Source organism: Spirillospora sp. NPDC052242 (genome assembly GCF_040679555.1).
In the GTDB taxonomy this organism is placed as follows: Bacteria; Actinomycetota; Actinomycetes; order Streptosporangiales; family Streptosporangiaceae; genus Spirillospora.
In genome coordinates this window covers 1-110916 of sequence record NZ_JBFAUZ010000004.1, presented here as the reverse complement: position 1 = coordinate 110916, position 110916 = coordinate 1, and the positions used below count along the sequence as shown (strand labels likewise).

Annotated in this window: 112 protein-coding genes, 1 tRNA gene and 2 pseudogenes (1 of these 115 only partly in view); 63 read left to right on the top strand and 52 right to left on the bottom strand. The window is 72.8% G+C overall.

Annotated features, from left to right (window positions below):
- From AB0L25_RS04915 to AB0L25_RS04895, 5 genes are all read left to right on the top strand, one after another.
- Positions 1–1484, top strand: the 3' portion of a protein-coding gene (locus AB0L25_RS04915; protein ID WP_500168710.1) for a hypothetical protein. The gene continues 448 nt to the left of window position 1, outside the view; the window shows 1484 of its 1932 coding nt (coding positions 449–1932); its start codon lies off the left edge, out of view; its stop codon occupies positions 1482–1484.
- Positions 1485–1658: 174 nt separating this feature from the next.
- Positions 1659–3578, top strand: a complete 1920-nt coding sequence (locus AB0L25_RS04910; protein WP_500168708.1) for a hypothetical protein — start codon at positions 1659–1661, stop codon at positions 3576–3578.
- 92 nt (positions 3579–3670) lie between these two features.
- Positions 3671–3829, top strand: a complete 159-nt coding sequence (locus AB0L25_RS04905; protein ID WP_500168706.1) for a hypothetical protein — start codon at positions 3671–3673, stop codon at positions 3827–3829.
- A gap of 257 nt (positions 3830–4086) precedes the next feature.
- Positions 4087–6111: a hypothetical protein gene (locus AB0L25_RS04900; RefSeq protein ID WP_500168704.1), complete on the top strand. Its 2025-nt coding sequence runs from the start codon at positions 4087–4089 to the stop codon at positions 6109–6111.
- A gap of 36 nt (positions 6112–6147) precedes the next feature.
- Complete coding sequence (locus AB0L25_RS04895; RefSeq protein ID WP_500168702.1) at positions 6148–9198, top strand: ATP-binding protein; 3051 nt, start codon at positions 6148–6150, stop codon at positions 9196–9198.
- A 16-nt stretch (positions 9199–9214) separates the two neighbouring features.
- Here the strand turns inward: AB0L25_RS04895 and AB0L25_RS04890 are convergent, their stop codons facing one another.
- Together AB0L25_RS04890 and AB0L25_RS04885 are read right to left on the bottom strand one after the other, a co-directional pair.
- On the bottom strand, positions 9215–9991 hold the full coding sequence (locus tag AB0L25_RS04890) for a hypothetical protein (protein WP_500168700.1): 777 nt from the start codon (positions 9989–9991) through the stop codon (positions 9215–9217).
- A gap of 246 nt (positions 9992–10237) precedes the next feature.
- Positions 10238–11692, bottom strand: coding sequence for a hypothetical protein (locus tag AB0L25_RS04885; RefSeq protein ID WP_500168698.1), 1455 nt, complete (start codon positions 11690–11692; stop codon positions 10238–10240).
- Positions 11693–12133: 441 nt separating this feature from the next.
- Here AB0L25_RS04885 and AB0L25_RS04880 point away from each other — a divergent pair, with 441 nt between their 5' ends.
- From AB0L25_RS04880 to AB0L25_RS04870, 3 genes are all read left to right on the top strand, one after another.
- Positions 12134–13384 carry a Mur ligase family protein gene (locus AB0L25_RS04880; RefSeq protein WP_500168696.1) on the top strand — a complete coding sequence of 417 codons (1251 nt, stop codon included), beginning with the start codon at positions 12134–12136 and terminating at the stop codon, positions 13382–13384.
- A complete protein-coding gene (locus AB0L25_RS04875; RefSeq protein WP_500168694.1) occupies positions 13374–14093 on the top strand; it encodes a type 1 glutamine amidotransferase in 720 nt (239 codons plus the stop codon). Before AB0L25_RS04880 ends, AB0L25_RS04875 begins: the two co-directional genes overlap by 11 nt.
- 128 nt (positions 14094–14221) lie before the next feature.
- Positions 14222–15577, top strand: a complete 1356-nt coding sequence (locus AB0L25_RS04870) for a purple acid phosphatase family protein (protein WP_500168692.1) — start codon at positions 14222–14224, stop codon at positions 15575–15577.
- A 22-nt stretch (positions 15578–15599) separates the two neighbouring features.
- On the opposite strand, the gene AB0L25_RS04865 is transcribed toward AB0L25_RS04870, so the two are convergent.
- A complete protein-coding gene (locus tag AB0L25_RS04865; RefSeq protein WP_500168690.1) occupies positions 15600–16616 on the bottom strand; it encodes a TerC family protein in 1017 nt (338 codons plus the stop codon).
- Between the two features lie 133 nt (positions 16617–16749).
- On the bottom strand, positions 16750–17112 hold the full coding sequence (locus AB0L25_RS04860) for a DsrE family protein (RefSeq protein ID WP_500168688.1): 363 nt from the start codon (positions 17110–17112) through the stop codon (positions 16750–16752).
- 203 nt (positions 17113–17315) lie between these two features.
- On the opposite strand from AB0L25_RS04860, the gene AB0L25_RS04855 reads away from it, so the two are divergent.
- The 4 genes from AB0L25_RS04855 to AB0L25_RS04840 all read left to right on the top strand — a co-directional run bounded on the left by AB0L25_RS04855 (position 17316) and on the right by AB0L25_RS04840 (position 20292).
- Positions 17316–17801: a heme-binding beta-barrel domain-containing protein gene (locus tag AB0L25_RS04855; RefSeq protein WP_500168686.1), complete on the top strand. Its 486-nt coding sequence runs from the start codon at positions 17316–17318 to the stop codon at positions 17799–17801.
- 349 nt (positions 17802–18150) lie between these two features.
- Positions 18151–18567 carry a Fur family transcriptional regulator gene (locus AB0L25_RS04850; protein WP_500168684.1) on the top strand — a complete coding sequence of 139 codons (417 nt, stop codon included), beginning with the start codon at positions 18151–18153 and terminating at the stop codon, positions 18565–18567.
- A 21-nt stretch (positions 18568–18588) separates the two neighbouring features.
- Positions 18589–19581: a CAF17-like 4Fe-4S cluster assembly/insertion protein YgfZ gene (gene ygfZ, locus AB0L25_RS04845; protein WP_500168682.1), complete on the top strand. Its 993-nt coding sequence runs from the start codon at positions 18589–18591 to the stop codon at positions 19579–19581.
- Between the two features lie 198 nt (positions 19582–19779).
- Complete coding sequence (locus tag AB0L25_RS04840) at positions 19780–20292, top strand: hypothetical protein (protein ID WP_500168680.1); 513 nt, start codon at positions 19780–19782, stop codon at positions 20290–20292.
- Positions 20293–20301: 9 nt separating this feature from the next.
- Here the strand turns inward: AB0L25_RS04840 and dtd are convergent, their stop codons facing one another.
- The gene (dtd, locus tag AB0L25_RS04835; RefSeq protein WP_500168679.1) at positions 20302–20727 is read right to left on the bottom strand and encodes a D-aminoacyl-tRNA deacylase; all 426 of its coding nucleotides are present in this window, start codon (positions 20725–20727) and stop codon (positions 20302–20304) included.
- Positions 20728–20747: 20 nt separating this feature from the next.
- Here dtd and AB0L25_RS04830 point away from each other — a divergent pair, with 20 nt between their 5' ends.
- Both AB0L25_RS04830 and AB0L25_RS04825 read left to right on the top strand, forming a co-directional pair.
- Positions 20748–21575, top strand: coding sequence for a beta-keto acid cleavage family enzyme (locus tag AB0L25_RS04830; protein WP_500168677.1), 828 nt, complete (start codon positions 20748–20750; stop codon positions 21573–21575).
- A 17-nt stretch (positions 21576–21592) separates the two neighbouring features.
- Entirely contained in the window at positions 21593–22594 is a 1002-nt protein-coding gene (locus AB0L25_RS04825) for an asparaginase (RefSeq protein ID WP_500168675.1), read from the top strand.
- Here the strand turns inward: AB0L25_RS04825 and AB0L25_RS04820 are convergent.
- From AB0L25_RS04820 to AB0L25_RS04800, 5 genes are all read right to left on the bottom strand, one after another.
- Positions 22566–22922 carry a hypothetical protein gene (locus tag AB0L25_RS04820; protein WP_500168673.1) on the bottom strand — a complete coding sequence of 119 codons (357 nt, stop codon included), beginning with the start codon at positions 22920–22922 and terminating at the stop codon, positions 22566–22568. The genes AB0L25_RS04825 and AB0L25_RS04820 overlap by 29 nt on opposite strands.
- Positions 22923–23008: 86 nt before the next feature.
- Positions 23009–24247 carry a CynX/NimT family MFS transporter gene (locus AB0L25_RS04815; RefSeq protein WP_500168671.1) on the bottom strand — a complete coding sequence of 413 codons (1239 nt, stop codon included), beginning with the start codon at positions 24245–24247 and terminating at the stop codon, positions 23009–23011.
- Positions 24244–25008, bottom strand: a complete 765-nt coding sequence (locus tag AB0L25_RS04810) for a FadR/GntR family transcriptional regulator (RefSeq protein WP_500168670.1) — start codon at positions 25006–25008, stop codon at positions 24244–24246. Before AB0L25_RS04810 ends, AB0L25_RS04815 begins: the two co-directional genes overlap by 4 nt.
- Before the next feature lie 195 nt (positions 25009–25203).
- On the bottom strand, positions 25204–25662 hold the full coding sequence (locus tag AB0L25_RS04805) for a hypothetical protein (RefSeq protein ID WP_500168668.1): 459 nt from the start codon (positions 25660–25662) through the stop codon (positions 25204–25206).
- A 72-nt stretch (positions 25663–25734) separates the two neighbouring features.
- Complete coding sequence (locus AB0L25_RS04800) at positions 25735–27471, bottom strand: DUF2207 domain-containing protein (RefSeq protein ID WP_500168666.1); 1737 nt, start codon at positions 27469–27471, stop codon at positions 25735–25737.
- Between the two features lie 55 nt (positions 27472–27526).
- Between AB0L25_RS04800 and AB0L25_RS04795 the strand changes: the two genes are divergently transcribed.
- The 6 genes from AB0L25_RS04795 to AB0L25_RS04770 all read left to right on the top strand — a co-directional run bounded on the left by AB0L25_RS04795 (position 27527) and on the right by AB0L25_RS04770 (position 33252).
- The gene (locus tag AB0L25_RS04795; protein ID WP_500168664.1) at positions 27527–28462 is read left to right on the top strand and encodes a neutral zinc metallopeptidase; all 936 of its coding nucleotides are present in this window, start codon (positions 27527–27529) and stop codon (positions 28460–28462) included.
- Between the two features lie 260 nt (positions 28463–28722).
- Positions 28723–29208 (top strand): helix-turn-helix domain-containing protein, encoded by a 486-nt coding sequence (locus AB0L25_RS04790; RefSeq protein ID WP_500168663.1) that lies wholly within the window; start codon positions 28723–28725, stop codon positions 29206–29208.
- On the top strand, positions 29205–29648 hold the full coding sequence (locus AB0L25_RS04785; protein ID WP_500168661.1) for a hypothetical protein: 444 nt from the start codon (positions 29205–29207) through the stop codon (positions 29646–29648). Before AB0L25_RS04790 ends, AB0L25_RS04785 begins: the two co-directional genes overlap by 4 nt.
- Positions 29649–29803: 155 nt before the next feature.
- The gene (locus AB0L25_RS04780; protein WP_500168659.1) at positions 29804–30169 is read left to right on the top strand and encodes a DUF2516 family protein; all 366 of its coding nucleotides are present in this window, start codon (positions 29804–29806) and stop codon (positions 30167–30169) included.
- Positions 30170–30276: 107 nt separating this feature from the next.
- Positions 30277–32445 (top strand): MMPL family transporter, encoded by a 2169-nt coding sequence (locus tag AB0L25_RS04775; protein ID WP_500168657.1) that lies wholly within the window; start codon positions 30277–30279, stop codon positions 32443–32445.
- Positions 32446–32523: 78 nt separating this feature from the next.
- Complete coding sequence (locus AB0L25_RS04770) at positions 32524–33252, top strand: alanyl-tRNA editing protein (RefSeq protein WP_500168655.1); 729 nt, start codon at positions 32524–32526, stop codon at positions 33250–33252.
- A gap of 220 nt (positions 33253–33472) precedes the next feature.
- Here the strand turns inward: AB0L25_RS04770 and AB0L25_RS04765 are convergent, their stop codons facing one another.
- The 3 genes from AB0L25_RS04765 to AB0L25_RS04755 form a co-directional block, all read right to left on the bottom strand.
- Positions 33473–34033 carry a hypothetical protein gene (locus AB0L25_RS04765; RefSeq protein ID WP_500168654.1) on the bottom strand — a complete coding sequence of 187 codons (561 nt, stop codon included), beginning with the start codon at positions 34031–34033 and terminating at the stop codon, positions 33473–33475.
- 158 nt (positions 34034–34191) lie between these two features.
- Positions 34192–34470, bottom strand: a complete 279-nt coding sequence (locus AB0L25_RS04760; protein ID WP_500168652.1) for a hypothetical protein — start codon at positions 34468–34470, stop codon at positions 34192–34194.
- Between the two features lie 743 nt (positions 34471–35213).
- Positions 35214–36413 (bottom strand): glycosyltransferase 87 family protein, encoded by a 1200-nt coding sequence (locus AB0L25_RS04755; protein WP_500168650.1) that lies wholly within the window; start codon positions 36411–36413, stop codon positions 35214–35216.
- A 153-nt stretch (positions 36414–36566) separates the two neighbouring features.
- Between AB0L25_RS04755 and AB0L25_RS04750 the strand changes: the two genes are divergently transcribed.
- The 4 genes from AB0L25_RS04750 (at position 36567) to AB0L25_RS04735 (ending at position 39669) form a co-directional block, all read left to right on the top strand.
- Positions 36567–37652 (top strand): sensor histidine kinase, encoded by a 1086-nt coding sequence (locus AB0L25_RS04750; RefSeq protein ID WP_500168648.1) that lies wholly within the window; start codon positions 36567–36569, stop codon positions 37650–37652.
- Positions 37649–38317: a response regulator gene (locus tag AB0L25_RS04745; RefSeq protein ID WP_500168646.1), complete on the top strand. Its 669-nt coding sequence runs from the start codon at positions 37649–37651 to the stop codon at positions 38315–38317. The genes AB0L25_RS04750 and AB0L25_RS04745 overlap by 4 nt, the downstream gene beginning before the upstream one ends.
- Positions 38318–38380: 63 nt before the next feature.
- Positions 38381–38764: a BlaI/MecI/CopY family transcriptional regulator gene (locus tag AB0L25_RS04740; protein ID WP_500168644.1), complete on the top strand. Its 384-nt coding sequence runs from the start codon at positions 38381–38383 to the stop codon at positions 38762–38764.
- Positions 38761–39669 carry a M56 family metallopeptidase gene (locus tag AB0L25_RS04735; protein WP_500168642.1) on the top strand — a complete coding sequence of 303 codons (909 nt, stop codon included), beginning with the start codon at positions 38761–38763 and terminating at the stop codon, positions 39667–39669. The genes AB0L25_RS04740 and AB0L25_RS04735 overlap by 4 nt, the downstream gene beginning before the upstream one ends.
- A gap of 28 nt (positions 39670–39697) precedes the next feature.
- Here the strand turns inward: AB0L25_RS04735 and AB0L25_RS04730 are convergent, their stop codons facing one another.
- The 3 genes from AB0L25_RS04730 to AB0L25_RS04720 form a co-directional block, all read right to left on the bottom strand.
- Positions 39698–40165, bottom strand: a complete 468-nt coding sequence (locus tag AB0L25_RS04730; protein ID WP_500168640.1) for a TIGR03618 family F420-dependent PPOX class oxidoreductase — start codon at positions 40163–40165, stop codon at positions 39698–39700.
- 51 nt (positions 40166–40216) lie between these two features.
- Complete coding sequence (locus AB0L25_RS04725; protein WP_500168638.1) at positions 40217–41683, bottom strand: MFS transporter; 1467 nt, start codon at positions 41681–41683, stop codon at positions 40217–40219.
- Positions 41684–41755: 72 nt separating this feature from the next.
- On the bottom strand, positions 41756–42244 hold the full coding sequence (locus tag AB0L25_RS04720; protein ID WP_500168636.1) for a MarR family winged helix-turn-helix transcriptional regulator: 489 nt from the start codon (positions 42242–42244) through the stop codon (positions 41756–41758).
- Positions 42245–42474: 230 nt separating this feature from the next.
- On the opposite strand from AB0L25_RS04720, the gene trpS reads away from it, so the two are divergent.
- Positions 42475–43521 (top strand): tryptophan--tRNA ligase, encoded by a 1047-nt coding sequence (gene trpS / locus AB0L25_RS04715; protein ID WP_500168634.1) that lies wholly within the window; start codon positions 42475–42477, stop codon positions 43519–43521.
- Here trpS and AB0L25_RS04710 read toward each other — a convergent pair.
- The 3 genes from AB0L25_RS04710 to AB0L25_RS04700 are packed head-to-tail and all read right to left on the bottom strand — an operon-like array spanning position 43518 to position 45930.
- Complete coding sequence (locus AB0L25_RS04710; protein WP_500168632.1) at positions 43518–44132, bottom strand: TetR/AcrR family transcriptional regulator; 615 nt, start codon at positions 44130–44132, stop codon at positions 43518–43520. The genes trpS and AB0L25_RS04710 overlap by 4 nt on opposite strands.
- Positions 44132–45121, bottom strand: coding sequence for a saccharopine dehydrogenase NADP-binding domain-containing protein (locus AB0L25_RS04705; protein WP_500168630.1), 990 nt, complete (start codon positions 45119–45121; stop codon positions 44132–44134). The genes AB0L25_RS04710 and AB0L25_RS04705 overlap by 1 nt, the downstream gene beginning before the upstream one ends.
- A complete protein-coding gene (locus AB0L25_RS04700; protein WP_500168628.1) occupies positions 45118–45930 on the bottom strand; it encodes a class I SAM-dependent methyltransferase in 813 nt (270 codons plus the stop codon). Before AB0L25_RS04700 ends, AB0L25_RS04705 begins: the two co-directional genes overlap by 4 nt.
- 195 nt (positions 45931–46125) lie before the next feature.
- Here AB0L25_RS04700 and AB0L25_RS04695 point away from each other — a divergent pair, with 195 nt between their 5' ends.
- Both AB0L25_RS04695 and AB0L25_RS04690 read left to right on the top strand, forming a co-directional pair.
- On the top strand, positions 46126–46764 hold the full coding sequence (locus AB0L25_RS04695) for a TetR/AcrR family transcriptional regulator (protein ID WP_500168627.1): 639 nt from the start codon (positions 46126–46128) through the stop codon (positions 46762–46764).
- On the top strand, positions 46754–47857 hold the full coding sequence (locus AB0L25_RS04690) for a winged helix DNA-binding domain-containing protein (RefSeq protein WP_500168625.1): 1104 nt from the start codon (positions 46754–46756) through the stop codon (positions 47855–47857). The genes AB0L25_RS04695 and AB0L25_RS04690 overlap by 11 nt, the downstream gene beginning before the upstream one ends.
- Before the next feature lie 28 nt (positions 47858–47885).
- On the opposite strand, the gene AB0L25_RS04685 is transcribed toward AB0L25_RS04690, so the two are convergent.
- Positions 47886–48374 (bottom strand): MarR family winged helix-turn-helix transcriptional regulator, encoded by a 489-nt coding sequence (locus AB0L25_RS04685; RefSeq protein WP_500168623.1) that lies wholly within the window; start codon positions 48372–48374, stop codon positions 47886–47888.
- A gap of 92 nt (positions 48375–48466) precedes the next feature.
- Here AB0L25_RS04685 and AB0L25_RS04680 point away from each other — a divergent pair.
- Positions 48467–48907, top strand: a pseudogene (locus tag AB0L25_RS04680) (dioxygenase family protein); the annotation flags it as partial.
- 137 nt (positions 48908–49044) lie between these two features.
- On the top strand, positions 49045–49230 hold the full coding sequence (locus AB0L25_RS04675; RefSeq protein WP_500168904.1) for a hypothetical protein: 186 nt from the start codon (positions 49045–49047) through the stop codon (positions 49228–49230).
- Between the two features lie 68 nt (positions 49231–49298).
- Here AB0L25_RS04675 and AB0L25_RS04670 read toward each other — a convergent pair whose 3' ends face one another.
- Positions 49299–50138, bottom strand: a complete 840-nt coding sequence (locus AB0L25_RS04670) for an NAD-dependent epimerase/dehydratase family protein (RefSeq protein WP_500168621.1) — start codon at positions 50136–50138, stop codon at positions 49299–49301.
- A gap of 270 nt (positions 50139–50408) precedes the next feature.
- Between AB0L25_RS04670 and AB0L25_RS04665 the strand changes: the two genes are divergently transcribed.
- The gene (locus AB0L25_RS04665; RefSeq protein ID WP_500168620.1) at positions 50409–50921 is read left to right on the top strand and encodes an O-acetyl-ADP-ribose deacetylase; all 513 of its coding nucleotides are present in this window, start codon (positions 50409–50411) and stop codon (positions 50919–50921) included.
- Here the strand turns inward: AB0L25_RS04665 and AB0L25_RS04660 are convergent.
- From AB0L25_RS04660 to AB0L25_RS04650, 3 genes are all read right to left on the bottom strand, one after another.
- A complete protein-coding gene (locus tag AB0L25_RS04660) occupies positions 50918–51415 on the bottom strand; it encodes a universal stress protein (protein ID WP_500168618.1) in 498 nt (165 codons plus the stop codon). The two genes, AB0L25_RS04665 and AB0L25_RS04660, sit on opposite strands and share 4 nt — an antisense overlap.
- Positions 51416–51502: 87 nt before the next feature.
- Complete coding sequence (locus AB0L25_RS04655) at positions 51503–52294, bottom strand: TIGR03084 family metal-binding protein (RefSeq protein WP_500168616.1); 792 nt, start codon at positions 52292–52294, stop codon at positions 51503–51505.
- 7 nt (positions 52295–52301) lie between these two features.
- Positions 52302–53972: an AMP-binding protein gene (locus AB0L25_RS04650; RefSeq protein WP_500168614.1), complete on the bottom strand. Its 1671-nt coding sequence runs from the start codon at positions 53970–53972 to the stop codon at positions 52302–52304.
- 98 nt (positions 53973–54070) lie between these two features.
- Here AB0L25_RS04650 and AB0L25_RS04645 point away from each other — a divergent pair, with 98 nt between their 5' ends.
- Positions 54071–54898, top strand: coding sequence for a class I SAM-dependent methyltransferase (locus tag AB0L25_RS04645; RefSeq protein WP_500168612.1), 828 nt, complete (start codon positions 54071–54073; stop codon positions 54896–54898).
- A gap of 13 nt (positions 54899–54911) precedes the next feature.
- Here AB0L25_RS04645 and AB0L25_RS04640 read toward each other — a convergent pair whose 3' ends face one another.
- Positions 54912–55673, bottom strand: a complete 762-nt coding sequence (locus AB0L25_RS04640) for an SDR family NAD(P)-dependent oxidoreductase (protein ID WP_500168610.1) — start codon at positions 55671–55673, stop codon at positions 54912–54914.
- Positions 55674–55806: 133 nt separating this feature from the next.
- Between AB0L25_RS04640 and mshA the strand changes: the two genes are divergently transcribed.
- Positions 55807–57114, top strand: a complete 1308-nt coding sequence (gene mshA / locus AB0L25_RS04635) for a D-inositol-3-phosphate glycosyltransferase (protein ID WP_500168608.1) — start codon at positions 55807–55809, stop codon at positions 57112–57114.
- A 13-nt stretch (positions 57115–57127) separates the two neighbouring features.
- Here the strand turns inward: mshA and AB0L25_RS04630 are convergent.
- Positions 57128–57493: pseudogene (locus tag AB0L25_RS04630) on the bottom strand (RNA-guided endonuclease TnpB family protein); the annotation flags it as partial.
- A gap of 195 nt (positions 57494–57688) precedes the next feature.
- On the opposite strand from AB0L25_RS04630, the gene AB0L25_RS04625 reads away from it, so the two are divergent.
- From AB0L25_RS04625 to AB0L25_RS04615, 3 genes are all read left to right on the top strand, one after another.
- A complete protein-coding gene (locus AB0L25_RS04625) occupies positions 57689–58180 on the top strand; it encodes a type III secretion system chaperone family protein (protein WP_500168606.1) in 492 nt (163 codons plus the stop codon).
- 26 nt (positions 58181–58206) lie between these two features.
- A complete protein-coding gene (locus AB0L25_RS04620) occupies positions 58207–59064 on the top strand; it encodes a phosphoglyceromutase (RefSeq protein ID WP_500168604.1) in 858 nt (285 codons plus the stop codon).
- 76 nt (positions 59065–59140) lie between these two features.
- On the top strand, positions 59141–59455 hold the full coding sequence (locus AB0L25_RS04615; protein WP_500168602.1) for a hypothetical protein: 315 nt from the start codon (positions 59141–59143) through the stop codon (positions 59453–59455).
- Here the strand turns inward: AB0L25_RS04615 and AB0L25_RS04610 are convergent.
- The 4 genes from AB0L25_RS04610 to phoU all read right to left on the bottom strand — a co-directional run bounded on the left by AB0L25_RS04610 (position 59445) and on the right by phoU (position 64477).
- Positions 59445–60227, bottom strand: a complete 783-nt coding sequence (locus AB0L25_RS04610; RefSeq protein ID WP_500168600.1) for an FHA domain-containing protein — start codon at positions 60225–60227, stop codon at positions 59445–59447. The two genes, AB0L25_RS04615 and AB0L25_RS04610, sit on opposite strands and share 11 nt — an antisense overlap.
- Before the next feature lie 19 nt (positions 60228–60246).
- On the bottom strand, positions 60247–61608 hold the full coding sequence (locus AB0L25_RS04605; RefSeq protein ID WP_500168598.1) for a serine/threonine-protein kinase: 1362 nt from the start codon (positions 61606–61608) through the stop codon (positions 60247–60249).
- On the bottom strand, positions 61595–63700 hold the full coding sequence (locus AB0L25_RS04600; protein WP_500168596.1) for a serine/threonine-protein kinase: 2106 nt from the start codon (positions 63698–63700) through the stop codon (positions 61595–61597). Before AB0L25_RS04600 ends, AB0L25_RS04605 begins: the two co-directional genes overlap by 14 nt.
- 114 nt (positions 63701–63814) lie before the next feature.
- Positions 63815–64477: a phosphate signaling complex protein PhoU gene (gene phoU, locus AB0L25_RS04595; RefSeq protein WP_500168594.1), complete on the bottom strand. Its 663-nt coding sequence runs from the start codon at positions 64475–64477 to the stop codon at positions 63815–63817.
- Between the two features lie 180 nt (positions 64478–64657).
- Here phoU and AB0L25_RS04590 point away from each other — a divergent pair, with 180 nt between their 5' ends.
- Positions 64658–65839 carry a sensor histidine kinase gene (locus AB0L25_RS04590; protein WP_500168593.1) on the top strand — a complete coding sequence of 394 codons (1182 nt, stop codon included), beginning with the start codon at positions 64658–64660 and terminating at the stop codon, positions 65837–65839.
- A complete protein-coding gene (locus AB0L25_RS04585) occupies positions 65836–66516 on the top strand; it encodes a winged helix-turn-helix domain-containing protein (protein WP_500168591.1) in 681 nt (226 codons plus the stop codon). The genes AB0L25_RS04590 and AB0L25_RS04585 overlap by 4 nt, the downstream gene beginning before the upstream one ends.
- A gap of 316 nt (positions 66517–66832) precedes the next feature.
- Here AB0L25_RS04585 and AB0L25_RS04580 read toward each other — a convergent pair whose 3' ends face one another.
- Entirely contained in the window at positions 66833–67759 is a 927-nt protein-coding gene (locus AB0L25_RS04580) for a hypothetical protein (RefSeq protein WP_500168589.1), read from the bottom strand.
- 165 nt (positions 67760–67924) lie between these two features.
- Complete coding sequence (locus AB0L25_RS04575; protein WP_500168587.1) at positions 67925–68671, bottom strand: hypothetical protein; 747 nt, start codon at positions 68669–68671, stop codon at positions 67925–67927.
- Positions 68672–69060: 389 nt separating this feature from the next.
- Between AB0L25_RS04575 and AB0L25_RS04570 the strand changes: the two genes are divergently transcribed.
- Positions 69061–69543 carry a CarD family transcriptional regulator gene (locus tag AB0L25_RS04570; RefSeq protein WP_026404819.1) on the top strand — a complete coding sequence of 161 codons (483 nt, stop codon included), beginning with the start codon at positions 69061–69063 and terminating at the stop codon, positions 69541–69543.
- A gap of 22 nt (positions 69544–69565) precedes the next feature.
- Positions 69566–70036, top strand: a complete 471-nt coding sequence (ispF, locus tag AB0L25_RS04565) for a 2-C-methyl-D-erythritol 2,4-cyclodiphosphate synthase (protein WP_500168585.1) — start codon at positions 69566–69568, stop codon at positions 70034–70036.
- Here the strand turns inward: ispF and fahA are convergent.
- The 3 genes from fahA to AB0L25_RS04550 form a co-directional block, all read right to left on the bottom strand.
- On the bottom strand, positions 70031–71245 hold the full coding sequence (fahA, locus tag AB0L25_RS04560) for a fumarylacetoacetase (RefSeq protein WP_500168583.1): 1215 nt from the start codon (positions 71243–71245) through the stop codon (positions 70031–70033). The genes ispF and fahA overlap by 6 nt on opposite strands.
- Positions 71242–71994 (bottom strand): hypothetical protein, encoded by a 753-nt coding sequence (locus tag AB0L25_RS04555; protein WP_500168582.1) that lies wholly within the window; start codon positions 71992–71994, stop codon positions 71242–71244. Before AB0L25_RS04555 ends, fahA begins: the two co-directional genes overlap by 4 nt.
- A 184-nt stretch (positions 71995–72178) precedes the next feature.
- Positions 72179–73504: a DUF2637 domain-containing protein gene (locus tag AB0L25_RS04550; RefSeq protein ID WP_500168580.1), complete on the bottom strand. Its 1326-nt coding sequence runs from the start codon at positions 73502–73504 to the stop codon at positions 72179–72181.
- Positions 73505–73673: 169 nt separating this feature from the next.
- On the opposite strand from AB0L25_RS04550, the gene AB0L25_RS04545 reads away from it, so the two are divergent.
- From AB0L25_RS04545 to AB0L25_RS04515, 7 genes are all read left to right on the top strand, one after another.
- Entirely contained in the window at positions 73674–74474 is an 801-nt protein-coding gene (locus tag AB0L25_RS04545; RefSeq protein WP_500168578.1) for a DUF6585 family protein, read from the top strand.
- A 103-nt stretch (positions 74475–74577) separates the two neighbouring features.
- Positions 74578–74943: a YciI family protein gene (locus AB0L25_RS04540; protein ID WP_500168898.1), complete on the top strand. Its 366-nt coding sequence runs from the start codon at positions 74578–74580 to the stop codon at positions 74941–74943.
- On the top strand, positions 74940–76229 hold the full coding sequence (locus AB0L25_RS04535) for an RNA polymerase sigma factor (protein WP_500168576.1): 1290 nt from the start codon (positions 74940–74942) through the stop codon (positions 76227–76229). The genes AB0L25_RS04540 and AB0L25_RS04535 overlap by 4 nt, the downstream gene beginning before the upstream one ends.
- A gap of 56 nt (positions 76230–76285) precedes the next feature.
- Positions 76286–77680, top strand: coding sequence for a cysteine--tRNA ligase (cysS, locus tag AB0L25_RS04530; RefSeq protein WP_500168574.1), 1395 nt, complete (start codon positions 76286–76288; stop codon positions 77678–77680).
- A 64-nt stretch (positions 77681–77744) separates the two neighbouring features.
- The gene (rlmB, locus tag AB0L25_RS04525; protein ID WP_500168572.1) at positions 77745–78656 is read left to right on the top strand and encodes a 23S rRNA (guanosine(2251)-2'-O)-methyltransferase RlmB; all 912 of its coding nucleotides are present in this window, start codon (positions 77745–77747) and stop codon (positions 78654–78656) included.
- Between the two features lie 80 nt (positions 78657–78736).
- Complete coding sequence (locus tag AB0L25_RS04520; RefSeq protein ID WP_500168570.1) at positions 78737–79615, top strand: EamA family transporter; 879 nt, start codon at positions 78737–78739, stop codon at positions 79613–79615.
- 5 nt (positions 79616–79620) lie between these two features.
- Positions 79621–80244 (top strand): NAD(P)-dependent oxidoreductase, encoded by a 624-nt coding sequence (locus AB0L25_RS04515; protein ID WP_500168568.1) that lies wholly within the window; start codon positions 79621–79623, stop codon positions 80242–80244.
- 43 nt (positions 80245–80287) lie between these two features.
- On the opposite strand, the gene AB0L25_RS04510 is transcribed toward AB0L25_RS04515, so the two are convergent.
- The gene (locus tag AB0L25_RS04510; protein WP_500168566.1) at positions 80288–80623 is read right to left on the bottom strand and encodes a YciI family protein; all 336 of its coding nucleotides are present in this window, start codon (positions 80621–80623) and stop codon (positions 80288–80290) included.
- Positions 80624–80747: 124 nt separating this feature from the next.
- On the opposite strand from AB0L25_RS04510, the gene AB0L25_RS04505 reads away from it, so the two are divergent.
- A tRNA-Thr gene (locus tag AB0L25_RS04505) sits at positions 80748–80820 on the top strand.
- Positions 80821–80890: 70 nt separating this feature from the next.
- Here the strand turns inward: AB0L25_RS04505 and AB0L25_RS04500 are convergent.
- The 10 genes from AB0L25_RS04500 to AB0L25_RS04455 form a co-directional block, all read right to left on the bottom strand.
- Complete coding sequence (locus AB0L25_RS04500) at positions 80891–82084, bottom strand: site-specific integrase (RefSeq protein ID WP_500168564.1); 1194 nt, start codon at positions 82082–82084, stop codon at positions 80891–80893.
- The gene (locus tag AB0L25_RS04495; protein WP_500168562.1) at positions 82084–82269 is read right to left on the bottom strand and encodes a helix-turn-helix domain-containing protein; all 186 of its coding nucleotides are present in this window, start codon (positions 82267–82269) and stop codon (positions 82084–82086) included. Before AB0L25_RS04495 ends, AB0L25_RS04500 begins: the two co-directional genes overlap by 1 nt.
- Positions 82251–83666 carry a replication initiator gene (locus tag AB0L25_RS04490; protein ID WP_500168560.1) on the bottom strand — a complete coding sequence of 472 codons (1416 nt, stop codon included), beginning with the start codon at positions 83664–83666 and terminating at the stop codon, positions 82251–82253. Before AB0L25_RS04490 ends, AB0L25_RS04495 begins: the two co-directional genes overlap by 19 nt.
- Before the next feature lie 101 nt (positions 83667–83767).
- Complete coding sequence (locus AB0L25_RS04485; protein ID WP_435374127.1) at positions 83768–83923, bottom strand: hypothetical protein; 156 nt, start codon at positions 83921–83923, stop codon at positions 83768–83770.
- 10 nt (positions 83924–83933) lie between these two features.
- Positions 83934–84086 (bottom strand): hypothetical protein, encoded by a 153-nt coding sequence (locus tag AB0L25_RS04480; protein ID WP_500168558.1) that lies wholly within the window; start codon positions 84084–84086, stop codon positions 83934–83936.
- A complete protein-coding gene (locus AB0L25_RS04475; RefSeq protein ID WP_500168556.1) occupies positions 84086–84499 on the bottom strand; it encodes a hypothetical protein in 414 nt (137 codons plus the stop codon). Before AB0L25_RS04475 ends, AB0L25_RS04480 begins: the two co-directional genes overlap by 1 nt.
- 22 nt (positions 84500–84521) lie before the next feature.
- Positions 84522–85394 carry a DUF2637 domain-containing protein gene (locus AB0L25_RS04470; protein ID WP_500168554.1) on the bottom strand — a complete coding sequence of 291 codons (873 nt, stop codon included), beginning with the start codon at positions 85392–85394 and terminating at the stop codon, positions 84522–84524.
- Positions 85394–85696, bottom strand: coding sequence for a hypothetical protein (locus AB0L25_RS04465; RefSeq protein WP_500168552.1), 303 nt, complete (start codon positions 85694–85696; stop codon positions 85394–85396). The genes AB0L25_RS04470 and AB0L25_RS04465 overlap by 1 nt, the downstream gene beginning before the upstream one ends.
- A gap of 96 nt (positions 85697–85792) precedes the next feature.
- Entirely contained in the window at positions 85793–87136 is a 1344-nt protein-coding gene (locus AB0L25_RS04460) for an FtsK/SpoIIIE domain-containing protein (protein ID WP_500168550.1), read from the bottom strand.
- 14 nt (positions 87137–87150) lie between these two features.
- Entirely contained in the window at positions 87151–87528 is a 378-nt protein-coding gene (locus AB0L25_RS04455) for an SCO3933 family regulatory protein (RefSeq protein WP_500168548.1), read from the bottom strand.
- Between the two features lie 136 nt (positions 87529–87664).
- Here AB0L25_RS04455 and AB0L25_RS04450 point away from each other — a divergent pair, with 136 nt between their 5' ends.
- The 3 genes from AB0L25_RS04450 (at position 87665) to AB0L25_RS04440 (ending at position 89903) form a co-directional block, all read left to right on the top strand.
- The gene (locus AB0L25_RS04450; RefSeq protein ID WP_500168546.1) at positions 87665–88048 is read left to right on the top strand and encodes a winged helix-turn-helix domain-containing protein; all 384 of its coding nucleotides are present in this window, start codon (positions 87665–87667) and stop codon (positions 88046–88048) included.
- Positions 88049–88311: 263 nt separating this feature from the next.
- Positions 88312–89346 (top strand): AAA family ATPase, encoded by a 1035-nt coding sequence (locus AB0L25_RS04445; RefSeq protein WP_500168545.1) that lies wholly within the window; start codon positions 88312–88314, stop codon positions 89344–89346.
- On the top strand, positions 89343–89903 hold the full coding sequence (locus AB0L25_RS04440; RefSeq protein ID WP_500168543.1) for a guanylate kinase: 561 nt from the start codon (positions 89343–89345) through the stop codon (positions 89901–89903). Before AB0L25_RS04445 ends, AB0L25_RS04440 begins: the two co-directional genes overlap by 4 nt.
- A gap of 622 nt (positions 89904–90525) precedes the next feature.
- Here the strand turns inward: AB0L25_RS04440 and AB0L25_RS04435 are convergent.
- Entirely contained in the window at positions 90526–90813 is a 288-nt protein-coding gene (locus tag AB0L25_RS04435; RefSeq protein WP_500168541.1) for a hypothetical protein, read from the bottom strand.
- 94 nt (positions 90814–90907) lie between these two features.
- Here AB0L25_RS04435 and AB0L25_RS04430 point away from each other — a divergent pair, with 94 nt between their 5' ends.
- From AB0L25_RS04430 to AB0L25_RS04400, 7 genes are all read left to right on the top strand, one after another.
- Positions 90908–91843, top strand: a complete 936-nt coding sequence (locus AB0L25_RS04430) for an AAA family ATPase (protein WP_500168539.1) — start codon at positions 90908–90910, stop codon at positions 91841–91843.
- A 205-nt stretch (positions 91844–92048) separates the two neighbouring features.
- The gene (locus AB0L25_RS04425) at positions 92049–94310 is read left to right on the top strand and encodes a protein kinase domain-containing protein (RefSeq protein ID WP_500168537.1); all 2262 of its coding nucleotides are present in this window, start codon (positions 92049–92051) and stop codon (positions 94308–94310) included.
- Positions 94311–94556: 246 nt separating this feature from the next.
- Positions 94557–95690: an HNH endonuclease gene (locus AB0L25_RS04420; protein WP_500168535.1), complete on the top strand. Its 1134-nt coding sequence runs from the start codon at positions 94557–94559 to the stop codon at positions 95688–95690.
- Positions 95691–96644: 954 nt separating this feature from the next.
- A complete protein-coding gene (locus AB0L25_RS04415; protein WP_500168533.1) occupies positions 96645–97283 on the top strand; it encodes a DUF4259 domain-containing protein in 639 nt (212 codons plus the stop codon).
- 439 nt (positions 97284–97722) lie between these two features.
- On the top strand, positions 97723–98091 hold the full coding sequence (locus AB0L25_RS04410) for a hypothetical protein (protein WP_500168531.1): 369 nt from the start codon (positions 97723–97725) through the stop codon (positions 98089–98091).
- 441 nt (positions 98092–98532) lie between these two features.
- Positions 98533–98895 carry a hypothetical protein gene (locus tag AB0L25_RS04405; protein ID WP_500168529.1) on the top strand — a complete coding sequence of 121 codons (363 nt, stop codon included), beginning with the start codon at positions 98533–98535 and terminating at the stop codon, positions 98893–98895.
- 84 nt (positions 98896–98979) lie between these two features.
- The gene (locus AB0L25_RS04400; protein ID WP_500168896.1) at positions 98980–99537 is read left to right on the top strand and encodes a GNAT family N-acetyltransferase; all 558 of its coding nucleotides are present in this window, start codon (positions 98980–98982) and stop codon (positions 99535–99537) included.
- On the opposite strand, the gene AB0L25_RS04395 is transcribed toward AB0L25_RS04400, so the two are convergent.
- The 4 genes from AB0L25_RS04395 to AB0L25_RS04380 form a co-directional block, all read right to left on the bottom strand.
- Positions 99491–99970, bottom strand: coding sequence for an NUDIX hydrolase (locus AB0L25_RS04395; RefSeq protein ID WP_500168528.1), 480 nt, complete (start codon positions 99968–99970; stop codon positions 99491–99493). The two genes, AB0L25_RS04400 and AB0L25_RS04395, sit on opposite strands and share 47 nt — an antisense overlap.
- A gap of 50 nt (positions 99971–100020) precedes the next feature.
- Positions 100021–101604, bottom strand: a complete 1584-nt coding sequence (locus AB0L25_RS04390) for an ABC transporter permease (RefSeq protein WP_500168526.1) — start codon at positions 101602–101604, stop codon at positions 100021–100023.
- Positions 101601–102494 carry an ABC transporter ATP-binding protein gene (locus AB0L25_RS04385; protein ID WP_500168525.1) on the bottom strand — a complete coding sequence of 298 codons (894 nt, stop codon included), beginning with the start codon at positions 102492–102494 and terminating at the stop codon, positions 101601–101603. Before AB0L25_RS04385 ends, AB0L25_RS04390 begins: the two co-directional genes overlap by 4 nt.
- 152 nt (positions 102495–102646) lie before the next feature.
- Positions 102647–103291: a TetR/AcrR family transcriptional regulator gene (locus AB0L25_RS04380; RefSeq protein WP_500168523.1), complete on the bottom strand. Its 645-nt coding sequence runs from the start codon at positions 103289–103291 to the stop codon at positions 102647–102649.
- Positions 103292–103542: 251 nt separating this feature from the next.
- Between AB0L25_RS04380 and AB0L25_RS04375 the strand changes: the two genes are divergently transcribed.
- The 4 genes from AB0L25_RS04375 (at position 103543) to AB0L25_RS04360 (ending at position 108456) form a co-directional block, all read left to right on the top strand.
- A complete protein-coding gene (locus tag AB0L25_RS04375) occupies positions 103543–104079 on the top strand; it encodes a DUF485 domain-containing protein (RefSeq protein WP_500168521.1) in 537 nt (178 codons plus the stop codon).
- Positions 104076–105734, top strand: a complete 1659-nt coding sequence (locus tag AB0L25_RS04370; protein WP_500168519.1) for a monocarboxylic acid transporter — start codon at positions 104076–104078, stop codon at positions 105732–105734. Before AB0L25_RS04375 ends, AB0L25_RS04370 begins: the two co-directional genes overlap by 4 nt.
- Before the next feature lie 189 nt (positions 105735–105923).
- Positions 105924–107990: a S8 family peptidase gene (locus tag AB0L25_RS04365; protein ID WP_500168517.1), complete on the top strand. Its 2067-nt coding sequence runs from the start codon at positions 105924–105926 to the stop codon at positions 107988–107990.
- 157 nt (positions 107991–108147) lie between these two features.
- Positions 108148–108456, top strand: coding sequence for an SHOCT domain-containing protein (locus AB0L25_RS04360; RefSeq protein ID WP_500168516.1), 309 nt, complete (start codon positions 108148–108150; stop codon positions 108454–108456).
- A 3-nt stretch (positions 108457–108459) separates the two neighbouring features.
- Here AB0L25_RS04360 and AB0L25_RS04355 read toward each other — a convergent pair whose 3' ends face one another.
- On the bottom strand, positions 108460–109068 hold the full coding sequence (locus AB0L25_RS04355; protein WP_500168514.1) for a MarR family winged helix-turn-helix transcriptional regulator: 609 nt from the start codon (positions 109066–109068) through the stop codon (positions 108460–108462).
- Positions 109069–109697: 629 nt separating this feature from the next.
- Here AB0L25_RS04355 and AB0L25_RS04350 point away from each other — a divergent pair.
- On the top strand, positions 109698–109943 hold the full coding sequence (locus tag AB0L25_RS04350) for a DUF3263 domain-containing protein (RefSeq protein ID WP_500168894.1): 246 nt from the start codon (positions 109698–109700) through the stop codon (positions 109941–109943).
- Between the two features lie 19 nt (positions 109944–109962).
- A complete protein-coding gene (gene otsB, locus AB0L25_RS04345) occupies positions 109963–110808 on the top strand; it encodes a trehalose-phosphatase (RefSeq protein WP_500168512.1) in 846 nt (281 codons plus the stop codon).
- Positions 110809–110916: the final 108 nt, after the last annotated feature.

Below are 110916 nucleotides of genomic sequence, written 5' to 3'. Positions count from 1 at the left end.
CGATCGACGCCGACACGCCGCTGATGATCGCCGGACGCGTCCTCGTGCAGAAGACCCGGGACGCGGCGCCCGCACCCGCGGCGGGCGTCCCCGTATGGAACTACAAGGCCACGGTCAAGGACACGACCGCGGCGGACGGCTCCTTCTCCTTCACCCACCTGTACGACTACTTCCTCTCGCTCGAGGCGCACGTGGGGCTGGATCTGTACGACCGGTGGTGCGCGTCCGGCGGGATCGCCCCCTCTCCCGAGATCACCAAGCAGTCGGTGGAGGTGTCGGCGGAGATCGTCACGCCGCAGCCCATCAAGGCCGGCGACCAGGTGACCGTGGAGGGCCGGGTGCTGCGGCACGGCGCCGACGGTCTCGTGCCCGTCGCCGGCCATTGGGTCGACGTCCGAGTCGCCTCGTACAGGACGCAGCTGATCAAAAACGCCTACACGGCCGAGGACGGGACGTACCGGCTGACGTTCACGGCCCGGGAGCCCGGCGTCGTGACCGTGTGGAGCGGTACGAGCGACATCGTCTGGGGCGACGTCGCCTTCCCCGGAGAGATCGCGATGGAGGGCGCCCCCGTCCTCTCCGAGGTCGGTATCGCTCCGGCGCCCGTCGACCACGGGCAGCCGATCCGGGCGACGGGGCTGCTCGCGGACGACGGGACTCCGGTCGCCGATGCGAGGATGTGGCTGCTGTTCTCGCCCGACGGCGACAACTGGGAGCTGGTGCAGGAGGGAAAGACGACGTCGGCCGGGCGGTTCGACCTCCAGAGCACGGCGACGACGGACGGGTTCTGGCGCGTCCTGCACGTGGACACCCTCGGTAAGCCGATCGCGACGAGTGCGGCCGAGCACGTCAAGATTCGGTACGCGACGCTCGTGGACGACTACGAGGTGGCGGCCGGGCCCGGTGGGACGGTGGACGTCAAGGGCAGACTGCTCCGCCAGGACGGCTCGCCGCTGGGCGCGAAACTGCCCGTCAACGTCTACTTCATGGCCGAGGGCGGGTCGACCTGGGAGTTCCAGGGGACGGCCGAGAGCGACGCCGCCGACGGGTCGTTCGAGAAGCGGTTCCCGGCCTACGAGGACGGCTACTGGACGGCGGCGTTCTGGGGCGACGAGTCCTTCGGCCGGTCGAACGCGCCCATCGCGCATGTGGACGTCCCGGGGCAGTACACGACGGCGTTCGCCGAGTTCGGCGCGTCCCCGACGCCTGTGGACGCCGGTAAGGCGATCACCGTGAAGGGGCTGCTCACCCGGTCCGTGGGCGGCGGCGCGGCCGAGGGGGCCCCGGAGAAGCCGGTCCACGTCTACTTCCTGCCCGACGGAGCCCAGGAGTGGAAGCAGATGGGGGTCGTCCGGACGAACGCCGACGGGCGGTTCGGCAAGGGGTTCACGGCCGAGCAGGACGGCTACTGGACGGCGTGGTTCTTCGGCGACGAGGGACACTTGAGCGTCAACTCCGGAAGCAAGCACGTGGACGTGCGGTAGGGCGGTACCGGCCGGGTTCCGGAGGGCGCGCAGGAGCCGTACGGGCCCGGCCGGCTGTCCACTGCTGGCCAAACGGACAAATTACGCCGAATGTGATCATTTGAGCGGGCAACCAAGATCGTCGACTGGGCGTCTTCACCGCGACAGCACAAATTTCGTGGAGAGGCACCCCCCTTGCGCCGAACACGACCACTGGCCGTCCTGACGGCCCTGATCGTCGCGGTGACGACGTTCCTGGTCCCCGCCACCGCCCGAGCCGACGTCACGGACGTGAACGTGTCCGTGGCGTTCGACCGCCTGTCCGCCGACCGCGTCGCCGCGGTCACCGTCACGGCCAAGTCCGCGAGCGGCGTCACCGGCGTCGAAATGAGCGTCGAGCAGCCGTCGGACGGCGACGCGTGGACGTCCATCGCGACCCTGCCGCTGACCCGCACCGGCGGGACGGCGAACGACGGGACCTGGCGGGCCGAGTACGCGCTCGACATCGCGACCCGTCCGGGCAGCACCCGGTTCGCGGTCGAGATCACGTCGGCGGACGGCGCCACGCTGGCCGCCGGGCACCAGTACGTCGACAACTGCTACCCGCTGACCGTCACGGGGCTCACCAGCTCGCCCGGGACGGTCGACGCCGACACCCCCATGACGGTCGCGGGCCGCGTCCTCGCGCAGAAGACCCGGGACACGGCGCCCGAGCCCGCCGCGGGCGTGTCCGTGTGGAACAGCACGTCGCCGGTGGTGACGGGCGCGGACGGCTCGTTCTCGTTCACCCACCCGTACGCGAGCCCGCTCTCGCTCCAGGCGAACCCGGGTTGGCAGGCCGGCGACCAGTGGTGCTCGGTGAGCCGGTTCGCCCCGTCCCCCCAGATCACCCGGCAGACGGTGGACCTGTCGGCGGAGATCGTCACCCCGCAGCCCGTCGGGGTCGGCGACGAGGTCACCGTGGAGGGCCGCCTGCGGCGCAACGGCGCCGCGGGCCTCGCCCCGGTCGCCAAGGTGTGGGTCGCCGCGCACGTCACGTCCGCCGAGAAGGAGGAGGTGGCCGCCGCGCTCACGGCCGAGGACGGGACGTTCCGGCTGACGTTCGCCGCGCGGAAGGCCGGTCCCGTGACGGTGCAGAGCGCGCAGACCGACCTCGTCTGGGCGGGTTTCGCCTCCCCGGGAGAGGTGGCCTTCGAGGACGGCCCGCAGTTCTCCGACTTCGCCGTCACGCCGTCGCCCGTCGACTACCAGCAGCCGATCCGGGCGACCGGCAAGCTCACCGACGCGGGCGCCCCGATCGCGGGCGCGACGGTGGCGCTGCAGTTCTCGGCCACGGGGGAGACCTGGCAGGACGTGCAGAGCGGCCAGACGACGGCGACCGGCGAGTTCGACATCGAGAGCACCGCGACGACGCAGGACGGCTACTGGCGCGTCTGGTACCAGAGCGCGGGCGCGACGGTGTCGAGCGAGATCCGCCAGGTCAACGTCCGCTACGGGACGCTCCTGGAGAACTTCGCCGCGACCTCGGGCTCCGGCGCGAAGGTGACCGTCAAGGGCACGCTGCTCCGCGGCGACGGCACCCAGCTCGGCGAGTCGCTCCCGATCCACGTCTACTTCATGCGCGACGGGGCGACGACCTGGGAATTCCAGGGCACGACCGAGACCAGCGGCACGGACGGCTCGTTCGAGGCGGAGTTCACGTCGTACGAGGACGGCTACTGGACGGCCGCGTTCTGGGGCAACGACGACTACAGCAGGTCGAACGCGCCGATCGGCTTCGTGGACGTCCCCGGCCAGTACACGACGTCGTTCACCGAGTTCACCGCCTCGCCGGCGACCGTGCCGGCCGGTGAGACGATCACCGTGCAGGGCCTGCTCGGCCGGTCCGCGGGCGGCGGCGCCGCCGAGCCCGCTCCGGACCTGCCCGTCCACGTCTACTTCCTGCCCGCGGGCGCGCAGGAGTGGCAGGAGATGGTGGTCACCCGCACGGGCGCCGACGGACGGTTCCAGGAGACGTTCACCGCCGAGCAGGACGGCTACTGGACGGCCTGGTTCTTCGGCGACGAGGGCCACCTGAGCATCAACTCCGGCAGCAAACTCGTCGACGTCCAGTGACACACCCCGGCCGGGCCGGGCGGAGACCCACCCCTCCGCCCGGCCCCGGCCGGAGCCCGGTTGTCGTGCAGAAAGCGCAAGGTGATTCGTCCATGGCTTCGCTGGAGCGGGTGACTCAGATCATCGGCGAGTCCGTGCAGGTGCCGTCGTCGATCGACTGGGGCGCACTGGAGGCGCGGCTCGCCTGTCCTGTGTTCCCGTCGGACTTTCCATCGTCCGACCCTGGTGTCGAGCAGATCCCCCTCCCGTGAAACCGGCGTGCCGGTGAAGGCCGGGGTTGGCCGGATGTGGCCACGGGCGTGGGGGTGGGTGTCCGATCTTTCCTGCAGGTGGGTGCGGTGACCGGTTTGGGGTGATGTCACGGAGGATCGCGGGCGGGTTACGGCGAACGGGACACGCGATCTCGCCAGGCTCTTTACCCTGTGCATGTGTAGAAAGGCAGGAAGGACCGACCTCTTCAGCGTTCCCCCCGTACCGCGACTCCAGGGGTCTACTCGACGTGACGGACATGGCGAGCGGGTCCGCGGCGGCGCGGCTCACGCAGGCAGACCGCGTCTACGTGGGCTGGCGCTACGCGCAGGTGCATCCCGATCCGGGCCCGCCTCCCGAGGCCCCCGCCGAGCCGGAGCGGCCGGCGGCGCGGCCGCCGGTCCGGCAGCCGGGCGAGCACATGGCCGCCCGGCCGCTCCGCATCGCCGTGACCGGGACGCTCGTCGGCGTGGGGCTGTTCCTCGTGTGCGGGATCGCCGGGATGCTGCCGTGGTTGTTCGCGGGCGTGGGGCTCGTGGCGTGCGCGGTGGTGCTGGGGATCACGGGCGGGGCGCTGTGGCGGGACGAGCGGGCGGTGCGGGACCGGCTCGCGCGGTGGCGGGACCTGGACGAACGCGAGCGCGAGGCCCGCGAGAAGCGGTCCGCGGCGGCGCGTGAGGCGCACGCGGAGGCGCTGCGGGAGTGGGAGCGGCGCCGCGCGGAGTACGAGGGCCAGCGCGAGTGGTACCCGGTGGCGGTGCCGCCGGGGGTCGACCGGGTCGACGTGGTGGGCGGGACGCTCGCCGGGTGGTCGGCGGCCGTGACGACGATGGGCGCGGCGCGGCTCGCGGTGGGCGCGCGGCTCACGGTGATCGACCTGTCGGAGGGCGCGGTCGCGCACGACCTGCTGCGGCTGGCCGCGGATCGCGGCGACGACCCGCTGGTGTGGGTGCTGCCGAACGACCTGCCGCGGCTGGACGTGACGCGGGGGCTGAGCCCGGAGGCGCTGGCGGACGTCCTGTCGCTGGTGGTCGGCGCCGGGGAGGAGCAGGACGGGACGCGGGACCTGTCGTTCGACAACTCGATCCTGGAGCGGCTCATCGAGGTGCTGGGCGCGGACACGACGATCCCGTGCATCACGGCGGCGCTGCGGGTGCTGGCGCAGGTCGGGGATCCGCGGGACGACCTGCGGAAGGGGCTGCTGACCGAGGAGCAGCTCGAACGGATCGCGACGCTGTTCGGCCGGGACGCGACGGACCGGATCGTCGTCCGGCGGGCGTGGGCGCTGGAGGCGCAGCTGCGGAAGCTGGAGCGGCTCGCGGCGGAGCCGGTGGCGCTGCCGCCGTCGCGGCTGCACGTGGTGTCGATGGACCGGCGCGCGGGCGTCCTGACGAACCGGGTCCTCGGGACGTACGTGACGACCGCGCTGACGCACCGGGTGCGGGAGTCGCCGCCGGGCGGGCGGTGGGACCACACGCTGTTCCTGTGCGGCGCGGAGAAGCTCCGGGGGGACGTGCTCGACCGGCTCATCGACGCGTGCGAGGCGACCGGGACGGGCCTGGTGCTGATGTACCGGTCGATCCCGCGGCACGTGCGGGAGCGGCTGGGACGGCGGGGGCACGCGGCGGTCGGGTTCATGCGGCTGGGCAATCCGGAGGACGCGCGGGTCGCGGCGGAGCACATCGGGGCCGACAAGCCGCTGATCGTCGCGGAGATCACCGAGTCGGCGGGGGAGACGCTGTTCGACGTCGCGGGCGAGACGTACGCGAGCACGGTGGCCTACGCGCGTCCGTCCGGGGACGGGCTGACGGACCCGGTGTGGTCGCCGCTGCCCGCCCCGGCGGCGGACGACTCGGTGCTCGTCGAGGGGATCAGTTCGGCGACGGCGTGGGGCCGGACGGTCGCGGCGGTGCGGGAGGACGCGAAGCAGCGGTTCCGGGAGCTGCTGGTGGGGCCGCCGCAGCTGCAGGAGCTGCCGCCGACCGCGATGGTGTTCACGCACGCGGGCGCGACCGGGCGCCGCATCATGCTGGTCGACGCGAACCCGGGGATCATCACGCTGCCGACCGCGCATTCGATGGAGTTCGAGGAGTACCTGCGCGAGCAGGAGAGCCTGGCGCGCGCCGAGCCGGCCGAGCCGGAGGGGCCGCTGCCGGCGCCCGCCGCGGCGGACGCGCCGTCCGTGTCGCGGCCCCGGCACGCGCTGCCGCGCCGGTCGAACCGGCTCGTCCCGATCCTCCGGCCGAACGGCAAGCACGCCGCCGATCCGCCGGCCGCCCCCTGACCCCCGGATGCCGCCGTGATGCCGCCGCAAGGTCCGATGCCGCCCTACCGCCCGCCGTCCCGCCCGTATCCGCAGGCCCCGCCCGGGACGGGCGGCGCGTTCGCGGCGGACGCGGGCGAGCGCGCCGCGTCCCGCACGGAGCCGTTCGACCTGCCCGGCCCCTGGTACCGGATCGAGGCGATCCCGGCGCCCGAGGGGGCGGCGTCCGCCGAGCGGGACTTCGTGAGCGTGCTGCCCGCGGCGCTGTCGGCGGCGCGGGCGGAGCGGCCGTTCGTCGTCGGGTGGCTGTCGCCGGGCGGCGGCGCGCCGCTGGAGCTGATCACGAACGCGGGCCCGATCGGGACGCCCGGCGGCACGGGCCCGCTGTTCCCGAGCGGCGCGCGCGGCGTCCGGATCGGGGACGGCTGGCTGCGCCGCGCGGAGCGGATGGCGTGGACGCGCTGTCCCGGACGGCTCGCGCCGCAGGCGGCCCCCGCGCCGCCGGCCGCGGACCGTCCGGGCGCGGGGCTGTTCGAGTCGACGCTGGTCACGCTGATGGAGCGGCCGTTCGGCTGGTTCGTGGTGGCCGAGCCGTGCGACGAGCGGCTGATCGACGCGGAGATGCGCGAGCTGCACCACGAGCTGCGGATGCTGCGGCGCGGCGAGGACGAGCACGCGCGGCTCGCCGTCGGCCGGACGGACCGGCGGCTCGCGGAGCTGGACGCGTTCCGGGAGGCGGGGCTCTGGCGGGTGCGGGTCCTCGCGGGCGCCGGCGACCAGGACGAACTGGGGCAGATCGCACCGGTGCTCGTGGGGTCGATGGACCTCGGCCACCACCCGTACCGGCTGCGGTCGGGGCACGGCAGCGGGACGTTCGCCGAGATGCTGCGGCCGGGCGCCGCGCCCGCGCCCGTCCGGGCGGGGGCGGAGCCGGACCAGCGGTTCCCGTTCGTCGCGACCGCCGGGGCGCTCGCCGCGCTCGCCGGGCTGCCGAACCGGGAGGTCCCCGGCCTGCGGGTGCTGGACGCCGGGTACTTCGACGTCACGTCCGAGACGGCCGCCGAGACCGGACCGGACGGCCCGGGGACGATCGAGCTCGGCGCCATCCTCGACGGCCAGGACCGGGAGGTCGGCCGGTTCACGGTCCCGCGCTCGACCGTCAACCGGCACGTGTTCGTCACCGGCGCGACCGGCGCGGGCAAGTCGCAGACCGTGCGGCACCTCCTCGAACAGCTCACCCGCGCGGGCGTCCCGTGGCTCGCGATCGAACCGGCGAAGTCGGAGTACGCGGCGATGGCCGGGCGGATCGCCGACCTCGGCGGGCCCGTCACCGTCGTCAACCCGTCCGACCCCGGGTCGGTGCCGCTATCGGTGAACCCGCTCGCGCCCGAACCCGGCTACCCCGTCCAGGCGCACATCGACATGGTGCGGGCGCTGTTCCAGGCCGCGTTCGACGCCGAGGAGCCGTTCCCGCAGATCATGGCGCAGGCGCTCCAGCGGGTGTACGAGGCGAACGGGTGGGACGTCGTGACGGGCGCGGGCGTCCCCGGCTCGCTGATCGAACCGGCCGTCCCGACCCTGGAGCAGCTGCAGACCGCCGCGCTGCAGGTCATCCAGGACGTCGGGTACGGGCGCGAGCTGATGGCGGACGTCCAGGGGTTCGTGGACGTCCGGCTGCGATCCCTCCGGATCGGCTCGGCCGGGCGGTTCTTCGAGGGCGGGCACCCGGCCGACATCGGCGGGATGCTCCGCGACAACATCGTGCTCGCCATCGAGGACGTCGCGAACGACGAGGACAAGGCGTTCCTCATGGGCACCCTCATCATCCGCATCGTGGAGCACCTGCGGATGCGGGAGCGGCGCCGCGGCCCCGACCGCCGCTCCGCGCTGCGGCACGTCATCGTCATCGAGGAGGCGCACCGGCTGCTGCGCAACCGCGGCCCCGAACGCGGGTCGTCGCACGCCGTCGAGCTGTTCGCCGGGATGCTCGCGGAGATCCGCGCGTACGGCGAGGGCATCATCGTCGCCGAGCAGATCCCGACCAAGCTCGTCCCGGACGTCATCAAGAACACGGCGCTGAAGGTCGTGCACCGGCTGCCCGCGCACGACGACCGGCATCAGGTCGGCGCCGCGATGAACCTCGACGCCGACCAGTCCCGGGAGGTCGTGTCGCTGCGGCCGGGCGTCGCTGCCGTGTTCGCCGACGGGATGGACCGGCCGCTGCGCGTCCGCGTCCCGCTCGGCGAGGGCCGCGAGGCCGAACTCGCCGGACCGCCCCCGCCGGTGGACGGGCGCCGCTCGGCCGCGTGCGGCTGCGAGTGCCGCTCGGGCCGCGCGTGCACCCTCTACGAGCTGCGCGAGGCCGACCTCGTCGCCGGGCACCCCGACTGGGCGTGGCTGCGGCTGTGGGGGGACGTGCTCGTGCTCGCGCACGTCGCCGGGCGCCGCGTCCCGGCCGTCCCGCCCGACCTGCGCCGCGCGTGGGCCCGGCTGGCGCCGCGGCTCCGCGACTGCGCGCTCGCGACCGTCCTCGAACGCGCCGTCACCCGCCGCTCGTGGGCGCTGCGCACCGCGTTCCCGCCCGCCGAGCTGACCGGCGCGGTCGCCGGAACCGCCCGCCGCCTCCTGGACGGCCAGGACGCGCCGGGGCGCGTGCCGGGCCCGAACTGGGTGATCCCGCAGGTGCGGTGGCTGCACGAACTCGAGCGGCTGTTCCCGTACGGGGCGGGCACGCCCGACAAGCACGCGCCCGCCCCGCCCCTCGACTACCAGCTCCCCGGGCTCAAGCAGCAGCCGGACGCGAAACTGGGGCACCGGCTGCGCGCGCTTCGCCGCCACCCGTTGTCGATGGAGCTCGAACGCAACCGCCCCCTGGCGCTCACCGCGCTCTACGGGGACGACGACCACGCGGCCTTCTACCGCGACCTCGGCGACGTCACGATCGGCTTCGAGGAGGACGAGCAGATCGAGCACGTCGCGGGCACGATGGACGTGTCCGAGTGGCTCGAACCGGTGCTGAGCTGGCCCGACCGGTTCGTCCTGCCGTTCGGCGACCCGTCCGCCGCGCTCCCCTTCACCGCCCCCGAGGACGACCGGACGGACGGCTGACCGCCCGGCCCCCGGGTCAGATGTCGTCGCCCGACCGGGCGGGCAGGCCCGCCTCCCGCGCGATCGGCGCCCAGTAGCCGACGAACTCGTTCTTCGCGTCCGTCGCACGCTGGTTCACGTCCGACACCTCGGAGGGCGACGGGCAGCCGGGCGCGATCGCCGCGTACCGCTCGTTCGACTCCACCGACGCCTCGAGCGCGCGCACCAGCGCGTCCTTCAGCTCGGCCCCGCTGTCGAGCGCGCCGACGTCCAGCGCGCGGGCCCGCTCGAGCTGCGAGCGCCGGCTCTCCAGCACCCGCTCGATCCCCGAGACGCTGCAGTCCTCGTCGACGACGACCGAACCGAGGTCGGCCCGGGTGCTCCCCATGTCCGCGAGGACGCCGTCCACCGCCTCGGCCTGCTCACGGAACGCGGCGTCCGACTGCGGCTCCGGCTCCGGCTCCTCCGCCCCGGGCGTGGGCGTGTCACCGGTCGTCCCTTCGCCGGTCGTCCCCTCGCCCGTCGTGCTCGTCCCGGACGACAGCCCGTTCCCGGACGCGGGGTCGGACCCGCTCGGCCAGAACACGATCCCGAACGCGATGAGCGCCAGCGCCACCGCGCCCGCCGCGACCAGCACGAGCGGCCTGCGGCTCCGCTTCGGCGGCGCCGGGGGCTGCCAGATCGCGGGCTCCGCCCACGGCTCCGGCGACAGCGGGATCGACGTCTCGCCCGGCGCGCCCGGCGGCATCGGGGTCGTGTGGTCCTGCGGCGGCGTCGGCCACGGCACCCGCACCGGGTCCGGCGGATCGGGCACCGGAATCGTCGGCGGATCGGCCCCCGGGCCCCGGTCGCGGACCGTCGCGTCCCCGGCGCCCGCGCCCGCCAGCGGCGCGTTGCACCAGAGGCACTGAGGCGAGGTCGCCGACGTGTCGCTTCCACAAGCCGGGCACCGCATAGAAGCCCCTTATCGCAGGAGGTCCCCCGACGGTGACAAGATACTGCGCGGCGCGCCGGATCGTCCTGTCCAGCGCGCCGTTGCCCGTCTTCCGTTACCGGACGGCTACACGCGCCGCCAGTCGCGCTCCGGGAGGCCCGTCTTCTGCGCGACGGGGTTCCACAGCTGGACGAACTGCTGCTTCGCGGTCGTCGCGCGCCGGTTGTCCTCGGCCGTCCCCGGCACCTGCGCCGCGCTGGTCTTCGGCTTCCCGCGGCAGCCCGGCCGGTTCTGCCGCGCCCAGTGCAGGTACTTCTGGTCGACGTCCAGCGACGCCTGCAGGGCCTGCGACAGGGACGTCCGGAGCCGCTCGCCGTTCGGGACCTGGTCGAGCTGCATCTCCCGGGTGCGCTTCAGCTGGTTCTGCCGCCGCTGCGCGACCGTCTCGAACCCCTGGATCGCCTGCGGCAGCGTCTTGCACTTCCCGGCGCGGGTGAGCGCCGCGCCCAGCACCGAACGGGTGTTGGTGCTGGCGTCCAGCACCTCGTTCATGACCGCCGCCTGCTGCTTCGTCGCGGCGGACACCGGGTCCTTCTGCGCGACCGGCGTGCTCGACGGCGTGGTGCCGGGCTGCGCGGTGTTCTCCGCGGACTTCCCGTCGTCGCCCGACGGCCACACCACCAGCGCCACCGCCGCCACCGCGACCGTCACCAGCGCCGACACCACCGCGATGAGCACCTTGTTCGGCGCCGAGCCGCCGCGCTCCGGCGCGCCGTACCCGGCGGGGGCGCCGCCGTACCCCATCGGCGCCCCCGGCCCGTGCGGCGGCGGCCCGCCGGGGCCCATCGGGCCGTGCGGACCGCCCATGGGGGCGGGCGCGCCGGCACCCGGGTCCATCATCGTGCGGTCGAGCGCGCCCGCGCCCGGCGCGGGCTGCGGCGTCCACACCTGCGTCGCGGGCTCCGCCTCCTGCGGCTTGCGCGGCTGCGCGAACCACGAGTCCGGGACGATCGACTCGGTGGGCCGCGGCGCGTCCGCGAGACCGAACGGGTTCGACGGCGGCACCGCGGCCGCCGCCGGGAGCGCGGGCCGCGCGGGCCCGCCGAGCTCCGGGATCTCGACCTCGTCCTCATCGTCGTCGTCGGGGTCGAACGCCCAGGGCGCCGTCGACTCCCCGGTGGCCTCCGCGGGCCCGTCCCCGCCCGGGACCTTCGGGGTGCCGGACGTGTCCACGCGCCGGTCGCCGGTGCTCGGAATGTCCCGGATCGTGGCGTTCGCGCCAGCGAGGTCGATGCCGGTGCCCGGCACCCCCGGAAACCCCGCCCCGGGCGCCCCGGGCGCCAACGGCCCGGACGGCATCGCGCTCGACGGCATCGGCGGCCCGGACGGCATCGGCGGCCCGGACGGCATCGGCGGCGCGGACGGCATCGGGTTCGGCGGTGCGGGCGGCCCGGGGGGCGTCGGGGCGGACTGCGCCCAGGACGGGTTCGGCGGCGGCACCATCATCGTGCTCTCGCCGAGGACGTCCGCGGGGGCGTCGGCGACCGGCGCCGCGAGCGGCGGGGCACCGGGGGCGTACACGTCGACCGGCCCGCCACAGTTCGAACACCTGCCGAGCGTCCCGGGCGTGTTGGAGCCGCACGTCGGACACTGCATCGCTCAGACCTCGCCTTATCGCCGCTTCGCCCACGTCTGCGATCCCGGCCCGCCGGGCCGGGCGGGTGCCGCTTCCCCCGCAAAGCGCAGGGCTCCCGACAAAAGTAGTGGGTGAGGTCCCATCGGGGCGTCTGGTTGGGAATCTGGCTCACCGCACGTCGGGGCTCGCACAGAATCACGACATCTCGCTACGGGTCAAGATTGCCCGAGCCGGTTTACGCCGAAAGTTATGATGCTGCTCACATCACCGCTCCGGGGCCCGTGAGGCGTTCCCCGGCGAAGCGGGACGGGCGCGCCGCGAGCGGTACGTGCAGCGGCTAGGCTCGGAAGACGGTTTCCCCGGCGCATCCAGAGAAAACGGAGCCAATGAGCGATCTTCCGCTGCGTTCGCAGCTGGCCGTCGCGCTCGGCCGCACGGCCGCGAAGATGTCCCGGATGGCGGGCCGCGGGGACGGCTCGGTGATCGGAGGGCGGATCGGCCTCCGGCTCGACCCCGAGCTGCTGACCAGGCTCGCCCGGGACCGCAAGCTCGTCCTCGTCAGCGCGACCAACGGCAAGACGACGACGACCCGGCTGATCACCTCGGCGATGACGCCGCTGGGGGAGGTCGCCACCAACGCGTTCGGCGCGAACATGCCCACCGGGCACGTGTCCGCGCTCGCGTCCGCGCCGACCGCCCGGTACGGCGTGCTGGAGTGCGACGAGAAGTACGTCCCGATGGTCCTGCGGGAGACCGGGGCGAACGTCGTCGCGCTGATGAACCTGAGCCGCGACCAGATGGACCGTGCCGCGGAGATCTGGCTGCTGGCCGGCAAGTGGCGCAAGGCGCTGGAGGCGGCCCCGCAGAGCCACGTCATCGCGAACTGCGACGACCCGCTGGTCACCTGGGGCGCGTCGAGCGCGAAGTCCGTGACGTGGGTCGCGGCGGGCCAGCACTGGCGCGAGGACTCGTGGTGCTGCCCCGAGTGCGGCGGTCCCCTCGACCGGCAGGACACCGACGAGGACAGCGACTGGGCCTGCCGCCAGTGCCACTTCCGCCGTCCGCGTCCCGACTGGACGCTCAAGGGCGACACGATCACGGCGCCGGACGGGCGCGCGTACTCCCTGTCGGGACTGTCGCTGCCGGGCCGGGCGAACCGGTCGAACGCGCTCATCGCGGCCGCGGTCGTCGCGCAGTTCGGCGTCCCGCCCGAGCAGGCGCTGCCGCTGCTGTCGCAGGTCACGTCGGTCGCGGGCCGGTACACGACGGTCGAGCACCAGGGCCGCAGCATCCGGCTGCTGCTGTCGAAGAACCCCGCGGGCTGGCTGGAGGCGTTCGACGTCCTGCAGCCGCCGCCCGGCCCGGTCGCGCTGTCGATCAACGCGCAGGGTCCGGACGGGCGCGACACGTCCTGGCTGTGGGACGTCGACTACCGCATCCTGCGGGGGCGTCCCGTGTGGGTGACGGGCGAGCGGCGCATCGACCTCGCGGCGCGGCTCGAGGCCGCCGACGTGTCGTTCACCGTCATCGACGACATCGACCAGGCGGTCATGGCGGTGCCGCCCGGGCACCTCGACGTGATCGCCAACTACACCGCCTTCCAGAGCATCCGAACGAGGTACGGCCGTGTCGTCTGACCGCATCAAGATCGTCTGGATCTACCCGGACCTGCTCAGCACCTACGGCGACCAGGGCAACACGATCGTCCTGGAGCGCCGCGCGGCGCTGCGCGGGATCCCGACCGAGACCGTCAGCCTGCGCTCGGACGAGCCCGTCCCCGCCGACGGCGACATCTACCTGCTCGGCGGCGGCGAGGACCGGCCGCAGATCCTCGCCGCGCAGCGCCTCGGCAACGACGGGGGTCTCGCCCGCGCCGTCCAGTCGGGCGCGGTGGTGTTCGGCGTCTGCGCCGGGTACCAGATCCTCGGCCGCGAGTTCGGCGGCGACGAGGGGCAGCAGCTGCCCGGCCTCGGCCTGCTCGACATCACGTCGGGACGCGGCGAGCAGCGGGCCGTCGGCGAGATCGTCGGGGACGTCGCGGCGGAGCTGAACGTGCCGCGCATCACCGGCTTCGAGAACCATCAGGGCGTCACCCGCCTCGGCCCGAACGCCCGCCCGTTCGCGCAGGTCGTGCACGGCGTCGGCAACGGCGACGGGTACGAGGGCGCCTACACCGGGCGGGTCCTCGGCACGTACATGCACGGCCCGGCGCTCGTCCGCAACCCGGGCCTGGCCGACCTGCTGCTCACCTGGGCGGTCGGCCGGCAGCTCCAGCCGCTGGACGACTCGTGGGCGGGCCGTCTCCGCGAGGAGCGGCTGAACGCCGTCATGAACGCCGGCGCCTGACCGTCCGCGCCCGGCGCCCGTGCTTGACCGCCCGCCCGGCGAACGCCGGGTCGCGCGGGGGTGAATCCGCGGCGGCGAACGATCATTGGGCCTGGCGCGCCGCGCCGGGCCCTGTGACCGTGGCGGTCATGGTCGATCTCGCGCGCCGTTCCCTCGTCCTCGGGACGGCCGCGGCGGCCGGGGCCGCCGTGCTCGCCCGCAGCACGCGCGCCTCCGCCGCCGCGGTCCGTCCGGTGAACCTCGAACTCGTCACCGTCACCGAGTCCACGGCCGTCCTCACCTGGTACACCGGCGAGGCCGGGACGGACGACGGGCTCGGGCGGATGCGCCCCGCCCCGGCCGACGCCGAGGTGCGGTACGGCACGCACCCGTCGCGGCTCACCCGGACGGCGCACGGACCGTCCGGCACCCCGTACCACCATGTGGAGCTCACCGGGCTGGAGCCGAACCGCACGTACTACTACCGGGCGCGCTCGTCCGGGCGGGACGCCGAACCGACGTGGCTCGCGGCGGGGCGGGCCGCCGGGACGCCGCACGGGGACGTCTTCGCGTTCACCACCCCGGCCCCGCCGCCGGGACGCCACGTGGCGACCATCGCGCTGTGCAACGACCTGCACGTCGGCGAGACCGTCGCGGGCCTCGTCGGCGGCCTGCCGTGGATCAAGGGCATCGAGCAGGAGCCCGGCCGCCCGCCCTACCCGGAGGTCATGGCGCGTGCCCTCGTCGCGGACGCCCGCGCCCGCGGCGCGTCGCTGATCATCGCGAACGGCGACCTGACCGCCGAGGCCGGACGCGCGGACGTCGGCCGGGTGAAGTCCCTCCTGGACGGGTTCGGCGCGTACGGCCGTGACTACCTCGTCACCCGCGGCAACCACGACCGGCCGCACGAGACCGACCACTTCAAGGACGCCTTCTTCCCGGACGGCCGCACGTACTTCGCCCGCGACCTGCCGGGCCTGCGCGTCATCGCCCTCGACACCTACGACAAGCCGGGCGACGGCGGCGACGCGGGCGGCCTGTCGCCCGCGCAGCTCGCCTGGTTCGAGGCGGAACTGCGCGCGGACCCCGACCGGCCCACGCTCGTCGTCGGCCACCATCCGCTCTTCGAGGAGCACTCGCCGCTCGCCGCCACCGGGGGACGATCGCTCGACCCCGTCCAGTCCCTGCGGATCCTCGCCGCGTACAACCGCGCGCCCGGCGTCTTCCTGCACCACGCGGGGCACACGCACCGCAACCACCGGTCGGTGTTCCCGCTCGCGCCGCGGGTCGTCCACCAGGAGGTCGGCGCGGTGAAGGAGTACCCGGGGGGTTTCGCGCTCCTGCGCGTCCACACCGGGGGCCACGCGGTCAACTTCTACAAGACGCGGACGGACGAGGCGCGGGCCTGGTCGGAGCGGTCCCGGCAGGAGCTCGCGGGCCTGTGGCCGCAGCTGTCGCTCGGCGACCGCGTCACCGACCGGAACTCGTCCGCCCCGTTCGCCTGAGTCGTCCGTCGAGTCGTCCGGGTCAGGGGCGCGACTCGGAGGGCTCCTCCTCGCGCTTGCGGGTCTTGCGGAGCGCCCCGGGCTTGGCCTTCTCCTCGGGGTGCCCCTTGACCCGGACCAGGCTGGCGACGGTCGTGACGACGAGGATGGCGAGGATCACGCCGAGGGAGATCGGGGTCGCGATGTGCGGGATGGAGTGCGACACGTCCTCGTGCAGGAACTGCAGGATCAGCTTCACGCCGATGAACGCGAGGATCGCCGACAGGCCGATGGACAGGTAGACGAGGCGTTCCAGCAGGCCCTCGATCAGGAAGTACAGCGCGCGGAGGCCGAGGAGCGCGAACGCGTTCGCGGAGAAGACGATGAACGCGGACTTGGTGACGCCGTACACCGCCGGGATCGAGTCGAGGGCGAACAGCAGGTCGGTGCTGCCGACGGCGACGAACACCAGCAGCAGCGGGGTCATCACGCGCTGCCCGTTCTCGTGCGCGAGCATCCGGCCGCCGTGGAAGTCGGTGGTCATCGGCATGATCTTGCGGGCCCGGCGGACGACGAAGGAGTCCTCGACGTCGGGCTCCTCGTTGCGGTTGCGGATCAGCTGCACGGCCGTCCAGATCAGGATCAGCCCGAAGATCAGGAACGTGAACGAGAACAGGTTGATGAACGCGGCGCCGATCATGATGAGGATCGCGCGCAGCACCAGCGCCGCCGCGATGCCGAACAGCAGCACCTTCTGCTGGTACTCGGCGGGGACGGCGAACTTCGTCATGATGATCACGAAGACGAAGAGGTTGTCGACCGACAGGCTCTTCTCGACGATGTAGCCCGCGAAGTACTCGGTCCCCGCCTGGTGCCCGACGAGCATCCACACGGCCAGGCCGAACAGCAGCGCGACCGCGATGTAGAAGACCGACCAGAAGGTCGCCTCGCGGATGTGGACGGCGTGCGGCTTGCGCACCGCGACGACGAAGTCGAGGACGAACAGCGCGAGGATCAGGGCGATCGTGGCGATCCAGGCCCATGTGGGGATGTCCACCATGTCGACGGTTCTCCTGTGGTCGGGGCGTCGGCAGACTCATAACCGTTTCCGTGCCGATCAACCGGAACGGCCTGAGCAGGGTGCTCTGCATCTCCGTTCACGGCCCCCGTTCACGGCCCCCGTTCACGAGGCGTCAGTACACGATGGCCTGGACGCCGTCCGTGGTGATCTCCTCGACGAACGTGGGCGCCCCGGCGATGCGGACGCCGGGGAGGACGTCGTCCGGGCCGATGCCGCGGCGGGCGGCGCACTGCGTGCAGAGCGTCACGCGCCCCGCGGACAGGACGACGGCCAGCAGGTCGTCGAGCGGGGTGGCGTGCGGCAGCTCGAACTCTGCGGCCCGGTCGGGGAGCGCGAACCACGCGGACTCGCCGGTCAGCCAGAGCGACACCGGGACGCCGCTCGCCGCGGCGGCCGCGGCGACCGTGAACGCCTGGTTGCAGCGCTCCGGGGCGTCCGCCCCCGCCGTCACCTTGATCACCAGAGGACGTGCCATGCGGGCAACTCTATAGAGCGCGGCGTCCCCGGGCGCGGACCGCCGGGGCCGTATAGTCGTCCGACCGGCGGGCGTGGGAGGTGCCGTGGGCGGCGTGGTGAACGCGAGTGTTCTGGTGGGCGTGCTGGGGCTGGTGGCGGTGGTCGCGGTCCTGCTCGTGGTGCGGCTCGGGCGGCTCCGGTAGCGCGCTACGCTCGGTTGCCATGGAGCCTGAGCTGCACCCCGACCTTGAGCCGCTGAAGTTCCTCCTCGGCACCTGGGAGGGCGCCGGCGTCGGAGGCTACCCGACGATCGAGGAGTTCAACTTCGGTCAGGAGATGTCCTTCACCCACAACGGCAAGCCCTTCCTGATCTACACCAGCCGGACGTGGATGATCGAGAAGGACGGGACGCTCGGGCGTCCGCTGGCGACGGAGACGGGCTACTGGCGGCCGCTGCCCGACCACCAGGTCGAGGTGACGCTGGCGCACCCGACGGGCATCGTCGAGATCTACGTCGGCAACGTCGCGTTCAGCCGGGTGGAGCTGCAGACCGACGTCGTCGCGCGCACCGAGTCGGCCAAGGAGGTCACGGCCGGGCACCGGCTGTACGGGCTGATCGGCGAGGACCTGGGCTGGGCGTACGACATGGCGGCCGTCGGGCAGAAGCTGCAGGCGCACGTGTCGGCGCAGCTCAAGAAGGTCGGCTGACCCGGGGGACCGACCCCGGAAAGGGAACGATCCCCGGACCTTCCCGCTCGGGCGGGTGATGGACAGGACGGGTCCATCGGTCCGGGGATCGGGTAACTGCCTGGTATTCGCCGGTCACCGTCGCGACCGGTTGCCGCCGCCGGAGCGGCGGCGCCGAGGCGGAACGGCGACTAGCGGACAGTCACCTCGCGAGTCCCACTGCAAACCATTGCTTGGACCACCTCCTTTCACGCGTGCCTCGAACGTATGCGACGGCTCGGGCGCGGGGCAAACGAATTCTCGACGTCGTCAAGCGGCATACACTCGGGTCATGGCGGAGCGCGGCACGGAGCGCACGATGGAGCGCGGTATGGCTGAGTCGTGGCAGGAGGAGCTGCGGGCGAAGGGGTATCGGGTCACCCCGCAGCGCCAGCTCGTGCTGGAGGCGGTCACCAGCCTGGAGCACGGGACGCCCGAGGAGATCTGCACCGAGGTGCAGCGCACCGCGCGCGGCGTGAACATCTCGACGGTGTACCGGACGCTGGAGCTGCTGGAGGAGCTCGGGCTCGTCAAGCACGCGCACCTCGGGCACGGGCCGCCGAACTACCACCTGGCGGCGGAGGCCGAGCACATCCACCTGGTCTGCCGGGGCTGCCACACCGTCGAGGACGTCGACCCGGCGGTGGCGGAGGGGCTCGCGGCGCTGCTGGAGCGCGACCAGGGGTTCGAGACGGACGTGCACCACCTCACCGTCTACGGGCGGTGCAAGGAGTGCCGGAGCGGCTGACCGCCGCATAGTGTGGGGGCCATGGAGAGCCCGCTGCTGCAGTCGCCCGGAGCCGTCGCCGCCGACACCCCCGACGGGGGCGTCGCCGCGCACTACGGGGAGCCCGCGCAGGAGCAACGCGCGCTCGCGGCGGGCGCCGCGTTCGTCGACCGGAGCAACCGGGGCGTGGTGCGGGTCTCCGGGCCCGACCGGCTGAGCTGGCTGCACAGCCTGCTCAGCCAGCACCTCGAGGCGCTCAAGCCGCACGAGCCGACCGAGGCGCTGCTGCTCAGCCCGAACGGGCACGTCGAGCACCACCTGTTCCTCGTGGACGACGGCGAGGCCGTCTGGGCGCACGTCGAGCCGGGCACGGCGCCGTCCCTCGTGGAGTTCCTCGACCGGATGCGGTTCATGCTGCGCGTCGAGGTCGCCGACGTGTCCGATGCGTACATGGTCGTGACCGGCCCGTCCGGCGCCGCGCCGTCCGCGGACGTCCCGTCGTGGCCCGACGTGGCCGGGACGACGACGCGCATCGTCCCCCGCGCCGGCGGCTTCCCCGCCGACCTGCGGCCCGCGGGAATCTGGGCGTACGAGGCGCTGCGGATCGCCGAGCACCGGCCCCGCTTCGGGCTCGACACCGACCACCGGACGATCCCGCACGAGGCGGGGCTCGTCGAGACGGCCGTCCACCTGGAGAAGGGCTGCTACCGGGGGCAGGAGACGGTCGCGCGCGTGCACAACCTGGGGCGTCCGCCGCGCCGCCTGGTGTTCCTGCACCTGGACGGCAGCGTCGACCGGCTCCCGGCGCACGGCGACCCGGTCGAGATCCCGGGCGGACGGCAGATCGGGTTCGTCGGGTCGGCGGCGCGGCACCACGAGCTGGGGCCGATCGCGCTCGCGACCGTGAAGCGCAACGTCCCGGTGGACGCGGAGCTGCTCGCGGGCGGCGTCGCCGCCGCCCAGGAGATCGTCGTGTCGCCCGACACGGGGGCCAACGCCCAGATCGACCTGCGCCGCCGCCCCGCCGCCCGCTGACACCCGCCCCCGGACGCCGTTCACCGGCGTCGATCACCGGGATTGACCCCGGGCGCCGTTCAAGCGCGCCGCTCGCGACCGCCGATCAAGACTGCCGATCACGGACGGGGCAGGGGCTAACGCGCCGGGGCGGTTCGCCATATCGTCGGACTTGCATGATTCTGACCGGCCGGCCCCGGTGAAAGGCGGTTCCTGCCGATGGTCGCGAACTCCGGCGGCGAGCGTCCCTCCGAGCCGCGGCCGCAGGCCGCCCGGAAGGGCGGTGCCCGGCGGCGCCCGCGCCGGGAGTCCGCGCTGGTCTGGTGGGCGGGGTTCGCCGCGATCCTCGTCGCCGCCCTGTGGCTGGGGTCGTGGCGGGTGGCGCTGCTGGCCCTGCTCGCCTGGTGCCTGTACCAGTTCGCGTTCGTCCCGACGCTGTGCCGGATGCTGACCCCGCAGGGCCACGCGTGCGCCGAGCGCGCCCGGGGACGCCTGTTCGCGTGCGGGCCCGAGCACCAGCGGATCAAGAACGCCGCCCTGCGGCGCCTCGCCGGGCGGCGGCGCCGGCCGGGGAACGGCGGGGAGCGCCACGACGTGCACGACGGCACCGGCGTGGTCGTGGTGTCGGGGGACGTGCGCGGGCGGCTCAACGTCGCCGACCGCGTCCTGCTCCTCCTCGCGGCCGCCGGGACGGTCGTGGCCGTCGCGGCGATCGTCCAGGGCTTCCGCTGACGCGCCGGGTCACATCTCGAGGACCAGCGTGATGGGGCCGTCGTTGACGAGCGCGACCTTCATGTCCGCGCCGAACTCGCCCGTCTCGACCTTCGCGCCGAGCGCGCGCAGCTCGGCGACGACCGCGTCGACCAGCGGTTCGGCGACCGGCCCCGGCGCGGCGGCCGTCCAGCTCGGGCGGCGGCCCTTGCGGGCGTCGCCGTAGAGGGTGAACTGGCTGACGACGAGCAGCGGCGCGCCGACGTCCGAGCACGACTTCTCGTCCTGCAGGACGCGCAGCCCCCACAGCTTCGCGGCCATCTTGCGGGCCTTCGCCTCGTCGTCGTCGTGCGTGACGCCGACCAGGACCATCAGGCCCGGGCCGTCGATCGCGCCGACGATCCGGTCGGCGACGGTCACGCTCGCGCTGCTCACCCGCTGGACTACTGCCCTCATGACGATGCATTCTGCCGCGTATGGGAGCAACGACGCTCATCACGGTGGCGCCCACGGGCGCGGAGTCCGCGAAGGCGGACGTCCCGGCCCTGCCCGTCACCCTGGAGGAACTGGTCCGGACGGCCGAGGAGTGCGAGGCGGCGGGGGCGGCGATCGTCCACGTGCACATCCGCGACGACGACGCGCGGCCGACGCTCGACCCGTCCCGGTTGCGGGACACGGTGCGGGCGCTGCGGGAGAGCACGGGACTGATCGTGCAGCTGTCGACGGGCGGGGCGGTGACCGACCCGTACGAGGACCGGCTGGCCGTCCTGGACGCCGGACCCGACATGTGCTCGCTCACCTGCGGGACGGTCAACTTCGGCGACGACGTGTTCATGAACCCGTGGCCGTTCATGGTGGAGCTTTACCGGCGGACCCAGGAATTGGGGGTCGTGCCCGAGTTCGAGCTGTTCGACCTCGGCCACATCGCCGCGCTGCATCGTCTCCTGGACAAGCACGGACCGCCGTACGGCGGTCACGTCCACTGCGACCTCGTGATGGGCGTGCCCGGCGGGATGCCGGGGGACGCGCGGACGCTCGTCGCCGCCGTCGAGGCGCTCCCGGACGGCGCCACCTGGTCGGCGACCGGCGTGGGGCGGACGTCGCTGCCGGTGATGTTCGCGGCGCTGGCGGCGGGCGGGCACCTGCGCGTCGGGATGGAGGACACGCTCACCCTCGCGAAGGGAACGCCGGTGACGGCGAACGTCCAGCTCGTCGAGCGGGCGGCGGCCGCCGCGACGCTCGCGCAGCGGCCCCCGCTGGCCGCTCCGGACGCCCGCGCGCTGCTGGGGATCAAACCGCGTTGACCGGGCATGATGGGGTCATGATCAATCCGGTGCTGGTCGAGGTGGAACGTTCCGGGTTCGTGGAGTCGCGGCATCGCGGCGCCGCGGTCGGGCTCGCGGTGGACGGGACGCAGGCCGTGCGCGCCGGGTCGGTCGAGGAGCCGATCTTCCCGCGCTCCGCGAACAAGCCGCTGCAGGCCGTCGCGATGCTGCGGTCCGGGCTCGAACTGGAGGGGGAGCTGCTGGCGGTCGCCGCCGGGAGCCACTCGGGGGAGGACTTCCACGTCGAGGGCGTCGAGAAGATCCTTGCGGGCGCGGGCCTCACGGCGGACGACCTGCGCTGCCCCGAGTCGTGGCCGATCGACCCGGCCGCCGCGCGGTCGTGCGCGGAGCCGTCCCGGGTCCGGATGAACTGCTCCGGCAAGCACGCGGCGATGCTCGCGACGTGCGTCGCCGCGGGCTGGCCGACGGCGTCGTACCTGGATCCGGAGCATCCGCTGCAGGCCGCCGTGCGGGAGGTCGTGGAGGAGCTGGCGGGCGAGCCGGTCGCGGCGGTCGGGGTCGACGGGTGCGGGGCGCCGCTGTTCGCGATCTCCACGCTGGGCGTCGCGCGCTCCTACCGGGCGCTCGTGCTGGCCGCGCCGGACGCCCCCGAGGGCCTCGTCGCGGACGCGATGCGGACGCACCCGCAGTGGACGTCGGGGACGGCGCGGGAGGAGCGCCGGCTGATGGACGCCGTCCCGGGACTGCTGGTCAAGTGCGGTGCGGAGGGCGTGGACGCGTTCGCGCTCGCCGACGGCCGGGCCGGCGCCGTCAAGATCGACGACGGGGCGATGCGGGCCCGGACGCCGGTGACCGTCGCCCTGCTGCGCGCCCTCGCGGGGAGCGCGCCGGGCGGCGGCGAGGACTCCGCGGGCGCGCCCGCGGGGGGCCTGCCGGAGGCCACCGACGCGGACGCGCTGGAGGAGCTGGCGACGGAGCGGCTGCGCGGCGGGGACGGCGACGCGGGCGTCATCCGCCCGGCCCCTGGCGCGTTCTAGACGCCGTCGGCCGGTCGTAGTCGCGTTCCTCCGGCGGGACCTTCGGCTCGCGTCCCGGCTGCGGGTTGTCGTGGCGGAACTCCTCGAACTGCACCGACTTCTCCGGCGGGTAGCTGTGCGAGAACATGCCGGGCCGGTAGGTGTAGGTGCCGCCCTGCTCCATGCCGCGGTGATTGTCCTGGTCGTTGCGCCGCTCCGGGTGGATCTTCCTGGACGAGGACGCGATCGTCAGGTACAGCCAGGTCACCAGGCCCAGCACGCCGAAGACCGGGATGAACCACATCAGGATGTGGCCGGGCGTCGCGTAGGCCGCGATGGTCGCGAACATCGTTCCACCTCCCTGCCGGTGTGGTGCCCGGCGGGGAGGTGGAAATGTGGCGTTTGAGGTCAATTTTGGGTGTTTTTGGGGTGCGGCTACTTGAGGGCCGCCGCCGCGGCGGCCGCCGCCTCGTCCTCGGCGGCCGGGGCGCCGATCGTCCGGTTCCGTCCCGCGATCAGGCCCGGGACCAGCAGCGCCGCCGTCGCCACCAGCACGCCGAGCATCGGAACGGTCCAGCCACCGGTGGCGTCGTGCAGCGCGCCCACCCCGAGCGGCCCCAGCGCCGCCAGCACGTACCCGAGGCCCTGCGCCATCCCCGACAGCTGCGCCGCGACGGACGCGTCGTGCGAGCGGAGCCCGATGAACGACAGCGCCGTCGGGAACCCGATGCCCTGGCCGACGCCCAGGACGACCGTCCACACCCAGACCGTCCCGATCGGGGCCCACGTCGCGCCCGCGAAGCCCGCCGCGGTCAGCACGACGATCAGCAGCACGAGCGGCCGCTGGTCGCGCGTCCGCCGCGCCAGCACCGGCACCAGCAGCGACGACACCGCCTGCACGCCCGACGTCACCGCCAGCGCGTACCCGGCGCCCGCCTCGCTCATCCCGCGGTCCTGCCAGATCGTCGCCAGCCATCCCAGCGTCACGTACGCCAGCAGCGACTGCAGGCCCATGAACGCCGTCACACTCCACGACAGCGGCGACCGCCACACCAGCCCCGCGACGCCCCGCGCCGCCGGGACGGCCGGTGCCGCGCGGGCCGCGCGCGCCGCCCCGACCGCGCGCGGCAGCCAGATCAGCCCCGCCACCGCCGTCGGGATCGCCAGCAGCCCCAGCGGCAGCCGCCACGACGCGTCGAACGCGTTCTCCACCGGGACCGCCAGGCCCGCCGCCACCGCCGCGCCGCCCGACATCGCCACCGTGTAGATCGCCGTCACCGTCGTCAGCGACTCCGGATGGTCGCGCTTGATGATCGCCGGCATCGCGATGTTGCCGATGCTGATCGCCATCCCCGCCACCAGCGACCCCGCGAACAGCGGGAACGGGGCGTCCACCAGGCGCAGCACCAGCCCCACGACCAGCAGCGCCATCGACGCCACCAGCAGCGTCTCGCTGCGCGGCGCGCGCCGCAGGAACGGCGCGACCAGCCCGTAGGAGCCGAAGAACGCCAGCGGCAGCGTGGTCAGCGCGCCCGCCGCCGTCCCCGACAGGCCGAACGCGTCCTGGATCTCGGTGAGCACCGGCCCGACCGCCGCGATCGCCGGCCGCAGGTTCAGCGCGACCAGGACGATCAGCACGACCGCCCCGACGCGGGACGCGCGAGCCGCGCTCACCGGTCGTCCGCGGCGTCGGTACGGGCGTCGGTGCCGGTGCCGGTGCCGGTGCCGGTGCCGGTGCCGGTGTTCGTGCGGGCTTCGTCGGCGATGAGGCCGTCGAGGACGGCCAGCGTCGGCTCGACGACCGCGGCGGCCGCGCGCGCCGCGGCGTCGCCGTCCCGCGCCGCGACCGCGTCCAGCACCGCCCGGTGCGCCTCCGGGCTCGCCTCGGGGACCTCGTGGTCGAGCCGCACCGTCCGCATCGCCTCGCCGAGGTGCTGGATGAAGAACCGCATCGCCTCGATCAGCACCGGGTTGCGGCTCGCCTCCGCGACGCCGAGATGGAACCGCGCGTCGGCCGCGCCGAACTCGGCCGCCTCCGTCGCGGCGTCGCGCGCCGCGAGCAGCTCCGCGAGCCGCGCCAGGTCCGCGTCCGTCCGGCGGCGCGCCGCCAGCCGCGCGGCCTGCACGTCGTAGGCGAGCTGCACCTCGAAGACGTCCCGCGCCGTCGCCCGCGACACCCGGCGCAGCAGCGGGCGCGGGTCGGCGCTGCTGCGGACGTACGTGCCGTCGCCGCGCCGCACCTCCAGCACGCCCACGTGCGACAGCGCCCGGATCGCCTCCCGCACCGCCGGACGGCTCACCCCGAGCTGCGCCGCGAGGTCGGTCTCGGCCGGGATCCGGCCGCCGATCGGCCACGCCCCGCCGCTCACCTCCGCCTGCAACTGGTTCAGGACGGCGTCGACGGTCGACCCGCCGGGAACCGGACTCAGCGCCACCAGATCTCCTGACGAACAATCACATACCGGACAGACGTCAGACATCTTACAAAGGTCCCGCGATGGCCGTCCGGAGGGGTCGGAACGGCCACCGCGGGGGCCTCGGCGGCGGGACGAAGGGGACAACGCCCGCCGGACCGGGGAATGTGACGGGGTGTTCGCAGCCCGGCGGGCGTTGTGTCGGTGGGCGCTGTGTCAGCGGGACGAGCGGTTTCGGCCCGTCCGGCCGGTTCGGAGTCGGGGGCGGGTTCGGGCGGACAGGGCGCGGGCCGCGCGGCCGATCACGGCGCGCCCGCCGGACGCCATCGCGACCGGCTCCTTCGCCGTGAACCGGGCCTCCTCGACGCGGGCCCGCTCGGCGGCGAGCTCGGCCTCGCGCTGCCGTTCGAGCTCCGCCCGGTACGCCGCGGCGCGCCGCTCGCCCTCGGTCATCGCCCGGTCGCGCCGGGAGCGCTGCGCCGGGCTGCCCTGGATGACGCCGCCCATCACCGGCCCGCCGCGGTGCGACAAGCCGTCCTCCCGGCCGCGCGAGCGGATCCGCATCCGCGACGCCGCGATCGTGAGGCCGATCCAGAACAGGACCGACAGCAGCACCAGGATCGGCACGATGAACAGGAGGGGGCTGTACGTCGCTCCGGTCGGCGGCGGGAACACGGGGGCGTCACCTCCTGTGTCGGCGGCTCGCCCCGCACATACCCGCCGACGGCGATTCAACCGCGACCCGCGTCACATGCCCCGCGACTGGGAGATGGAGCCCGAGGTGGCGAGGGTGAACGTCCGCATCGACTCCGCGAACTTCGACAGGTCCCACTCGGCCGGGCCCTCGTACCAGTACAGGTTGTCGGCGCCCTCGGCCCGCTCGCCCGCGTCCTCGACCGTCCCGGCCCACCGCTCGACGACGTCGAACACGACCGCGTACGGGAGGAACCGGGAGAACAGCGCGATCCGCTGCCGCGACGCGAGGTCGGCGCCGTCCGGCAGCTCCCCGCGCTCCAGGTACTCCCGGAACCCGATGGTGTGCGCGAGGACGGTCGAACCGCGCGCCGTCTTCGCGGGCATGTACTGGCCGCCGTACGCCAGCGCCGCCCCCGCGATGATCACCGCGAGCCCGGCGAGCGCCCACTCCGTCGTCAGCGCCAGCGCGACGGTCCCGGCGACGCCGAGGACGGTCAGCGCCAGCCCCGCGACCGTCCACCGCGACCGCACCGTGTCGGGGCGCCGCGCGAACCAGCCCTGCCGCACGACGTCGTCGTACATCGCCGCCCGCACCTGCGCGAGCTTCGTCGCGAACGTCCCGCCGAGCTCCGACAGTTTCACGGCGTCGCGCGCCGTCCCGTCCGGGGCGGTGAGCAGGGCGTCCAGCAGGATCCGCTCGTACGGCAGCAGGTCGACCACCGGACGGTCGAGGCGGCGCAGCGTCCAGTCGAGCCGGCCGGTGACCGCCCGGTCCTCCTCCTCGATCAGCAGGTAGCCGCGGACGGCGAGGTCCACGATCGTCGCGGTCACGTCGATCACGTCGGCCTGCTCGTCGATCAGCGTGCCGATCTGCCCCGGCCGGACGCCGTCCGGCGGCTCGAACTCGGCGCCCGCCACCGGCGCGTGGTCGCCCTCGGCGGCCCGCTTCCCGACGACCCGCGCGTCCCGCCCGCGCAGCATGTACAGGATCGCGACGCCGCCGCCGAGCAGCACCAGCAGCCCGGCCAGCGCCGACGCGGTCACCGCGTTGACCGAGAACGCCGTCGCGACCGTCTGCCGCCGCTCGTAGAGCGCGCGCCCGCCGGTCGTCCCGGCCGGGAAGCCCGCGACGACCGTCAGGTACTCGCCGGGGAGCATCTTCTCCTGGCTGTAGATCCCCTGCGTGTGCGCGTGGTTCATGTAGAACTGCGTGCAGCCGACCGTGCTGCCGATCGGGCCCGCGAAGCAGTTCACGTTGCGGATCATCGTGCCGCCGTCGACGGTCGCGCTCGCCGTCTCCACCGGGACGTCGAACCCCCCGGCCACCGGCCACCACAGCTCGTCCGCCGCGCCCATCCGGGTGATCGCGCCCCGCAGCTCGTACTCGAGGACGACCGTGCGGCGGCCCGTCAGGTCCTGCGTCCCGCGCACCTCGACGGTCGTCCGGGTGCCCTCGCTCGTCGCGGTGACCCGCGTCGGGCCGCCGTCCGGACTGGACGCCCGCACGTTCGCCATCCGGTACACGCGGTCGCGGGTCGCGCTCTCGTGCTCACGCGTCACGTACTCGCGGGCGAAGCCGTCCCGGCCCGCGAACTCGTAGACGATCGTCTCCCGCACGCGGGTCACGCCGTTGCCCACGGTCATCACGACCCGGTCGCTGAGCACCCGCTCGCCCGCCGCCCGCTGCGCCGCCGCCGCGGGCGCCGCCGTCGTCAGGGGGAGGAGGGCGGCGGCCGTCAACGCCGCCATGACAGGTCGCACCCGGCGCAGCGCCGCAAGAGCAGACATGGCCGCACATCGTAGCGGTAAAGGGTGTACCAAGAACGTGCGATGATGCTCCCTTATGGCAGGTCGCACCCCCTCACCAGCACCGGCGTACCGTCGGCCTGCCTACCGTCACGTCCCGTCCCGGCGCCCGCCGCGGCGCACCCCGGACGGGACGATCGCGGGCGTCGTCGGCGGCGTCGCGGCGGCCGTGGTCCTGGCGGTCCTCGGGTTCTCGCTCTTCGGCGACCGCGACCCCATCGGCGCCATCACGGGCACGTACCGGGAGGCCGCGGTCGACCGGGAGACCGCCACCGACAACCGGCTGTACGCGACGGGCGAGCTGACCCCCGTGAACTGCGCGCTGCCGCGCCTGGAGCCCGGCGGCGCGTCGATGCGCCGGTTCATGGACGTCCTGAGCGACTGCCTCGACGCCTCGTGGGGCCGCCAGTTCGCGAAGGCCGGCATGACGTTCGACGTCCCCGACCGCGTCTTCTGGCGGGACGCCGGGCGCAGCCCGTGCGGCACGTACCCGAGCCCCGGCTCGTCCGCGTTCTACTGCCCGGCGAACAACACGATGTACGTCGGCGTCGACCACATCGTCGCGACGTCGGGGGACGAGCCGCTCGCGAACTTCGCCGTGTTCGCCCGGGTCGTCGCGCACGAGTACGGCCACCACGTCCAGGACCTCGCCGGGATCCTCCTGTACGGGAACCGGCTGATGGAGGACGCCGACCCGCTCGGCCGCGCCGAGGCCAGCCGGCGCATCGAGCTGCAGGCGCAGTGCTTCGCGGGCGCGTTCCTCGGCGCGGAGCGCGGCACGCTGCCGATGACCCGCGACCAGATCGTCGCCATGATCGAGGACGTCCGGGGGCGGGGCGACGAGGACCTGCCGCCCGCCCAGCGCGACCACGGGTCCGGCCGCACCTACGCGGGCTGGGTCGTCACCGGGTTCGAGGGCGGCGAACTCGCCGTCTGCAACACCTGGACGGTCCCGCCCGCCGAGGTGAGCTGACCGGAACGGGGAGCCGACCGGAACGGGGAGCCGACCGTTCGTCCGGGAGGCGACCGTTCGTCCGGTCCTTTACCCGGTGGCACATGAGCACATGTACTCATGTGCCGGGCGCGTCCGGACCGCAGCCTCGCGGCCAGAACCTCTGAGCCGGATCGTCCCGTTCTGTCTACTATGCCGTCACGGACCGTGTGAGCGGACTCACGCGATGAGTGCTAGCTGGCCTGCTTGCAATTGCAAGCACCATGACGCAGGGTGGAGACATGGCGAGTTCGAAGGTCGGCTCGATCGGGGAGTACATCCGGGAGCAGCGCACGCGGGCGAAGATCTCGCTGCGCCAGCTCGCGGACGTCTCGGGGATCTCCAACCCGTATCTGAGCCAGATCGAGCGCGGCCTGCGCAAGCCGAGCGCCGAGATCCTGCAGCAGATCGCCAAGGGGCTGCGGATCTCCGCCGAGGCGCTGTACGTGCAGGCCGGGATCCTCGAGGACCGGGAGGCCGACACCGATGTGCAGGCCGCCGTCCGGGCCGACCTCCTCCTCACCGAACGGCAGAAACAGGTCCTTCTGGACATCTACGCGTCGTTCCTGAAGGAGAACGAAGCCACCGGAGTGCTCGACGACGTCCGGGACGGCACCGACGACGAGATCGACGACGAAAACGGCGACGAGATCGACGACGGGGCCGGAGCGGACGCCGGCGACGAGCACGAAGTCCACAAGCAGAACGGAAAGGAAGAAGTCGGATGACGCTGGCCGGCAATCTTCGAGACAACAAGGCCGTCTACACCGTGGCCGGCGCCGGCGACTTCGCGGTGGAGAAGCTCCGCGAGATGCCCGAGCAGATGACCCGGGCGCGCGAGGTCGCGGAGAAGTACCAGGGCGAGGTCCGCGAGACCGTGTACCGCTACGGCGGGCAGTTCCGCGAGACCGTGGAGCGCTACCGCGGCGAGGTCCAGGGGCGCGTCGACGCCAAGGACCTGCCGGGCACCGCCGTCGCGTACGCGACCACGTTCGGCAGCCGGGCCGCCGAGTTCATCGACGAGCTCGCCGAGCGCGGCCGCAAGGTCGTCCACCGCGAGGCCGCCGAGGTCGCCGAGATCACCGAGGCGAAGCCGCGCACCGCCCGCACCGCGCCGAAGCGCACGACGGCGCAGCGCAAGAGCACCGCGAAGAAGACCGGCTCCTGACCCGACGGATCGGGGGCGCACGCGCACGGGCCCGGCCGGGAACACCCGGCCGGGCCCTGTCGTCCTCCTGTCAGGGCCGAATAGTGTGGGTGGCGATGAACGCGTGTGCGCGGCGTGAAGCCGCCGTCCGAGACGAGCAGGAGCGCTGATCACCGATGGCGGGCTTCAACGTTCTGGATTACTTCTTCTGGCTGCTGCTGATCATCGCCTTCGCGATGGAGGCGTGGGCGCTGATCGACTCCCTCACCGTGCCGCAGAACGCCTACGCGGCCGCGAGCAAGCAGAGCAAGAAGCTGTGGACGATCATCACGGTCGTCTGCGCGGTGGTCGGCATGGCCTACGCCGTCGCGCCCGCGGCGCTCGGCGCCAGCCCGATCAGCCTGCTCCTCGGCATCCTGCCGGTCGCCGCGTTCCTCGGCGCCGCGATCTACCTCGCCGACGTCCGTCCGGCCGTCGCGCCGTTCAAGAAGCGCAACGGCGGCCGGGGCGGCCAGCGGCAGGGCCCGTACGGCCCCTGGTAGACCGCCGGACCTGAGGTTTTCCGCAGGGGCGGCGCTGCGGCGCACCGCGCAAACCGTGCGGTCCGCCCCATGACGCCGGAGGGGCCGCCGAACCTAGCTTCGCTTGCATGAACGCAAAGCGAAGGCCCCTGCCGGTCCGGATCGCCCGGTGGAGCGCCGCCCGTCCCTGGTCCGCCGTCGGCCTGTGGGCGCTGTTCGTCGTCGCGTGCCTCACCCTCGGCACGGCTGCGGGCACCGCCACCATCTCCGACGCCGAGTCCGGCGTGGGCGACTCCGGCCGCGCCGGGCGCATCGCCGCGTCCGGCGACTTCCCCGAGAAGCCCGAAGAGAACGTCCTCATCACCGCCGTCGACGGGCGGCTCGACCCCCGCGCCGCGCGCGCCGCGGCCGACGACGTCGTCCGCCGCATGAAGGCCCTCCCCGAAGTGGAGTCGGTCGCCGCCCCCGTCCCCTCCCCGGACCGGACGGCCGTGCTCGTCCCGGTCACGATGAAGGGCGACACCGAGCACGCCGACCGCCGCGTCGACCCGCTCCTCGCGCAGAGCGCCGCCGTCCAGGACGCCCACCCCGGCCTGCGCGTCGAGCAGGTCGGCACCGGCTCGACCGCCAAGGGCCTCACCGAGACCCTCGGCGAGGACTTCAAGCGCGCCGAGTACATCAGCCTGCCGCTCACCCTGCTGATCATGCTCGCCGTGTTCGGCGCGCTGATCGCCGCCGCCGTCCCGGTCGTCCTCGCCCTCTCCTCGGTGGCCGCCGCGATCGGGCTCTCCGCCCTGGTCTCCCACGTGCTCCCCGCCACCGGCGTCCTCAGCAACGTCATCCTGCTGATGGGCATGGCCGTCGGCGTCGACTACTCGCTCTTCTACCTCAAGCGCGAACGCGAGGAGCGACGGCGCGGCCGGCCGGACGCGCTGGAGATCGCCGCCGAGACGTCCGGGCACACCGTCGCCGTGTCCGGCGGCACCGTCGTCGTCGCGATGGCCGGCCTCTACCTCGCCGGGGAGGCCACCTTCACCTCGCTCGCCACCGGCTCGATCATCGTCGTCGCCGTCGCCGTCCTCGCCTCCCTCACCGTCCTGCCCGCACTGCTCGCCAAGCTCGGCCCCCGCGTCGACCGTCCCCGCATCCCCGTCCTGTGGCGGCTGACCCTCCGCTCCGGCGAGTCCCGCCTTTGGCCCGTCCTGCTGCGCCCCGCGCTCCGCCGCCCCGCGCTCACCCTCGCGCTCTCGACCGTCGCGCTGCTCCTCCTCGCCGCCCCGGCCCTCGACATGCGGCTCGAACAGCCCGGAACGGACGACCTGCCCCGCGACGTCCCCGTCGTCCGCGCGATGGACCGGCTCACCGCCGCCTTCCCCAGCGAGGGCACCGTCCACCAGGTCGCGGTCCGGGCGCCCGCCGCACGGTCCGCCGACGTCCGCGCCGCCCTCACCGGCCTCGCCGCCCGCACCGCCGCCGACCCCCTCTTCGCGCACGACCGCGCCCCCGAGATCCGCACGTCCCCCGACGGACGCGTGCACCTGATGGACGTCGCCACCCCGCACGCCCGCAACAGCGACGAGGCCGCCCGCTCCCTGGAGACCCTCCGCGCCTGGCTGCCCGCGGCCCTCGACGGCCTCCCCGCCGAGCACGGCGTCGGCGGCAAGCTCGCCGAAGGCGCCGACTTCACCGACCACCTCGAGGAACGGCTGCCCATCGTCGTCGGGTTCGTCCTGCTGCTCACCCTCGTGATGACCGGCCTCATCTTCCGGTCCGCCGTCATCGCCCTCTCCGCCGTCGCGCTGAACCTCCTCTCGGCGGCCGCGGCGTTCGGCGTCCTCGTGCTCGTCTTCCAGAACACGTGGGCCGAAGGGATCCTCGACTTCCACTCGTCCGGCGCCGTCGTCTCCTGGCTGCCGCTCTTCCTGTTCGTCGTCCTGTTCGGCCTGTCGATGGACTACCACGTGTTCGTCGTCTCCCGGATCCGCGAGGCCGCCCGCGACATGCCGACCCGCGCCGCCGTCGGCGCGGGCATCACCCGCTCCGCCGGCGTCGTCACCAGCGCCGCCGTCGTGATGGTCGCCGTCTTCGCGATCTTCGGCACGCTCAGCATCGTCGAGTTCAAGCAGCTCGGCGTCGGCCTCGCCGCCGCGATCCTCATCGACGCCGTCGTCATCCGGATCTTCGTGCTCCCCGCCCTGATGGCCCTGCTCGGCGCCGCGAACTGGTGGCCCGGCCGCGCCCCCGCCCGCCCCGCCGACGCGACCGTCCCCGACCTTCCGCTCCCCGCCCGCCGATGACCGGCGGTGCGGCATGATCGAGAGTCCGGGCCCGGCACGGGCCCGGACCCGCCACGCGTGCACGACGAGGAGGCCGCCATGAACGCGCACGGGCGCACGACCCGGCTGGAACTTGACGACCAGAACCTCCGCGAATGGGAGGCGATCGTCCTCGAATCCGGCCCGGACGGGATCGTCCTCGACCGCTCGGCGTTCTACCCGGGCGGCGGCGGGCAGCCCCCGGACCACGGCGTCCTCCTCTGGCAGGGCGTCCAGACCCGCATCGCCGGCGTCCGCAAGGGCGACGACCTGGTCCTCCTCCCCGCCGACGACGACCCGCTCCCGCCACCCGGAACCGTCGTGCGCGGCGCCGTCGAGGACGACCGCCGCACCGCCCTCATGCGCACCCACTCCGGCCTGCACCTCCTGTGCGGCGTCGTGTTCCGCGACTACGGCTGCCTCGTCACCGGCGGCAACATGGAACCGCTGAGCGCCCGCATGGACTTCGACCTGCGCGAGGTCCCGCCGAACTTCAAGCAGACCGTCGAGGACGCCTGCAACACCGAGGTCGAGGCCGACCGCCGCATCGACGTCCGCACCCTCCCCCGCGCCGAGGCGTTCGCGATCCCCGACATCGTCCGCACCGCCACCAACCTCGTGCCGCCCGAGGTCCAGGACGTCCGCATCGTCGACATCGTCGGCCTCGACACCCAGGCCGACGGCGGCACCCACGTCGCGTCCACCAAGCAGATCGGCCGCATCACCGTCGCCAAGGTCGAGAACAAGGGCCGCGGCTTCCGCCGCCTCCGCATCAAACTCACCGACTGACCCCCGCCCGCCCGTGCGAGGGCTTGGGGTCGGGAGAATCGACGGGTGGGCGTGCGGAGTGTTGCGGAGGCACGGCGGGCGTTGGCGCCGCTCGAGGGTGAGGCGGCGTCGTGGTACGTGCGCGTGCACGTCGGCGGTGACGTCGGGGCGGCGCCGGCCGCGCTGCTTCGCTCGGTGGTCTTCGCTCCGGGGTTCGATCAGGGCCCCTCGGCCGACGGGATCAGCTGTTCCGGCGGCGCCGGACGTAGGCGAAGGTGACGGCGGCGAGCAGTGGCCCCCACAACAGCAGCGGCAGGTAGCACAGGTAGTAGGTCGCGGCTTCCCAGCCGCCTGCCTGAGTGGGGAAGTTCGCGGGCGTCGGCTCGCCTTGGAGGGTGACCCCGGCGAACTCGGCGATCCAGCAGGCGGTCCAGAGGACCGTCAGCACCAGGGCGCCCAGAGCCGCGGGGATGGCCGCCGCCTTTGTCGGGATCGGTCGGCCGCGCAGGAACGGTACCCAGCGCGGGAACACCTCGCCCCAGCGGGCGATCAGGCCGATCGCGGCGAACGCGGCGACTTCGGAGGCGATCGACAGGAAGACGATGTAGGCCCGTTCACCGAGCCCGCTCCCGTCGGCGAACGCGGCCGGAAGTCGCCAGAGACTGGCCGGCAGCACGACGAACGGGACGGCGAGCGCGGCCGTCCGCGCCCAGCGGGGAACCCCGGCCACCGGGGCGTGGGCGGCTGCCCATGCGGTGCGCAGCCGTCCGGTGGTCACCGTCCGATCGATCACAGCGGTCATTGTCGATCCTTTGGTCCGGCGGGCCCGACTGCCCGCTCCGCATCAAAGATCGCAACCGCGCCGGGTCGTGATCATCCCCCGCCGGGGTGAACCCGCCCTCCGCTCGGGGGAAACACCGGTGGGCGCGGTCAAGCCCTCCCTCCCAAGTACCGCGCCGCTCACCCGTTCCGCGCCGTCCGGGGCTCGGCGCCCTGTGGCCGCGACTCGGAGGGCTGACTTTCCTGCTGCTCGGCGTCGCTGCTCGCCCACCGTTCGTGGGCGGACTGGCGGCTGATGCCGACCGCGGCCCCGATGTCGGTCCAGGAGGCGCCCGCTCTGCGTGCCGTCTGGACGGTGCCGGCCAGATGGGCAACGGCATCGGCGGCCTCGCGGGCGGCTTCCTTCACCAGGTTGTCCCGGGTGGGGGCGTGGTGCTCCCGCCACTCCTTGCCCAGCATGTCGTCCAGAAGGTCGGAGACGTAGCCGCGTTCGTCCGGCCGGTCTTCCTCGGCGAGGTCGGTCCGCAGTTCGCCGGTCCACCCGCATGTGCATCGAGCCTGTGCGCCGATCGCGGTCCACCCGTCCCGCGACCCTGCGTTCGGTGCGTGACGGCCATGACGACTTCCCCCCAGGACGCCCCCGCGCGGCTGGGGCTGCGGCTCGCCCTGTGGCTGCTGCCCGACGTGCTCGCGAGCGCGACGCAGGGCCAGGCGTACGCCGGGCCGACCTCACCCGGCGGGCGGGAGCTCCTCGAACACGTGCGCGGCCTGCCGCAGGCGCAGGGCTGGATGGTGGCGGCCGCGCTGGGACGCGCGGCGGCGGTGATCGCCGGAATTCTGCCGGACGTCGCGGACGACCTGGCGGTGTTGGTGGCGAGCGTCGGGGCCGCCCGCGCGGTGGTCAGGATCCGGGTCTGCATCCCGGGAATGATCGCGAAGGCGAGGACCCCGAGGGCGAAGGTCAGGATCGCCGCGAGCACCCGGATCCCGTTGACCGCCCAGAACCGTCGCGGTCAACGCGTCCGGTTTCCAGGTCGCCGCCGCGTTCGCGGGCTGGCTCGGCGGCCGGATCGTCGCGGTGGACGGGGGGCTGAGCGCCCTTCCCCTGATCGCGGCCGTTCTCACCCTCACCGGACTCGCCGTGGCCCCCGCGATCCTCCGGACCGAACCGTCCCGCACCGGCACGTGAAGCGGGCGGGACGTCATCGGGGTTCTCCCGTGACCACCGGTCGGCCCCCGTCGCCGGGTGCACGTCCGAGTGCGTCGTCGAGGGGGACGTGCCGGTCGCCGTGAGGCGGCGTGGGGCGTTCGGCGCGGGTTCGGGCGTAGGCGTAGGCGAGGAAGGTCAGGGCTGCGGCCAGGTAGGCGTTGGCGACGAGGGTGACGGGGCCGTGGAAGCCGTACTCGTCGGGGCCGCCGTCGTGGGGGGTGAACCACATGGGGGCCACGGCGAACACCGCGTAGGCGCAGGCGGGGGCGATGCGGTGGCCGTCGCGGACGAGGACCGCGAGGGCCGGGACGATCCACACCCAGTGGTGCGCCCACGAGATGGGGGAGACGAGCAGGCCCGTGGTGCCGGTGACGGCGATCGCGGCGAGGTGGTCGCCGCGGCGGGCGCGGGCGGCGGCGAGGGCGAGGCCGGCGACGGCGAGCAGGGGCGGGACGAACGTGTACCAGCCGTCCACGTGCTCGGCGCCGCCCAGGATCCGGACGGCCGCGCCGTACGGGGACTGGTTGCTGATGTACGGGGCGCCGACGCGGGACGTGTCGAAGAAGGTGTGGAGCCAGTAGACGCGGGACGCGGCGGGGGCGGCGGCCCACGCGGCGAGGGCGCAGGCGCCGAATGTCGCGGCGGCGATCGCGGCGGATTTCGTTCTGCGGGTGACGAGGAGAAAGAGAATGAAGATTCCCGGCGTCAGTTTCATCGCCGTGGCGATGCCGATTCCGACGCCCGCGCTTTTGTTGTTCGCGACGCGTTTCATGTCGAACATGATGAGCGCCAGCAGGAACAGGTTGACCTGCCCCTGGTAGAGCGAGTGCCACATGGGCGCGAGGGCGAGCCCGGCCGCGACGGTCGCGGCGACGACCGGACGGGACGGGCGGCGGCCGGCGAGTTCGAGCGTCACCGCGCAGGCGTAGGCGAAGGCCGCGACGGACGCGAGTTGCCAGGCCACGCGGGCGACGGGGAGGGGCAGCGCGGAGAGGGGCGCGAACACCAGGGCGGCGAACGGGGTGTTGGTGAACCAGTGGTCGGCGTGCTGGTCCAGGTAGAGGGACGCGCCGTCGGTGAGGGCCTCGCCGCCGAGCATGTAGATGCGGAAGTCGAGGGCGTCGTAGGTCGCGGCGAATATCGCGACGGCGACCAGTTCGATGGCGAGGGCCGTGTACGCCAGCCGTTTCACGTATGTCCTCCGTCCGGTGGGGAGGTCAACGATGGCGAATGGCGCGGTGACGTCGCGTCGGGCCGGGGACGGTAATCGCAGGCGGGGTTATGGCCCGGGGAATTAAGCCCGTGGGCCAATGTGCGGCGGGGGTGCGCTCGTTACGATCGGCGCATGATGAATCGCCGGGTTTTGTCGGCGGCGTCGATGTGGTGTGCGGCCCTGCTGTATCCGGTCGTCGTCTTCGTCACGTTCGCGAGCGCGTCGTCGGGTTACGGCGAGCTGGAGGTGCTGCTGACGGCGGTGCTGACGGTGCTGGTCCTCGGGATGCTGGTGCGGTGGCCGCTGCCGGCCTTCGCGGTGCTGCTGCTCGGCTGGACCGGTGGGATGCTGGCGGACCAGAACGGCGTGGTCCTGCTGCTGCACGTGCTGATCCTCGACGCCGGAGTCGTGTACGTCGCGTCGGTGCGGCCCCGGTGGGTGTCGCTGGCCGTGGCGGCGGTGACGCTGCTCGTCCAGGTCGGGTGCGCGGCGCTGTTCATGTACGTCGACGAGACGCTGCTGCTGTCGGTGCTGCTCGCGCTGGTGGTCGCGTGGACGGCCGGGAACTCGGTGCGGGTGCGGCGGGTGCACGCGGAGGCGCTGCGGGCGCGGGAGACGGAGCGGGCCGTCTCGGAGGAGCGGCTGCGGATCGCGCGGGAGCTGCACGACATGGTGGCGCACAGCGTGGGGATCATCGCGATCCAGGCGGGGGTCGGGGGACGGGTGATCGAGACGCAGCCCGCGGAGGCGCGCAAGGCGCTCGACGTGATCGAGGCGACGAGCCGGGACACGCTCGCGAGCCTGCGCCGGATGCTGACCGGCCTGCGCCGGGAGGGCGCGCTCGGGCCGGCGCCGGGACTGGACGACCTGGAGCGGCTCGCGGCGGCGACGTGCGACGCCGGGGTGCGGGTGGACGTGCGGCGCACGGGCACGCGGCGGGACCTGCCGTCGGACGTCGACCTGTGCGCCTACCGGGTGGTGCAGGAGGCGCTGACGAACGTGGTGCGGCACGCGGGCGTGACGGACTGCAGGGTGACGATCGGGTACCGGGAGGACGGCCTGGAGGTCGAGGTCGAGGACGAGGGGAGCGGCGGGGTGGTGGGTTCCGGGTTCGGGATCGTCGGGATGCGGGAGCGGGTCGCGCTGCTGCGGGGCGAGTTCACGGCGGGGCCGCGGCCGGAGGGCGGGTTCCGGGTGGCGGCGAGGATCCCGGCGTGACGGTCCGGGTGCTGCTCGTGGACGATCAGCCGCTCGTCCGGGCGGGGCTGCGGGTGCTGATGGCGGACACGTCCGACCTGGAGATCGTGGGGGAGGCCGGGACGGGCGCGGAGGCGGTGCGGCTGGCCGGGGAGGTCGCGCCGGACGTGGTGGTCATGGACATCCGGATGCCGGACATGGACGGCATCGAGGCGACGCGGCGCATCTCGGGCGCGCAGGGCGCGCAGGGCGCGCGGGTGGTGATGCTCACGACGTTCGACGACGACGAGTACGTCTACGGGGCGCTGCGGGCGGGCGCGAGCGGGTTCCTGGTGAAGGACATGGCGCTGGAGGAGATCCTCGGCGCGGTCCGGGTGGTGGCGCGGGGCGAGGGGCTGATCGCGCCGAGCGTGACGCGGCGGCTGATCGAGGAGTTCGCGGCGCGCCCCGAACCGGTGCCGGCGCGTCCGGCGCGTCCGCTGGAGGGGGTCACCGGGCGGGAGCGGGAGGTGCTGACGCTGGTGGGGCGCGGGCTGACGAACCACGAGATCGCGGACGAACTGGTGATCAGCGTCGCGACCGTGAAGGCGCACGTGGCGCGGCTGCTGGCGAAGCTGGACGCGCGCGACCGCGTCCAGCTGGTGATCATCGCGTACGAGCGGGGGCTGGTGGGGCCGGGCGGGTGACGTCCCGGACGGACGTCCTACCGGCTGTAGTACTACGCGGGGGCGTCGGATAATCTGGATGCCGTGAAGGGTCTGGGAGAGCTTGAACGCACGGTCATGGAGGTCCTCTGGGCGCGGGAGGACGCCGGTTCCGGTGCCGCCACCGCGCGCGACGTGAGCCGTGCGCTCGCGGACGACCGGGATCTCGCCCACACGACCGTCATGACGGTTCTCGACAGGCTCGCGAAGAAAGGCTTCCTCGAGCGCGAGCGCGACGGCCGCGCGTGGCGGTACCGTCCGGTGGAAAGCCGGGAGGGGTACGTCACCGAGCTGATGCTGGGCGCGCTGGAGGAGACGGGCGACCGGGACAAGGCGCTCGTCCACTTCGTCCGGTCGGTCTCGAGCGACGAGGTCGACGTGCTCCGCCAGGCGCTGGCCGCCCTCACGTCGAAGGAACCACCGGCATGACCGGAACCGCCCTGCTCGCATTGATCTCCCTGGGGACCGTCGGCGGGGCGCACGTGCTGTCCCGTGCACGGTGGACGTGGCGGACCCCGCGCATCGGCATCGCCCTGTGGCAGGCCCTCGGCCTGTGCTGGGGCGTCGCCACGATCGGCGCCCTGCTCGGGCTGGCGCTGCTGCCGTACCGCAGCGGCGTCGCGGGCGGGCTGCCCGGCCTCTACAACGACGGGGCGGCGAAGCTCGACACGGTCCACATGGCCGCGCTGCTCGGGGCGCTGAGCCTCGCCGGGGTGCTCCTGGTGATGCTGGCGTTCGCGGTGGTGCGGGTGGTGCGGGCCCGGCGGCGGCACCGGGCGCTGCTCGCGCTGGTGTCGCGGCGCGACTCGGCCGTCCCCGGCACCCTCGTGCTGGACCACCCGGGCGCCGCCGCGTACTGCGTGCCGGGCGTCCGGTCGTCCAAGGTGGTGGTGAGCGCCGGGACGCTGGAGCTGCTCGACACGGCGGAGCTGGCCGCGGTGCTCGCGCACGAGCGGGCGCACGCGCGCGAGCGGCACGACCTGGTGCTGCTGCCGTTCGCGTCGCTGCGGCAGGTGTTCCCGCAGCTGCGGCTGGTGGGCAGGTGCCTGGACGCGGTGGAGCTGCTGATCGAGATGGCGGCGGACGACCGGGCCCGGTCGGGGCGGTCGCCGCGCGAGCTGGCGACGGCGCTGCTGCGGTTCGCGGCGGCGCGCCCGGCGGCGGCGCCGTCGGGGACGCTCGGGGTGGCGTCCCGCGACGACATCCCGGTGATGGCCCGGGTGAACCGGCTGCTGGAGCCGCGCCCGCTGCCGCGCGCGACGCGGCTGGCCGCGACGGCGGCGGTGCCGCTCGTCGCGGGCCTGCCGCTGCTGCTGATCGTCATGCCGCACTGACCGCGTCCCATTACCGCCGGGCCCCACGTCAGGCCGCGAGGACGGTTCCGTAGAGCCGGTCGACGTGCAGGCGGATCACCATCCGGCGGTCCTTGACCATCTGTTCGAGGAACGCGCGCTCGTCGGCCGGGTCGGCGAAGCCGGGGGTCATCGCGAGGAGCTCCCGGCCGACCGCGTCGCCGGGCGTCTCGCTCGCCTCGGACACCTCGGCGGTCCCCTCGGCGACGGCGAACGACAGGTGATCGTCGCCGGACACGTGCAGGGCCGCGTGCGGGTCGTTCGCGAGCTGCCGCACCTTGGCGCGTCCGGCGACGGTCGAGATCCGGACGGTGCGCGTCGCGGGGTCCCAGGCGTGGACGACGGTCGACAGGTGCGGGTGGCCGCTGCGCTTGGTCGTGGCGAGGACGCCGAACGGCTGCGCCGCGAGCAGGCGGGCGAGTTCGTCCTCGGAGACGGGCTTCGGGCCGGGTCCCTGGCCGGGGCCGTACTGGGTCATGACGTGCTCCTTCGTGGTCGGTGAGGTTCGTGCGGTCGGTGGGCGACGGGTTCAGAGGGTGAGGGACGGGGCGGACGGCTCGGCGTCCGTGCCCGCGGCGTCCGCGGGGGCGTCCGGGGCGGCCTTCTGGGTGCGCAGGACGAGCACGGCGACGGCGAACGCGGCGGCGAGCAGGGCGGCGCCGGCGCCGAAGGCGAGCCGGTAGCCGCCGGTCAGCGCGGTCGCCGCGGTGTCCCCGGCGGCGAGCAGCGCGTCGGTGCGGGCGGCGGCGAGCGTCGACAGCACGGCGACGCCGAGCGCCATCCCGATCTGCTGGGCGGTGTTGAACAGGCCGGACGCGAGGCCCGCGTCCTCGGGGCGGGCGCCGGACATCGCGAGCCCGGTCAGCGCGGGCATGACGAGCCCGCCGCCCGCGATCAGCAGCATGGGCGGGAGCAGGTCGGCGGCGTACGCGGCGTGCACCGGGACGCGGACGAGCAGGGCGAGCGCGGCGGCGAGCATGACGAGGCCGGTGAGCAGGACGGCGCGCTCGCCGAACCGGCGGGCGAGGCGGGCGTAGCCGAACAGCGAGATCGTCCCGATGGCGACGGCGGCGGGCAGCATCGCGAGGCCGGTCTCGAGGGCGCCGTAGCCGAGGACCTTCTGCATGTAGAGGGCGCCCATGACCTGGAACGAGAACATCCCGGAGAACGCGAGGATCTCGACGGCGTAGGCGCCGGAGGCGGTCCGGGAGCGCAGGACGCGCAGCGGCATGAGCGGCGTCCGGGCCTTCGCCTGCCGGACGAAGAAGCCCGCGAGCAGCGCGAGCGCGAGGGCGCCGAGGCCGAGGGTGTGGGCGGAGGCGACGCCGTACTGCTCGATCTTCACGACGGTGTAGATGCCGAGCATCAGCCCGGACGTGACGAGCAGCGCCCCGGCGACGTCCGCGCCGGCGGCGAGCCCGGTGCCGCGGTCGCGGGGGAGGGCGGGCAGCGCGAGCAGGATCGTGACGATGCCGATCGGCAGGTTGATCAGGAAGATCCAGTGCCAGTTCAGGGCGTCGGTGAGGACCCCGCCGAGCACCTGCCCGACGGACGCCCCGGCGGCGCCGGTGAAGCTGAAGATCCCGATGGCGCGGGCGCGTTCGGCGGGCCCGGTGTAGAGGGTGACGAGGATTCCGAGGACGACCGCGGCGGCCATCGCGCTCCCGACGCCCTGCAGGAAGCGGGCGGCGATGAGGACGGCGGGGCCGGTGGCGGCGCCCGCGAGCAGCGACGCGGCGGTGAAGACGACGTTCCCGGCGAGGAACATCGTCTTGCGGCCGACGAGGTCGCCGAGCCGTCCGGCGAGCAGCAGGAGGCCGCCGAACGCGATCAGGTAGGCGTTGACGGTCCAGCTCAGGCCGGTGGCCGAGAAGCCGAGGTCGTGCTGGATGGCGGGCAGCGCCACGGTGACGATCGAGCCGTCGAGGACGGTCATCAGCATCGTGGCGGACAGCACGCCGAGCGCGGTGCCGCGCGCTCGCAGGACAGTGTTCACGGGTCTCTCCCATCGCGGATCGATGGAAGAGACGGTAGCAGATAGTTTTGTTAGAGACGATCTATTGGCGGACTACTTTGTGCGCTCGCGGGCCCGCCGCACCGGCTGCGGGCTCTCCACGGGCCGCGCGAGATGGCCGGTGACCAGCCGCTCCAGCGCGCGGACGAGCACGTCCCGCTCGTCCGGCGGGAGCGTGCCGAGCGCGTCGCCGTGCACCCGGTCGACGATCCGCTGGCTCTCGGCGGCGACCCGCGCGCCCTTCTCGGTGACCGCGATGATCCGCGCGCGCCGGTCCCGCGAGGACGGCCGCCGCTCGGCGAGCCCGGCCTTCTCCAGGGCGTCCACGGTGACGACCATCGTCGTCTTGTCCATGTCGCCGATCTCGGCGAGCTGGATCTGCGTCCGCTCCTCCTCCAGGGCGTGCACGAGGACGCAGTGCATGCGCGGCGTCAGCCCGATCTCGGCGAGCGCCGCCGACATCCGGCTCTTCAGGGCGAGGCCGGTGTGGTCGAGGAGGTAGGACAGGTCGGTCTCGGTGCTGGACGGTGCGAGTGCGGTCATGCCGCCAGCGTACCCAGTTCGTCCCGTAACGGATTATCTAGTGGCATCCGCTTTCCCGGCGGGTATCCTGGCGGGCATGCAGCGAACCGCGTGCCTCGGCTGGTGGCCGTCCTAGGACGGCCGCACGATCACGCGATCACGAACGCACAGGGCCGTCCCGCCGGACGGCCCTTCTCCTTTCCCCGGCGCGGGGCCGCCCGCGGAGGCGGCCGGGAAAGGAGACACCGCCCATGGACCCCGTCGTCGACGCCGCCGAGCGGCGCACCCGCGAACTCGAGGAGCGCATCGCCGCCGACCCCGCGGCGTTCCGCGTCCTCACCGGAGACCGCCCCACCGGACCCCTGCACCTCGGCCACTACTTCGGCACCCTCGCCAACCGGGTGCGCCTGCAGCGCCTCGGCGTCGACGTGTTCGTCCTCATCGCCGACTACCAGGTGCTCACCGACCGGGACGTCGCCGAGCGGCTCCCCGAGCACGCCCTCGGCCTCGCCGCCGACTACCTCGCCGCCGGGATCGACCCCGCCCGCGCGACGATCTTCCGGCACAGCGCCGTCCCCGAGCTGAACCAGCTCATGCTGCCGTTCCTGTCCCTGGTGTCGGTCGCCGAACTGGGCCGCAACCCCACCGTGAAGGACGAGATCGCGGCGTCGATGCAGTCGGCGGTGAGCGGGCTGATGTTCACCTACCCGGTGCACCAGGCCGCCGACATCCTGTTCTGCAAGGCCGACCTCGTGCCCGTCGGCAAGGACCAGCTCCCGCACCAGGAGGTCACCCGGACGGTCGCGCGCCGCTTCAACGAGCGCTACGGCCCCGTCTTCCCCGTCCCGGACGCGCTGCTGTCGGACGCGCCGAACCTGCTCGGCACGGACGGGCAGAAGATGAGCAAGAGCCGCGGCAACGCGATCGCCCTGTCCGCGACCCCGGACGACACCGCGCGGCTGATCAAGCGGGCGGTGACCGACGCCGACCGGCACATCACCTACGAGCCGGACGCCCGTCCCGGGGTGTCGAACCTCGTGCACCTCGCCGCCCTCTGCCAGGGCCGCGACCCGCACGCCGTGGCCGCCGACGTCGGCGACGGCGGCGCCGCGGCGCTGAAGAAGGTCGTCGTCGAGTCGGTGAACGAGTTCCTGCGGCCGATCCGCGCCCGCCGCGCCGCGCTCGCCGCCGACCCGGCGCACCTGCGCCGCGTCCTCGCCGAGGGGAACGCGCGGGCCCGCGACGTCGCCTCCCGGACCCTCGCCGAGGTCCGGGAGGCGATGGCGATGGCGGCCTAGCCCGGGGGGCGCGGGGCGATGCCGTGCAGGACGGACGCGACGACCTCGTCCACCGGCACCGGGGACGGTTCGCGCGCGCCCAGCAGCGCCGACAGGACGGCCTCGTGGCACACCCCGACGATCATCGACGCCGCGGCGGCCGGGGACGCGTCCGCGGCGAGCCGGCCGAGGTCGCGCTCGGCCCGCAGGTAGGCGTGCAGGTGGTCGCGCCACGCCTCGCCCGGTTCGTGCGCCGCCGCGAACCGGGCGAGCACGTCGGGCTGCGCGGTCAGCCCGGCGAGCGCGGGCAGCAGCGCGCGGTGCAGCGCGAGCCCGTGCTCGACGTGCGCGCGCAGGTTCGCGGCGAGCGTCCCGGCGCCCGGCTCGGGCAGCGGCCCCAGCTCCCGCTCGACCCGCAGCACGCGCGCGTGCAGGGCCAGGGCCAGCAGCTCCTCCTTGCCGTCGAAGTGGTTGTAAAGGACGCCGTCGGCCACCCCCGCCGCGCGCGCGATCGCCCGGACGGTCAGGCCCGCCGCGCCCTGCTCGGACATCATGCGGTCGGCGGTGGCGATCAGGTGCTCGCGCAGGCTCCGGTCGCCGTCCCGCAGCGCCGCCGCTTTACGTGGTGACATCAGGCGGCATCGTATTCGTGGAACGCGTACCCGTGGTCCGCCAGTTCGTCCAGGAGGTCCGTCCCGACGGCGGCCTCCAGGTGCCGCACGCCGCGCGGCGCCCCGGCCAGGCGCCGCACGGCCAGCGCCGCCACCAGGCCGGACGCCCGGCTCTGCCGCCGTCCGGACACCGCGGCGACCCGCCCGCCGGACGCGGCGGCCACCGCGAAGCCGTCCCCGCCCACGTGCACCCGGTGCGCGGCGGCCCGCAGCCACCGCGCGTCCCGGAAGCGGGCGGCGCGGGGGAGGAGCGCGGTCACGGCGCGGGAGTCGAGGGCCAGGCCGGTGCGGACCCGGCCGGACGGCGTGGACGGGTCGGGGAACGGGAAGCGGTGCACGCGGCGCGTCCCGAACGGCGGCGGGAACCGCATCGTCCACGACTCGTCCAGCTCGCGGAGGGCGCCGAGCGCGTCGAGCGTCCACGCGACGGCGCCCGGCCCGTGCCGCTCGCCCGAACCGAGCAGGACGCCGATGTCGACGGGCCGTCCGGTCCCGGCGAACCGGTGCGCGAGCAGGTTCGTGACGCCGGGCGCGACCCCCACGCCGACGACCACCGACGCGCCGTTCGCGGCCGCGACCCCGTCGAGCTCCTCAAGGCCGCGCAGGACCTCGCGGGACGCCGACACGTCGACGTAGTGCACGCCGCGTTCGGCGCACGCCCGCGCGACCCCCACGTTCTCCCGTTCGGCGCACATCACGACGGCGTCGGCGTCCAGGATCGCGTCGAGCGCCCCCGCGGCGGCCTCCCGCAGGGCTGTGTCGAACGCCTCCCGCAGGGCCGTGTCGAATGCCTCCCGCAGGTCGATGCGCAGCGGGATCGTCCCGGGGACCGACCGGGCCTTCGCGAGGTCCCGGCCCGCGACGACGATCTCGGGCACGCGGCCGCGCAGGCCCGCGACGACCTCCCGGCCGACCGCCCCGTAGCCGCCGAGGACCGCGACCCGCCTCACCGGCGCGCCGTGATCAGCCGTGCCGTGCTGCGCAGCCGCACCGCGCCGTCCCGCTCGAACGGACGCAGCGCGCCGGCGATCGTCGCGACCACGTCGTCGCTCTCGCCGTAGTTGTAGCGGATCGGCCCCCAGGCGGCGAGGAACGCGGCGGCGTCGGCGGCGTCCCGCCCCCACACCTGCTCGGCCTCGACGCTCCGGTTCGTCACGGCGCGGAACCCGGCGTCGCCGAGGATCGCGGCGGCGCGGTCGGGGTCGGCGAGGGAGAGCGGCCCGTCGTGCCCGATCGCCGGCTGCGGCAGCGCGGGAAGGGCGGCGAGCACCGTGCCGAGGTCGCTCTCCTCGGGCGGCGCCATGACGAGGAACGCGACCCGCCCGCCCTCCGCCGCCAGCGCGCGCCGCACGTTGCCGAACGCGGCGACGGGGTCGGCGAAGAACATGACCCCGAACCGGCTGATCGCGACGTCGAACCCGCCGTCCGGGAGCGGGTAGAGCTGCGCGTCGCCCTGCTCGAACCGGACGTTCCCGACGCCCTCCTGCTCGGCGAGGCTGCGCGCGCGGGCCAGCATCGGCCCCGACAGGTCGACGCCGGTCGCCGCGCCGAGGTGCGCCCGTTCCGCCGCGAGCCGGGTGACCTGCCCGTTCCCGCAGCCGATGTCGAGCACGCGGTCGCGCGGGCCGATCGCGGCGGCGTCCAGCAGGTGCGGGTTGAAGCCGCTGTTCACCGCGTCGTACCGGGCGTGGTGGTCGGCCCAGTGCGTGCCCTCGTACCCGTTCCACGCCTCGGCCTGGTGCTTGTTGACGATCTCCACTGCTGCTCCCTCGTTATGAACACGCGTTCATGAACACACGTTCATCCTGGCCCCGGCGAGGCCCGCCGTCAACCCCGTCCTGCCCCGGACGGCCGGATGAGGGGCCGCCCGAGAATTCATGAATGCGCTAATTCGTGGCCGTTGCTTCCGTAGTGGGGAGTAGAACGGAATCGTTCGTTCCCGTACGATGGCGGCATGGAGAGCACGGCAGCGGCGCCCATGAGCGGGCGCAAAGCGCAGGCGGCGCGCAACGACGAACTGATCCGGGAGGCGGCGCGCGCGGTGTTCACCGCGGACCCGGGCGCGCCGATCTCCGCGGTGGCCGAGCACGCCGGGGTGGGGATCAGCGCCCTGTACCGCCGGTACCGGAGCAAGGAGGCGCTGCTCCAGCACCTCGCCGACGAGGGCATGGACCGGTACCTCGCCGAGGTCGAGCGGGCCCTCGCCGACGACGGCGACCCGTGGGAGGCGTTCGCCGCGTTCATGCGCCGCTGCCTGGACATCGGCGCCGGCTCGCTGACGATGCGGCTCGCCGGGAGCTTCGAGGTCACCGAGGAGATGAGCCGGAAGGGACGGGCCCTGCACGAGGCCACCGAGCGGCTCCTGGAGCGGACGAAGCGGGCCGGTGCGCTGCGGCCCGAGATCGCGGTCGGCGACGTGTCGGTCCTGCTCGAGCACCTGCACACCATCCGGATCGGCGACGACGCCCGGATGAACCGGCTCCAGCACCGCTACCTCGCCCTCATGCTGGACGGCCTGCACCTGACGGGCGCCGAGGAACTGCCCGGTCCCCCTCCCGGCTGGCAGGAGCTGCGGGGACGCTATGACGACTGAGCGGGTGCTCGGGAAGCGGGAGCTGAACCGGGCGCTGCTCGCCCGCCAGATGCTGCTGCGGCGGGAGCCGGTGGGGCCGCTGGAGGCGATCGAGCGGCTCGTCGGGATGCAGGCGCAGGCGCCGAACCCGCCGTACATCGGGCTGTGGAGCCGCCTGGAGGGGTTCGACTTCGGCGCGGCGTCGCGGCTGCTGACCGAGCGGCGGGCGCTGCGGATCGTCGTCATGCGCGGCACCCTGCACCTGGTCAGCGCCCGGGACGCGCGCGTCCTGCGCCCGCTGACCCAGGTCATCTGGGACCGGGTGCTGGACGGGCCGACGGGCCGGGAGCTGGACGGCGTCGACCTGCGGGCGGTCGTGGACGCCGCGCGGGCGCTGCTCGAGGAGGAGCCGCGCTCGGACGCGGAGCTGCGGGGCCTGCTGGCCGGACGGTGGCCGGAGCACGACCCGGCGCTGCTCGTCCGGGGCGTCCGGTGCGTGCTGCCGCTGGTGCAGGTGCCGCCGCGCGGCCTGTGGGGGAAGGCGGGGACGGCCCGGCACACCACGCTCGACGCGTGGCTCGGCGAGGGCCCGGCCGTGGAACCGTCGCTCGACGAGCTGGTCCTGCGGTACCTGGGGGCGTTCGGGCCGGCGAGCGTGCAGGACGTCCAGCACTGGTCGGGCCTCCAGGGGCTCCGCGAGGTCGTGGAGCGGCTCGAGCCGAAGCTCGTCCGGTTCCGGGACGAGCGGGGGCGGGTCCTCTACGACCTGCCGGAGGCCCCGCGGCCGGGGCCGGACGAGCCCGCGCCCGTCCGGTTCGTCCCGGAGTTCGACAACCTGACCCTCGCGCACGCCGACCGGGCCCGGATCGTCTCCGAGGAGGATCGCAAGCGGATCTTCACGGTGAACGGGATCATCCGGGCGACGTTCCTCGTGGACGGGTTCGTGCACGGCATGTGGAAGGCGGAGAAGCGGCGGGGGGAGGCAACGCTGCGGATCGACCCGTTCGCCCCGGTTCCGGGGCCGGAGCGGGCGGCGCTGGAGGAGGAGGGTCTGCGGCTGCTCGCGGCGGTCCATCCGGACGCGAAGGCGCGCGCGGTCGAGTTCGTCGACTGATCCGTGAACCGGGGTCGGGCGCCGTCGGTCAGCCGTCGCCGCGGGCGCAGGGCGCCTCGTGCCGCGGGTCGAGCGAACCGAGCAGCGCGCGCAGCGACTCGCGGAACCGGAGCATCTCGTCGCGGGTCAGCGGGTCGAACAGGTGCCGCCGGACCTCGGCGACGTGGCCGGGCGCGGCCTCGGCGAGCACGTCGAAGCCCGCGTCGGTCAGTTCGGCGATCGTGGTGCGGCGGTCGGTGGGGTGCTTGGTGCGGCGCACCCAGCCGGCCGCCTCGAGCCGGTTGACGGCGTGCGAGAGGCGGCTCGGGGACGAGTGGACGATCTCGGCGAGCTCGGACATCGTGCGCGCGCGCCCGGGGGACTCCGAGAGCATCGCGAGGATCATGTAGTAGGCGTGCGGCATCCCCGAGTCGCGCTGGAGCTGGCGGTCCAGGGCCTCGTTGAGCAGCCGCGACGTCCACAGGAACGCGCGCCAGGTCTCCTGCTCGTCGTCGTCGAGCCACCGGGGGTCTGCCATGCCCCCAGTCTAGGCGAGTTGTTGAATCCTCAAGACTTGAGAGTTCAATCTTTTTCGTTTAGATTTGAACTACCGTCGCACTGGAGGACATCATGACCCGGATGCCCGTTCTGTACCTCAGCCACGGCGCTCCGCCGCTCGCCGACGACCCCGTCTGGACGGACGAACTCGCCCGCTGGTCCGCCGGGCTGCCGAAGCCGCGGGCCGTCCTGATGGTGTCGGCGCACTGGGAGGAGGCGCCCGCGACGCTGAGCGCGACGCGCCCCGTCCCGCTCGTGTACGACTTCTGGGGATTCCCCGAGCGGTACTACCGCGTCCGCTACGACGCGCCCCCGGCCCCCGAACTCGCCGCGAACGTCCGCGCCCTCCTGCCCGGAACGCGCCAGGACGACGGGCGCGGCCTCGACCACGGCGCGTACGTCCCGCTCGTGGAGATGTACCCGGACGCGGACGTCCCGGTGGTGCAGATGTCGCTGCCGACGCTCGACCCCGCGCGGCTGTTCGACGTCGGCCGCACGCTCGCGCCGCTGCGCGACCAGGGCGTCCTGATCGTCGGCAGCGGCTTCACCACGCACAACCTGCGGGAGATCGCCCGGCCGCCGACGCCGCGCCGCCCGCCTGGTCGGCCGAGTTCGACGCCTGGACGGACGCGGCCGTCGCGAGCGGCGACGTGGACGCGCTGCTGGACTTCCGCACCAAGGCCCCGGCGGCGCGCGTGGCGCACCCGCGCACCGAGCACTTCGCGCCGCTGTTCGTGGCGCTCGGCGCGGACGCGGACGGCGCCGGCGCGGCGCGCCGGTCGGTCATCGACGGCTACTGGTTCGGCCTCGCGAAGCGCTCGTTCCAGTTCGGCTGAGACCGCGCCGCCGCGCCGTCGTGCCGTGAATTGTCACGTTCCGTCCGGAATGAACGGGAACGGGGGGATCAGCTGCCGCCCATCTCCGCGAACCCGGTCCGCCAGGACGCCACCCGCGGCTTCCAGCCGAGCTTGCGCGCCTTCGCGTTGGACACCGGACGGCCGGTCGCGGCGGCGTGCCGCGCACCGCGCGGCGTCGGGGCGCCGAGCGCGGCGGCGTAGACCGGCAGCCAGTCGTTGAACGTCGCGGGCTCGTCGTCGACGATGTTGACCGCCCCGGCGGGCCAGTCGAGCGCGGCGAGCGCCGCCGCGGCGGCGTCGTCGGCGTGCACGAACGACGTCCACGCCGGGTTCGGCCGCATGTTCCCGGCCTTCACCCGCGCGGCGATCGCGCCGTCCGGCGCGTACCAGGTGCCGGGCCCGTACAGCGCCCCGTACCGCAGCACGACGCCGTGCGGCATCTCGCCGACGGCCTTCTCCAGCGCGGCGATGCCGGAGTAGGGCGGCAGCTTCGCGTTCAGCTCGTCGCTCTCGACGGCGGGCTCGTCGCCCGGCACGTACAGCCAGGCGATGCTCTGCGCGATCATCGTCCGCACGCCCGCGTCGAGCGCGGCGTCCACCAGGTTGCGGGTGCCCTCGATCCGCAGGTGCGAGTTCGCCTCGAAGTTCTCGGCGGACAGGTCCGTGAGCTGGTGCATCACCACGTCCGGACGCGTCGACGCCACCGCGTCGCGCACCGAGCCGGCGTCCAGCGCGTCCATCACGACCGGCGCGGCGCCCAGGCCGGCGATCGACCCGGTGCGCTCCGAGTGGCGCGTCGTCCCTGCGACCTCGTGGCCCGCCTGGACGAGCAGCGGGATCAGCCGGCGGCCGATGACTCCGGTCGCTCCGGCGAGGAGAATCTTCAAGGGGGTAACCTCCACGGCTTCACGCCATCGCGGGTCGTCTCACGGCAGGATAGGCAGACTCTCTTCCCAGGTCACGCCCACCTCCGGCGGTGGACGCGCCGGCCTCGCCCGAACGCGGGGCCGGATGCGGGGATGGACGGGCGGTTCCGCCCCCGTTGCCCGTCCGCCACCGAGGGTACCGCCGCCGGGCGCTCCGGCGCGTTTCGCGCACCGGGCGGGGGAGAATTCATCTGTTCCGGCGGGATTCTCAGAGCGGAGGGCGCGGCGAGCATGGAGATCACTCTGGTCCTGGGCGACATCACCGAGGAGCGCGTCGACGCGGTGGTGAACGCGGCGAACTCGTCCCTGCTCGGCGGGGGCGGCGTCGACGGGGCGATCCACCGCCGGGGCGGCCCGGAGATCCTGGACGAGTGCCGCAAGCTGCGCGCCTCCCACTACGGCGGCGGGCTCCCCACCGGGCAGGCCGTCGCGACCACCGCGGGGCGGCTGCCCGCCCGCTGGGTGATCCACACGGTCGGGCCCGTGTACTCCGCCACCGAGGACCGCAGCGGCCGGCTCGCCTCCTGCTACCGCGAGTCGCTGCGGGTCGCCGACGAGCTGGGGGCCGCGTCCGTCGCGTTCCCCGCGGTGTCGGCGGGCGTCTACGGCTGGCCGATGGACGACGCCGCGCGCATCGCGGTCGGCACCGTGCGGACCACGCCCACGCAGGTCACCGACGCCCGGTTCGTCCTGTTCACCCCGGACGCGTACACGGCGTTCGCCCGCGCGCTCGCCGCGTCCTAGCCCTTCGCGTCGCCGGAGCCCCGCGCATCCGCGGTCTTCGCGGGCGGCACGATGAGGACGGGCCGGTGCACGTGGTGCAGGACGCGCGTCGAGGTGCTGCCGAGCAGGACCGACCGGGCCCCCGACAGCCCCCGCGACCCGGTGACGACGAGGGACGCGTCCAGCTCCTCGGCGACGTCCACGATCGCCGCCCAGGTCGGGCCGCCGCTGCGCTCGGCGCGCGGCGTCACGTCGGTGAGGCCCGCGGCGGCGGCGAACTCGGCGCCCTTGAGCGCGAGCAGCTCGGCCTGCTTCTCCTCCTCGAACCGGTCGCGGCCGCCGCCGGTCTGCATGACGATCGGCGCGGCGGCGGCGATCGGCGCCCAGGAGATCTGCGCGAGCAGCGGCTCCCAGACCGAGAGGATCACGGTCGGTTCGGGCCGGAGGTGCCGCGCGGCGTACTCGACGGCGGCGCGGGAGTCGTCGGAACCGTCGAAGGCGATGAGAACGGTCATGTCCTCCACGTATCCGCGGGAGACGGTTCCGAACGCCCGCGGCGGCGGAAGTGGTGAGACTCTCAGCCGCGCCGTTCATGCGCGGGCTCAGACGCCCCCGTCCGGCTTCGGGTCCGCGCCGGGCTCGCCCGCGAACGCCTGCGCGATGCCGAGCCAGCGGTCCGCGTCCGGCCCGTCCGCCGTCACGGCGAGGTCGTCGCGGTGCCGCCGCCGGGTCACCAGCAGGCAGAAGTCCAGCGCCGGGCCCGCGACGGACTGCCGCGCCCCCTCCGGTCCCCACGTCCACACCTCGCCGGACGGTCCGGTCAGCTCTACCCGGAACTCCTCGGCGGGCGGGGTCAGGCCGCGGTTGCCGAACGCGAAGTCGCGCGCCCGGACGCCGATGTGCGCGACGTGCCGGAGCCGGTGCGTCGGCTCCCGGCGGACGCCGAGCGCCGCCGCGACGTCCTCGCCGTGCGCCCACGTCTCCATCAGCCGGGCCGTCGCCATGGACGCCGCGCTCATCGGCGGCCCGAACCACGGCAGCTTCGTGCCCGGCGGGACCGCGGCGAGCGCCGCGCGCATCCGGCGGCGGCCGTCCCGCCAGCGGGCGAGCAGCGCCGCCGGGTCCTCGGCGGCGCCCGCGGCGGCGCCCTCCTCGACGAACGCGGGCCCGTCGGCCGCCGCCCGCTCCAGCAGCGCGGGGAACGCGCCCGGGTCGGCCGCGGCGACGATCGCCTGGTCGTCCGTCCACGCCAGGTGCGCGATCTGGTGGGCGATCGTCCAGCCCGCGGCGGGCGTCGGGTCGGCCCACCGCCCGGCGGGCAGGGGCGCGACGAGCGCGTCCAGGGAGTCGTTCTCGGCGGTCAGGTCGGCGAGCAGCGCGTTCACATCCGGCATCCCGCCACTATCGCCCGGTCTCGCCCGGCCCGTCGAGGGACGTCTCCACCAGCTTCCGCGCCGTCGCGTAGTCGGCCTTGCCGTTCGGCAGCCGTAGCGTCCGCCCGGTGCGCACGAACGCCTTCGGGATCTTGTAGCGGGCGAGGTGCGCGGCGCAGCCGTCCCGCAGCGCCGCGTCGTCCGGGGCGTCCGCCGGGCCGAGCACCGCGACGATCTCGCTGCCCCACCGCTCGCTCGGCCGGCCCAGCACCAGCGCGTCCGTGACGCCCGGCAAACCCCGCAGCACCGTCTCGACCTCCTCCGCGAACACCTTCTCGCCGCCGGTGTTGATCGTGGTGGCGTCGCGGCCGTGCACCTCGACCGTCCCGTCCGCCAGCAGCCGCGCCCGGTCGCCCGGGACGACGAGCCGGTCGCCGTCCACGGTCAGGAACGTCGCGGCGGTCTTCTCGGGGGCGTTCAGGTAGCCGAGCGGGATCGAGCCGCCGCCCTTGGCGAGCCAGCCCAGCTCGTCCTCGCCGGGCGCGAGGCGGCGCGTCCGGTCGGCGCTGAGCACGGCCGCGCCGGCCTGCAGCGCGAACCGGGAGTCGGCGCCCTGCCGGGTCACCGAGAAGCCGCTCTCGGACGAGCCGAGGACGTCCACCAGCCGCGCCCCCGGGACCAGCTCCAGCAGCCGCCGCTTGACGCCCGGGCTGATCCCGGCCGCCGAGTTCAGCAGCGTCCGCAGCGACGACAGGTCGCGCGGGCGGCGCTCCAGCGCCTCGACGATCGGCCGCGCGAACGCGTCCCCGACGATCGGCATCCGGGTGGCGCGCTCCCGCTCGACGACGTCCATCAGGTCGTCGGCGTCCAGCCCGTCCACCCGGTGCGGGAAGACCACGCACGCGCCGCCGCACCAGCCGCCGAGCGCCGACCAGGTCCCGCCGCCGTGCATCATCGGCGGCGCGACCAGCACCCGGTGCTCGCCCCGGACGGCCCGCGCCACCGCCTCGCCGACGTCGGTGAGCGGCGACCCGTCCCGGCGGCGCACCTGGAACGGGCCGTGCATCAGGTCGCCGATCCGCCACAGCACGCCCTTCGGCATGCCCGTCGTGCCGCCCGTGTAGAGGATCTGCAGGTCGTCCGCCGACGGACGGACGCCGGCGGGCGGCTCGGCGGACGCGGCGGCGAGCGCGTCCTCGTAGTCGAGCGCGCCCGGCGCGAGCGGCGTGCCCGAGTCGTCCGCGACCTGGAGCAGCAGCGGCGCCGCGTCCAGCCGCTTCACCACCCGCTCGACCTGCCCCGCGAACCGCGCGTGGTACAGGATCGCGCGGGGGCGCGCGTCGCCGAACAGCTGCGCCAGCTCGTCGTCCACGTACCGGTAGTTGACGTTGAACGGCGCGACGCGGGCCTTGTGCGCGCCGACCAGGCCCTCCAGGTACTCGGGGCCGTTGTGCAGGTACAGCGCGAGATGGTCGTGCGGCGACTCCCACGGCTCGTGCGTCCCGTCCCGGCGGCCGAGGCCGTGCGCGCGCAGGACGTTCGCGAGCCGCCGCGTCCGGTCGGTGACCTCGCGCCAGGTCATCCGGCGGTCGCGCCAGACGAGGCACTCGCGGTCGGGGATCGCGGCCGCGACGGCCTCGTGCAGGGTCGCCAGATCGAGCTGCGGCGCGTCAAGCCGCGCGTCCGCGGACTGGGGCATCGGCGGTCCTCCGGGGGATGGTCGTGGGCACCCGGGATCACCGTAACCCAATGCTTACCGAATCTCATTCGGCAGGGTGGTCGCGAGACGATGTCCCGATGGCCCGACCGCAGAAGCCGCAGGGGGAGGTGACCCGCGGCACCACCGCGCCCAACCGGCTCCGCCGCATCGACCGGTGGATCGCCGCCACCCAGCGGCCCGCCCTCCGCCAGTACGACGGCACGGCCGTCCGGCCGCTCGCCGTCGACCTCGGCTACGGCGCGTCGCCCGTCACCACGTTCGAGCTCTACACCCGGCTCCGCGCCGTCGCGCCCCGCCTGGACGTCGTCGGCATCGAGATCGAACCCGACCGGGTCGCCGCCGGGCTCGACTTCCTCGCCGCCACCGGCCCCCACGAGGGCCTGACGTTCCGGCGCGGCGGCTTCGAACTCCCGGTGCCCCGCCCGCCCGTCCTCGTCCGCGCCGCCAACGTCCTGCGCCAGTACGACGAGCCCGCCGCGTGGCGCGCCTGGGACGACCTGCGCGACCGGCTCGCGCCCCGCGGCGTCCTCGTCGAGGGCACCTGCTCGGAGACCGGGCGCCGCGCCGTCTGGGTCGCCCTCGACCGCGACGGGCCCCGCACCATCACGTTCGCCGCGCACCTGCCGACCCTCGACCGCCCGTCGTCGCTCGCCGAACGGCTCCCGAAGACGCTCATCCACCGGAACGTCCCCGGCGAGCCCGTCCACGCGCTGCTCGCCGCGTTCGACCGGGCCTGGGCGACCGCCGCGCCGCACTCGGCGTTCGGGCCCCGCGCCCGCTGGATCGAGGCGGTGCGGCTGCTCGCGGGCACGCACCCCGTGCTGACCGCACCGCCCTACGGGGGCCGCCGCCGCTGGCGCCTCGGCGAGGTCACCCTCCCCTGGACGGCCGTCGCGCCCCGCTAGCCTCGCGGTGCGGCTACTTCTCGCGGTGCAGCTTGTACGGCGCGGCCTGGACGCGCGGCTGCACGTCGATCCGGTCGATGTTCACGTGCGGGGGCCGCGTCACCGCCCAGGCGACGCAGTCGGCGACGTCCTCGGCCACCAGCGGCTCCGGCACGCCCTCGTACGGCTTCTCGGCCTTCTCCGCGTCGCCCTTGAACCGGACCAGCGAGAACTCCTCGGTCTTCACCAGGCCCGGCGCGACCTCCGTGACCCGCACGGGCTCCGCGACCAGCTCCAGCCGCATGACCTCGTTCACCGCGTACGCGCCGAACTTCGCCGCGTTGTAGCCCGCGCCGCCCTCGTACGCGACGTGCCCCGCCAGCGACGTGATGTTCACGACGTGCCCCTCGCCGCTCTCGATCAGCTTCGGGAGCAGCGCCTTGGTGACCCGGACGAGCCCCAGCACGTTCGTCTCGTACATCGTGCGCCAGTCGTCGACGTCCGCGTCGGCCACGCTGTCGAGCCCGACCGCGCCGCCCGCGTTGTTCACGAGCACGTGGCAGCCGCCGACCGCCGCGGCGAGCGCGTCCACCGACTCCTGCGACGTGACATCGAGCGTGATCGGGACGATCTTGGCCGCGCCCGGCACGGTCGCGGCGATGTCCTTCGCCAGCTCGTCGAGCCGGTCGCGGCGCCGCGCCGCCAGGACGACGTTGAACCCCTCCGCCGCCAGCCGCCTGGCCGTGGCGGCCCCGATGCCGCTGCTCGCTCCGGTCACTACCGCCGTTTTCCGCATGCGTCCAGCCTCTCAGGCGGCCGGGAGCGGACGCCGGTGAGGTCGATCACTGTCGGAGAATGTCGCAATTGGAGACCATCTTCGGGGAACACCGGGCGCGGTGGATAGGTTGCACTACCGGAGGTGGTGTCCGGTGCCGCGTCGTATCAGCCGGGTTGCGACGGTAAGTCTTCATACGTCCCCTCTGGACCAACCGGGGACCGGTGACGCCGGCGGTATGAACGTCTACATCGTCGAGACCGCCAAGCGGCTCGCCGAACGCGGCGTCGAGGTCGACATCTTCACCCGCGCCACGTCCCGGGCCCTGCCGCCCGTCGCCGAACTCGCGCCCGGCGTCCTCGTCCGGCACGTCGTCGCCGGCCCCTTCGAGGAGCTCGACAAGACCGACCTCGCCCGGCACCTGTGCGGCTTCACCTCCGGCGTCCTGCGCGTCGAGGCCGCCCACGACCCCGGCCACTACGACCTCCTGCACACCCACTACTGGCTGTCCGGCCAGGCCGGGGACGCCGCCAAGCGCCGCTGGGGCGTCCCGCTCGTGCACTCCATGCACACGATGGCCAAGGTCAAGAACGCCGCCCTCGCCGACGGCGACAAGCCCGAACCGGACGCGCGCGTCCTCGGCGAGGAACAGGTCGTCGCGTCCGCCGACCAGCTCGTCGCCAACACCGGCAAGGAGGCGCGCGAGCTCATCGACCTCTACGGCGCCGACCCCGCGCGCGTCGCGACCGTCCGTCCCGGCGCCGACCTCGACCTGTTCCGCCCCGAGCCGCTCCCGCCCGGCCCGGCCGGCTCGCCCGCCCGGCGCGGCGGCCCCGCCCGCCGCCGCCTCGGCCTGCCCCGCGACGCCTACGTCCTGCTGTTCGTCGGCCGCATCCAGCCGCTCAAGGCCCCCGACGTCCTGCTGCGCGCCGCCGCCCGGATGCTCGCCGACGACCCGTCGCTGCGGTCCCGGCTCGTCGTCGCCGTCGTCGGCGGCCCCTCCGGATCCGCCCGCTGCCGTCCCGAGGGCCTGCAGTCGCTCGCCGCCGAACTCGGCATCTCCGACGTCGTCCGGTTCGAGCCCCCGGCCCCCCAGGCGGAGCTGGCCGACTGGTACCGCGCGGCCGACGTCACGGTCGTCCCCTCGCACTCCGAGTCGTTCGGCCTCGTCGCCGTCGAGTCCCAGGCGTGCGGCACGCCCGTCGTCGCGTCCCGCGTCGGCGGCCTGTGCACCGCCGTCGCCGACGGCGAGTCCGGCGTGCTGATCTCCGGACACGACCCCGCCGACTACGCGGCCGTCCTCCGCCGCCTCGAGGACCCCGCCGCGCACGCCCGCCTCGCCCGCGGCGCCGTCCGACACGCCCGCGCCTTCGGCTGGGACGCCACCGTCGACGCCCTCCTGGACGTGTATACCGGTGCCATGTCCCGTCCGCCCGCACTCGTCCCTCAGGTGACCGCTTGACTTCTTCCCCCGCCTAAAGGCGGGGGATTCCAGCGGTCGCCCGCTGGGTTTCCTGCTTCACCGACGACTGCCCCGTCCGGGAGGACTCCCGTTGAGGTCTCACACCGTCTCCACAGGCAGTCGCCGCCGGCCCGGCGGCCAGAATGTTGCGTGCCGCGTTCACGTCGCGGTCGTGCACCGCGCCGCAGTCGCACGTCCACTCGCGGACGTTCAGCGGCATCTTCGCCGCGACCGTGCCGCAGGCACCGCACAGCTTGGAGCTGGGGAACCAGCGGTCGATCACGACGAGTTCGCGCCCGTACCAGGCGCACTTGTACTCCAGCATCGTGCGGAGATCCGTCCACGCCGCGTCCGAGATGGCGCGCGCGAGGCGGCCGTTGCTCCGCGCCCTCAGGGAGGGCACGGGACCAGCGGATGTCCAGGGGCTCGGCCATCTTCGCGAGCGTGAGTGCTCCGTCGCGCCACTTGCACGCCGGTCCGCCCTGGCGGCGAACCGGCTTTTCCTGCCCTGCTCCGCAGGAGCTTCGATTCCTCCCCGGCCTGAAGGCCGGGGTATCCACGAAGGAAGGCCCTGATGAACCCCGTCGAGACCATCCGGCAGACCCTGCGCGACGCCGAGCTCGAGTTCGACGAGCCGCGCGCGGACGCCTTCTTCGTCAAGCTGCCCGGCAAGCGCAAGCTCGCCACCATGACCTGGCTCATCGTCGGGGACCACAGCCTGCACGTCGAGGCGTTCTTCTGCCGCCGCCCCGACGAGAACCACGCCGAGTTCTACCGGTTCCTCCTCGAGAAGAACGGCCGCATGTACGGCGTCGGCTTCGCGCTCGACGACGTCGGCGACGTCCACCTCGTCGGGCGGCTGCCGCTCGCGTCGATCACCCCCGACGAGATCGACCGGCTCCTCGGCTGCGTCCTCACCTACTCGGACGAGAACTTCGACAAGGCCCTCGAACGCGGGTTCAAGACGTCCATCCAGCGCGAATGGGACTGGCGCGTCAAGCGCGGCGAGAGCCTCGCCAACCTCCAGGCGTTCGCGTCGTTCGCGGACCCGGCGAATCGTGACTGACCCGGCGGCTCGATAAGCTCTGCACCATGGCGACCCTGGTATTGCTCCGGCACGGTGAAAGCGTCTGGAACGCCGAAGGCCTGTTCACCGGCTGGGTGGACGTGGACCTGTCGGCGAAGGGCGAGAGCGAGGCCACCCGCGGCGGCGACCTCCTCCTCGACGCGGACATCACCCCCGACGTCGTGCACACGTCGCTGCTCAAGCGCGCCATCCGCACCGCCAACATCGCGCTCGACGTGGCCGACCTGCTGTGGATCCCCGTCCGCCGCTCCTGGCGGCTCAACGAGCGCCACTACGGCGCCCTGCAGGGAAAGAACAAGGCCCAGACGCGGGAGCAGTACGGCGAAGAGAAGTTCATGACCTGGCGCCGCTCCTACGACACCCCGCCACCGCCGATCAAGGACGACGACCCGCTGTCGCAGGTCAACGACCTCCGCTACGCCGAACTGCCGTCCGAGCTGATCCCGCGCAGCGAGTGCCTCGCCGACGTCATCGACCGCATGCTGCCGTACTGGTACGACGCGATCGTCCCCGACCTCGCCGCCGGGAAGACCGTCCTGGTCGCCGCGCACGGCAACTCCCTGCGCGCCCTCGTCAAGCACCTCGACGACGTCTCCGACGAGGACATCGTCGGCCTCAACATCCCGACCGGGATCCCGCTCGTCTACGAGCTCGACGACGACTTCGCCCCGCTCAAGCGCGGCGGCGAGTACCTCGACCCGGCCGCCGCGAAGGCCGCCATCGAGGCCGTCAAGAACCAGGGCGCCGCGAAGCCCGCCGCCGGCAAGGACGCCCCGAAGGCCCCGGCCCCCGCGAAGGCGAAGGACGCGAAGCCGTCCGGCAAGGACGCCAAGGACAAGCCCCGCCGCGGCCGCCGCAAGTAAGGCCCCGGACTCGCACGACCCCGCGAACCGCCCGCGCCGAACGGCGCGGGCGTTTCCTTTCGCCCCCGGACCGGACGTGGCCGCCTTCGCGATCGCTCAGCCCGCGCCGTCCGCTGTTCCGGTCTTGTCGGGGACGAAGACCAGGCTGAGCAGGTGGCGGGTCCGGCCGTTGCCGGGCGCGGTGCGCGTGCGGCGGGCGACGGCCCGCCTCGATCTCCTCGACCAGCGCGGCGAACTCCTCGTCGGTCACCCACACCGCGCCCTGCCGGTGGTCGTCCTTGGTCATGGACTCGCGGGCGGCGGCGTCGACGAGCGCCGCGTCCTGCCGCACCCGCCCGCCCTCGCCGCCGCCGATGCGGCCGGGGCGGGCGGCCGCGTGCTCACTCCTTGAGCTGGAGCAGGTCCGTCTGGACGAGCGCGGCCCGGACGAGCAGCGCGACGATCAGGTTGTGGTTGAGCGCGTTGCCGATCGGCGGCGGGATCTCCTCCTCGCGGAGCCCCGGGATGTCCTTGCTGAGCCGGAACCGCACCCGCTCGACGACGCGCTGGGCCCGCTTGACGTTCCACCCCGCGCCCGGACGGGCGAGGTTCAGCTCCTCGTTGACCTGCGCCCACGTGAGCGGCGCCGGGTTCGGTTCCTGCGCGAGGTAGCGGCGGGCCAGGCACGCGAGGACGAGCCGCTCGTCGTCGTCCTGCAGGAGCGAGCCGTCCGGGTCGGCGGTGCCGAGCTCGTGCTGGTCCGGGGCCTCGAAGCGGGGGCGCGCGGCGATGCGCGTCTCCAGCAGGTGCTCCTGCTCCGGGCCGATGACGAACAGCGGCGTGTACGCCGTCGGGAGTTCGGCCTCGTGCCCGCCGAGCACCAGCCGGTCGGGGAAGCGGATGGCGCGCTTGCCGGTGTTGTAGAGCATCCAGCGCGTGCCGTCGTGGCGGATCAGCCCGTGCCGACGGCTGACGTGCTGGTCGTTCGCGCCGACGCAGACGTGCACCTCCGGCTCGCACCGCCCGAAGACCACCGTGAAACCGGCGTCCGGCGCGACGCGCATCCCGCCGTTCGGGCCGCGGACGAACAGGGTGCCCGGGGCCGCCGGCGGGATCCCGTACGCGAGGCCGGGGCCGTCCGCGGGCAAGAAGTCGACCTTGGGCGTGAACGCCGCCAGCGTCATGGTGCCGTCCTCCCGTTCATCAGATGCTGCCTTCGGCGTGGCCCGTGCCCTGCCCGGCCGTGGCCCCCTGCGTGACGAGCCGCCCGTTCGCGTCGACCTTGTAGCGGATCACTCCGCCCCCGCCGTTCGTCACGTCCAGCTCCCACACCGTCCTCGGGACCGACGCCGGGATCGGCACCGCCACCTCCCATGGCAGTTCGACGTTCTCCACCGTCCTGGAGTTGCCGTTCACCGAGTACGTCAGCGACTCGACCTCGCCGTCGCCGCTGACCAGGAACCGGATCTCGCCGACCGGGGTCGGGGACGCGCTCGTCGCCGGGACGGCCGTGGACGGCGGGGCGGGCGCGGCGGCCGCCTCCGTCCCGGAGTCGCGCCCCTGGAACCAGACGGCCGCGGAGACCACCGCGGCCACGGCCAGCACGGCGGCGACCGCGACACCGGCCCGCGCCGGACGGCCGCGCCCGCCGCCCGGCACCGGCGGGTTCTCCGCCGCCGCCCGGCGCCGCTCGATCTCGGCCGCGATCCCGGGCGGCCAGGCCGCCGCACCGGACGCCGTGCCCGGCGACGTCCCGTCCGCGAGCCGCTCGGCGACCCGCGCGGCGGTCGGGCGGCGGGACGGCTCCCGCTCCATGCAGTCGGCGATCAGCGCCCGCAGCCCCTCGTCGGGGACCCGGTCGAGCCGCGGCCGCTCCGACCGGAGCCGCAGCAGCTGCTCGTGCCACGTGCCCGCGCCGAACGGCTCCCGGCCGGTCGCCGCGAACATCAGCGTCGCGCCGAACGTGAACACGTCGCTCGGCGGGCCGATCGGCTCCCCGGCGGCCTGCTCGGGCGACATGAACCCGGGCGCGCCGAGCGGCGTCCCCGAGTCCGTGATCGTCGCGGCGTCCAGCGCCCGGGCGATGCCGAAGTCGATCACGCGCGGGCCGTCCGCCGCCAGCAGCACGTTCGCGGGCGTGAGGTCGCGGTGGACGATCCCGGCGCCGTGGATCTCGACCAGCGCCTCCGCGACCCCCGCCGCCAGCCGCCGGACGACCTCGGGCGGCAGCGCCCCGCCCGCCCGGACGGCGTCCCGCAGCGGCACCGAGGGCAGGAACTCCGTCGCCAGCCAGGGCGGACGGGCGTCCGGATCGGCGTCGACGACCGGCGCGGTGAACCCGCCCGCGACCGTCCCGGACAGCTCGACCTCGCGCCGGAACCGCTCCCGGAACCGCGCGTCGGCGGCGAACTCCGGATGCATGATCTTGATCGCGACCGTCCGTCCGGCGGCGGAACGGCCCAGGTAGACGGTCCCCATGCCGCCCGAGCCGAGCCGCGCGACGAGCCGGTAGGCGCGTCCCGAGGTCTCGACCGAGCGCGGGTCGCCGGGCTCAAGAGCCTGCACGTGATCCTCCGCGTGAGTCCGGCGGGGCGAGCGCCCGGACGCGCCGGTCCGAGGTCGCGACGCACACGACTCCGGCGACGCCCACCGGGACGCCGAACCGCGCGGCCCGCTCCGGGGCCGCCTCCGCCCTGTGGGTCCAGCGGATGCGGCCGTCGGCCGCGTCCAATGCGTACAGTGTGCCGTCGCTGCACGCTGCGTACAAGATCCCGCCGTCGAGCGCCAGCGCCGTCGCCTGCGACCGCGGGTCGTTCGCCGCCCGCGCGACCCGCCGCGACCAGGCGCGCCGCCCGGTGGCCGCGTCGAGGGCGACGACCTCGCCGTCCTCGCCCTCCACGAACACCTTCCCGCCACCGGCCGCGCTCGAGAAGGCGGTCATCGCCTGCCGCTTCCAGGCGAGGCCCCCGTCGGCGGCCCGCAGCGCGTGCAGCGTCCCGAGCCGGTCGGAGGCGAAGACCCGCTCCCGGTCGAAGCGCAGGTAGGCGCCGTGGTCCATCGGGTGCCGCCACCGGATCCGCCCGGACGCCGGGTCCAGCGCGACCAGTTCGGTGTTCGACCCGACCACGACGAGCCCCGCCCCGGCGGAGACGCCGTCCGGATTCGGCGGGGCGATCAGGTCGGACGTCCAGCCCCGGCGCCCGTCCTTCCGGTTCAGGGCGCCGATCCGCTCCCGCCGGTCCGCCCTCCTCGGGGAGACGCCGAAGCAGACGACGTCCGGGGCCGCCGCCAGATGCGTCGCGCTCTCGTGGAAGTCGAAGTCGGACCCGAAGCCGTACGTCCAGCGGGTGTCGCCGGACGCGGCCCGGACCGCCCGGAGCCGCCTGCCGTCGTCCTCCACCAGGAGCACGTCCGCACCCGCCGCCGTGACCCCGGCGGCCTCCCGCTCCCACCGGACGCCGCCGGTGCGCGGATCCAGCGCCCGGACCTCCTTCCCGACCTGCACGAGCAGCACGCCGCCCGCGCCGTGCAGTGCGATCTCGTCGTCGCCCTCGTACGACTGCTCCCACAGCCGGACGCCCTCCGGCGGCGGATCCGCCGCGTCCGGTCCGCCCGCGCCGGACGCCGCGCCGCCGTCGGCCGCGTCGTCCGGCAGCGGCAGGGTCGCCGCCGCGGCGAGCGCCAGCACCCCCGCGCCGAGCCCCGCGACGACCGTCCGCCGGCCCGGACGCCACGGCCCCGGCGCCGCGGGCTCCGCGCCGGCCGCCGGGACGACCTCGGCGGCGCGGCGCTCCACCTCCGCCGCCACCGGCGCGGGCAGCCACCCGACGCCCTGCAGCGACGGCTCGTCCGGGCCCGGCCGTCCGAGCGCGTCCAGCAGTTCCGCCGCGGACGGACGCGCCGACGGCTCGGCCCGCAGGCACGCGGCGAGCAGGTCGCGCAGCCCCGGGTCGGCGACCGCGCCCAGATCCGCCTCGCCGGTCAGCACCCGCAGGTGCCGGGCCCGCGCCGTCCCCGTCCCGAACGGCTCGACGCGCGTCGCCGCGTACGCGAGCGTCGCGCCCAGCGCGAACACGTCGCCGGGCGGCCCGACCCGCTCCCCCCGCACCTGCTCGGGGCCCATGTACCCGGCCGTCCCGATCGGCGCGCCGGCACGGGTGATCGCGGTGGCGCCGTCCGGCCGCGCGATCCCGAAATCGATCACCCGGGGGCCGCCCGAGGTCAGCAGCACGTTGCCCGGCTTCAGGTCGCGGTGGACGAGACCGCCGCGGTGGATCGCGTCGAGGGCCTCGGCGAGCCCGACGGCCAGCGCCCGCAGCGCGTCCGGCGGCAGCGGCCCGAACCCCGCGACCGCCTCCCGCAGCGACGGGCCCGGCAGGTAGGCGGTCGCGAGCCAGGGCGTGGCGGCGTCCGGGTCGGCGTCCAGCACCGGCGCGGTGAAGGCCCCCGCGACCGCGCGGGCCGCGTCGACCTCGCGCCGGAACCGGGCCCGGTACCGGTCCTCGCCGACGAACCGGCGGTGCACGACCTTGACCGCCACCGGGCGCCCGCTGCGCGACCGTCCGAGGTAGACGACGCCCATGCCGCCCGCGCCGAGCCGCGCCACGACCCGGTACGGGCCGATCCGGCGCGGATCGTCCGGCTGCAGCGGCTCCACCGGGGCCGACCCTCCGTGAGACGTCGATGACGGCCCCGAAAGGCTAACGGCCCCCGGGACCGCCCGCGCGGGCTTTCCCGGAGGCCGTCACCGGGCCAGGTATGGGTGCGGGGGTCAGGAGACCTCGTTGATCTCCTCGGGGCGCTGGCCCGTGACCAGGTACACGACGTTCTCGGCGACGTGGACGGCGTGGTCGGCGAAGCGCTCGAAGTACCGGCCCGCGAGGGTGATGTCGACGGCCGGTTCGACGCCGTGCTTCCACTTCGGGGAGAGCAGCTTGTCGAACAGGCGCCGGTGCAGGCGGTCCATCTGGTCGTCGTCGGCGTCGAGTTCGAGGCCCATCTCGACGTCCTGGGAGGCGATCACGCTGCCCGCCTTGGCGATCATGCGTTCGGCGATCTGCCCCATCTCCAGGACGGTCGCCTGCAGCTCCGGCGGGACGGCCGGTTCCGGGTGGCGGCGGCGGGCGGTCTTGGCGATGTGGACGGCCAGGTCGCCCATCCGCTCGAGATCGCCGCTCATCCGCAGCGTGGTGATGAGGGTGCGCAGGTCGCCGGCGACCGGCTGCTGCCGGGCCATCAGGTCGAACACCGTCTGCTCGATCTCGGCGTCGATCTTGTTGACCTGGTCGTCGGCGCTGATGACCTCCTCCGACAGCCGCAGATCGGCGTCCAGGAGAGCGGTCACCGCGCGGGCCATCGCGGAGCGGACGAGCCGGGTCATCTCGACCAGCTTGTCGCTGAGGGCGTCGAGCTCCTCGTGGTAGGCGTCGCGCAATTCGGATCCTCAGGGAGAAATCGTCGGAGGGGCTGGGGGAGTGGGCGCACTCACCCACGCCATAGCATGCCGGACCAGCGTGAATGCATCCGTATAAGAAGGTGAACTTTCGGGGAACGACACCCCGTTGACCTGCACGTTGGGACTACTTGGGTTCGATGCCCGCTTACCATCCGTGGTGTGGAGGTCGAGATTGTCGCGAGCCTGGTCGGGCTTGCCGGGCTCGCGATCGGGCTCGCGACGGGATTGGCGGTGCGCGTGAGCGAGCGAGCCCAGCGGACGGCGACCCCGGTGACGCCCATGAGCGGCCTGCCCCCGGGCATCGCGTCCGTGCTGAGCGTGCTGCGGTCGTCGGCCGTCGTCGTGGACGCCGAGGACCGGGTGCTGCGGGCCAGTTCGGCGGCCCGGGCGTTCGGCCTGGTCAGCGGTGACCGGCTCGTCGTCGACGAGCTGCTCGCCATGGCCCGGCTGGTCCGCCGCGACGGCGAGATCCGGGAGACCGAGATCCAGGTCGTCCCGTCCCGTATCCGCGCCCGCGCCGAGGGCCGCTGGTTCGCGGTGCGCGTCGCGCCGCTCGGGTCGCACGGCCTGGTGCTGGTCCTCGCCGAGGACCTCACCGACATGCGCCGCACCGAGGCGATCCGCCGCGACTTCGTCGCCAACGTCAGCCACGAGCTGAAGACGCCCGTCGGGGCGCTGTCGCTGCTCGCCGAGACCGTCGAGGGCGCCGCCGACGACCCCGAGGCCGTGCGCCGGTTCGCCGGCCGGATGCAGATCGAGTCCGTCCGGCTGAACAACCTGGTGCAGGACCTCATGACCCTCTCCCGGGTGCAGGGCGACGAACCGCTGCCCGACCTCGAACCCGTCCCGCTGGACGACGTCACCGCGGAGGCCCTCGACCGCTGCCAGATCAAGGCGTCCAGCAAGGACATCGAGCTCGCCACCGGCGGCACCGGGGGACTCCGGGTCCGCGGCGACGCCGAACTGCTCACCACCGCGCTGCGGAACCTCGTCGACAACGCCGTCGCCTACAGCCCCGAACGCACCCGCGTCGTCGTGTCGACCCGACGCTGCGACGACCGGTTCGTCGAGATCAACGTGACCGACCAGGGCATCGGGATCCCCGAGGCCGAAGTGGAGCGGATCTTCGAGCGGTTCTACCGGGTGGACCCGGCCCGCTCCCGCCAGACCGGCGGTACGGGCCTCGGTCTGGCCATCGTCAAGCACGTCACCAGCAAGCACGGCGGGGACGTTACGGTGTGGAGCAAGGAGGGATCCGGGTCGACGTTCACGATCCGGCTCCCGCTGCTCGACCCGCCCGTCCCCGCCGCCCTGAAAACCGCCCGGGAGGCAACACCGTGACCCGCGTTCTCGTCGTTGAAGACGAGGAGTCGTACAGCGACGCATTGGCGTACAACCTGCGCAAGGAGGGCTTCGAGGTGGCCGTCGCCGCCACCGGCCCGGACGCGCTGGACATCTTCGAGCGCAACGGTGCCGACCTCGTGCTGCTCGACCTGATGCTCCCCGGGCTGCCCGGCACCGAGGTCTGCCGGGAGCTGCGCACGAAGTCCAACGTCCCGGTGATCATGCTGACCGCCAAGGACAGCGAGGTCGACAAGGTCGTCGGGCTCGAGCTCGGCGCCGACGACTACGTCACCAAGCCGTACTCCCCGCGCGAGCTCATCGCCCGCATGCGCGCCGTCCTGCGCCGCCAGGGCGAGGACCCCGAGCCCGTCCCCGCGACGCTCGAGGCCGGGCCCGTCCGGATGGACGTCGAACGGCACGTCGTCAGCGTCGGCGGCGAGCCCGTCCAGCTCCCGCTGAAGGAGTTCGAGCTGCTGGAGGTCCTGCTCCGCAACGCGGGCCGCGTGCTCACCCGCATGCAGCTCATCGACCGGGTGTGGGGCGCGGACTACGTCGGCGACACCAAGACCCTGGACGTCCACATCAAGCGGCTCCGCGCCAAGATCGAGGAGACGCCCTCCACGCCCCGCTACATCGTCACCGTGCGGGGCCTGGGCTACAAGTTCGAGCCCTGATCGGCGGCACCCCCTCGTGCCGGTCGCGACCGGCACGAGGGACCGCGGACGAACGCGATGAGGCCCGGACGGCGAGCGACTCGCCGTCCGGGCCTCCGCACGTCCGCCCCCTGCCGTTCGCGGCTGTGCCGCCGCGTGGCCGTGCCGGTCGCGTACGCGAGCGAGCTGCGTGGCCGTGCGGATCGCGTAATTGTGCTGACCGCTAGGCGTGCTCGTCGCGGGGGCGGCCGGGCCGGGAAAGCGCGTCGGCCGGGCCTGGAAAGCGCGGCGGCCGGGCGCCCCGTGTGGGGTGCCCGGCCGCCGGTGCGTGCGTCGGTCAGTGGCCGCCTGCGGCGCCCTCGCCGGTGGCCGGGGTCTCCGTGCCGCCGGGGGACTGCTCACCGCCGCCGGGCGTCGGCTCGCCGGTCGGGGTCTGCTCGCCGCCCGGAGACTGCTCCCCGCCCGGGGTCTGCCCGGTGTTCGGGGACTGCCCGGTGTTCGGGCGCGGGGACGCCGTGCCGGGCTGCGGCGATCCCTGCGGCGGGCCGGCCAGCGGGTACGTCGCGTAGTCCTGCTGGTGCGGGACGAGCGGGACCTGCAGCTCGATCGCGCCCGCGTTCTTGAACTGCAGGCGGACCGGCACCGGCGTGCCGGCGATCAGCTGCTGCTTCAGGCCCTCCAGCACCACCAGCGGGCGCGTCGCGCCCGTCGGAGGCGGCGTCTGCGGCGGCTCGGCCGTGTTCTCCTGCGTCGGCGACCCGGTCGGCGAGGCGGTCGAGCCGGGGCCGGTGACGGCGGGCGTGGGCGTCTCCGAGGCGTCCCCGGGGCCGCCGGGCTGCTGCGTGGTCGGGCCCGGCGTGGGGGCGCCCTGGCCGAGCAGCTTCGTCACGCCGCCCTCGCCGTCCGGCTGCGCGGGCGGCAGGGCCAGCGAGCCGCCCTCGATGCGCGCGCCCGAGAACATCGGGGAGCTGACCGAGACGAGCGTGTCGCCCTTGCCCTCGACCTGGTTGATCAGGACGCCGTACAGCGCGAGCGGCGTGCCGGTGGGCACGGGCGCGCCCGGCTCGGGGCCGAGAAGGAACATGTTGCGGAGGGAGACCAGCGCGGCTCCGTCGGCGGGCAGCTGGGCGTTGATTCCCTCGCTGAGGCGCGTGGGCATGGCGCTCTGCGGGGTCATGCCGGCGCCGCAGCCGGAGATCACCGGCGCGATGGCGACGGCGCCCGCGACGGCGAGCGTGACCACTCGACGGCTGTTACGGATCACGGCGTCGGTCTCCTCGTGGATAAGGCGTTGAGATCGGAAGATCGGCGTGAGACACGCCAGAGGAAGCGTAGCGAGGCCCGGCCGCGAACCCCGCTCCGGGGTGCCGACACGCCCGCACCGCCGCCCGAAGGGCGACCGTACCGCGCCCGGGGCGGCGCCGGGGCGTCAGCCCACCGTCAGGTCCTTGATCTTCTGGTCCAGTTCCTTGCCCGCTCTCGGGTCCGCGACCACATCGGAGACGATCCCGTCCGGCTTGACGAGCACCGCGGTGAGCGCGGTGCCGGGCTTCGCCGCGTACGCGGCGGCCAGCAGGCCCCGCCCGTCCTCCACGACCAGCGGTGCGCCCTGGTGCGCCGTGCCCGCGCACTTCTTGACGTCCTTCACCGGGACGGGCTCGCGGCCGCCGGCGGGGCGCGGGTCGGCGACGAGCCAGAAGTTGAGCTGCGGCGCCCCGGTCCGGGCGGCGAGCTCGGCGATCAGCGGCCCGCAGCGGAACCCGGGCGGGACGATGCCGATCACGCCCGGGCGCATCTCCCGCATCGGCTTGGCGGACCCGTCGGCCAGCGTGACGCTCCCCGCCGGGAGCAGGCCGCCGACCGTGCCGGGACTCGCGGTCGGGTTCGGGGCGAGCCGCGCGGTCGTCGGACGCGGCGCGGGCTGCGGGCCGAACGCCGTCATCAGCACCCCGCTGATCAGTGCGACGAGCAGCGCGCCCGCGATGATCGGGACGGCGACGCCGAAGCGGGTGAGCGGGCCGGTGATCCGGCGGACCCGCGCCCGGCGCCGGCGGCGGCGCTCCTCGCGGTGGTAGGCGAGGACGTCGCGGTCGAGTTCGCGGGCGTCGTCGGGCACCACGATGTCGACGCGCGGAAGCCCGTAGTCGTCCGGGTCCGGGTCGCCGTGCGACCTCACGCCAGCATCACCATCCTCGATCCGCCGGTGACCGCCGTCCGCCCTCCCCGAGAGAAGGGCGAATGTCCCGTTTGTGGCCCTTCCGGCGCTTCGTACCCGCGCGGCGCGGCAGGCTCACCTCCCAGTATGAGGTGCTTGCGGGCGAAGCGCCGAAGCCTTCTCCGGCCGGGGGTCTTGCCGTCCGGGCCGCCCGCCCGATAGTGGCCTCCGGGCGGCCGCGACGTAACCGGACGGTCGCGCCGCGTGGGGGGAACAAGGGGCCGATGCACCATCAACGAGCTTTGTCAATGGCCCAATATGGGGGTTGACCTGCGCATATGCCGTCAAGGTCGGTGCGGCCTCGTTCGTTTACGTGCTATCCTGGTTCTAGCGGAAGGGGTACTTGTCACATGACTTTCCAGGTCGGCGACACCGTCGTCTACCCCCACCACGGGGCTGCTCGGATCGAGGCCATCGAGACTCGCACCATCAAGGGTGAGGAAAAGACCTATCTGGTCTTGAAGGTCGACAAGGGCGACCTGACAGTACAGGTTCCTGTTGAGAACGTCGAGGACGTGGGTGTTCGCGACGTCGTCGGCCAGGAGGGCCTGGAGAAGGTGTTCGAGGTGCTGCGCGCACCCTACACCGAGGAGCCCACCAACTGGTCGCGCCGGTACAAGGCGAACCTTGAGAAGCTCGCGTCCGGCGACGTCAACAAGGTCGCGGAGGTCGTCCGCGACCTGTGGCGGCGCGACAAGGAGCGCGGCCTGTCGGCCGGCGAGAAGCGCATGCTCGCCAAGGCCCGGCAGATCCTGGTCAGCGAGCTCGCGCTCGCCGAGAAGACCAACGAGGACAAGGCCGAGGCGCTGCTCGACGAGGTCCTGGCCGGCTGAGTTGGGCGCACGGTTTCCCCGGGTGGGCGTCGGTGTCGACGTCCACCCGTTCTCGTCGGAGCCGCGCCCGCTGTGGGTCGCCGGGCTGGAATGGCCCGGCGAGGGCCACGGCCTGGCCGGGCACTCCGACGGCGACGTCGCCGCGCACGCCGCCTGCGACGCCCTCCTGTCGGCCTGCGCCCTCGGCGACCTCGGCGCCGTCTTCGGCACCGACGACCCGCGCTGGTCCGGCGCGTCCGGCGTGACGCTCCTGCGCGAGGTCGCCCGGCTCGTCGACGAAGCCGGATACGACATCGGCAACGTCGCGATCCAGATCGTCGGCAACCGCCCGAAGATCGGCAAGCGGCGCGACGAGGCCGCCAAGACGCTCGCCGAGGCCCTCGGCGGCGCCGACGTGTCCGTCTCCGCGACCACCACCGACGGGCTCGGCCTCACCGGCCGCGGCGAGGGCCTCGCCGCCATCGCCAACGCCCTCGTCGTCCCGCGCTCATAGCCGCGACGGCAGCACCGTCCCCGACACCTCGCCCAGCGAGATCGTCGCGCCGCCCGCGCCCGGCGCGGACGCCCGCACCGTCACCGTGTCGCCGTCCTCCAGGAACGTCCGCTTCATCCCGTCGAGCTCCAGCGGCTCCCGGCCGTTCCAGCTCAGCTCCAGCAGGCACCCCCGGTGCTCCCGCTCCGGGCCCGACACCGTCCCGGACGCGAACAGATCGCCCGTCCGCAGCGGCGTCCCGTTCACGGTCGCGTGCGCGAGCTGCTGCGGCGACGTCCAGTACATCGCCGCGAACGGCGGCCGCGCCGCCACCCGCCCGTTGATCAGCACCTCCATGCGCAGATCCAGCCCCCACGGCTCGTCGCACCGCAGGTAGTGCAGCGGCTCCGGGTCCTGCGCCGGCGGCTCCACCCGCGCCGCCTCCAGCGCCGCGACCGGCACCACCCACGGCGACACCGACGTCGCGAACGACTTGCTCAGGAACGGCCCCAGCGGCTGCGACTCCCACGCCTGCAGATCCCGGGCACTCCAGTCGTTCACCAGGACGAACCCGAACACATGGTCGCGGAACGCCCACGTCGGCACGCCCCGGCCCGTCCCCGACGGCACCCCCGCCACGAACCCGACCTCCGCCTCGAAGTCCAGCCGCGCCGACGGCCCGAACTCCGGCCCGTCCTCGCCCGCCGCCAGCCGCTGCCCCGACGGCCGCACGATCGGCGTCCCCGACGGATACACCGTCCCCGCGCGCCCGTGGTACGCGACCGGCAGCCGCTTCCAGTTCGGCGCGAGCGCCTCCCGGTCCGGGCGGAACATCCGCCCCACGTTCGACGCGTGGTGCTCGGACGAGTAGAAGTCGACGTAGTCCGCGACCTCGAACGGCCGCAGCAGCACGACGTCCCGCACCGGCACGAGGTGCGGCTCCACCCGCTCGCGGAACCCCGGGTCCGTCAGCAGCTGGACGAGCCTGTCCCGGTTCGCCCGCCATGACGGGCGTCCCGCGGCCATGAACGCGTTCAGCGAGCCCGACGCGAACCACCGCCGCCCGTCGATCAGCCCGTCCGCCGACAGCCCCGCGAGGTCCAGCACCCGGTCGCCGATCGCCACCCCCACGCGCGGCAGCTCCCGCGGCCGCGCGAACACCCCGTACGGCAGGTTCCCGATTCCGAACCCGCCGTCCGCGGCGCTCTCCACCCACGATTCGGTCGTCATGGAGACAGGTGTTCCCCGTTGTCGCGCGTTCTGACCAGCCCGAGATCATCGAGCCCCGCCACGAGCCCCGCCACGTCCGGGACCGCGAACCCCGCGAACACCCGCCGCACCGCCCCCGCCGTCCCCGGATCCAGCCCCCGGACGCCGTCCGCCAGCACCCCCGGACGCGCCGCGTCGGACGGCGCCGCGGCCGCCGCGAGCAGGACGACGCGGAGCAGCGGCCCCGGCGCGGACCGCGCGGCGGTGCACGTGAACGGCAGGTCCCGCTCGCGGCAGGCCGGGACGAACTCCGCCGCGTCCTCCGCCCGGAACTCGACCCCGAGCGCCGCGCCGCGGCCCCGCGCCGCGGCGATCCGGTCGAGGGCCGCGAGCCGCCCGGGCCGGTGCCGGACGCCGATGAACGCGGGCACGTCCCCCGGCAGCCGCGCGATCGCCACGGCGGCGGCCCGCGCCTGGTCGGCGTCCGGCGGCAGCGCCACGTGCACCGACACCGGCCGCACCCGCGGCTCGCCGCGCGCCCCGTCCAGGACGCCCGGCAGCGCGTCCGTCCCGGCGTCGGCGACGACCGCGAGATCGAGCAGGTCCTCGGGCTCCAGATGGCGCCGCAGCTCCCCGAACCGCGACACCGGGCACCGCAGCCGCCCCACCGGCGACCGCCCCGCGAACGCCCGGTACGCCCGCACCGCCTCGCCCGCGGACACCCCGGACACCCCGAGCGCGGCGTCGTCGACGAGCCGCTCGAACACCATGCCCGACCCCTACCCCCGATCCCGCCCCCGAACGAGGGACGGGCGGGCTTGACGGAGTTCGCGTGCGGCCGCCGGGCCGGAGGTCGGCCTCGGCCGGCGCCGCGAGCGGGGGCGGCGTGTTCCGGTGCGGCGGCGCCGCCTGGACGGAGGGTCCTGCGGAGAGGGGGGTCCGGCGCGCGGGGCGTCAGTCGGCGGGTGGGGTGGGGCCGCTGCGGAAGGTGGTGGACGGCGGCGGGTGCGGCTCCCAGCGGTCGTCCGGGTCCTCGCCGGCGTCGGGGTCCTCGGCGCGGTCGGGGGTGTCGGAGTCGTGGTCGTCGAGATCGGGCACGACGATGTCGGGCCGCGTCGTGCGCGCGGGCGTGCCCGGGTCGCGGGGCGGGCGGCCGGCGGCACGCGCCACCTCGACGTCGGTCGGGAGCAGGGCCGGGACGGGACGCGGCAGCTCCTCGGGCTCGCGCTCGACGGCCGGTTCGTCCGTCCACGCGGGTTCGTAGCCCGGGGTCCGTTCGTGCCCGCGCGGCGGTTCGTCCGCCGGGAAGGGCTCGTCGTCGGCCCCGGACGGCTCGCCCCCGGACGGCGCGGCCTCGCGGGACCGCTCGTCCCCCCACGCCGGTTCGTCCTCCCGCGCGGACTCGGGCGCGCGGGACGGCCGCGGCTCCCGCGCCGGTTCGTCCGCCCAGGTGCGATCGTGCGGGGTGTGTTCGTGCGGGGTGTGTTCGTGCTCGGCCGCGGGTTCGAGCGCCCGGACGGGCGGCGCGGGTTCGGCGGGGCGGGGGCGTGCGGGCTCGAGGGCGCGGTCGAGCACGGGGTCCGGTTCGACGAACGCCGGGTCCGGTTCGTCGAGCGGCAGTTCGTCCGGTGCGGGCGCACGGGGACCGCCCATCCCCGGGAGGATGTCGAGACCGGACGGGCGCGCGGCGTCGTCGTTGTCCGCGAAGTCCAGTGCGGGCGCGTCGTCCGGTTCGGCGGGCGCCTCGAGCGCGGGCAGCACCTTGACGTGGCCGCGCTGGGTCTCGACGACCTCGACGGTCTCGGCGCCCGGCCTGGCGACGCGGATCTGCTTGAACATCGTCAGCCACAGCCAGACGGCGAGGACGAGCATGACGTGCGGGGCGACGGCGACGCCCGCGCGGACGGGGTCGTCCGGGAGGGCGTCGAGGCCCCAGACGGCGTCCTGGACGGCGAGGGCGGCGAGCCCGGCGGCGAGCAGCAGCAGGAGGCCCCAGCGGAGCAGCCGCGTCCACCAGCGGGCGCCGCGGGTGACGACGAGCGACAGCAGCGTCACGGCGATCAGCGCGTCGGCCATCGCGGGGTAGACCGGCGCCCAGCGGTCGTCCACCCGCCCGGCGACGGCGAGGTCGCGCAGCGTGTCGTAGGTGAGCGCGAACGCGCCGGCGGCGAGCGCGGCGACGACGAGCCCGGCGGCCGCGGTGAGCAGCCGGCGCTGGGCCCGGCTGTAGCGGGGGCCGCCGGACCGGGCGGGGGCGGACGGGACGGGGTCGGTCGACATGGCTCTCGTTCCGGGGGAGTGCGCCTGGAGGGTGATCTCCATGCGAGATTAGCCAGCCCGCGCGCCGCCGACTGCCCACTTCACCGTGATCATCTCGCGCTGCGTACGTTATGGGCCCCGACGTACGGTATGGAGAAACGTTCAATGGGGAGGGGCGATCCCGTGCAGCGTGCAACCGATCGCGGGCGCGGCGTTCACGCGCGCCCGCGGGTCCGGCGCCGTCCGGTCGGGTAGCGCGGTGGTGGTCTCCGGGGGACGGCTGGGCGCGCCGGTCCGGACGTTCGACGCACGTCCGGTCCGCCGCGGCGCGCTGGTGCGGCTGGCGGCGTGCGTGCTCGCGGCGGCGGCGCTGACGCCGCTGGCGGTGTGGGCGCTGGTCACGGGCCGGTGGGGGCTCGGGACGGCCGCGACCCTGCTCGGCATGGCCTACGCGGGCGCGGCGGGCTGGATCGCCGGACGGGACGGCCTGTGGTCGGGCGTCCGCGTGGTGTCCCTGCACCCCGAGGGCATCTCGGTCGGCGCGCGGGACGGCGCCGCCGAGTACGCGTGGGACGAGCTGGCGTCGGTCACGGTGTCCGGCGTCCAGTACGGCGCGCGCGTCCGCTGGCGGTTCGCGGTGGCCGCGGCGGACGGACGCGTCCTGCGGTTCGGCGACCCGCTGCCCGACGTGCGGGAGCTCGGGGAGGCGATCGCCGGGGAGGTCGCGGACCGGACGGTCGCGCGGCACCTGGAGTCGGTCCGGGCGGGGGAGCGCGTCCGCGTCGGGCCGTTCGCCGTCGATCTGGACGGCGTCGAGAAGGACGGCGAGCGGGTGCCGTGGAAGGCCGTCCGGGACGTGACGATCGACAACGGGCTGGTGGCGGTGTCGGCGCCGGGCGTGACGCTGGCCGCGCTGGCCGGACAGGTCCCGGACGCGCTCGCCTTCGCGTCCCTGTGCGAGCGGGTCGGCGCGCTGCCGGAATCTTCCTGAAGTTTTTCCCGCGAGAATGTCGAGGGCCCGGCCGCGGCTCCGATCCTTCGGTGACGGCCGCCGAGCCGAGGCGGCGCGAACGAGGGAGACGACCGTGAAGTACATGCTGCTGATCCACAACCGGCCCGGCTTCGTCGAGGAGCTGACCGAGGAGGAGCGCACCGCGCTGTTCGGCGAGGTCGACGCGCTCATGAAGGAGCTGGAGGAGTCCGGCGAGCTGGTAGGCGGGCAGGCGCTGGTCGACCCGTCGGAGGCCCGGACGGTCCGGGGCGGCGCGTCCGCCGCGGCCCCGCCCGTCGTGACCGACGGGCCGTACCTCGAGGCGAAGGAGCACCTCGCCGGGTTCATCACCGTCGACTGCGACACGATCGACCGGGCCGTGGAGATCGCGTCCCGCTGGCCGGACGTCCGGTTCGGCGGGTACATGGAGGTCCGGGCGATCATGGGCGAGTCCGGGACGGAGATGTGACGGCCCCGGGGACGCCCGCACCGGACGGGCGGACGGTCGACGCCGCGGACGATCGGGCCGTCGAGGAGCTGCTGCGCGCGCTCGCGCCGCAGGTCCTCGGCGCGCTCGTCCGGCGGCACGGCGCGGGCGCGTTCGACGCGTGCGAGGACGCCGTCCAGGAGGCGCTGCTTGCCGCCGCCGTCCAGTGGCCGGAGCGGGGCGTCCCCGAGCAGGCGCGCGGCTGGCTGGTGACCGTCGCGTCGCGGCGGCTCACCGACCAGTGGCGCAGCGAGCGGGCCCGCCGCGACCGCGAGGCCGCCGTCGCCCACGAGGCCCCCGCGCACGACGCGCCCGCCGACGCCGACCGGCCCGCCGACCGCGACGACGCGCTCACCCTGCTGTTCCTGTGCTGCCATCCGGCGCTGACGCCCTCGTCGCAGGTCGCGCTGACCCTCCGCGCCGTCGGCGGGCTCACCACCGGGCAGATCGCGCAGGCGTTCCTCGTCCCCGAGGCGACGATGGCGCAGCGGATCAGCCGCGCCAAGCAGAAGATCAAGGCGGCGGGCGCCCGGTTCGCCCCGCCGCCGCCGGACGAGCGGGACGCGCGGCTGCGCGCCGTCCTGCACGTCCTCTACCTGATCTTCAACGAGGGGTACGCGGCGTCGAGCGGCCCGGACCTGCAGCGCGCGGACCTCACCGCCGAGGCGATCCGGCTGGCCCGCGACCTGCACCGGCTGCTGCCCGGCGACGGCGAGGTGACCGGGCTGCTCGCGCTGCTGCTGCTGACCGACGCGCGCCGCGCGGCCCGCAGCGGCCCGGGCGGCACGCTCGTCCCGCTCACCGAGCAGGACCGGACGCGCTGGGACAGCGCGGCCATCGCCGAGGGGACCGCGCTGGTCACCGACGCGCTGACCTGGTCGCCGCCCGGCCCGTACCAGCTCCAGGCCGCGATCGCCGCCGTGCACGCGGAGGCCGCGCACGCCGACGACACCGACTGGCGGCAGATCCTCGCGCTGTACCGCGTCCTGTCCCACCTGGCGCCGAACCCGATGGTCACCCTCAACGAGGCCGTGGCGCTGGCGATGGTGCACGGCCCCCGCGCGGGCCTCGACCTGCTCGCCGGGCTGGACGGCGACGAGCGCGTCGCCGGGCACCACCGGCTCGCGGCCGTCCGCGCCCACCTGCTGGAGCGGGCCGGCGACCTCGCCGCCGCGCGCGAGGAGTACCGGCGGGCCGCCCGCGCCACCACCAGCCTCCCCGAACAGCGTTACCTGCGGGCCCGCATCGCCGGTCTCGCCGGCGAGTGACGTCCGTGTTCCCGGCGAGCCCGCGCGGGCCGTCCCTGATCCAATAACCTGGGCCTGTGAGCCTGCGCCTTTACGACACCGGTACCCGTAGCGTCCGCACGTTCGAGCCCCTGGAAGAGGGCCGTGTGGGGATGTACGTGTGCGGTGCCACGCCGCAGGCCGCGCCCCACATCGGCCACCTCCGCTCCGGCGTCATCTACGACGTCCTGCTGCGCTGGCTGCGCGCGTCCGGCTACGACGTGACGTTCGCGCGGAACGTCACCGACGTCGACGACAAGATCATCGCCGTCGCCGCGGAGCGGGACGTCCCGTGGTTCGCGATCGCCGAGGGCAACCAGCGCACGTTCAACCGCGGCTACGACCTGCTCGGCTGCCTCCCGCCCACCATCGAGCCGCGCGCCACCGGGCACGTCCCGGAGATGATCGTGCTGATGCGGCGGCTGATCGACGCCGGGCACGCCTACGCCGCGGACGGCGACGTGTACTTCGACGTGAAGTCGTGGGCCGAGCAGTACGGGCGGCTCTCCAACCAGCGGCTGGAGAACATGCGCTCCGCGGGCGACACGCCCAACGAGGACCTCAAGCGCGACCCCCGCGACTTCGCGCTCTGGAAGGGCGCGAAGCCGGGCGAACCGTCCTGGGAGACGCCGTGGGGCGACGGCCGCCCCGGCTGGCACCTCGAATGCTCCGCCATGGCGACCAAGTACCTCGGCCCCACGTTCGACATCCACGGCGGCGGCGTCGACCTGATCTTCCCGCACCACGAGAACGAGATCGCCCAGTCCCGCGCCGCCGGCGACGGCTTCGCCCGCTACTGGCTGCACAACGGGCTCCTCACCGTCGACGGCGAGAAGATGAGCAAGTCCGTCGGCAACGTCGTCCTGCTGACCGACCTGCTCGGCCGGGCGCGCCCCGTCGAGGTCCGCTATTACCTCGCCGCCGCGCACTACCGCTCGCTGATGGACTACACCGACGCCGCGCTCGCCGAGGCCGTTTCCGCCTACCAGCGGATCGAGGGCTTCGTCACCCGCGCCGCCGAGGTCGTGGGCCCCGGCGAGCCCGGCGGCCTCCCCGCCGCCTTCACCGCCGCGATGGACGACGACCTCGGCGTCCCGCAGGCCCTCGCCGTCCTGCACGACACCGTCCGCGAGGGCAACGGCGCGCTCGCGTCGTCCGACGACGCGGCCGTCCGCGGGCACCTCGCGGCCGTCCGGGCGATGGCCGGGGTCCTCGGCCTCGACCCCCTCGCGGACGCGTGGACGCAGACCGGCGGGGACGACCTGCGGCCCGTCGTCGACGCCCTCGTCGGCGTCGCGCTCGAACAGCGGCAGGCGGCGCGCGCGCGGAAGGACTACGCGGCGGCCGACGCGATCCGCGACGGCCTCACCGCCGCCGGGATCGTCGTCGAGGACACCCCGCACGGCGCCCGCTGGGAGCTCAAGAGGGCCTGAGCCCTCGGCCGCCCCGGATAGACTGGGACGTTCGATTCCGGCAAACACCACAAGGGGCAGGACCATGGCCAAGGGCAAGGGCAGGGGACCCACACCGAAGGCCGAGGACCGGCACTGGCACGGCAAGCGCCAGAAAGCCCGGGCCGTGAAGAACGCCAAGCGCACCGGCACGCCCACCGTCGGGCCCGGCGCCCGCAAGACCGGCGCGCCCGACCGCGCGCGTCCCGCCCGTCCGGCGGGGGCGCGCCGCGCCAACGGGGAGGTCCCCGAGCTGGTCACCGGGCGCAACCCCGTGGTGGAGGCGCTGCGCGCCGGCGTGCCCGGCACCGCCCTCTACGTCACCTCCGGCACCGACGAGCGCGTCCGCGAGTCGATCCAGCTCGCCGCCGACCGCAACATCCCCCTGCTCGAGACGGGCAAGAACGAGCTCGACCGGCTCACCGACGGCGCCGTCCACCAGGGCATCGCCCTCCAGGTGCGCCCCTACCGGTACGCGCACCCCGACGACCTCCTCAAGGGCGCGGCGCCGCTCATCGTCGCGGTCGACGGCATCACCGACCCCCGCAACCTCGGCGCGATCGTCCGCTCCGCCTCCGCGTTCGGCGCGTCCGGCGTGGTCGTCCCCGAGCGCCGCGCCGCGGGCGTCACCGCGGGCGCGTGGAAGACCTCCGCGGGCACCCTCGCGAACGTCCCCGTCGCCCAGGCGACGAACCTGACCCGCCAGCTCAAGGCGTACCAGAAGGCCGGCTGCTTCGTCGCCGGACTGGACGCGCGCGGCGGCGTCACCGTCGCCGACCTCGAGGTCGCGGCGGGCCCGTTCGTCCTCGTCGTCGGCTCCGAGGGCAAGGGCCTCGGCCGCCTCGTCGCCGACACCTGCGACATGCTCGTCACGATCCCGATGCCCGGCACGGCCGAGTCCCTCAACGCGGGCGTCGCCGCCGGGATCGCGCTCTACGAGGTCAGCCGCCGCCGCTAAAAGTTCAACGTTAAGAGACTTGACGTTAAGTCGCGGCCATGGTGTTATCTCAACATTGAGATTGTCAATGAGGAGACATCATGGCCGCCGTCACCGCGCCCCGCGCACTCGACACCCGCCCGGGCGTCCTCGGCCTCGCCGCGCTCGCGCCCGCCAGCTGGGGCACCACCTACGTCGTCACCACGACCCTCCTGCCCCCGGACCGCCCCCTCCTCGCCGGTGCCCTCCGCGCCCTCCCCGCCGGACTCGTCCTCCTCCTCGCCACCCGCCGCCTCCCCAGGGGCGCCTGGTGGTGGAAGGGCACCGTCCTCGGCATGCTGAACTTCGGCGCCTTCATGCCGCTGCTCTTCTTCGCCGCCTACCGCCTCCCCGGCGGCGTCGCCGCCACCATCGGCTCCGTCCAGCCCCTCGTCGTCGCCCTGCTGTCCCTCGGCGTCCTCGGCGTCAAGCCGTCCCGCGCGATCCTCTGCTCCGCCCTCGTCGGCACCGCCGGCGTCGCCCTGCTCACCCTCACCGGCGACGCCGCCCTCGACCCCCTCGGCGTCCTCGCGATGCTGGCGGCCACGAGCCTCATGGCCGCCGCGATCGTCCTCGCCAAGAAGTGGGGCCGCCCCGAAGCGCCCCTCGCCATGACCGGCTGGCAGCTCACCATCGGCGGCCTCGCCATCGCCCCCCTCGCCCTCCTCCTCGAAGGCCCCCCGCCCGCCCTCACCGCCCCGAACCTCATCGGCTTCCTCTACCTCGGCGCCTTCGGCACCGCCCTCGCCTACGTCCTCTGGTTCCGCGGCATCGACCGCCTCCCCGCCACCTCCGTCTCCCTCCTCGGCCTCACCAACCCCATGGTCGCGACCCTCGCCGGCCTGATCGTCCTCGGCCAGACCCTCACCCCCTGGCAGATCGTCGGCTTCACCGTCGCCCTCGGCGCCCTCGTCGCCGGCCAGACCCTCGACCGGAAGTGACCCCCATGCGCATCGCCGTCCTCGGCGCCACCGGATCCATCGGCTCCGCCACCGTCACCGAAGCCCTCGCCCGCGGCCACCGCGTCACCGCGATCGTCCGCACCCCCCGCCCCCTCCCCGCGGGCGCCGAACCCCGCATCGGCGACGCCACCGACCCCGCGTCCATCGCGTCCCTCACCGACCACGACGTCGTCATCAGCGCCACCCGCCCCCCGAACGGCGAAGAGAACACGCTCCTGCACACCACCGACACCCTCCTGTCGACCCTTGCAGGGACGAACGTCCGGTGCATGATCATCGGGGGCGCCGCGACACTCCGGATCCCCGGCACCACCCGAACCGTCCTGCAGTCGCCCCACGTCCACGACTCGTTCCGCGCCCTGGCCGAAGCCTGCGCGGCCCAGCACTCCCGGTGCCTCGCCGAATCCCGCACCGACTGGACGTACGTGAGCCCACCGGCCGCGCTCGTCCCCGGCCCCCGCACCGGCCGCTACCGCCTGGGCGCCGACGAACTCGTCGTGGACCCTGCAGGCGACTCCACGATCTCGGTGGCCGACCTGGCGGTAGCCGTCCTGGACGAGGCCGAACATCCGAAGCACACGAGGGTTCGATGGACGGTGGGGTACTGAAGGGGGGCACGGGGAAATCAGCCGTGCACGGAATCACCGGAGCTCAAGGCAGGGCCCTGATCGGCCGAACCTCGATCGGCAGCCCCGTAACCTGCGCATACCGTGCAGCCCACCGCAACGCGGCGTCCTGGTCGTCCGCCTCGATCACGACGAACCCCCCGACACACTCGTCAGCCTCCGCGTAGGGTCCGTCCCGCGCCACGCACTCGTCCCGGCGCATCCGCACCACCGTGCTCGCCCCCGGCTGCTCCAGCCCGGCCCCGAAGATCCAGTTCTCCGACAGCTCCAGATCACGACGCAGATCCTTGAGCTCCGCCATGATCCGCTCCAGCTCGTCCGGCGGCGGTGCCTCACCCACGGGCTGGATGATGTTCAGCACGTAACGCTCCACGGTGCCCCCCTCGAAGCGGCCGACACCCCCACAGTCCCCGTCCCGCGCCCGTCCAACCCCGATACCGGCGCGCACACCCACGCCGCGTCGACTACGATGCGGGACGAGCCGCGCCGGCGTAGCTCAATTGGCAGAGCATCTGTCTTGTAAACAGAAGGTTAGGGGTTCAAGTCCCCTCGCCGGCTCCCAGGTCAAAGGCCCCTCCCGATCCCGGAAGGGGCCTTTTTGCTAACGGGTTTGCTAACAGTGCGACCGCTATGCGACCCCGTCCACCCGGTCGGCGAAGATCATGGCCGCCTCGGCGAGCTGCTCGTTGACGACGTGGGCGTAGACCCGGAGCGTGATGGCGGGATCGGCGTGGCCCAGCCGAGAGGCGACGACGTGGACGGGGACGCCCGCCAGGAGCAGCGTGGTCGCGTGGACGTGCCGGAGGTCGTGAAGCCGAGCATGGGGGAGCGGTTCGGGGTTCTGCTCGTTGTGCCGGGTGATCAGCGTTGCCATGAGCGAGGAGACCGTATCCGGGTGGATAGGTTCACCCCACCCGGTCGTGAAGACGTAGCCGTCGTTCGAGCCCTTCCAGGCGTCGCCGACCTTGAGCTTGTCGGCATTCTGGCGAGCTCGGTGCGCCTTGAGGACGTCGACCGTTCCGGGGTCGATGCTGACCACGCGCGACCGGCCGCTTTTCGTCGTCCCCTCGATGCGCTCGCCATTCACGAACGCTGCCGAGCCCTTGATGGTGACCGCGCCGCCGTCAAGGTCGACGGCCGACCACCGCAGGTTGAGCAGTTCCCCGCGTCGCGCCCCGGTGTACGCGGCGAGCCGGTAGAAGGCGCCCAGCCGATGCGCCTGGACCACGTCGAGGAAGGTTCGGAGCTGGGCCGCTGTCCAGACGTTGCCCGGTTCGTCGCGATGGAGCCGGGGCCGCTTCGCCCGCTCGGTCGGGTTGGACGGGATCAGTTCGTCGACCCGGACGGCGTCGCCGAACGCTTTGCGCAAGACCGAATGGACGTGCGCGACCGTGCGAGGCGAGAGCCCGGTGCCTTGCCGGCCCCCCATCGTGACGAGGTCGCGGTAAAGCTTGGTGAGCTGGCCGGGCCGGACGGCTTGCAGCCGCAGACCGCCGATGTTCGGCTTGACGTGCTGGTCGATCAGGTGACGATAGTTCGCCAGCGTCTTGGGCTTGATCTCGACCGCGTGGCCGTCGAGCCACTCGTCCAGGTACTCGCCGACGGTGATGCTGTTGCGGTCGATGTACTCGCCGCGCCGTGCCTTGACGCGTGCCTCGTCCCGCGCTTCCTTCGCGGCGTCCTCGGTGGGGAAGCCGCCGACCCACTTGGGTTTGGAGACGCCGGTTTCGGGGTCGGTGACGCGGATGACGTAGGACCAGGTGTTGCCGCGCTTCATGACGCCGTCGCGCAGCTTGGGCTTGGGGTTCTTGGGTGGGGCCATCAGGCGGCGTCCTCCATGTCCATGAGGCTGTTGACGTAGGCGTTGAGGGCGTCGATGGGGATGCGGCGCGAGCCGTCGATGCGGACGGATCGGACGGCGCCGGAGGTGAGCAGTTCGTAGAGCTTGCTGCGGGAGATCGCCAGCGCGCGGGCCGCTTCGGGAACGGTCAGCAGGAGTTTGGGCATGCGGTACTCCGTTCGTCGGTGACCAGGGGAGGCAGGGGCTTGCCAGTGAGGGCGGCGGTCAGCAGCGCTTCGCCGGGGGTCATGCCTTGGCCGAGGTAGCGCCAGTGGGAGACGACGAGGACGTGATCGTCGTCGGTGAGCGGTAGGCGCCCGGTGGTGATCTCGTGTTGGCGGGCGTTGTGCTCGACCCGCGCGGCGCGGAGGCGGCCGAGGGTGGTGGAGTAGCGGCGCGATTTGGTGGAGAAGTGGCCGCGGAAGCCGAGCATGTGTGCCCACTCGGCGAGCCGGAGCCCGGCGAACTCTTCGACGGCGCCCAGGCGGAGGCATTCGGCGATGAGGCGCCGTGCGTGTCCGGAGACCGGTAGCGCTTGCACGTCGTCGGTCGCACGGATGCGCCGGTCGAGGGTGCCGACGCATTCGGCCGCCTTGGTGGCGTATTTGGCGATGTAGCCCGCCACGGCCGTATCGGTCAGGTCCCCCGAGGTCGTGATGGGCCGGACGTCGATCTGCGAGCCCCAAACGTGCGTCATGGCCGGGACGCCACCCGCCGCCGGAGTCGAGACCTTGACGGCGCCCCCCGCGTGTTCGACGGCCGCCCGGAGCACGCCGAGGGACGCCCAGCCGGGCGGAGGCGTGTCCGGGCCGTCCGGTCCGTCGAGGCGAATGACCGCGTGGAAGTGGACCAGGCCCCGCCGCTGATACTCGGCGACCTTTGCGAAGGAGACCGTGAGGACATCGCGCAGTTCCCCGACGCGCAGGCCCGCCGAGCGGGCGACGTATCGGCGGAAGGCCATGGTGAACCGGCGCCACAGCTCCGGGGCGTGCGCGTTCCAGAGCACGGCGCCGGTGTAGTCGAAGCAGTCGGGGCAGATGGGGTGCCCGAGGCGGGGATCGTCCTGGCCGTGTCGGATGCCGCAGGAGACGGGCCGCCCGTGTTCGCAGGTCCCGCCGTCCCGTCGAGGGCGGCAGGGTTGGACCGTGCCGCCGACGAGCCGCCGGGAGTGGACCGGCCCGAACGAGGGGGCGGTGAGGGTGACGAACGCGGCCGGGTGTTCGGTGACCGAGGACGGGACGCCCTTCCCGCCGACGAGTCCGGCGCGGACGAGTTGGTAGGTGTCGGCCCGGTAGATCTCGGCGCAGGCCGGGCAGCGGGACGCGCGCCGGGTCTTGCACGCCACCCGCAGCACGCCGTTCGGTTCGGTCGCGGTCGAGTACCGGTGCAGGAGGGCGCCGGTCAGCGGGTCGATGTGGTCGACGCGTCCGCGCAGGTGGATCGGCTGTGCGCAGCCGCCGGTGGAGTGCGCGCGCCGCGCCCAGGCCCGGAAGTCGGACCGGTTGAAGCGTTGCGCCATGTCGCGGGCGGCGACGTCGGTGACGGCGGGGGCCGGGTGCGGCACGATGGACGGGTCTCCCTTCCCGTAGCGGTTGGTGACAGGGGACAGGCCCCCGGCGCGGTGCACGGTGCTTGGCGGCTCAGGTGGCCGCGCCGGGGGCGTCCCTACAGGGCGGCGGTGAAGGTCGAGAGCGCGTCGGCCAGGGCGGCGAGCCCGGAACCGATGGCGTTGACGGTGTGCGCGGCGTTCTCGGGGTTGCGGAGCAGGAACAGGCCCAGGACGAGCCAGAAGGCGACGAAGCCGCAGCGGCGCAGGAACATCCGGGATCTCCTATTCGGTGTGGTGGCCGGTGCCGTGGCAGTCGGGGCACGTCTCGCCGTCGGAGGCGACGCCGCCCCCGCCGCAGGAGCAGCACGCCCAGCCCTGCACGGTCTCGGCGGTGAGGGCCAGGGCGACGAGGCGGCTGAGGTGTCCGGCGGGCATCAGGCGGCCCGTCCCGAGGTGTTGCCGTCCTGGTCGGGTGTGTGGTCGAAGACGATGTTGTTGCGGTAGCTGTCGCGGGCGTCGTGCCTGTCCATGGACCGCCGGGGAATGTGAACGATGCGGTAGGAGATGCGGCCGAAGGTCCTGGTCGCGGTGTAGTGGCCGCCCCGGTCGCGGCGGTCCTCGATCTCGGCGCCTGCCAACGCGGCGACCCGGTCGACCATGGCCGCGGCCGAGGTGTCGTCGGCCTGGCGGGTGTAGACGGTGAAGTCCTCGCCGTACTCGTCCACGGGCACGGCCGGGTTGGCTTCCAAGAAGTCGGCCAGGGCGCGCAGGCCGGTGATGATCTGGTGGCGGGCGAACAGGTCACCGGGGACGATCGGCGACGAGGTGATGTCGTGGTGGGCGGTCATGACGGGATGCCTCCAGCCGTGGTCAGGCGACGGGGGTTGCTTCGGTGCGGATCTGGCGGAGCAGTTCGGATGCGAGCTGGTTGGACACGCCGAGGCGGGCGCGCAGGGCGTCACGGGTGATCGGCCTCCCGTGGGTGCTCTGGTGTTCGTCGGCGACGCGGCGGGCGAACGAGACGAGCGGAGGCGCCGGGGCAGTCCCGGAGGGCGCCGGGTCGGAGGGCGCCGGGTCGGTGGGGACGGGGATCGCCGTCTGTCCGACCTCGCCGTCCCGCTCGTCCTCGCCGTCGTCCTGTGCGGTGGTGTCCTCGCAGTCGAGGGACGAGGCGTCATCGGGGGCGGATGTCACGGGCGGGACGGCCGGGCGTTCGGCGGGACGCTCGTCCCAGACCACCCACGGCGACGAGGCCGACGAGGAGGAGGACGGCCCCGAGGACGGAAACGCAGCCGAGGACGGGACGGCGGACACGTCCGAGGCCGAGGCCGAGGCCGCCGAAGGCTGCGCGGTTGCCGGCCCCCTGCTTGTCCGGCGACGTTCGAGCATGGAGACCGCGACGAGGAAGGCGCCCGCCGGAGTGCCCGCCGTGATCCAGCCCCACACCGAGTGGTGAGCTTGCGCGAGGTTGGCGGCGAGGGAGAGCAGGATGCCGCCGACGAGGACGAGCGTCGGCCACGAGAGCCGTCCCGAGGCGCGTCCGGTGCGCTTGTCGCGCTGGCGTTCTCCGGCCGCCATCACGCAGGTCAGGTCGATGCAGACGGCGATGGCCCAGGACATCCAGCCGTGTTGGCCGTGTTCGGTGGCGGTGTCGCGGATGTGGGTGAACGAGCCCGCCGCAGCGATACCTGCCAGGACGACGACCGGCCCGGAGTCGGCCACCGCCGAGAAGAACCGGGCCATCAGGCGGCCCGCCGGGTGCCGCAGACGTCGGCGAGGAGTTCGGCGCGTTCGGCGTCGCAGTGGTGCCCGTCCGCCCAGTCGTCGACGTCGCCGGGCAGGGACGAGGCGAACGACTCGGCGCAGCGGTCGCAGGTGGCGACGTGCAGGCCGCGCCACTCGTCCCAGCCGACCCGGACCGGCGAGGACGGGCAGGACGGCGAGGACGACAGCCGGGGCGGTGCGACCGGGACGGGGACGAGCCGCCGAGCCGGACGAGGACGGGGACGGGACGCCGGGCGAAGGGTCAGGACGCGAGCGGTCATCGGAACCACCTCCGGGACGGTTTCGGGCATGGGTCGGGTAGGGACATGGCGCGAAGTGCTCACGCCCAGCAGGAAGAGAGGGAGAGGGACCGGCGGTTACGCGGCCGGTCGGACGGCCGGGACCGAGCCGACGAGGGCCGCCCAGTCCGGCGCAAGGTGCGCGTAGGTACGGGCCGCGTGTTCAGCCGCGGATTCGGAAACGAACACCGACCGCGCCCGCTGCCACGCCCCGTCCTGTCCGGCGACCACGCACACGCCGGGAGTTTCGGCGGGGATCTGCCGGGCGACGTCGGTCGCTTCCGGGCTGATGTCGCCCAGCGCCATGTTCGCCGTCTCCGGGTCGTTGACCCGGTGGCACACCCGCCCGGACAACTGGGCGCGCAGCGCGGTGACGCCGGGTCCGAGGTCGGAGCCGATGCGCTGACCACAGACGACCAGGTGGACGCCGAACGCCCGCCCGAGTTGAGCGACTCGCAGCAGCGCCGTCGCCGTCTTGTGCACCTGGTCTTTCTCGGCCTTGTCGGCCATCAAAAACAGTTCGGCCACCTCGTCGACCAGGACGACGATCGGCAGCGGCCGGACGTCCTCGGGCAGGCCCCAGACGTTCCGCACGCCGTGCCCCCGGCACAGGGCCATGCGCGACTCGACCTCGCCCACCAGGTCGCCCAGCAGTTCGACCGACTCGCCGCGCGACGTCGCCAGCGCCGACAGGCGGGGCGTGTACGGGGTGAACTCGACCCCGCCCTTGAGGTCGAAGCCCACCAGCGCGACGGGCTGGGGAGCAAGGCCCTTGATGATGGCGTTGGCCAGGTTCGACTTGCCCGACTGAGTGGCCCCCGCGTTGAGCCAGTGCGGGACCGTCCGGAAGTCGATCACCCAGTCTCGCCCGTTCTCCAGCTTCCCCGGACGCACTACCAGCAGGTCACCGGTTTCCGGTTCAGCGTCGACTAGGACGAGGGGGTCGTCCATGGTGGCGTGCAGGGTGACGAAGCCGGGGCAGACGTCGACCACCCGCACCGAGTGGACGCGCCAGGCGTGCGCGATGCCCTCAGCGGCCTTCTCGTAATCGGCCGGGACTTGACCGTCGTGCAGACGGAGCCGCAGGCGCCAGCCCCGCCGGGTCGGCCGCAGGAGCCCTAGGCGGGGAGCGCGCTCGATGTCGACCCGCCGCAGCCGCCGTTTCTGCTCGACCACCGTCGCCGCCGTGCGGGAGGCCGGGCCGACCACGGGGACGGCATCGAGGGTGAGCCGCAATGCCCGGCGGCGACGGGTCAGCTTGCAACCCGCAGCGACGTGATGCCAGGTGCCGTAGACCAGGACCGTGCGGAAGGGGAACCCGACGCCGTACCAGAACGAGGCCGGGTGCCACCGGCGCCAGGCCCAGAGCCCGGCCGCCACCACGGCGGCCAGGACCCCGAGCGTGATCAGCGTGTCGTTCATGACCGGGCCGCCGTTCAGGCCACGTCCGAGCCGGACGCCGCCGACCCCGCCGACGAGGGACCGGCCGACGGGACGGCCACGGCGTCGATGCGGTCGGCGCGGAACGCCACCCCCGACCGCCGCTCACCGCCCAGCACCGCGTTCCACGGGAACGCCACCAGCCCGACCGGCGCGACGATCTGACCGACGCCGATGTTCTGGTCACCCGACACCGCGACGTTGACCAGATCGACCCGTCCCGCCGAGTCCGCGACCGACAGGCCCACCGTGAAGACCGTGTTGCCGTTGCGGTCCATCTTCACCTCGCCGGTCTCCTGACTGACCAGCTTCGGACGCGGCGGCGAGACGCACACGAACGTCAGCGCCGACGTGTCCACCGGGATGTTGCGCATGTGAAGCCTCCGAAGTCGTGCGAACCACTTGGTCAACATAGTCGACTTAGACGACCAAGCTGTCAAGGCCGTCCTGGTTCTCTTGGTCGATGAGCTGTGCTGAACTTGGAGGACAGCCCCCGAGGGAAGGCGGACGATGGTCGAGCGGACCGGACGGCCCGGATATCTCCAGATCGCCGATGACCTGCGGCAGCAGATCAGCGACGGACGCCTAGCCCCCGGCGCGGCCCTGCCGTCGACGGCCCGCTTGCGCGAGCAGTACGAGGCGTCCGCGGGGATGGTGAAGGCCGCCATCAGCGTGTTGCGGACCGAGGGCCTGATCGTCGGCCAGCAGGGCAAGGGCGTGTTCGTCCGCGACCAGGGCGACGCCCAGTCGCAGCCCGCGCCCGTCCCCGACGACTTCACCATGAAGCAGCTCACGGAAGTACTCGCCGCCGTCCGTGATCTTGGTGAGCGCGTCGCCCGGATCGAGCAGACCGTGTTCTCAGAGCGTCCGAGATCTGATCGGCCCGGCAAATGAGCTCGTCCAACTCGGCAAGGATCAGTTCCAACTGTTCCTGAACGGTTCGCCCTTGCCCGCTGTCCGCCGCCATCGCTGAACGCCTCCCGTCGTGATCAGTTCTCCCGTTCGGCACACAGCGATTTTCAGCGGAACAGAGCACGCGAGCCCATCACGAACGGCTCACTGAGTTCTTTCACATCGGCTTATACGTGCGCTTTCACATGGCACGGAACGTGATCACAAAAGGCCCATAGCCCCCAGCTGAACAGAGAGGCCGCCACATGACCACGACCAGGCAGCGCCCGGGATGGCAGCCCGCCAAGCTGCGCGAACGCCGCGAGAGCCATGGCCTCACCCTTGAGGCCGCAGGCGACAAGCTGAGCATGATCGCTGAGCGCGGAGGACTGCGCGTCGCGGGCAACTTCCAGACCATCTCCCAGCACGAGACCGGCCGTATCTACCCCGGACCGCACTACCGCCGCGCCTACTGCCTCATGTACGAGGCGACCGAGCCCGAGCTTGGGTTTCGTCTCCCGCTCCCCGGCGAGGAGAGCGGAGACCTCACGCTCCCGCTCCCCGCCCCGCTGAACCCGGCATCCACCGAAGAAGCGGCAACCGCGATCTCCGACGGCCTCGACCGGGTGTCCGACCCCACCCAGGGCCAGGACCCGACCGCCGGCGACGCCCTGAAGGCCCGCGTGGTGAACGCATGGCGCGGACGAGCGATGAGCGGCAGCCTCGCAACGACCACGCTCGTCCTGGTCGGAGGCTACGCAGGGTCGGGCAAGACCGAGTTCGCCCGCTTCCTCGGCGACGTCTCAGGTTGGGCGTTCCTGGACAAAGATTCCCTCACCCGCCGCCTCACCGAACGCCTTTTGGTCTCTCTCGACGGCGACCCCCACGACCGTCACACCGACCTCTACCTGAAGCAGGTGAGGCCACTCGAATACAAGTGCCTCATGGACACCGCTAACGACAACATCGATTGCGGCATATCGACCATCCTCGCCGCCCCATTCATCGCCGAACTGAACGACGAAGGATGGTTGAGCCGCCTCACCAACCGATGCAAGGCCAAGGGCGTGGACGTCGCCGTCATCTGGGTCCGGTGCGACGTCGACTCGATGCGCGAGTACATCGAGTTCCGTGACGCCCCCCGCGACGCGTGGAAGCTCGACAACTGGGACGAGTACGTCAGCGGCATCGACACCGAGAGCAGCCCGCCCGGCGTTCACCTCACCGTCGACAACCGCCTAGGCGCCGCGATCAGCATCGCCGACCAGACGCGGGAGGCGTTGCGTAAGGTCGGAGTATGAGTGAACGGGGGGTCATCCTGTACGGGCCGCCGACCAGCGGCAAGGACACCGTCACGGCCGAGCTGACGCACCAGAACCCGCGTTACGCCCTGCTGCCCAAGCTCAAGGTCGGCACCGGCCGCAGCACCGGCTACCGCTACGTCTCGCCCGCCGAGCTGGCGGCGCTCCGCGACGCGGACCGCATCGCCGTCGAGACCCCCCGCTACGGCAACGTCTACGCCGTCGACCGCCACGACGTCACCGCCCTGACCGACGCCGACCGCATACCCGTCGTCCACATGGGCAACGTCGCCGACCTGCGTCGCCTACGCGGCGCCGTCCCGCTCCACTGGACGAGCGTCCTGCTATGGGTGCCCCGCGACGTCTGCGCCGAACGCTCCGAGCACCGCGGCGACGACGACACGGCCAGCCGGCTACGGGCGTGGGACGAGACGCGCGACGACGTCCGCTCGCTCGACAACCCCGTATTCGATCTGGTGATCCATACCGACCGCGTGACCGCCGCCGAGGCGGCCCGCCGCATCGTCCACGCGACGAGCCTCGCCGACGCCCGATAGGAGACCGCGCGGCAGGTGGCCCCCAGCCATCTCCTGCCGCGCGGTCCGCTCGTGGGGCCACGGCCAGCCGCCCGGATGCGTGATCGCCGTGACCATCTCCCGTACCGACAGCGCCTCGACCAGCCGCAGGCGACCGTCCGCCGGGACCATCGCCCAGAACGCCCGCGTGGCCTCACCCCACCAGCACGGCACGCCGTAGGCGTCCCGGATCTTTCCTGCGGCCACCCGCTCGATGGACGCCGCCCCGCTCATGCGTCAGCCCCCAGCGCCGCCCGAACGATCGGCGTCAGCACCGCACCGGCCGCCGAGACCGCATCATCGACCCGCCCGCAGGGCGCCAGCAGCCGACCCGTACTCGACTGGAACCAGCGCCCGCCCGGACCGGCCACGACTGTGATGCTGTCGCCCAGGCACCGCACCTCCGGCGAGTAGACCCGCAGCAGCACCGGCCGCCCGCCGTCCCGCAACTCGGCGCACCACCCTGCGGCCCGCAACGCACGCGCGAGCCGACGCAGCGGACGCCGAGCGCGCCAGGTGGCGACCGGCCGCGTGGCCGGTGCGTCCGAGGGGAAAAGCACCGACCACGCGACCTCACCCGGTGACGGCGACGAGGGAGACGCCATCACCAAGCCCTCCGAACCATCCGGGCCGCACGATCCCGCTCGTCCACCAGCGCCTCACGCAACGCGTCCAGGTCCGGCCGCAGAACCGTCGCGTCGACGCCCGCCGACCGGTCATGCAGCGTCGCAACCCACAGGCCCGGCGTCCCATCCGGCCGCCGAGACCGCCAGATGCGATGCCCGCCGAACTCCTCACGGAGCCGGACGAGCGCGGACTCTTCCGAAAGCGCGTGCATTTCCATCACCGGGGTGTCCTCATGATCGGCGTACGAGGCGCGGCGCGTGCTCAACCGCCCCGCCACCATCCCGTCGCCCGCGGATTCGCAAAGGAGCCTGACAGGGGGCCAGCAGGGGGCCAGACTTGAACGCGGGAGGTGGCCGAGGATGACCACCGAGAGACGACGAGAGTTCGGCGCATACCTGGCCCGCCTACGCGGCAGCCGCAGCCAACGCGCCCTGGCGGCCGAGCTGTGCGACCTCGCCGGCACCGACACCCTCACCCGGCACGAGGTATCCCGCTGGGAACGCGGGATGCGCATACCCGACGACTGGTTGCCCTACCTCGCCCGCGCGCACAACATCCCGCTCACCGTCCTTGAGCGCATGGCCGCCCACACCCACGGACGAGACACCACCACGGCCAGCGGAACCCCGTTCGACCTCGGCGTGTTCTTCCCCGGAGGCGACGCCCTCAAGACCCGCCTGGCGAACGCGTGGCACGGCCGAGCGGTCGCCAACGCCGGAGCCAACCCCGTGCTCGTCCTGGTGGGCGGCTACGCCGGATCGGGCAAGACCGAGTTTGCCCGCTTCCTGTCGGACCTGTCCGGATGGGCATTGCTCGACAAGGACGCACTGACCCGCCGCATGACCGAGCGGCTACTGATCTCGCTCGGAGCCGACCGGCACGACCGTCACACCGACCTCTACCGGTCCGAGGTACGACCGCACGAGTACCAGTCCCTCATGCAGGTCGCCCACAGCAACATCGAGACCGGCGTGTCGATCATTCTCGCCGCCCCCTTCATCACCGAACTCAGCAACCCGTCATGGCTGCCCCGCCTCACCCATCGATGCCAAGGCAAGGGCGTCGACGTCACCGCCATCTGGGTGCACAGCGACCTAGACACGATGCACGAGTACATCGAGCTCCGCGACGCCCCACGCGACGGCTGGAAGCTGGCCCACTGGGACGAGTACGCCAGCACCCTCAACACCGAGGACCCGCCCGAGGCCGCACACCTCACCATCGACAACCGCCTAGGCGCAGCCGTCAGCCTCGCAGACCAAACGCGCCGAGCCCTGGCGAAGCTAGCCCCGTGACCAGCGAGACCACAGAGACCATAGGGCCGGATGAGAACTTTCTCTACGTCTTCAAGGGGCGGGCCCGCTTCGCGACCCGCCGCGCTGGTTGTTGCGGCGCCGGGCATGCGGCCTCTTCCGGCCGATCCCGGCGCCGCAACAACCAGCGGGCTCTTGTTGGAGACAGTAATCTCGTCCTAGGTACTTAAGTGTGAGAGGTGACACAGTGGGCCGTAAGCTTGCGCTCGTAGCTGGAGTCAGTTCGTACGAGGGCCGTTGGCCTGCACTGAAAAATTGCGTCAATGACGCTGAAGAAGTCGCCGAGGCCCTGGCCTTCAAAGAATACGGCTTTCATGTCGACCTTCTCCTTAATGAGCAAGTCACCAAGTCGGCGATTCTAAGGTGGCTGCTGGAAGTCAAAAGCTCCGGTGCCGAGAGTATCCTATTTTATTTTGCCGGACACGGCGTTGTTGATGAGATCGGCTCTTTCTTGGTCACCCACGACAACCAAGAATTCGATGAGGGTATAAATCTGGCAACGCTTCTCAGCGTTGCCGAGCCTCCAGACGAATCGTCAACACAAGTCATAATCATTCTGGATTGCTGCCACTCCGGCTTCGCCGCAAGCACAGGGCCAAATGCTCTATCTTCGCGACAGATATCCAACTCTGATGTCCAAGCAGTAGTTCGCCAGTCCGACCCGTCAGCTGTTGTCATTGCAGCATGCGCGCCAGAGCAGAAGGCTATAGAAAGCTCTAATCTAGGCCACGGCGTTTTTACTCATCATCTGCTAAACGCTCTCCTTGGCTATGCGGCCGATCACGTCGGAGACGTTACAGTTCATAGTCTCTACGACGTAGTCTCCCGTGACATGGCCTCAACAGACGGACTCCGACAGGAGCCCGTCTTCGGCGGCCGCGTGCGCGGCAGAGTAATCTTGGGCACTGGATTTACTCCAGTGCTTTCGCCCCCTAAACCTGAAGAAGAGTATGAGCTCATCGAAGGTGAAGCTCGCGATCACCTCAATCGGTATAATCGGCTTCGTTCTGCGGACACCGATGTTTGGCGAACAGAAGCATATGCGACGGCTTGCCGAACACTGGAAAGCATCAGCGCCTGGTTTGCCAGCAAAGAAAAAATCCAAGGCATGTCCCAGAGAGATGCCTTTAGAAACTGCAAGGCTACGCTACTTCGCTATCAGAGCGAACTGGGTGTCGTGGAGCCGGGGACCCACACGCGGTGGGGACAACTGGACGGTCAGATAGGCGCTGGTGGCTTCGGCAAAGTCTGGCGCTTGAAAACCGCCGACAACAGGAAACTAGCTTACAAACTCTATCACGCCAATGAGTTGTCGGACCGCGAGAAGGTCAAGCGCTTTCGAAACGGCTACGACGCTATGCGCATGCTTAATCATCCACGCATAGTTAACGTGTATGATTATAGCGACTGCCCGCCAGGGTTTGTAATGGACTATGTTGATGGCGAAAATCTGCGAGACCTCGCCATTGGACGGTTCTTGGAACATCGCGATATTGTGGTTCTGCTCTTGAAGTGCGCTGAGGCGATACATCACGCCCATCTGCACGATGTCATTCATCGAGACATCAAGCCAGAAAACATCGTCTGCGAATACGGCGAGGATGGAGTTTATAGTCCTTACCTGACAGACTTCGACTTGGCCTGGTTTAGCACCCAGACACAAAAAGCAACCAAGACTGCAATGGGCGTGGTGTATTACGCGGCCCCTGAGCAGTATGTTGCCTTCAATCCGAAGGCAGCCAGAAGCAGAACCCCTGCCCTCGACGTCTACTCATTCGGTCAGTTGATGTACTTCTGTTTCGTGAATCGCGATCCAGAACCAATCAACATCGAAAGTAACGTTGAGCGCCTCAATCGAACATTGGCGCAATCGTGTCCTGTCGGTGCCGCCAGGGCGGTAATAGATCTCTATCGCGATTGTGTGCATTTTTCGCCGGGAGACCGTATACAGGACTTCACCGACATCATCGAGGGCCTTGGTCGTGTAAACCAAGACCTTAGCCACACTGACCAAGATGGCACCATTACCACCCAGCGCTATCTGGAAGAAGTCTTCTACCAGATGATGGGTCACCCACCCCAGGGCGAAATCACCTCCTTTGCAAACGCGGCGGGAAGCTGGGAAATAGCACCCCAGTGGAGAGACGAGACATCAAGCAAGGCGGGCGCAAGAAAATATTTGTACCTGCACTTCAAGCCAACTCAACGGGTCGCTCTTGAAAACATGTCCAACGAAAAGATGCGCACGGTTCGCAACCGTTGGATCGACACCGCCATCGCTCCCTATAGGGAAACGTACGGTGCGTTGCGTCATCCGGGTCAACGGGGTGAGTTTGAATTCTTCTTGGAGTGGCACCCAAAGGCAATGACGCGCAGTGACGCGCTGAAGCTTTGTGAGGCACTGCGTAATGTGACAAGTAGCCTCGCCTCGGGTTCTATTAGGGCCTAAGAAGCAAGAAGCGCAACTACCAGAGTAGACCAAAAATGATCAAGGGTGCGCTTACCGGGGGCCTTCTAGCCCCTTGAACTCCCGCAGGCGGAGGACACTCCCGCGCAATACACCTTCTGTGGTTCATGTCGTTTGCGCGGGAGCCCCTCCGGAGGGATACCTCTAAGCGGTCACCGCAACGGAGCCGGCCATCCTACAGCTCTGCGAGCCTGGGCAGAGGCGCTAGCCTCTTGTACCATTACGTGTATGCCCGACTCGCGTCCTGACATTCCTCGGCCAATGGTCCGTGCCATCCTCGTCGAAGCGGGACACCGTTGCTCTATTCCAACGTGCCGTGCCCACCCAGTAGAGCTCGCCCATATAGACGCTTGGGCCAAGGTGCGTGAACACAAACCCGATAATCTGATTGCACTATGCCCCACATGTCATACGCGTTACGACAAGGGCGAAATTGATCGACAATCAATGCTCATATATAAACAGCAGAATCGGCAGCTGCAGCAGCAAGTGAGCAAGATGCTCACGCAAGCTACCGCGCCTGCCAGCAGGTCAGATCCTACAGTGTCTGACTCCAATACAGGTACATCCATCACCGCAACTTCCCTCTTCGAGGAGATACTCAACTCGAATAGAGTGGAACTCGGAGACTATGAACTAGTCTGGCCCGCCCATCTCTTCGCAGAAGAAGCAGTTCGAATTATGGGCGGCAGCCAGCGATCGCGACCTGACACTATAGCGATAAGCCAACTACTTAGGGAGGCCTTCAGAGATGGAAACGTAGCGGCAGATTTCGAGCAACTTGACACTGCTAGGGGTTTTGGCAATAGGGAGACTACCGACCTGACGCCGGACGCTTTCGTGCGGGAACTCGTGGTTCGGGTTCACGAAATACCGCTGCAAAGCACACCTCGCGCGTACTGGAAGCAGCCAAGCAGTGGCTCGCTTGAAACGACTGAACCTGACTATCTTAAGGCTTGCCGTGAATGGGCCAACCTAATCCAGGAGTTCTCGCAGAGCGGCTATCTTGAGCAAGCTTTTCCCAATGGGTGCGTGGACGATGAAGACGCACCGTACGTTGATCGATCTGCCGAAATCGAGCGCAGGATTGGCGTTTCGAATGCATGGCCGCTGGTTCCGGATAGTTGGGATCAGGATACTTTCTTCGGTTTGATGGAAGTATTTCACGACTTGGTCTCTCGACCGCGCGCAGCTGAATATCATTCGTATCAAAATTGCGGCATGCATTACTGGGACTTCGCAACCGTCATTGGCCGGAAACTTTACCGCTGGCGAGTAAATCGGATTCTGAGTGACGCGCATGTTCCCTACCGCCTTGGCGAGGTTGGTGAAGTAGCCGGACGCATCGTTTCTGTGGAATAACCATTGCGACCTTCGTAAATAGCTGGGTTTAGCAACACCTGAAAGCGGACGGTCGGTGGTATCAGGCCAGTCGATTGAGCGTGCGCTTACCAGGGGGCTACGCCGCCCCCTGGACCCCCGCGGGCCGGAGGGTACTCCCGCGCGAGACGCCCGGCTGTGGCTGATGCCGTTCGCGCGGGAGCACCCTCCGGGGCGGTGCGTCTGCTAACGCTGGTGCTAACAACGGGGTTGGATGATCTTGGACAAGTGTGGACGGCCGGGGCGGTTGCCGTGCAGGTGGGGGACTTGTGGGGACGTGCCTGGACGGTCCTGATCTTGCTTGTAAACAGAAGGTTAGGGGTTCAAGTCCCCTCGCCGGCTCCACCCCGAGCGCCCCCTTCCCACCCGAAGGGGGCTCTCCCTTTCCACACCCAGGCACCACCACCACACCCCCCGCGCCCGTCCCCACACCCCCGGCAACAATCACACAAGCGTGCCGCGAACGTTCCCCCAAGGACGTGCGAAAGCCCGCGGCAACCATGCCAGCACCGGACCCGCCGACCTCGAACCGGCGCACGTCCCACCGACGTCCACCTGCACCGAGCCGTCGCCCACGCCCCTAAGCCGGCCGAAGTCAGCCCCCTGCCCAGCGAACCCACGCCCCAGAACACCGGATGAGAACCTTCTTTACGTCTTCAAGGGCGCCGCTCCGCGTCGCCGGGTGGCCGCCCGCCCCGGCGAGAGAAATCGCGTACCTCATCCGGTAACGCGGACGTGATCGAGCGTGCGCTTATCAAGGGGGTTACGCCGCCCCCTGGATCCCGCGGTCCGGAGGATACTCCCGCGTGAAACGCCCTTAGGGGGTTGAGCACCGTTCGCGCGGGAGTACCCTCCGGACCGGTTAAGGTCTGTGCCCAAGCGACCCCAGGCCCCGTCAACGGCCAGATTGTCCCCGCGTGCTGTGATCATGTAGCCGTGAGCACTTGGGGTAAGGGGCCGTTCGATGAGGACACGGCCATGGACTTCTTCGATCAACTGGACACCTGTAGTTCGAAAGTGCGCGGCGAGCGCATGAAGGCTGCGATCTTGCGAGTGTCGAGGGAATCCGGCCACATTGGCTATGTGGAGGCTACGAAGGCGGTGGTGGCTGCTTCGTTGCTAGCGGGCATGATGCCGCATCCTGAGGACGAGCCGTGGTCGGCCACGTTGCCCACTACTCTGCTGGAGGACTTGGCCGCCGATGCCGCGGTGGCGATTGAGCGGGCGCATTCCCCTGGTAGCGACCTCTATGAGAACTGGACCGAAATGGGCGGCTACGATCAGGTGTGGCAGAAGTTAGCGCCTGTTCTGCGGGTGCTTCGTGCGGTTGGGGAGCCGATGCAGAATCGGTTGTTCCGACAGTCAGGGACGACGCCGCGGAAGCGCGAAGCACCGTCTCGGGACGTCGCGTCTGCTAACGCACTCTTGTTAGTTCTCACTCATCCGGCCTCCCGTGCGAACGCCACGAGCGTAGCCACCGGTCCAGCGGACCAGGCGGGTAGTCCCATGCGAAGCGGTCTGGCGCAGCGTTTTGCTCCTTCGCGAAGGCCCGTCCGGGTTGGCGTGTGGGCTTAGGGCGTCGCTGTGCTGTGCCTGATCGCCGGGAGCTGGACGTTCAACGCTGACGGGACGGTCGTCCGGACGGTCGGGCTGCTCCCGTCTTCGTGACCGTTAGGGGCGGATGATCTCGGCGGGTGTGGGACGAGCGCCGTACGGAGGCGCCACAGGCGGGGGCACTCCGGCTCCAGGAAGGAGGCCCACATGCTCAGGTCGTTGACGGTTGATGTGGAAACCCTGATCTCCGCGTTCGTCGACGTCCCAGGCGAGCCGAGCGGGCCAGGGTCAGGGAGGGAAGGCCGTTCTTCCGTGAGGAGCTCCGCCATCAGTGCCTGACCCGTTTCCCTTGGGGTGACGACGGCAGACTGGAAGTTCGGTGGGTGGAGTCTGGTGGTCGTGTACGAATGCCATACCCGTGCGTGTGTTAGAAGATATGTCCGACCCCCGGAGGAATCACGTGCGGCTCCGCTTCGATGGCCTGTATGCCGAGCAAGGCCAGACGTACACCTCGTTCCTGCGCTTCTTCCCCACAGGCGAGGGCATGGCCGCTTCCGTCGAGCATGATCTGCCGTTGGAGGAAACCGTCGTGTCGGTGGCCTCCTGGCTTCTCCCCGAGCATCCCTACGCGTCCCGGGGTCCGTACTCGGTGGAGGGCAACGTTCTGTCGTTCGATGCGACGTCCGAGGCGGGGATGGTCGAATATCTCGGCGTCATCGCGCCGCACGGCATGGAGCTATGCCTGCACTCGCTCAGCCACATCAACGGCCACAGGGCCTACGCGGTCTACCGGTACCAGCGCCTTCCCACCTCGCGGCTTGGAGATTGATTACGAGAGGTCGCTGGACCATGGCGGGTGCTGGGGGCCTCCTAGGTGGCTCGCCGGCGAGTTTGGTGAGTTCCTCGGGTATGAGTCGTATGGCGACGGTAAGTAGGTTGTGGTTATGGCGCGCTACTATGCTTTTATTGACCCGGCTGATGTGACGCTCGATCGAGCCCAGCGGATTCGGTACTGGCGGGTGGGTCGAGAACTGACTTGGAGAGCGGTCGCTCAAGCTGCGACTGACGCTTGGGGATCAAGTTATGGCAGCAACCAGGCGTTCGGTGAGGAGTTGTGTCGTGCGGCTGCCCTCGCCCTAGGTGAGGATCCCGATTCGGAGCCGTGGAACTAGGGCGGGCGAGTGTTTTGCGGGCCTGGATGTCTCCGGGTAGGGCTGTCGTTCGTTGTGGTGTGGCTTTGGGGTGCTGCGGTTTTGATTAGGGTGTGGGCATGGATGATGCGGGGAGGGCTCGACCGAAGGTTCATCCGGTTGAGGAGTGGGGGGACGTCTATGGGTTGCTTGAGCAGGTCCGGGCGCGGCCGGGAATGTGGATTCGCGGGCATTCGTTGCGCGAGTTGGAGATTCTTCTGTGCGGGTATGGCATCGCGCTCATGGTCCATGAGGTCGATGAGGGGTTCGCGTTCGGGCCCAGAGGGCCCTTCTCCGACTGGTTGGGGCAGCGGTATGGCTGGTCGTTGGTGCTTGGGTGGGCCGCTGCGATCGAGGATCATGCGGAAGGCGAACCGCCGCTCGAGCGGTTCTTTCGGCTTGTCGACGAGTACCGGGGATGGTCGCGTCAGGGCGTTCGGTGACGCCTGTCTGGGCGGGGTGATGGGGGCGGGTGTGTGGCGCGATGTACTGTTTCGTGCGTGAATGACTCAGGTATCGATGCCTTCATGGCCGGGCAGCCGGAGGACTCTCGTCGGGTGACCTTGCGTTGCCTGGTCGGTGGTGATGAAGCGGAGTTTCTCGATCTGGTTAGGGGTAGTGCGGAACTGCATGAGCCTTGGGTTTCTCTGCCGTCGAGCTCGGAGCAGTTTCGGGATTATCTTGCTCGTTACGGGCAGGGTGAGGAAGAGGCGCTGGTGGTGTGTCTGCGTGGTGGTGGGGACATTGTTGGTGTCGTCAATATTAATAGTGTTATTCGGGGTAGGTTGCAATCTGGGGCGGTTGCTTACGCTGTTTTTGCTCCTGCGGCTGGGCGGGGGTGTATGGCTGAGGGGGTTGGGTTGGTGGTGCGGTATGCCTTTGAGTGGTTACGGCTTCATCGGCTTGAGGCTCAGATACAGCCGGGTAACCATGCTTCTTTGAGGTTGGCCCGGCGTGTTGGGTTTCGTTATGAGGGGTACTCGCCTGAGTTGTTGTTCATTGATGGGGCGTGGCGTGACCATGAGAGGTGGGCGATTGTTAATCGTGGGCTTGCGGCTCCGCATTCGACGTTGCCTGGGCGTTAGGGGTGGCCCATTGGGGGTTGATGTGGGCTAGCCATGCGTCTTGGGTGTCTGCCAGGGGTTGTTCTAGGGGGAGCGGGAGGAAGTGGCAGGCGAAGGTTAGGCCGGTGTCGGTTCCGGTGCCGTTCACCTTGTGGGTCCAGGCGTTGGGGGTGGTGGCGGGGGCCTGGAGGTGGAAGTAGGTGGTTCGGCGCGGTTGGTTGGTGGTGGGGTGGGGCTTCGTGTCCACGGCGATGGGGTTGAGCAGGGTCGTGCGGAGGCCGGTTTCTTCTAGGACCTCGCGCAGGACGGCTTGCTCTGAGCCCTCGCCGGGACGGACGCCGCCCGCGGGGATCTGGGTACCGGCTTCCGGCATGCCGACGTGGTCGAAGACGAGCAGTTCGGGGCCGGGATTGTGTCTGATCACGTAGGCGGCTACGCGGAGTCGGGTCTGCATGGTTGCAGGATGCCCGCAGGGGCCGGACGGACGTCCGGCCCCTGCGGGGTTCAGCTGGAGAGGTCTCGGCGGCGGAAGGCGGTCAGGCCGGTGGCGGTGAGGGCCGCTGTTATGGCCAGGAGCCAGACGAACGGGGTCGCGGTGGCGTCGGCGCCGGGGAGCTTGGGGATGTGGGTGAAGGGGGAGATGTCGAGGGCCCACTGGCCCACGTCGAGCATCGGGCCGATGAGGGTGACGAGGGTCGCGACGGCCACGGCGGCCCAGCTCGCGGACGTCAGGCGGGGGACGAGCCCGAAGAGCGCGAGGGTGATCGCGGCGATGAGCCAGACGGCGGGGAGCTGGGCGAGTGCGGCGGTCAGGAGGGCGGGGAGTTCGCCGGGGTCGTGGACGAGTCCGGCGAGGAGGGCGCCCGTGACGAGGCCGGCGATGGGGCCGACGAGGGCGAACAGGAGGTGGCTGGACGCCCAGCGCAGCCGGCCGGTCGGGGTGGCGAGGAGGGGTTCGGCGCGGAGGGCGGATTCCTCCGCGCGGAGCTTGAGGGTCGCGGAGACGGCGTAGCCCGCGGCGAGGAGCCCGAGCATGTTCATGACCATCGCGAAGTAGGCGTCGGTGATGGTGGAGGCGCCGCCGAGGTCGGCGATGATCTCTTCGAGATCGGGATTGTCCTTGATCAGGTCGTTCATCCCGCCCGCGACGCCGCCGAAGACGAGCCCGAGGACGGCGAAGCCCGCGAGCCAGCCGTAGAACGGACGGCTCTGCAGGCGCCACCCGAGTCCGAACGGGCCGCTCAGGCGGGGGGACGCCTCGGCGGGGCCGGGGCGCGGGGGGAGGATGCCGGCGGCGACGTCGCGGTGGGTCGACAGGCGCCACGCGGCGGCGGTGAGGGCGAGAGCGAGGGCGAGGGTCGGGACGAGCAGCCACCAGCGTTCGTCGCCGAAGGGGCGCATGCGCTGGGCCCAGCCGAGGGGCGTCAGCCAGCCGAGCCAGGAGAGGGAGTTGCCCTCGCCGCCGGTGTCGGCGGCCATCCGGAGGACGAACGCGGCGCCGAGGGCGGCCATCGCGGTGCCGCGGGCGGCGCCGGCGCTCTCGGAGAACTGGGCGGTGACGCCGGCGACGGCGGCGAAGACGATGCCGCCCGCGGCCATCTGCATGCCGAGCGCGAGGGAGCCCGCGAGGGGCTGGTCCTGCGCGGCGACCGTGGCGGTCGTGAGCAGTGCGACGGCGAGGTTGGCGGCGGTGGTGACGATGAGCGCGGCGGCGAGGGCGGCCTGGCGGCCGACGACCGTGGAGCCGAGCAGTTCGCGCCGTCCCGCCTCTTCTTCGACGCGGGTGTGCCGGATGACGACGAGCGCGGAGATCAGCCCGAGGGCGATGGGGATGAACCCGGACCGCTGGGTGACGAGTCCGCCGACGCTCGTGTCGTACAGGGGGCCGTACATCGCGAGGAACGTCGGGTTCGTCCCGCTGGTGTTCGCGTAGCCGAGGCGGTCGGCGGCGGTGGGGTAGAGGCCCTGGAACGTCGCGACGAAGTTCGCCGGGAGGACCGAGACGATCAGCACCCAGAGGGGGAGCAGGACGCGGTCGCGGCGGAGGATGAGGCGGATCATGCCGCCGGTGCCGACGAGCGCGGTCATGCCGCGGCCTCCTTGTAGTGGCGCAGGAACAGCTCTTCGAGCGTGGGCGGGCGGCTGGTGAGGCTCCGCACGCCGGCGGACGTGAGGTGCTTGAGGACGTCGTCGAGCCGGTCGGTGTCGACCTCGCAGCGGACGCGCGCGCCGTCGACGCGCAGGTCGTGGACGCCGGGGAGGCGGGAGAGGCCGTCGGGCGGGGCGGCGAGGTCGGCGTCGATGGACGTGCGGGTGAGGTGGCGCAGGTCGGCGAGGGTGCCGGTCTCGACGGCGGCGCCCTTGCGGATGATCGTCACGCGGTCGCAGAGCGCCTCGACCTCGGAGAGGATGTGGCTGGACAGCAGGACGGTGCGGCCCTTGTCGCGCTCCTCGCGGACGCACTCCTGGAAGACCTCCTCCATCAGCGGGTCGAGGCCCGAGGTGGGTTCGTCCAGGATGAGGAGTTCGGCGTCGGAGGAGAGGGCGGCGACGAGGCCGACCTTCTGCCGGTTGCCCTTCGAGTAGGTGCGGCCCTTCTTGCGGGGGTCGAGCTCGAAGCGGTCGAGGAGTTCGGCGCGCCGGGCCTTGTCGAGGCCGCCGCGCATCCGGCCGAGCAGGTCGATGACCTCGCCGCCGGACAGGTTCGGCCACAGCGTGACGTCGCCGGGGACGTACGCGAGGTGGCGGTGCAGTTCGGTCGCGTCCCGCCACGGGTCGCCGCCGAGGAGCCGGACGGTGCCGGCGTCGGCGCGCAGCAGGCCGAGCAGGACGCGGATGGTGGTGGACTTCCCGGCCCCGTTCGGGCCGAGGAAGCCGTGCACCTCGCCGGGACGGACGTCGAGGTCCAGCCCGTCGAGCGCGCGCGTCCGTCCGAAGGTCTTCACCAGGCCGGACACCTGGACAGGGTTCGTTGCCACCGGTTCTCCTTGTTTCGGGGGTTCGAGGGCACACCGGCCGCCGCCCCCGCGGTCAGGCGAGGCGGTGCGGTGTCGGGGCGGAGGCGCGGTGCGGGGGCGGGTCGGAGTCGGCCTTGCGGGCGGCGGCGGTGCTGGTCGACAGCCGCGGGGCGTCAGGCATCGGGACCCCGCATCTTCCGCAGGACCTCGCGGGTCTGCTCCTCGAGTTCCGGGGTGATGAGGTTGTCGGTGTGGATGTCCATGAGCGCCATCGCGAGGCGGGGGTAGCCCTCGGGGGTGAGGATGTCGGTGCCCAGCGCGCGGGAGAGGTGCCCGTTCAGGACGACGAGGCCGAAGTTCATCGCGGTGATCACGGCGGCGTACGCGTGCAGGTCGTCGGTGGTGGGCTTGCGCATGCCCGAGGAGCCTCGCGACAGGATGTCCTCGCTGAACTGCACCGCGTCCTCGAACAGCGCGCGCGCGGCGTCGGAGTCTTCCACCAGCGCGCGCGCCATGTACTGCTGGACGGGCAAGGCCGTCTGCATCGCGATCGTCAGGAAGTTCGGGTTCGACATGCCGCCGGACAGCGCTTCTTCCTTGACGCGGCGGATCGCGTCGATGGCGTGGGCGTCGCAGGCTTCGCGGAGCGCGGCCTTGTTCTTGAAGTGGTGCTGGACGAGCGCGGGCGAGACCCCGGCGGCCTTCGCGATCCCGCGGATCGTGGCGCCCTTCTCGCCGAGCTTGGCGAACTGCAGCATCGCCGCGTCCCTGATCCGCGCGCGCGTCGTCAGGTCTTCCGGCTCCCGCTGCTCGTCCACCCTGCGCCCCCATACGCCTGTTCAGCAACCTGTACGTTTGTACACTGTACGTGCGTACAGAGGGCTCGGCAAGGCGTGCGGGGTCGTTTTAACGGCGTTTTGGCGAGCGGCGGCTCACCCGGTGGCGGTGGCCGGGGGATGTGCAAGAGATTGTTCTGATTCTCGTCAATAGCGCATCACCGATCTTGGTCCTTTGGTCTCATGGAGTCGCCAAATCGATACATAGAGTCATGTCGCGGATAGGGGGCCGGATGGTCGGGGGAACGGACGCGACGGGACGCCGGGGGGCGGAACGGGGCAGAAGGGTCCCTCCGGGGCGGTACGCGGCGGTCGCGGGGGACGAGCGGTTCCGGCGGCTGGACCGCAGGTTCCGCCGGGCGGTCGCCGTCGGGGCGGTGGGCTTTCTGGGGTGGTACTTCCTGTACGTCGCGCTGGCGGCGTTCGCGCGCGGGTTCATGGCGCGGCCGGTGGCCGGGAACGTCAACGTCGCGATGCTGCTCGGGGTGCTGCAGTTCGTGTCGACGTTCGCGCTGGCCGCGGCGTTCGCCGCCTACGCGCGGCGGCGCCTCGACCCGCTCGCGGACGAGCTGCGCGCCGAGGCCGACGGCCCGCCGGACGCCGCCGCGCCCGCGGCGTTCGGCCGCGACGTGCCCCCGGGGCCCGTGCCGCCCGCGCGTCCCGCACCGCCGGGGCGTCCGGCGGCGGCCGGCATGCCGAGGCCCGCCGCGCCGGTCGCGCCGCGCGCGTCGGACGGACGCTGGGACGTCCGGATGGGAGAGGCGCGGTGACGGAACTGGCCTTCGGGGTGTTCGTCGTCTTCGTCCTGATCACCCTCGGGATCACGGTGTGGGCCCGCGCCAACACGCGGGGGGCGGACGACTTCTACGCGGGCGGCCGGAAGTTCTCCGGCCCCCAGAACGGGATGGCGCTCGCGGGCGACTACATGTCGGCGGCGTCGTTCCTCGGCATCGCGGGGCTCATCGCGCTGTCCGGATATGACGGGTTCCTGTACTCGATCGGGTTCCTCGTGGCGTGGCTGCTCGCGCTCCTGCTGGTCGGGGCGATGCGCAACGCCGGACGCTTCACGCTCGCGGACGTCCTCGCGCAGCGGGTCCGGCGGCAGCCGCCGGTGCGGCGCGCGGCGGTCGTCTCGACGGTCACGGTGTCGGTGTTCTACCTGCTCGCCCAGATGGTCGGGGCCGGGGCGCTCGTGTCGATGCTGCTGGGTGTGCACCCGGGTGAGCGGTTCCTGGGGATGTCGGCCGGTGTCGCCGAGACGGTCACGATCGTCGTGGTCGGCCTGCTGATGATCTGCTACGTCATGTTCGGCGGGATGAAGGGCACGACCTGGGTGCAGATCGTCAAGGCCGTGCTGCTGATGGGCGGGACGGTCGTCCTGACGGTGCTGGTGCTGAGCCGGTTCGGGTTCGACCCGAGCGCGATGCTCGGGTCGGCGGCCGACGCGAGCGGCCGCGGCGACGCGTTCCTGAGCCCCGGGCTGCACTACGGGCCGGACGTCGAGGGCGACGCCTACCGGACGATCGTCGGCAAGCTCGACTTCTTCAGCCTCGCGCTCGCGCTCGTCCTCGGCACGGTCGGCCTGCCGCACATCGTCACCCGGTTCTTCACCGTGCCGGACGCCCGCGCCGCGCGCACGTCCGTGTCCTGGTCGATCGGGCTCGTCGGCGCGTTCTACCTGATGACGCTCGCGCTCGGGTTCGGCGCGGCGGCGCTGGTCGGACGGGAGGAGATCGTCGCCCAGGACCCGTCGGGCAACACCGCGGCGCTGCAGCTCGCGCACGCGGTCGGCGCGCACGTCGCCGGGCCGGTCGGCGGGGACGTGCTGCTCGCGTTCACCGGCGCGGTCGCGTTCGCGACGATTCTCGCGGTGGTGTCGGGCCTGGTGCTGGCGTCGTCGACGTCGCTGGCGCACGACTACTTCGGCCAGGTGCTGATGTTCGGGCGCCCGCGCGAGTCGCAGGAGGTCGCGGTGGCGCGGGTCGCGGCGTTCCTGGTGGGCGCGCTCGCGATCGTCCTGGCCGTCGTCGCGCGCAACCTGAACGTGGCGTTCCTGGTGGCGCTGGCGTTCGCGATCGCGGCGTCGGCGAACCTTCCCGCGATCGTCCTGTCGCTGTTCTGGCGGCGGTTCAACTCGACGGGCGCGGTCGCCGGGATCTACGGCGGCCTCGGCAGCTCGCTGGTGCTGGTGTTCTTCTCGCCGGTCGTGTCGGGGAAGACCGACCCGGTGACCGGGCGGAGCCTGTCGCTGTTCCCCGCGGGCGTCGACTTCCACCTGTTCCCGCTGGAGAACCCGGGGATCGTGTCGGTCCCGATCGGGTTCGCGTGCGCGGTCGCCGGGACGTTCCTCGCCCGCGAGAAGGCCGACCCGCTGCGCTACGACGACCTGTCGGTGCGGGCCCTCACGGGGGCCGGTTCGCACTGACGCCGCCGGGGCCGGGCGTGGCCGTGTCCGGCCGGTGAGGCGAAGCCCACAGCGGGGCATCGCGGGCGGGACGTTCCGCACCGCCCGGAGCGTGCCTTAATGTGCCGTGTGCCCGGGCCGCGTGATGATCCCGTGGCAGAATGTGGCTCGCCGTGGAGCACGGTCGACACCGGGAGGAGGTGCGGCAGGGTGTCCCAAGCCGGTCGGCACCGTTCCCGGCGTGCTCGTCCGGCCCTGCGCCCCCTCCGGACCCCGTTCCCGCGCCCCGCGCCGCGCCCGGCCCGGCGTCCGGTCCCGCGCTCGGCGCGGACGACCGCCGCCCTCACCGTCGTGACGCTCGCGGCCGCCGCGGCCGTCCCGATCGCGATGGCGCCCGACGGCCCGGACCGCACGCCCCGTCCCGTCCGCGGCGCCGCCGCCGGTGCGCCGATCGCCGCCGCCGACCAGATCCGCGCCCGCGAGTGGCACCTGGAGACGGTCCGCGCTGAGCGGGCGTGGAAGTGGTCCACGGGCCAGGACGTCACCGTCGCCGTCCTCGACACCGGTGTCGACGCGAACCACCCCGACCTCGTCGGCAGCGTCGTGAACGGGCCCGACCTGACCGGCGGCGGGCGGCCCCCCGGCACCCGCTACTGGGGCCTGCACGGCACCTCGATGGCCAGCATCATCGCCGGTCACGGGCACGGGCGCGGCAACTCCGAGGGGATCATGGGGGTCGCGCCGCAGAGCCGCGTCCTGTCGATCCGGGTGACGCTGGAGAACGACGACCCGCTGCGGCGCGAGCACCGGCGGCAGGCCGGGGACGGCGATGCCATCGCGCAGGGCATCCGGTACGCCGTCGACCACGGCGCCGACATCATCAATATGTCGCTCGGCGGCGGCCAGCAGTACTACAACGGCACCCCGGCGCAGGCGAGCGCGATCCGGTACGCGCTGAACCGGGGCGTGGTGCTGATCGCGTCCGCCGGAAACGACGGTTCCACCGCGAACCGGAAGAACTTCCCCGCCGCCTACCCGGGCGTCATCGCGGTGGGCGCCCTCGACCGGTACCTGCGCCTGTGGGAGGACAGCAACCGGCACTCGCACGTGTCCGTGTGCGCCCCCGGCGTCGACATCGTCAGCGCCGACAACGGCAAGGGCTACGTCGTCGGGACGGGCACGAGCGCGTCGTCGGCGATCGTCGCGGGCGTCGCCGCGCTCGTCCGCGCCCGGTACCCGAAGCTGACGCCGGACGAGGTGCGGCGCGCGCTCGTCGAGGGTTCGCCCGCCCGCGCGGGCCACCCGACCGGGTTCGCCGGCTGCCCGGGGACCGTGGACGCCGTCCGCACGCTCCTCGCCGCGCACGCCCTGAACAAGGTGTCGACCGGCCCCGTCCAGACGCCCACCCCGACGCCGACGCCCGAACCGCTCGCCGAACCGGAGGACGAGGGCACGGGCCTGCTGCTGCCGCTCGTCCTCGGCGGCGGCGGGGCGCTGCTCCTGCTGGGGGTGGCGCTCGGCTGGCGGCAGCGCGGGCGGCACGAGGACGACGACGGGGAGACGATGCCCGAGTACGGGCTGCCCGGACCGCCTCCCGAGCCGGTGCCGCGCACCCCGGCCCGGCCGCCCGCCGGGGTGCCGCCGGCGGGGGACGGCGGGCCGCCGATGGCCCCGGTCAACGCGCCGCTGTGGCAGAACAACCAGGTGCAGCCGCCGCCCGGATACGCCGACCCCGGCGGGCCGGTGCGGTTCGAGCCCCATCCGGTGGCGCCGGGCGGGCGGCCGCCGGCCGCCGCACCGCCGACGGTGCGGTTCGAGCCGCGCCCGTCCCCGGCCCCGCCCTCGCCGCCGTCCGGTGTTCCGGCGGGCCAGGACGCGCCCCCGGGGGCGAACGGCCACGACTTCGGGAGCGACGCGAACGTCCTGGACGGCGCCGCGCGCGGGGGCACGAACGGGACGCCCGCGAACGGCGCGAACGGCGCGGGCGCGACCGGCGGGAGCGACGCGAACCCCGCGACCGGCGAGATCCCGATCTTCGACGACGAGGCGTGGGAACGGTTCCGGCGGAGCGCCCTCGAGGGCACCGGCATGCTCGACGCCGCGCCGCGCCCGCCCGTCCCGACGCCGCAGCCCGCGGGGAGCCCCGAGCCGGTCCGGCCGCCCGCGGCGCCGGGCGAGTCCCCGCAGGACGGCGCGGGCCCCGCGCCGGACGCCCCGGCCGGGCGGGGCGAGGGGACGCCGGGCGAGGAAGAGGAGTACCGGCCGCCCTGGTGGTGAGCCGCCGCCGCCCCGCCCGGACGAGCGCGCGCCGCGGGGCGCACGTCCCCGCCCCGCGCGGTACTCCGGCGGGCGTAGGGCGGGAGTCTCCGGGCGGGCGATGACGCCCCCCGAACCCGTCGCCGAGCATCGAACCATCCGATGAAACAGGAGGTCGATGACCATGTGGACGACGCTCGCGACGCAGATGCACCCCGGCGGGTGGGGCGACGGCGGGGACGCGCCCGCGTTCTGGCCCGTGTTCCCCGTCATGTTCGGGCTGTTCTGGCTCGCCGTGCTGGCGACCGGGTTCTACTTCATCCGCCGGCACCTGACCGGCGGCGGCAAGTCCCACGGGGCCGGGACGACCGGCGGCGGCGACCCGCTGAGCCAGGCGCGGTCGATCCTCGCCGAGCGGTTCGCGCGCGGCGAGATCGACGAGGACGAGTACCTGACGCGCATGTCGGCGCTGCGCGCCGACGCGTGACGGTCAGTCCGCGCCGGCCTCTTCGAAGATCCGTCCGACGCCGCCGTCCGGGTACAGGGGTTCCCGGGCGGCGGCCGCGTCGGCGAACCGGGTGATCAGCCGCGCGAACTCGGCGCGCTCCCGGTTCGTCCAGCCGGACATCAGTTCCTCGAAGTACGTGCGGCGGAAGCGGTCGGCGACCTGCTTGACGCGGGTGCCGGCGTCGGTCAGCCCGAGGTTGGCGCGGCGCGCGTCGACGGGGGACGGGCGCCGCGACACCAGGCCGGCGTCGATGGCGTGCCCGACCAGCCGGCTCGCGGTCGACGGGTCGACCTCCAGCCGTTCCGCGACGGCCCCGACGGTGATCTCGGGGGCGTCGCCGTCGTCGTCCGCGCCGTCCGCGGCGGCGAGGAGCGCGGCGACGGCCTGGACGACCATCAGGTTCGACAGCTGCAGGGGGCGCCCGTCCGGTCCCGCGGCGGTCTGCGCGCGGACCCGCTTCATCAGGTCCGGCTTGGCCCAGACGCGCCGCAGGTGGAACAGCGCGGTCGCGATCTCGGACAGGGTCTCGTCGGGGACGTCGCGTTCGGACGACTCGGCGGGCCGTTCGGTTGCGCTGGTCTCCGTCGCCATGCAGGTGTCTCCCGTTCGGTCGGCGTACCTCAACCCTAACCGGTGTACCGTGCACACGATCTTTATATGAGGCTTATCTCGCCGGGTGTTTCCACTGGGGCCGCAGTACGGTTCCGGGACACGGGGCAAATGAAGATCTCCAGGTGAGCGGGGTTGTGATGCACTGAAACGGCGGCGTCCCGTTCCCCGCGAACCGCCGGTGGCCGTCCGCCCGGGCGCGTACCATGGCACCCTGCCGAACCGGACGACCCGGGATCAGTGACCACAGAGGGGATCTCATGTCGGCGGCAGACACCCCCCGTGACGCCCTCCGACTGGACGTGAGCATGGACGAAGGCGCCCCCCGGCGACCCGTGACCGACGACCACGAAGCCGCTTCCCCCGAAGCGGACGCGGGCGTCCCCCGCCCCCGCGCCCCCGAGCCCGGGACGTCCGGGACGTCCGGCGCCCCGGAGGCCGCCGTGCCCGGGCCCCGGGCCCCGGAACGCGAGCGGACCGGGACGGCCGAGCCGGACGACGCGGCCGAGCCGGAGACGGGCGCCGCCGAGGCGAAGGTCGACGGGCCGCCCGCCGACGACCCCGAGCCCGGCGCCCTCGCGGACGACGACGCCGCGTTCCCGTCCGGGGGCCTGTCCGAGCGCGACCGCCAGATCCTCGCCTTCGAACGGCGCTGGTGGAAGTACGCGGGCGCCAAGGAGCAGGCCATCCGCGAGCTGTTCGACATGTCGGCGACCCGGTACTACCAGCTGCTGAACATCCTGATCGACCGGCCCGAGGCGCTCGAGTGCGACCCGATGCTGGTCAAGCGGCTGCGCCGGATGCGGTCGCAGCGGCAACGCAAGCGCGCCGCGCGCCGCCTCGGCATCCGGCCCTGACCCGGCGACACTGGTCCGCGTGACTACTCCCCGCTCTGCGAAACGACTCGACGACCGTCCCGTGACGCCCGCCGGCGCCGAGGGGATCGACGCGATCCGGCGCACCCCGGGACGGGCCGTCCTCGCCTTCGACTTCGACGGCACGCTCGCCCCGATCGTCGCCGACCCCGCCGAGGCCCGCGCCGAACCGCGCGCCGCCGGCACGCTGGCCCGGCTCGCCGCCCGCGCCGGCGCGGTCGCGATCATCACCGGACGTCCGGCGGCGATCGCGGTCGAGTACGGCGGATTCGCCGGAATCGACGGCCTCGTCGTCCTCGGGCAGTACGGGATGGAACGGTGGGAGTCGGGCGAACTGGCGACCCCCGAGCCGCTCCCGGGCGTCGCCGAGGCGCGCGCGAAGCTCCCCGGCGTCCTCGCGGCGGCCGGGGCGCCCCCCGGGACGTTCGTCGAGGACAAGCAGCACGCGCTCGTCGTCCACACGCGGCGCTGCGCCGAACCCGAGGTGGCGCTCGAACGGCTCCGCGGCATCATCGCGGCCCTCGCCGAACGGACGGGCCTCGCGCTCGAGCCCGGCCGGTTCGTCCTCGAACTGCGGCCGCCCGGCATGGACAAGGGCGTCGCGCTCCGCGCGTTCGTGACCGAGCGCGGCGAGCGTCCGTCGGCGGTCCTGTTCGCGGGCGACGACCTGGGCGACCTCGCGGCCTTCGACGCCGTCGAGGCGCTGCGCGCGGAGGGCGTGCCCGGCGTGACGGTGTGCAGCGCGTCGAACGAGGTCACGGAGCTCGCCGAACGCGCCGACGTCGTCGTGGACGGCCCGTCCGGCGTGATCGATCTCCTCGACGCCCTCCTGGACGATCCGGCCTAGATCGTTGATGGGGGTTTGCTGAACCGGCCGCGGGCATGGCGAAGGGCGCCCATGATCAGTGTGTGAAGACAAACCTGGACGCCCTTCTGACCGCACTCTACGTCCATC

Excerpts from the sequence above, each read along its gene's own strand:
- trpS (WP_500168634.1), top strand. The coding sequence starts at position 42,475 with ATGGACCCCGTCGTCGACGCCGCCGAGCGGCGCACCCGCGAACTCGAG.
- AB0L25_RS04625 (WP_500168606.1), top strand. The coding sequence starts at position 57,689 with ATGAACCCCGTCGAGACCATCCGGCAGACCCTGCGCGACGCCGAGCTC.
- AB0L25_RS04695 (WP_500168627.1), top strand. The coding sequence starts at position 46,126 with ATGGAGAGCACGGCAGCGGCGCCCATGAGCGGGCGCAAAGCGCAGGCG.
- AB0L25_RS04405 (WP_500168529.1), top strand. The coding sequence starts at position 98,533 with ATGGATGATGCGGGGAGGGCTCGACCGAAGGTTCATCCGGTTGAGGAG.
- AB0L25_RS04730 (WP_500168640.1), bottom strand. The coding sequence starts at position 40,165 with ATGACCCAGTACGGCCCCGGCCAGGGACCCGGCCCGAAGCCCGTCTCC.
- AB0L25_RS04905 (WP_500168706.1), top strand. The coding sequence starts at position 3,671 with ATGGCTTCGCTGGAGCGGGTGACTCAGATCATCGGCGAGTCCGTGCAG.
- AB0L25_RS04455 (WP_500168548.1), bottom strand. The coding sequence starts at position 87,528 with ATGCGCAACATCCCGGTGGACACGTCGGCGCTGACGTTCGTGTGCGTC.
- AB0L25_RS04780 (WP_500168659.1), top strand. The coding sequence starts at position 29,804 with ATGGCGGGCTTCAACGTTCTGGATTACTTCTTCTGGCTGCTGCTGATC.
- AB0L25_RS04465 (WP_500168552.1), bottom strand. The coding sequence starts at position 85,696 with ATGACCGCTCGCGTCCTGACCCTTCGCCCGGCGTCCCGTCCCCGTCCT.
- AB0L25_RS04640 (WP_500168610.1), bottom strand. The coding sequence starts at position 55,673 with ATGCGGAAAACGGCGGTAGTGACCGGAGCGAGCAGCGGCATCGGGGCC.
- AB0L25_RS04880 (WP_500168696.1), top strand. The coding sequence starts at position 12,134 with ATGAGCGATCTTCCGCTGCGTTCGCAGCTGGCCGTCGCGCTCGGCCGC.
- AB0L25_RS04375 (WP_500168521.1), top strand. The coding sequence starts at position 103,543 with ATGGTCGGGGGAACGGACGCGACGGGACGCCGGGGGGCGGAACGGGGC.
- AB0L25_RS04900 (WP_500168704.1), top strand. The coding sequence starts at position 4,087 with ATGGCGAGCGGGTCCGCGGCGGCGCGGCTCACGCAGGCAGACCGCGTC.
- AB0L25_RS04785 (WP_500168661.1), top strand. The coding sequence starts at position 29,205 with ATGACGCTGGCCGGCAATCTTCGAGACAACAAGGCCGTCTACACCGTG.
- AB0L25_RS04555 (WP_500168582.1), bottom strand. The coding sequence starts at position 71,994 with ATGGTGTTCGAGCGGCTCGTCGACGACGCCGCGCTCGGGGTGTCCGGG.
- AB0L25_RS04610 (WP_500168600.1), bottom strand. The coding sequence starts at position 60,227 with ATGACGCTGGCGGCGTTCACGCCCAAGGTCGACTTCTTGCCCGCGGAC.
- AB0L25_RS04750 (WP_500168648.1), top strand. The coding sequence starts at position 36,567 with ATGATGAATCGCCGGGTTTTGTCGGCGGCGTCGATGTGGTGTGCGGCC.
- AB0L25_RS04855 (WP_500168686.1), top strand. The coding sequence starts at position 17,316 with ATGGAGCCTGAGCTGCACCCCGACCTTGAGCCGCTGAAGTTCCTCCTC.
- AB0L25_RS04485 (WP_435374127.1), bottom strand. The coding sequence starts at position 83,923 with ATGTTCCTGCGCCGCTGCGGCTTCGTCGCCTTCTGGCTCGTCCTGGGC.
- AB0L25_RS04685 (WP_500168623.1), bottom strand. The coding sequence starts at position 48,374 with ATGGCAGACCCCCGGTGGCTCGACGACGACGAGCAGGAGACCTGGCGC.
- AB0L25_RS04450 (WP_500168546.1), top strand. The coding sequence starts at position 87,665 with ATGGTCGAGCGGACCGGACGGCCCGGATATCTCCAGATCGCCGATGAC.
- AB0L25_RS04445 (WP_500168545.1), top strand. The coding sequence starts at position 88,312 with ATGACCACGACCAGGCAGCGCCCGGGATGGCAGCCCGCCAAGCTGCGC.
- AB0L25_RS04475 (WP_500168556.1), bottom strand. The coding sequence starts at position 84,499 with ATGACCGCCCACCACGACATCACCTCGTCGCCGATCGTCCCCGGTGAC.
- rlmB (WP_500168572.1), top strand. The coding sequence starts at position 77,745 with ATGGCCAAGGGCAAGGGCAGGGGACCCACACCGAAGGCCGAGGACCGG.
- AB0L25_RS04430 (WP_500168539.1), top strand. The coding sequence starts at position 90,908 with ATGACCACCGAGAGACGACGAGAGTTCGGCGCATACCTGGCCCGCCTA.
- AB0L25_RS04760 (WP_500168652.1), bottom strand. The coding sequence starts at position 34,470 with ATGCTGGGCAAGGAGTGGCGGGAGCACCACGCCCCCACCCGGGACAAC.
- AB0L25_RS04420 (WP_500168535.1), top strand. The coding sequence starts at position 94,557 with ATGCCCGACTCGCGTCCTGACATTCCTCGGCCAATGGTCCGTGCCATC.
- AB0L25_RS04820 (WP_500168673.1), bottom strand. The coding sequence starts at position 22,922 with ATGTTCGCGACCATCGCGGCCTACGCGACGCCCGGCCACATCCTGATG.
- AB0L25_RS04800 (WP_500168666.1), bottom strand. The coding sequence starts at position 27,471 with ATGTCTGCTCTTGCGGCGCTGCGCCGGGTGCGACCTGTCATGGCGGCG.
- AB0L25_RS04650 (WP_500168614.1), bottom strand. The coding sequence starts at position 53,972 with ATGCCCCAGTCCGCGGACGCGCGGCTTGACGCGCCGCAGCTCGATCTG.
- AB0L25_RS04710 (WP_500168632.1), bottom strand. The coding sequence starts at position 44,132 with ATGTCACCACGTAAAGCGGCGGCGCTGCGGGACGGCGACCGGAGCCTG.
- AB0L25_RS04550 (WP_500168580.1), bottom strand. The coding sequence starts at position 73,504 with ATGTCGACCGACCCCGTCCCGTCCGCCCCCGCCCGGTCCGGCGGCCCC.
- AB0L25_RS04480 (WP_500168558.1), bottom strand. The coding sequence starts at position 84,086 with ATGCCCGCCGGACACCTCAGCCGCCTCGTCGCCCTGGCCCTCACCGCC.
- AB0L25_RS04440 (WP_500168543.1), top strand. The coding sequence starts at position 89,343 with ATGAGTGAACGGGGGGTCATCCTGTACGGGCCGCCGACCAGCGGCAAG.
- AB0L25_RS04795 (WP_500168664.1), top strand. The coding sequence starts at position 27,527 with ATGGCAGGTCGCACCCCCTCACCAGCACCGGCGTACCGTCGGCCTGCC.
- AB0L25_RS04500 (WP_500168564.1), bottom strand. The coding sequence starts at position 82,084 with ATGGCCCCACCCAAGAACCCCAAGCCCAAGCTGCGCGACGGCGTCATG.
- AB0L25_RS04655 (WP_500168616.1), bottom strand. The coding sequence starts at position 52,294 with ATGCCGGATGTGAACGCGCTGCTCGCCGACCTGACCGCCGAGAACGAC.
- AB0L25_RS04825 (WP_500168675.1), top strand. The coding sequence starts at position 21,593 with ATGATCAATCCGGTGCTGGTCGAGGTGGAACGTTCCGGGTTCGTGGAG.
- AB0L25_RS04840 (WP_500168680.1), top strand. The coding sequence starts at position 19,780 with ATGGTCGCGAACTCCGGCGGCGAGCGTCCCTCCGAGCCGCGGCCGCAG.
- AB0L25_RS04690 (WP_500168625.1), top strand. The coding sequence starts at position 46,754 with ATGACGACTGAGCGGGTGCTCGGGAAGCGGGAGCTGAACCGGGCGCTG.
- AB0L25_RS04520 (WP_500168570.1), top strand. The coding sequence starts at position 78,737 with ATGGCCGCCGTCACCGCGCCCCGCGCACTCGACACCCGCCCGGGCGTC.
- AB0L25_RS04850 (WP_500168684.1), top strand. The coding sequence starts at position 18,151 with ATGGCTGAGTCGTGGCAGGAGGAGCTGCGGGCGAAGGGGTATCGGGTC.
- AB0L25_RS04645 (WP_500168612.1), top strand. The coding sequence starts at position 54,071 with ATGGCCCGACCGCAGAAGCCGCAGGGGGAGGTGACCCGCGGCACCACC.
- AB0L25_RS04720 (WP_500168636.1), bottom strand. The coding sequence starts at position 42,244 with ATGACCGCACTCGCACCGTCCAGCACCGAGACCGACCTGTCCTACCTC.
- ygfZ (WP_500168682.1), top strand. The coding sequence starts at position 18,589 with ATGGAGAGCCCGCTGCTGCAGTCGCCCGGAGCCGTCGCCGCCGACACC.
- AB0L25_RS04360 (WP_500168516.1), top strand. The coding sequence starts at position 108,148 with ATGACCATGTGGACGACGCTCGCGACGCAGATGCACCCCGGCGGGTGG.
- fahA (WP_500168583.1), bottom strand. The coding sequence starts at position 71,245 with ATGACGACCGAATCGTGGGTGGAGAGCGCCGCGGACGGCGGGTTCGGA.
- AB0L25_RS04540 (WP_500168898.1), top strand. The coding sequence starts at position 74,578 with ATGCTGCTGATCCACAACCGGCCCGGCTTCGTCGAGGAGCTGACCGAG.
- AB0L25_RS04830 (WP_500168677.1), top strand. The coding sequence starts at position 20,748 with ATGGGAGCAACGACGCTCATCACGGTGGCGCCCACGGGCGCGGAGTCC.
- AB0L25_RS04735 (WP_500168642.1), top strand. The coding sequence starts at position 38,761 with ATGACCGGAACCGCCCTGCTCGCATTGATCTCCCTGGGGACCGTCGGC.
- AB0L25_RS04790 (WP_500168663.1), top strand. The coding sequence starts at position 28,723 with ATGGCGAGTTCGAAGGTCGGCTCGATCGGGGAGTACATCCGGGAGCAG.
- AB0L25_RS04460 (WP_500168550.1), bottom strand. The coding sequence starts at position 87,136 with ATGAACGACACGCTGATCACGCTCGGGGTCCTGGCCGCCGTGGTGGCG.
- AB0L25_RS04770 (WP_500168655.1), top strand. The coding sequence starts at position 32,524 with ATGAACGCGCACGGGCGCACGACCCGGCTGGAACTTGACGACCAGAAC.
- AB0L25_RS04860 (WP_500168688.1), bottom strand. The coding sequence starts at position 17,112 with ATGGCACGTCCTCTGGTGATCAAGGTGACGGCGGGGGCGGACGCCCCG.
- AB0L25_RS04390 (WP_500168526.1), bottom strand. The coding sequence starts at position 101,604 with ATGACCGCGCTCGTCGGCACCGGCGGCATGATCCGCCTCATCCTCCGC.
- AB0L25_RS04395 (WP_500168528.1), bottom strand. The coding sequence starts at position 99,970 with ATGCAGACCCGACTCCGCGTAGCCGCCTACGTGATCAGACACAATCCC.
- AB0L25_RS04400 (WP_500168896.1), top strand. The coding sequence starts at position 98,980 with ATGGCCGGGCAGCCGGAGGACTCTCGTCGGGTGACCTTGCGTTGCCTG.
- AB0L25_RS04470 (WP_500168554.1), bottom strand. The coding sequence starts at position 85,394 with ATGGCCCGGTTCTTCTCGGCGGTGGCCGACTCCGGGCCGGTCGTCGTC.
- AB0L25_RS04665 (WP_500168620.1), top strand. The coding sequence starts at position 50,409 with ATGGAGATCACTCTGGTCCTGGGCGACATCACCGAGGAGCGCGTCGAC.
- dtd (WP_500168679.1), bottom strand. The coding sequence starts at position 20,727 with ATGAGGGCAGTAGTCCAGCGGGTGAGCAGCGCGAGCGTGACCGTCGCC.
- AB0L25_RS04515 (WP_500168568.1), top strand. The coding sequence starts at position 79,621 with ATGCGCATCGCCGTCCTCGGCGCCACCGGATCCATCGGCTCCGCCACC.
- AB0L25_RS04620 (WP_500168604.1), top strand. The coding sequence starts at position 58,207 with ATGGCGACCCTGGTATTGCTCCGGCACGGTGAAAGCGTCTGGAACGCC.
- AB0L25_RS04570 (WP_026404819.1), top strand. The coding sequence starts at position 69,061 with ATGACTTTCCAGGTCGGCGACACCGTCGTCTACCCCCACCACGGGGCT.
- AB0L25_RS04765 (WP_500168654.1), bottom strand. The coding sequence starts at position 34,033 with ATGACCGCTGTGATCGATCGGACGGTGACCACCGGACGGCTGCGCACC.
- AB0L25_RS04865 (WP_500168690.1), bottom strand. The coding sequence starts at position 16,616 with ATGGTGGACATCCCCACATGGGCCTGGATCGCCACGATCGCCCTGATC.
- AB0L25_RS04775 (WP_500168657.1), top strand. The coding sequence starts at position 30,277 with ATGAACGCAAAGCGAAGGCCCCTGCCGGTCCGGATCGCCCGGTGGAGC.
- AB0L25_RS04660 (WP_500168618.1), bottom strand. The coding sequence starts at position 51,415 with ATGACCGTTCTCATCGCCTTCGACGGTTCCGACGACTCCCGCGCCGCC.
- AB0L25_RS04355 (WP_500168514.1), bottom strand. The coding sequence starts at position 109,068 with ATGGCGACGGAGACCAGCGCAACCGAACGGCCCGCCGAGTCGTCCGAA.
- AB0L25_RS04870 (WP_500168692.1), top strand. The coding sequence starts at position 14,222 with ATGGTCGATCTCGCGCGCCGTTCCCTCGTCCTCGGGACGGCCGCGGCG.
- AB0L25_RS04895 (WP_500168702.1), top strand. The coding sequence starts at position 6,148 with ATGCCGCCCTACCGCCCGCCGTCCCGCCCGTATCCGCAGGCCCCGCCC.
- AB0L25_RS04495 (WP_500168562.1), bottom strand. The coding sequence starts at position 82,269 with ATGCCCAAACTCCTGCTGACCGTTCCCGAAGCGGCCCGCGCGCTGGCG.